This window comes from Mycolicibacter longobardus (assembly GCF_002102265.1).
Lineage (GTDB): Bacteria > Actinomycetota > Actinomycetes > Mycobacteriales > Mycobacteriaceae > Mycobacterium > Mycobacterium longobardum.
The window spans coordinates 1-112,430 of sequence record NZ_LQPG01000020.1 but is presented as its reverse complement, the minus strand read 5'-3'; the positions used below and the strand labels follow the sequence as shown (position 1 = coordinate 112,430).

Annotated in this window: 112 protein-coding genes, 4 tRNA genes, 1 pseudogene and 1 riboswitch (1 of these 118 running past the window's edge); of the genes and pseudogenes, 40 read left to right on the top strand and 77 right to left on the bottom strand. The window is 68.8% G+C overall.

What is annotated here, in order from left to right:
* The 5 genes from AWC16_RS12325 to AWC16_RS12305 all read right to left on the bottom strand — a co-directional run.
* Window positions 1-1,263 carry the 5' portion of an ABC-F family ATP-binding cassette domain-containing protein gene (locus AWC16_RS12325; protein WP_085265035.1) on the bottom strand. 324 nt of this gene lie to the left of the window's left edge, so only the first 1,263 of its 1,587 coding nucleotides appear in the window; it begins with the start codon at window positions 1,261-1,263; its stop codon lies off the left edge, out of view.
* Between the two features lie 168 nt (window positions 1,264-1,431).
* A complete protein-coding gene (locus AWC16_RS12320) occupies window positions 1,432-1,869 on the bottom strand; it encodes a type II toxin-antitoxin system Rv0910 family toxin (protein ID WP_085265034.1) in 438 nt (145 codons plus the stop codon).
* 26 nt (window positions 1,870-1,895) lie between these two features.
* Complete coding sequence (locus AWC16_RS12315; RefSeq protein ID WP_085265033.1) at window positions 1,896-4,310, bottom strand: cation-translocating P-type ATPase; 2,415 nt, start codon at window positions 4,308-4,310, stop codon at window positions 1,896-1,898.
* A gap of 99 nt (window positions 4,311-4,409) precedes the next feature.
* Complete coding sequence (locus AWC16_RS12310; protein WP_085265032.1) at window positions 4,410-5,654, bottom strand: MBL fold metallo-hydrolase; 1,245 nt, start codon at window positions 5,652-5,654, stop codon at window positions 4,410-4,412.
* A gap of 46 nt (window positions 5,655-5,700) precedes the next feature.
* Window positions 5,701-6,432, bottom strand: coding sequence for an enoyl-CoA hydratase (locus AWC16_RS12305; protein ID WP_085265031.1), 732 nt, complete (start codon window positions 6,430-6,432; stop codon window positions 5,701-5,703).
* Window positions 6,433-6,460: 28 nt separating this feature from the next.
* Here AWC16_RS12305 and AWC16_RS12300 point away from each other — a divergent pair, with 28 nt between their 5' ends.
* Window positions 6,461-7,963, top strand: coding sequence for an acetyl-coenzyme A carboxylase carboxyl transferase subunits beta/alpha (locus tag AWC16_RS12300; RefSeq protein ID WP_085265030.1), 1,503 nt, complete (start codon window positions 6,461-6,463; stop codon window positions 7,961-7,963).
* A 65-nt stretch (window positions 7,964-8,028) separates the two neighbouring features.
* Here the strand turns inward: AWC16_RS12300 and AWC16_RS12295 are convergent, their stop codons facing one another.
* From AWC16_RS12295 to AWC16_RS12285, 3 genes are all read right to left on the bottom strand, one after another.
* Window positions 8,029-8,883 carry an EamA family transporter gene (locus tag AWC16_RS12295; RefSeq protein ID WP_109561381.1) on the bottom strand — a complete coding sequence of 285 codons (855 nt, stop codon included), beginning with the start codon at window positions 8,881-8,883 and terminating at the stop codon, window positions 8,029-8,031.
* A 157-nt stretch (window positions 8,884-9,040) separates the two neighbouring features.
* A complete protein-coding gene (locus AWC16_RS12290) occupies window positions 9,041-10,813 on the bottom strand; it encodes an ABC transporter ATP-binding protein (RefSeq protein WP_085265052.1) in 1,773 nt (590 codons plus the stop codon).
* Window positions 10,810-12,525 carry an ABC transporter ATP-binding protein gene (locus tag AWC16_RS12285; RefSeq protein ID WP_234812241.1) on the bottom strand — a complete coding sequence of 572 codons (1,716 nt, stop codon included), beginning with the start codon at window positions 12,523-12,525 and terminating at the stop codon, window positions 10,810-10,812. Before AWC16_RS12285 ends, AWC16_RS12290 begins: the two co-directional genes overlap by 4 nt.
* Before the next feature lie 147 nt (window positions 12,526-12,672).
* On the opposite strand from AWC16_RS12285, the gene prrA reads away from it, so the two are divergent.
* Entirely contained in the window at window positions 12,673-13,383 is a 711-nt protein-coding gene (gene prrA, locus AWC16_RS12280; RefSeq protein ID WP_085265050.1) for a two-component system response regulator PrrA, read from the top strand.
* A 17-nt stretch (window positions 13,384-13,400) separates the two neighbouring features.
* Window positions 13,401-14,735, top strand: coding sequence for a sensor histidine kinase (locus AWC16_RS12275; protein WP_085265051.1), 1,335 nt, complete (start codon window positions 13,401-13,403; stop codon window positions 14,733-14,735).
* Window positions 14,736-14,759: 24 nt separating this feature from the next.
* On the opposite strand, the gene AWC16_RS12270 is transcribed toward AWC16_RS12275, so the two are convergent.
* The 13 genes from AWC16_RS12270 to pdxH all read right to left on the bottom strand — a co-directional run bounded on the left by AWC16_RS12270 (window position 14,760) and on the right by pdxH (window position 26,439).
* Complete coding sequence (locus AWC16_RS12270) at window positions 14,760-15,458, bottom strand: TetR/AcrR family transcriptional regulator (protein WP_085265028.1); 699 nt, start codon at window positions 15,456-15,458, stop codon at window positions 14,760-14,762.
* Window positions 15,459-15,548: 90 nt separating this feature from the next.
* Window positions 15,549-16,454: an SDR family NAD(P)-dependent oxidoreductase gene (locus AWC16_RS12265; RefSeq protein ID WP_085265027.1), complete on the bottom strand. Its 906-nt coding sequence runs from the start codon at window positions 16,452-16,454 to the stop codon at window positions 15,549-15,551.
* Window positions 16,451-17,347 (bottom strand): metal-dependent hydrolase, encoded by an 897-nt coding sequence (locus AWC16_RS12260; RefSeq protein ID WP_085265026.1) that lies wholly within the window; start codon window positions 17,345-17,347, stop codon window positions 16,451-16,453. Before AWC16_RS12260 ends, AWC16_RS12265 begins: the two co-directional genes overlap by 4 nt.
* 33 nt (window positions 17,348-17,380) lie before the next feature.
* Entirely contained in the window at window positions 17,381-18,271 is an 891-nt protein-coding gene (locus AWC16_RS12255) for a metal-dependent hydrolase (protein WP_085265025.1), read from the bottom strand.
* Window positions 18,272-18,421: 150 nt separating this feature from the next.
* Window positions 18,422-19,960, bottom strand: coding sequence for a flavin-containing monooxygenase (locus AWC16_RS12250; protein WP_085265024.1), 1,539 nt, complete (start codon window positions 19,958-19,960; stop codon window positions 18,422-18,424).
* Between the two features lie 192 nt (window positions 19,961-20,152).
* On the bottom strand, window positions 20,153-20,863 hold the full coding sequence (arfC, locus tag AWC16_RS25090) for a channel accessory protein ArfC, sunset domain variant (RefSeq protein WP_234812236.1): 711 nt from the start codon (window positions 20,861-20,863) through the stop codon (window positions 20,153-20,155).
* Window positions 20,863-21,015, bottom strand: a complete 153-nt coding sequence (arfB, locus tag AWC16_RS24325) for a channel accessory protein ArfB (RefSeq protein WP_165759212.1) — start codon at window positions 21,013-21,015, stop codon at window positions 20,863-20,865. The genes arfC and arfB overlap by 1 nt, the downstream gene beginning before the upstream one ends.
* Before the next feature lie 12 nt (window positions 21,016-21,027).
* Complete coding sequence (gene arfA / locus AWC16_RS12240) at window positions 21,028-22,089, bottom strand: channel-forming protein ArfA/OmpATb (protein WP_234812235.1); 1,062 nt, start codon at window positions 22,087-22,089, stop codon at window positions 21,028-21,030.
* Between the two features lie 125 nt (window positions 22,090-22,214).
* Window positions 22,215-22,685: a channel-forming protein ArfA/OmpATb gene (gene arfA / locus AWC16_RS12235; protein WP_085265022.1), complete on the bottom strand. Its 471-nt coding sequence runs from the start codon at window positions 22,683-22,685 to the stop codon at window positions 22,215-22,217.
* Window positions 22,686-23,054 (bottom strand): FKBP-type peptidyl-prolyl cis-trans isomerase, encoded by a 369-nt coding sequence (locus tag AWC16_RS12230; RefSeq protein ID WP_085265021.1) that lies wholly within the window; start codon window positions 23,052-23,054, stop codon window positions 22,686-22,688.
* A 5-nt stretch (window positions 23,055-23,059) separates the two neighbouring features.
* The gene (locus AWC16_RS12225; RefSeq protein WP_085265020.1) at window positions 23,060-24,358 is read right to left on the bottom strand and encodes a citrate synthase; all 1,299 of its coding nucleotides are present in this window, start codon (window positions 24,356-24,358) and stop codon (window positions 23,060-23,062) included.
* Between the two features lie 112 nt (window positions 24,359-24,470).
* Window positions 24,471-25,763, bottom strand: a complete 1,293-nt coding sequence (locus AWC16_RS12220) for an MFS transporter (RefSeq protein ID WP_085265019.1) — start codon at window positions 25,761-25,763, stop codon at window positions 24,471-24,473.
* A gap of 16 nt (window positions 25,764-25,779) precedes the next feature.
* Entirely contained in the window at window positions 25,780-26,439 is a 660-nt protein-coding gene (pdxH, locus tag AWC16_RS12215; protein WP_264017236.1) for a pyridoxamine 5'-phosphate oxidase, read from the bottom strand.
* Window positions 26,440-26,524: 85 nt separating this feature from the next.
* Between pdxH and AWC16_RS12210 the strand changes: the two genes are divergently transcribed.
* Window positions 26,525-27,640 carry a citrate synthase 2 gene (locus AWC16_RS12210; protein WP_085265018.1) on the top strand — a complete coding sequence of 372 codons (1,116 nt, stop codon included), beginning with the start codon at window positions 26,525-26,527 and terminating at the stop codon, window positions 27,638-27,640.
* A gap of 101 nt (window positions 27,641-27,741) precedes the next feature.
* On the opposite strand, the gene AWC16_RS12205 is transcribed toward AWC16_RS12210, so the two are convergent.
* Both AWC16_RS12205 and AWC16_RS12200 read right to left on the bottom strand, forming a co-directional pair.
* Window positions 27,742-29,433, bottom strand: a complete 1,692-nt coding sequence (locus tag AWC16_RS12205) for an FAD-dependent oxidoreductase (protein ID WP_085265048.1) — start codon at window positions 29,431-29,433, stop codon at window positions 27,742-27,744.
* An 11-nt stretch (window positions 29,434-29,444) separates the two neighbouring features.
* Window positions 29,445-30,479 (bottom strand): AurF N-oxygenase family protein, encoded by a 1,035-nt coding sequence (locus tag AWC16_RS12200; RefSeq protein WP_085265017.1) that lies wholly within the window; start codon window positions 30,477-30,479, stop codon window positions 29,445-29,447.
* A gap of 187 nt (window positions 30,480-30,666) precedes the next feature.
* On the opposite strand from AWC16_RS12200, the gene serC reads away from it, so the two are divergent.
* Window positions 30,667-31,785 (top strand): phosphoserine transaminase, encoded by a 1,119-nt coding sequence (serC, locus tag AWC16_RS12195; protein ID WP_085265016.1) that lies wholly within the window; start codon window positions 30,667-30,669, stop codon window positions 31,783-31,785.
* Window positions 31,786-32,000: 215 nt separating this feature from the next.
* The gene (gene sepH / locus AWC16_RS12190; RefSeq protein WP_085265015.1) at window positions 32,001-32,777 is read left to right on the top strand and encodes a septation protein SepH; all 777 of its coding nucleotides are present in this window, start codon (window positions 32,001-32,003) and stop codon (window positions 32,775-32,777) included.
* Here sepH and AWC16_RS12185 read toward each other — a convergent pair.
* Together AWC16_RS12185 and AWC16_RS12180 are read right to left on the bottom strand one after the other, a co-directional pair.
* Window positions 32,768-33,043, bottom strand: a complete 276-nt coding sequence (locus AWC16_RS12185; protein WP_085265014.1) for a DUF2537 domain-containing protein — start codon at window positions 33,041-33,043, stop codon at window positions 32,768-32,770. The two genes, sepH and AWC16_RS12185, sit on opposite strands and share 10 nt — an antisense overlap.
* Window positions 33,040-33,873, bottom strand: coding sequence for a TrmH family RNA methyltransferase (locus AWC16_RS12180; RefSeq protein WP_085265013.1), 834 nt, complete (start codon window positions 33,871-33,873; stop codon window positions 33,040-33,042). The genes AWC16_RS12185 and AWC16_RS12180 overlap by 4 nt, the downstream gene beginning before the upstream one ends.
* A 96-nt stretch (window positions 33,874-33,969) precedes the next feature.
* Between AWC16_RS12180 and AWC16_RS12175 the strand changes: the two genes are divergently transcribed.
* From AWC16_RS12175 to AWC16_RS12165, 3 genes are read left to right on the top strand one after another with little or no spacing between them, the layout of a single operon-like run.
* Complete coding sequence (locus AWC16_RS12175) at window positions 33,970-34,224, top strand: DUF2530 domain-containing protein (RefSeq protein WP_085265012.1); 255 nt, start codon at window positions 33,970-33,972, stop codon at window positions 34,222-34,224.
* 31 nt (window positions 34,225-34,255) lie between these two features.
* Window positions 34,256-34,714 carry an SRPBCC family protein gene (locus AWC16_RS12170; protein ID WP_085265011.1) on the top strand — a complete coding sequence of 153 codons (459 nt, stop codon included), beginning with the start codon at window positions 34,256-34,258 and terminating at the stop codon, window positions 34,712-34,714.
* Window positions 34,715-34,764: 50 nt separating this feature from the next.
* Window positions 34,765-35,313, top strand: coding sequence for a hypothetical protein (locus AWC16_RS12165; protein WP_085265010.1), 549 nt, complete (start codon window positions 34,765-34,767; stop codon window positions 35,311-35,313).
* Here AWC16_RS12165 and AWC16_RS12160 read toward each other — a convergent pair.
* The gene (locus tag AWC16_RS12160; protein WP_109561380.1) at window positions 35,310-36,341 is read right to left on the bottom strand and encodes a DUF3027 domain-containing protein; all 1,032 of its coding nucleotides are present in this window, start codon (window positions 36,339-36,341) and stop codon (window positions 35,310-35,312) included. The genes AWC16_RS12165 and AWC16_RS12160 overlap by 4 nt on opposite strands.
* Window positions 36,342-36,564: 223 nt before the next feature.
* On the opposite strand from AWC16_RS12160, the gene AWC16_RS12155 reads away from it, so the two are divergent.
* Both AWC16_RS12155 and AWC16_RS12150 read left to right on the top strand, forming a co-directional pair.
* Window positions 36,565-38,151, top strand: a complete 1,587-nt coding sequence (locus AWC16_RS12155) for an MFS transporter (protein ID WP_109561379.1) — start codon at window positions 36,565-36,567, stop codon at window positions 38,149-38,151.
* Between the two features lie 7 nt (window positions 38,152-38,158).
* Window positions 38,159-38,659, top strand: a complete 501-nt coding sequence (locus AWC16_RS12150) for a DUF2771 domain-containing protein (RefSeq protein ID WP_085265008.1) — start codon at window positions 38,159-38,161, stop codon at window positions 38,657-38,659.
* Here the strand turns inward: AWC16_RS12150 and AWC16_RS12145 are convergent.
* From AWC16_RS12145 to AWC16_RS12125, 5 genes are all read right to left on the bottom strand, one after another.
* The gene (locus tag AWC16_RS12145; protein ID WP_085265007.1) at window positions 38,656-39,666 is read right to left on the bottom strand and encodes a glutathione S-transferase family protein; all 1,011 of its coding nucleotides are present in this window, start codon (window positions 39,664-39,666) and stop codon (window positions 38,656-38,658) included. The genes AWC16_RS12150 and AWC16_RS12145 overlap by 4 nt on opposite strands.
* A 37-nt stretch (window positions 39,667-39,703) precedes the next feature.
* Window positions 39,704-40,357 carry a sterol desaturase family protein gene (locus AWC16_RS12140; protein ID WP_085265006.1) on the bottom strand — a complete coding sequence of 218 codons (654 nt, stop codon included), beginning with the start codon at window positions 40,355-40,357 and terminating at the stop codon, window positions 39,704-39,706.
* Entirely contained in the window at window positions 40,354-41,076 is a 723-nt protein-coding gene (locus AWC16_RS12135) for a FadR/GntR family transcriptional regulator (RefSeq protein ID WP_085265005.1), read from the bottom strand. Before AWC16_RS12135 ends, AWC16_RS12140 begins: the two co-directional genes overlap by 4 nt.
* A 61-nt stretch (window positions 41,077-41,137) precedes the next feature.
* Window positions 41,138-43,084 carry an acyl-CoA dehydrogenase family protein gene (locus tag AWC16_RS12130; protein WP_085265004.1) on the bottom strand — a complete coding sequence of 649 codons (1,947 nt, stop codon included), beginning with the start codon at window positions 43,082-43,084 and terminating at the stop codon, window positions 41,138-41,140.
* 93 nt (window positions 43,085-43,177) lie between these two features.
* The gene (locus AWC16_RS12125; RefSeq protein WP_085265003.1) at window positions 43,178-43,588 is read right to left on the bottom strand and encodes a cold-shock protein; all 411 of its coding nucleotides are present in this window, start codon (window positions 43,586-43,588) and stop codon (window positions 43,178-43,180) included.
* Window positions 43,589-43,923: 335 nt separating this feature from the next.
* On the opposite strand from AWC16_RS12125, the gene moaA reads away from it, so the two are divergent.
* From moaA to AWC16_RS12110, 3 genes are all read left to right on the top strand, one after another.
* Window positions 43,924-44,946, top strand: coding sequence for a GTP 3',8-cyclase MoaA (gene moaA, locus AWC16_RS12120; RefSeq protein WP_234812240.1), 1,023 nt, complete (start codon window positions 43,924-43,926; stop codon window positions 44,944-44,946).
* A 3-nt stretch (window positions 44,947-44,949) separates the two neighbouring features.
* Entirely contained in the window at window positions 44,950-45,216 is a 267-nt protein-coding gene (locus tag AWC16_RS12115; RefSeq protein WP_085265001.1) for a MoaD/ThiS family protein, read from the top strand.
* A 302-nt stretch (window positions 45,217-45,518) separates the two neighbouring features.
* Window positions 45,519-45,697: riboswitch (cyclic di-AMP (ydaO/yuaA leader) on the top strand.
* A 9-nt stretch (window positions 45,698-45,706) separates the two neighbouring features.
* Entirely contained in the window at window positions 45,707-46,612 is a 906-nt protein-coding gene (locus tag AWC16_RS12110) for a transglycosylase family protein (RefSeq protein WP_085265000.1), read from the top strand.
* Window positions 46,613-46,690: 78 nt separating this feature from the next.
* Here the strand turns inward: AWC16_RS12110 and AWC16_RS12105 are convergent, their stop codons facing one another.
* From AWC16_RS12105 to AWC16_RS12090, 4 genes are read right to left on the bottom strand one after another with little or no spacing between them, the layout of a single operon-like run.
* Entirely contained in the window at window positions 46,691-47,110 is a 420-nt protein-coding gene (locus tag AWC16_RS12105; protein ID WP_109561383.1) for a molybdenum cofactor biosynthesis protein MoaE, read from the bottom strand.
* Between the two features lie 14 nt (window positions 47,111-47,124).
* A complete protein-coding gene (locus tag AWC16_RS12100; RefSeq protein ID WP_085264999.1) occupies window positions 47,125-47,604 on the bottom strand; it encodes a MogA/MoaB family molybdenum cofactor biosynthesis protein in 480 nt (159 codons plus the stop codon).
* On the bottom strand, window positions 47,601-48,074 hold the full coding sequence (gene moaC, locus AWC16_RS12095) for a cyclic pyranopterin monophosphate synthase MoaC (RefSeq protein WP_085264998.1): 474 nt from the start codon (window positions 48,072-48,074) through the stop codon (window positions 47,601-47,603). The genes AWC16_RS12100 and moaC overlap by 4 nt, the downstream gene beginning before the upstream one ends.
* An 11-nt stretch (window positions 48,075-48,085) precedes the next feature.
* Window positions 48,086-48,274: a hypothetical protein gene (locus AWC16_RS12090; protein ID WP_085264997.1), complete on the bottom strand. Its 189-nt coding sequence runs from the start codon at window positions 48,272-48,274 to the stop codon at window positions 48,086-48,088.
* Window positions 48,275-48,336: 62 nt separating this feature from the next.
* Here AWC16_RS12090 and AWC16_RS12085 point away from each other — a divergent pair, with 62 nt between their 5' ends.
* From AWC16_RS12085 to AWC16_RS12060, 6 genes are all read left to right on the top strand, one after another.
* Entirely contained in the window at window positions 48,337-50,685 is a 2,349-nt protein-coding gene (locus tag AWC16_RS12085; protein ID WP_085264996.1) for a helicase-associated domain-containing protein, read from the top strand.
* A 102-nt stretch (window positions 50,686-50,787) separates the two neighbouring features.
* Window positions 50,788-51,030: a type II toxin -antitoxin system TacA 1-like antitoxin gene (locus AWC16_RS12080; protein WP_085264995.1), complete on the top strand. Its 243-nt coding sequence runs from the start codon at window positions 50,788-50,790 to the stop codon at window positions 51,028-51,030.
* Window positions 51,027-51,440: a type II toxin-antitoxin system PemK/MazF family toxin gene (locus AWC16_RS12075; RefSeq protein WP_085264994.1), complete on the top strand. Its 414-nt coding sequence runs from the start codon at window positions 51,027-51,029 to the stop codon at window positions 51,438-51,440. The genes AWC16_RS12080 and AWC16_RS12075 overlap by 4 nt, the downstream gene beginning before the upstream one ends.
* 57 nt (window positions 51,441-51,497) lie before the next feature.
* On the top strand, window positions 51,498-53,150 hold the full coding sequence (locus tag AWC16_RS12070) for a DNA repair helicase XPB (RefSeq protein ID WP_085264993.1): 1,653 nt from the start codon (window positions 51,498-51,500) through the stop codon (window positions 53,148-53,150).
* A 57-nt stretch (window positions 53,151-53,207) separates the two neighbouring features.
* On the top strand, window positions 53,208-53,633 hold the full coding sequence (locus AWC16_RS12065; protein ID WP_085264992.1) for a pyridoxamine 5'-phosphate oxidase family protein: 426 nt from the start codon (window positions 53,208-53,210) through the stop codon (window positions 53,631-53,633).
* 5 nt (window positions 53,634-53,638) lie between these two features.
* Window positions 53,639-54,244, top strand: coding sequence for a class I SAM-dependent methyltransferase (locus AWC16_RS12060; protein ID WP_085264991.1), 606 nt, complete (start codon window positions 53,639-53,641; stop codon window positions 54,242-54,244).
* Window positions 54,245-54,251: 7 nt separating this feature from the next.
* Here AWC16_RS12060 and AWC16_RS12055 read toward each other — a convergent pair whose 3' ends face one another.
* From AWC16_RS12055 to AWC16_RS12045, 3 genes are read right to left on the bottom strand one after another with little or no spacing between them, the layout of a single operon-like run.
* A complete protein-coding gene (locus AWC16_RS12055) occupies window positions 54,252-54,536 on the bottom strand; it encodes a hypothetical protein (protein WP_085264990.1) in 285 nt (94 codons plus the stop codon).
* Window positions 54,537-54,550: 14 nt separating this feature from the next.
* Window positions 54,551-56,683 carry a 3-hydroxyacyl-CoA dehydrogenase NAD-binding domain-containing protein gene (locus AWC16_RS12050; protein WP_085264989.1) on the bottom strand — a complete coding sequence of 711 codons (2,133 nt, stop codon included), beginning with the start codon at window positions 56,681-56,683 and terminating at the stop codon, window positions 54,551-54,553.
* Window positions 56,684-56,698: 15 nt separating this feature from the next.
* Window positions 56,699-57,910, bottom strand: coding sequence for an acetyl-CoA C-acetyltransferase (locus tag AWC16_RS12045; protein ID WP_085264988.1), 1,212 nt, complete (start codon window positions 57,908-57,910; stop codon window positions 56,699-56,701).
* A 268-nt stretch (window positions 57,911-58,178) separates the two neighbouring features.
* On the opposite strand from AWC16_RS12045, the gene AWC16_RS12040 reads away from it, so the two are divergent.
* Window positions 58,179-59,369, top strand: coding sequence for a pyridoxal phosphate-dependent aminotransferase (locus AWC16_RS12040; RefSeq protein ID WP_085265045.1), 1,191 nt, complete (start codon window positions 58,179-58,181; stop codon window positions 59,367-59,369).
* Here AWC16_RS12040 and AWC16_RS12035 read toward each other — a convergent pair.
* Window positions 59,356-59,814, bottom strand: a complete 459-nt coding sequence (locus AWC16_RS12035) for an SRPBCC family protein (protein ID WP_085264987.1) — start codon at window positions 59,812-59,814, stop codon at window positions 59,356-59,358. The genes AWC16_RS12040 and AWC16_RS12035 overlap by 14 nt on opposite strands.
* 55 nt (window positions 59,815-59,869) lie before the next feature.
* Window positions 59,870-60,313, bottom strand: coding sequence for an SRPBCC family protein (locus AWC16_RS12030; RefSeq protein ID WP_085264986.1), 444 nt, complete (start codon window positions 60,311-60,313; stop codon window positions 59,870-59,872).
* A 140-nt stretch (window positions 60,314-60,453) separates the two neighbouring features.
* Between AWC16_RS12030 and AWC16_RS12025 the strand changes: the two are divergent.
* The 4 genes and pseudogenes from AWC16_RS12025 to AWC16_RS12010 form a co-directional block, all read left to right on the top strand.
* A pseudogene (locus AWC16_RS12025) lies at window positions 60,454-60,606 on the top strand (type II toxin-antitoxin system VapB family antitoxin); the annotation flags it as partial.
* 89 nt (window positions 60,607-60,695) lie between these two features.
* On the top strand, window positions 60,696-61,097 hold the full coding sequence (locus tag AWC16_RS12020; protein WP_234812234.1) for a PIN domain-containing protein: 402 nt from the start codon (window positions 60,696-60,698) through the stop codon (window positions 61,095-61,097).
* 49 nt (window positions 61,098-61,146) lie between these two features.
* Complete coding sequence (locus AWC16_RS12015; protein WP_234812233.1) at window positions 61,147-61,479, top strand: DUF732 domain-containing protein; 333 nt, start codon at window positions 61,147-61,149, stop codon at window positions 61,477-61,479.
* Window positions 61,480-61,540: 61 nt separating this feature from the next.
* Complete coding sequence (locus tag AWC16_RS12010) at window positions 61,541-62,095, top strand: DUF5078 domain-containing protein (RefSeq protein WP_109561377.1); 555 nt, start codon at window positions 61,541-61,543, stop codon at window positions 62,093-62,095.
* Between the two features lie 49 nt (window positions 62,096-62,144).
* On the opposite strand, the gene AWC16_RS12005 is transcribed toward AWC16_RS12010, so the two are convergent.
* Window positions 62,145-62,852 carry a chymotrypsin family serine protease gene (locus tag AWC16_RS12005; RefSeq protein ID WP_085264982.1) on the bottom strand — a complete coding sequence of 236 codons (708 nt, stop codon included), beginning with the start codon at window positions 62,850-62,852 and terminating at the stop codon, window positions 62,145-62,147.
* 336 nt (window positions 62,853-63,188) lie between these two features.
* On the opposite strand from AWC16_RS12005, the gene AWC16_RS12000 reads away from it, so the two are divergent.
* On the top strand, window positions 63,189-63,638 hold the full coding sequence (locus AWC16_RS12000; RefSeq protein WP_085264981.1) for a DUF5994 family protein: 450 nt from the start codon (window positions 63,189-63,191) through the stop codon (window positions 63,636-63,638).
* Between the two features lie 779 nt (window positions 63,639-64,417).
* Here AWC16_RS12000 and AWC16_RS11995 read toward each other — a convergent pair.
* The 3 genes from AWC16_RS11995 to AWC16_RS11985 form a co-directional block, all read right to left on the bottom strand.
* Window positions 64,418-64,494: transfer RNA gene (locus tag AWC16_RS11995), tRNA-Phe, on the bottom strand.
* Window positions 64,495-64,524: 30 nt separating this feature from the next.
* Window positions 64,525-64,598: transfer RNA gene (locus tag AWC16_RS11990), tRNA-Asp, on the bottom strand.
* A gap of 32 nt (window positions 64,599-64,630) precedes the next feature.
* Window positions 64,631-64,703, bottom strand: a tRNA-Glu gene (locus tag AWC16_RS11985).
* 124 nt (window positions 64,704-64,827) lie between these two features.
* Between AWC16_RS11985 and AWC16_RS11980 the strand changes: the two genes are divergently transcribed.
* Together AWC16_RS11980 and gjpA are read left to right on the top strand one after the other, a co-directional pair.
* Window positions 64,828-64,900, top strand: a tRNA-Lys gene (locus tag AWC16_RS11980).
* A gap of 216 nt (window positions 64,901-65,116) precedes the next feature.
* Entirely contained in the window at window positions 65,117-66,103 is a 987-nt protein-coding gene (gene gjpA, locus AWC16_RS11975) for an outer membrane porin GjpA (protein ID WP_085264980.1), read from the top strand.
* On the opposite strand, the gene AWC16_RS11970 is transcribed toward gjpA, so the two are convergent.
* From AWC16_RS11970 to AWC16_RS11955, 4 genes are read right to left on the bottom strand one after another with little or no spacing between them, the layout of a single operon-like run.
* Window positions 66,100-67,017 carry a class I SAM-dependent methyltransferase gene (locus AWC16_RS11970; protein ID WP_085264979.1) on the bottom strand — a complete coding sequence of 306 codons (918 nt, stop codon included), beginning with the start codon at window positions 67,015-67,017 and terminating at the stop codon, window positions 66,100-66,102. The two genes, gjpA and AWC16_RS11970, sit on opposite strands and share 4 nt — an antisense overlap.
* Window positions 67,018-67,051: 34 nt before the next feature.
* On the bottom strand, window positions 67,052-68,392 hold the full coding sequence (locus tag AWC16_RS11965) for an amidohydrolase family protein (RefSeq protein ID WP_085264978.1): 1,341 nt from the start codon (window positions 68,390-68,392) through the stop codon (window positions 67,052-67,054).
* Complete coding sequence (locus tag AWC16_RS11960) at window positions 68,386-69,561, bottom strand: CoA transferase (RefSeq protein ID WP_085264977.1); 1,176 nt, start codon at window positions 69,559-69,561, stop codon at window positions 68,386-68,388. The genes AWC16_RS11965 and AWC16_RS11960 overlap by 7 nt, the downstream gene beginning before the upstream one ends.
* A complete protein-coding gene (locus AWC16_RS11955) occupies window positions 69,558-70,505 on the bottom strand; it encodes an enoyl-CoA hydratase/isomerase family protein (protein ID WP_085265044.1) in 948 nt (315 codons plus the stop codon). The genes AWC16_RS11960 and AWC16_RS11955 overlap by 4 nt, the downstream gene beginning before the upstream one ends.
* 105 nt (window positions 70,506-70,610) lie before the next feature.
* On the opposite strand from AWC16_RS11955, the gene AWC16_RS11950 reads away from it, so the two are divergent.
* Together AWC16_RS11950 and AWC16_RS11945 are read left to right on the top strand one after the other, a co-directional pair.
* On the top strand, window positions 70,611-72,146 hold the full coding sequence (locus AWC16_RS11950; RefSeq protein ID WP_085264976.1) for a class I adenylate-forming enzyme family protein: 1,536 nt from the start codon (window positions 70,611-70,613) through the stop codon (window positions 72,144-72,146).
* Window positions 72,143-72,445 carry a hypothetical protein gene (locus AWC16_RS11945; RefSeq protein WP_085264975.1) on the top strand — a complete coding sequence of 101 codons (303 nt, stop codon included), beginning with the start codon at window positions 72,143-72,145 and terminating at the stop codon, window positions 72,443-72,445. Before AWC16_RS11950 ends, AWC16_RS11945 begins: the two co-directional genes overlap by 4 nt.
* A gap of 4 nt (window positions 72,446-72,449) precedes the next feature.
* Here AWC16_RS11945 and AWC16_RS11940 read toward each other — a convergent pair whose 3' ends face one another.
* The 15 genes from AWC16_RS11940 to AWC16_RS11870 form a co-directional block, all read right to left on the bottom strand.
* On the bottom strand, window positions 72,450-73,148 hold the full coding sequence (locus tag AWC16_RS11940; RefSeq protein ID WP_085264974.1) for a fatty-acid--CoA ligase: 699 nt from the start codon (window positions 73,146-73,148) through the stop codon (window positions 72,450-72,452).
* 25 nt (window positions 73,149-73,173) lie between these two features.
* Window positions 73,174-73,698 carry a hypothetical protein gene (locus AWC16_RS11935; protein ID WP_085265043.1) on the bottom strand — a complete coding sequence of 175 codons (525 nt, stop codon included), beginning with the start codon at window positions 73,696-73,698 and terminating at the stop codon, window positions 73,174-73,176.
* A gap of 20 nt (window positions 73,699-73,718) precedes the next feature.
* Window positions 73,719-74,333 carry a TetR/AcrR family transcriptional regulator gene (locus tag AWC16_RS11930; protein ID WP_085264973.1) on the bottom strand — a complete coding sequence of 205 codons (615 nt, stop codon included), beginning with the start codon at window positions 74,331-74,333 and terminating at the stop codon, window positions 73,719-73,721.
* A 181-nt stretch (window positions 74,334-74,514) separates the two neighbouring features.
* On the bottom strand, window positions 74,515-75,663 hold the full coding sequence (locus AWC16_RS11925; protein WP_085264972.1) for an acyl-CoA dehydrogenase family protein: 1,149 nt from the start codon (window positions 75,661-75,663) through the stop codon (window positions 74,515-74,517).
* 8 nt (window positions 75,664-75,671) lie between these two features.
* Window positions 75,672-76,817: a thiolase family protein gene (locus tag AWC16_RS11920; RefSeq protein ID WP_085264971.1), complete on the bottom strand. Its 1,146-nt coding sequence runs from the start codon at window positions 76,815-76,817 to the stop codon at window positions 75,672-75,674.
* 4 nt (window positions 76,818-76,821) lie between these two features.
* A complete protein-coding gene (locus AWC16_RS11915; protein ID WP_085264970.1) occupies window positions 76,822-77,631 on the bottom strand; it encodes an enoyl-CoA hydratase/isomerase family protein in 810 nt (269 codons plus the stop codon).
* Window positions 77,631-78,851, bottom strand: a complete 1,221-nt coding sequence (locus tag AWC16_RS11910) for a CaiB/BaiF CoA transferase family protein (protein ID WP_085264969.1) — start codon at window positions 78,849-78,851, stop codon at window positions 77,631-77,633. Before AWC16_RS11910 ends, AWC16_RS11915 begins: the two co-directional genes overlap by 1 nt.
* Window positions 78,851-80,029, bottom strand: coding sequence for an acyl-CoA dehydrogenase family protein (locus AWC16_RS11905; protein WP_085264968.1), 1,179 nt, complete (start codon window positions 80,027-80,029; stop codon window positions 78,851-78,853). Before AWC16_RS11905 ends, AWC16_RS11910 begins: the two co-directional genes overlap by 1 nt.
* Window positions 80,030-80,091: 62 nt before the next feature.
* Window positions 80,092-81,798 carry a thiamine pyrophosphate-binding protein gene (locus AWC16_RS11900; RefSeq protein ID WP_085264967.1) on the bottom strand — a complete coding sequence of 569 codons (1,707 nt, stop codon included), beginning with the start codon at window positions 81,796-81,798 and terminating at the stop codon, window positions 80,092-80,094.
* A gap of 24 nt (window positions 81,799-81,822) precedes the next feature.
* The gene (locus AWC16_RS11895; protein WP_085264966.1) at window positions 81,823-82,830 is read right to left on the bottom strand and encodes an acyl-CoA dehydrogenase family protein; all 1,008 of its coding nucleotides are present in this window, start codon (window positions 82,828-82,830) and stop codon (window positions 81,823-81,825) included.
* Window positions 82,827-83,990 (bottom strand): acyl-CoA dehydrogenase family protein, encoded by a 1,164-nt coding sequence (locus AWC16_RS11890; protein WP_085264965.1) that lies wholly within the window; start codon window positions 83,988-83,990, stop codon window positions 82,827-82,829. The genes AWC16_RS11895 and AWC16_RS11890 overlap by 4 nt, the downstream gene beginning before the upstream one ends.
* Complete coding sequence (locus AWC16_RS11885) at window positions 83,987-84,769, bottom strand: enoyl-CoA hydratase/isomerase family protein (protein WP_085264964.1); 783 nt, start codon at window positions 84,767-84,769, stop codon at window positions 83,987-83,989. Before AWC16_RS11885 ends, AWC16_RS11890 begins: the two co-directional genes overlap by 4 nt.
* The gene (locus tag AWC16_RS11880; protein WP_085264963.1) at window positions 84,766-85,683 is read right to left on the bottom strand and encodes an acyl-CoA dehydrogenase family protein; all 918 of its coding nucleotides are present in this window, start codon (window positions 85,681-85,683) and stop codon (window positions 84,766-84,768) included. Before AWC16_RS11880 ends, AWC16_RS11885 begins: the two co-directional genes overlap by 4 nt.
* Window positions 85,680-86,843 (bottom strand): acyl-CoA dehydrogenase family protein, encoded by a 1,164-nt coding sequence (locus AWC16_RS11875; RefSeq protein WP_085265042.1) that lies wholly within the window; start codon window positions 86,841-86,843, stop codon window positions 85,680-85,682. Before AWC16_RS11875 ends, AWC16_RS11880 begins: the two co-directional genes overlap by 4 nt.
* A gap of 61 nt (window positions 86,844-86,904) precedes the next feature.
* Complete coding sequence (locus tag AWC16_RS11870) at window positions 86,905-88,071, bottom strand: CaiB/BaiF CoA transferase family protein (RefSeq protein ID WP_085264962.1); 1,167 nt, start codon at window positions 88,069-88,071, stop codon at window positions 86,905-86,907.
* Window positions 88,072-88,204: 133 nt separating this feature from the next.
* Here AWC16_RS11870 and AWC16_RS11865 point away from each other — a divergent pair, with 133 nt between their 5' ends.
* Genes AWC16_RS11865 through AWC16_RS11845 form a run of 5 tightly spaced genes read left to right on the top strand, consistent with a single transcriptional unit; the run spans window position 88,205 to window position 94,324 of the window.
* Window positions 88,205-89,806 carry an SMP-30/gluconolactonase/LRE family protein gene (locus AWC16_RS11865; protein WP_085264961.1) on the top strand — a complete coding sequence of 534 codons (1,602 nt, stop codon included), beginning with the start codon at window positions 88,205-88,207 and terminating at the stop codon, window positions 89,804-89,806.
* On the top strand, window positions 89,803-90,531 hold the full coding sequence (locus tag AWC16_RS11860) for a GntR family transcriptional regulator (RefSeq protein ID WP_085264960.1): 729 nt from the start codon (window positions 89,803-89,805) through the stop codon (window positions 90,529-90,531). Before AWC16_RS11865 ends, AWC16_RS11860 begins: the two co-directional genes overlap by 4 nt.
* Complete coding sequence (locus tag AWC16_RS11855) at window positions 90,528-92,063, top strand: AMP-binding protein (protein WP_085264959.1); 1,536 nt, start codon at window positions 90,528-90,530, stop codon at window positions 92,061-92,063. The genes AWC16_RS11860 and AWC16_RS11855 overlap by 4 nt, the downstream gene beginning before the upstream one ends.
* Window positions 92,064-92,066: 3 nt before the next feature.
* Complete coding sequence (locus AWC16_RS11850) at window positions 92,067-92,840, top strand: SDR family NAD(P)-dependent oxidoreductase (protein WP_085264958.1); 774 nt, start codon at window positions 92,067-92,069, stop codon at window positions 92,838-92,840.
* Window positions 92,837-94,324 carry an AMP-binding protein gene (locus tag AWC16_RS11845; RefSeq protein ID WP_085264957.1) on the top strand — a complete coding sequence of 496 codons (1,488 nt, stop codon included), beginning with the start codon at window positions 92,837-92,839 and terminating at the stop codon, window positions 94,322-94,324. Before AWC16_RS11850 ends, AWC16_RS11845 begins: the two co-directional genes overlap by 4 nt.
* Before the next feature lie 49 nt (window positions 94,325-94,373).
* On the opposite strand, the gene AWC16_RS11840 is transcribed toward AWC16_RS11845, so the two are convergent.
* A complete protein-coding gene (locus AWC16_RS11840; RefSeq protein ID WP_085264956.1) occupies window positions 94,374-95,156 on the bottom strand; it encodes an enoyl-CoA hydratase in 783 nt (260 codons plus the stop codon).
* A 198-nt stretch (window positions 95,157-95,354) separates the two neighbouring features.
* Here AWC16_RS11840 and AWC16_RS11835 point away from each other — a divergent pair, with 198 nt between their 5' ends.
* From AWC16_RS11835 to AWC16_RS11825, 3 genes are all read left to right on the top strand, one after another.
* Complete coding sequence (locus AWC16_RS11835; RefSeq protein ID WP_207572312.1) at window positions 95,355-96,005, top strand: TetR/AcrR family transcriptional regulator; 651 nt, start codon at window positions 95,355-95,357, stop codon at window positions 96,003-96,005.
* Window positions 96,006-96,231: 226 nt separating this feature from the next.
* Complete coding sequence (locus AWC16_RS11830; RefSeq protein ID WP_085265041.1) at window positions 96,232-96,648, top strand: Zn-ribbon domain-containing OB-fold protein; 417 nt, start codon at window positions 96,232-96,234, stop codon at window positions 96,646-96,648.
* 13 nt (window positions 96,649-96,661) lie between these two features.
* A complete protein-coding gene (locus tag AWC16_RS11825) occupies window positions 96,662-97,816 on the top strand; it encodes a thiolase family protein (RefSeq protein WP_085264954.1) in 1,155 nt (384 codons plus the stop codon).
* A gap of 9 nt (window positions 97,817-97,825) precedes the next feature.
* Here AWC16_RS11825 and AWC16_RS11820 read toward each other — a convergent pair whose 3' ends face one another.
* The 8 genes from AWC16_RS11820 to AWC16_RS11785 all read right to left on the bottom strand — a co-directional run bounded on the left by AWC16_RS11820 (window position 97,826) and on the right by AWC16_RS11785 (window position 105,622).
* Window positions 97,826-98,851, bottom strand: coding sequence for a CaiB/BaiF CoA transferase family protein (locus tag AWC16_RS11820; RefSeq protein WP_085264953.1), 1,026 nt, complete (start codon window positions 98,849-98,851; stop codon window positions 97,826-97,828).
* Window positions 98,852-99,805 carry an LLM class F420-dependent oxidoreductase gene (locus AWC16_RS11815; protein ID WP_085264952.1) on the bottom strand — a complete coding sequence of 318 codons (954 nt, stop codon included), beginning with the start codon at window positions 99,803-99,805 and terminating at the stop codon, window positions 98,852-98,854.
* Between the two features lies 1 nt (window position 99,806).
* Window positions 99,807-100,238: a cobalamin B12-binding domain-containing protein gene (locus AWC16_RS11810; RefSeq protein WP_085264951.1), complete on the bottom strand. Its 432-nt coding sequence runs from the start codon at window positions 100,236-100,238 to the stop codon at window positions 99,807-99,809.
* On the bottom strand, window positions 100,239-101,816 hold the full coding sequence (locus tag AWC16_RS11805; RefSeq protein ID WP_085264950.1) for a methylmalonyl-CoA mutase family protein: 1,578 nt from the start codon (window positions 101,814-101,816) through the stop codon (window positions 100,239-100,241).
* Window positions 101,817-101,886: 70 nt separating this feature from the next.
* Window positions 101,887-102,741: an MlaE family ABC transporter permease gene (locus AWC16_RS11800; RefSeq protein WP_085264949.1), complete on the bottom strand. Its 855-nt coding sequence runs from the start codon at window positions 102,739-102,741 to the stop codon at window positions 101,887-101,889.
* A gap of 3 nt (window positions 102,742-102,744) precedes the next feature.
* The gene (locus tag AWC16_RS11795; protein ID WP_085264948.1) at window positions 102,745-103,551 is read right to left on the bottom strand and encodes an MlaE family ABC transporter permease; all 807 of its coding nucleotides are present in this window, start codon (window positions 103,549-103,551) and stop codon (window positions 102,745-102,747) included.
* Window positions 103,552-103,698: 147 nt separating this feature from the next.
* On the bottom strand, window positions 103,699-104,532 hold the full coding sequence (locus AWC16_RS11790) for an enoyl-CoA hydratase/isomerase family protein (RefSeq protein ID WP_085264947.1): 834 nt from the start codon (window positions 104,530-104,532) through the stop codon (window positions 103,699-103,701).
* A complete protein-coding gene (locus tag AWC16_RS11785) occupies window positions 104,525-105,622 on the bottom strand; it encodes a phosphotransferase family protein (protein ID WP_085264946.1) in 1,098 nt (365 codons plus the stop codon). The genes AWC16_RS11790 and AWC16_RS11785 overlap by 8 nt, the downstream gene beginning before the upstream one ends.
* Before the next feature lie 85 nt (window positions 105,623-105,707).
* On the opposite strand from AWC16_RS11785, the gene AWC16_RS11780 reads away from it, so the two are divergent.
* A complete protein-coding gene (locus tag AWC16_RS11780; protein WP_085264945.1) occupies window positions 105,708-107,204 on the top strand; it encodes an acyl-CoA carboxylase subunit beta in 1,497 nt (498 codons plus the stop codon).
* Window positions 107,204-107,608, top strand: coding sequence for a lipocalin-like domain-containing protein (locus tag AWC16_RS11775; protein ID WP_085264944.1), 405 nt, complete (start codon window positions 107,204-107,206; stop codon window positions 107,606-107,608). The genes AWC16_RS11780 and AWC16_RS11775 overlap by 1 nt, the downstream gene beginning before the upstream one ends.
* On the opposite strand, the gene AWC16_RS11770 is transcribed toward AWC16_RS11775, so the two are convergent.
* The 5 genes from AWC16_RS11770 to AWC16_RS11750 are packed head-to-tail and all read right to left on the bottom strand — an operon-like array spanning window position 107,595 to window position 112,295.
* Window positions 107,595-108,563: an NADPH:quinone oxidoreductase family protein gene (locus AWC16_RS11770; RefSeq protein WP_085264943.1), complete on the bottom strand. Its 969-nt coding sequence runs from the start codon at window positions 108,561-108,563 to the stop codon at window positions 107,595-107,597. The genes AWC16_RS11775 and AWC16_RS11770 overlap by 14 nt on opposite strands.
* The gene (locus tag AWC16_RS11765; RefSeq protein WP_085264942.1) at window positions 108,563-109,168 is read right to left on the bottom strand and encodes a TetR/AcrR family transcriptional regulator; all 606 of its coding nucleotides are present in this window, start codon (window positions 109,166-109,168) and stop codon (window positions 108,563-108,565) included. Before AWC16_RS11765 ends, AWC16_RS11770 begins: the two co-directional genes overlap by 1 nt.
* Window positions 109,165-110,463: an acyl-CoA dehydrogenase family protein gene (locus tag AWC16_RS11760; RefSeq protein WP_085264941.1), complete on the bottom strand. Its 1,299-nt coding sequence runs from the start codon at window positions 110,461-110,463 to the stop codon at window positions 109,165-109,167. The genes AWC16_RS11765 and AWC16_RS11760 overlap by 4 nt, the downstream gene beginning before the upstream one ends.
* 31 nt (window positions 110,464-110,494) lie before the next feature.
* Window positions 110,495-111,256, bottom strand: coding sequence for an SDR family NAD(P)-dependent oxidoreductase (locus AWC16_RS11755; RefSeq protein ID WP_085264940.1), 762 nt, complete (start codon window positions 111,254-111,256; stop codon window positions 110,495-110,497).
* 1 nt (window position 111,257) lies between these two features.
* The gene (locus tag AWC16_RS11750; protein ID WP_085265040.1) at window positions 111,258-112,295 is read right to left on the bottom strand and encodes a phosphotransferase family protein; all 1,038 of its coding nucleotides are present in this window, start codon (window positions 112,293-112,295) and stop codon (window positions 111,258-111,260) included.
* Window positions 112,296-112,430: the final 135 nt, after the last annotated feature.

The following is a 112,430-nucleotide window of genomic DNA, read 5'->3' as shown; positions in this document are numbered from 1 at the left end:
CTCGCTGCCGGAGATCGCCGACACGGCGTCGAACGCCGACGCCTCGTCGTCCAGGTGGTCCAAGCGCTGCGGCAGGTAGCCGACCCGCTCCGTCAACACTCGCCCGCCGGCACCGGCCAGCAGCGCCTCCAGCAGCGAGGTCTTGCCGACCCCGTTCGGGCCATTCAGGGCGATGCGTTCCGGTCCCTGCACGATGATCGGCCCGCTGCCTCCCGGCAGTTCGGCGAGCCGACGACTGCTCGGCACGTCCGGGTCCGGCAGTACGACCCGGATGTGCTCGTCGGGGCGGACCCGCGCGGATGCGGCATCCAGATCGGCTTGCGCGTCGCGGACCCGCGCGTCAAGGTGTCCGCGCAGCTTGCCCGCGGAAACCTGTGCGTTGGAGCCGTTCTGGTTCATCACGATCTTCGCGGCGCGTTTGTTCAGCCGGGCGGCCTGTGCCGCCCGGCTGCGTCGGGCGAGCTTGGTCTCGGCTTCGACGCGTTGCCGCTTCTCGACCTTGACCAGCTGTGCTGCGGTGCGGGCGGCGGCCCGCGCGGTGGCCTGTTCGGACTCCAGGTGCGCCCGCCATGCGCTGTAGGGGCCACCGAAGGCGGTCAACTGCCCGCGGTGAAGCTCGGTGGTGACATCCATCTGCTCCAACAGCGCGGCGTCATGGCTGGCCACGATGAGCGCGCCCGGCCACGCTTCGACCATCCGCACCAGCCCGGCACGCGCGGCCCGGTCGAGGTTGTTGGTCGGCTCGTCGAGCAGGGTGATCGGGGCGGCGTCGAGCCGCAGTCCGGTCAGCGCCACCAGCATCACCTCCCCGCCGGAGAGTTCGCCCACCCGACGGTCGAGGTCGCCCGACCCGAACCCGATGTCGCGCAACGCCGCATCCGCGCGGGATTCGATGTCCCAGTCGTCGCCGACCACATCGAAGTGGGCCGCAGCGGCATCACCGCTTTCGATCGCGCGCAGCGCGGCGAGTCGATCGGCGACGCCGAGCAAGTCGGCGATCGAGGCATCGACGTCGAGCAGACGGTGCTGCGGCAGGTACGCGACGTCGCCGGACGTCTTGACGGTTCCCGTGGTGGGGATGAGTTCCCCGGCGATCAGCCGCAGCAACGTGGACTTGCCGGCGCCGTTGACACCGACCAGACCGGTGCGGCCGGCGCCGAAGGATCCGGTGACATCGGCCAGCGCGGTGCTGCCGTCGGGCCAGGCGAAGCCGACATCGGTCAGGGTGACAACGGCGCTGAGGTCAGAAATGGGTGTGGACATGAGGTCTCCGAGAAAGTCAGCGGGAGCGCTGACAACCGGGACCGGACTACGGCAATTCGGTGATCAGCGCGCGGACAACGGCGCGAGACCGGCGATGCCTGTCATTCCATGACCTCCTGTGTGGGACGCCCGCCACCCTAGCCGCGGGATGGCGTGGCGTGCAACCGATTAAACCTGCGCGAAAACCCTGACGAACTTGCGCAGCGACTCATCGATGTCACTGCGCAGCGCGGCGGCCACCAGCATTCCGATCGGACCGAACAGCGCCGGCCCGCCCAGGTGCACGTCGAAGCTGACCTTGGCGCCGTCGCCGGCCGGGGCGACCTTGGCGAGCAGCTTGATCTTGACCCCACCCTTGCCGTCGCCGTTGAGGGTCATCCCCGTCGGCGGCTTGTAGTTCACGATCGTCCACCTGATCCGGTTGGGCATGCCCTTGACCTCGACGATCGACTCCAGCGTGGTGCCCTTTTCCAGGGTGTCGGGCAGCACGCTGCGCCACACCCGGTGGATGGTCAGCCACTCCTTGTAGCGCGACAGATCCGAGGCGTGCGCCCAAGCCTCCTCGGGAGGCAGCGGGACGTCGATAGCTCCAGAGAGCTTGGCCATGTCCTTGTTTCCCCTTCTATCCCCGGTTATCGCTGGGTCATTCTGGCCGTTGCCGGCTCCCGCCACAACTTCGGCCGCTCACCGAGCATGACGCCCCGCATCCACCACATCGCTTCGATGGTGGCGGCGCCCAGCGCCCCGATGCCGAGCGCCAACGATGTCAACGCGACATTGGAGGGGTCCAGCAGGAACTCCTCCCGCGCCAGCGGGATCGCGAAGATCCCCACGTAGGCCAGGCCGCAACCGATCACCAACAGCAGCCGCCACCACTGATAGGGCCTCGCCACCACGGCCAGCACCCACCCGGCCGTGGTCAGCAGGGTGATCAGCGCGGTGGTGGACGCCTGGATCTGCTGCACCTGGGTGGCTTCGCTGCCCCGGTAGGCCAACAGATAGGAGGCAAACGTGGCAATGCCCACCACCAGGCCGGCCGGCAGCGCCCCGCTCATCACCCGCCGCACGAATCCGGGATGGGCGCGCTCGTTGTTGGGCGCCAGCGACAGGATGAACGCCGGGATGCCGATGGTGAACCAGGCGGCGACTGTGACGTGGATCGGCTGGAACGGATACAGCAGCGGTTTGGTGCCGAACAGCACCGAAGCCAACCCGACGAGTCCGACCAGCAGCGCGAGCAACACCGAATACACCGTCTTGGTCAAGAACAGGTTCGCCACCCGTTCGATGTTCCCGATCACTCGGCGCCCCTCCCCCACCACGTAGGGCAAGGTCGCGAACTTGTTGTCCAGCAACACGATCTGCGCCACCGCCCGCGCCGCCGAGCTCCCCGATCCCATCGCGACACCGATGTCGGCGTCCTTGAGCGCCAGCACGTCGTTGACACCGTCACCGGTCATGGCCACCGTGTGGTCGCGCGCCTGCAGGGCCCGCACCATGGCCCGCTTCTGGTCCGGGCGCACCCGGCCGAACACGGTGTGTTCCTCCAGCGCGCCGGACAGCTGGTCCGGCTCGGCCGGCAGCTTGCGGGCGTCGATCGCGTCACCGGACAGCCCCAGCTCGCCAGCCACCGCACCCACCGAGACCGCATTGTCTCCGGAGATCACCTTCACCGAGACTTCTTGCTCCGCAAAGTAATCCAAGGTGGCGCGCGCGTCGGGCCGTATCCTCTGCTCCAGCACCACCAGTGCGACCGGGGTGACGTTCCCGGGCGCTTCGAGGTGGTCGACGGGCAGGTCGCAGACGCCCAGCAGCAACACCCGCAGGCCCTTCGCCCCGATCCGCTCGGCTTGTTCGGCGGCCGCCGATGACGGTTCGAGGAGCATGTCGGGAGCCCCGATCACCCAGTTGCCGTGTTCGGAGAAGGAGACGCCGCTCCACTTGGTCGACGACTTGAACGGCTCGCAGGCACTCGAGGTCCAACCCGGAGGGGTCGGGAACGCTTCGCCGATGGCCTGGATGCTGGCGTTGGGGCGGGCGTCCTCGGCGGCCAGCGCGGCCAGCGCCTCGCGCACCGGAAGGCCTTCGGCGCCATCGAGTTCGATGATCTCCGATACCCGCATCCCGTTCTCGGTGAGGGTGCCCGTCTTGTCGGCGCAGACCACGTCGACGCGGGCCAGGCCTTCGATCGCGGGCAGTTCCTGTACCAGGCACTGGCGTTGGCCGAGTCGGACCACCCCGACCGCGAACGCCAGTGACGTCATCAGCACCAGGCCCTCGGGAACCATCGGTACCAGGGCGCCGACCATGGCCAGCACCGCCGCTCGCCAGCCCACGTCGGTGGTGAACAGCTGGGTGTAGATGATCAACAGTCCGGCCGGGATCAGCAGATAGGTGATGAACTTCAGGATCTGGCTGATGCCGGTGCGCAGTTCGGATTTCACCAGGGTGAACTTGCTGGCCTCCTCGGCCAGTTTGGCCGCGTACGCCTCGCTGCCGACCCGGGTGGCCCGGTAGGCACCGCTGCCCGAGACCACGAAACTGCCCGACATCACCTGGTCGCCGATGCCTTTGGTGATCGCGTCGGCTTCACCGGTGAGCAGCGACTCGTCGACCTCCAGGTCGGAAACCTCCACGATCTCGCCGTCGACGACGATCTGATCGCCGGGACCCAGCTCGACGACGTCGTCGAGGACCACCGCGGCCGGTGGCAGCTGCTTCGTTCCGGATTCCCTGCGCACCAACGGTTTGGCCTGCCCGACGATGGCAAGCTTGTCCAGGATCTGCTTGGCCCGGATCTCCTGCACCATGCCGATGACACTGTTGAAGACGATAAGCAGCCCGAACAATCCATTGATCAGTGAGCCGGTGGTGAGCACGATGGCCAGCAGCACGCCCAGGATGGCGTTGATCCGGGTGAAGACGTTCGCGCGGACGATCTCACGCACGCTGCGCGCCGCGCGGGCCGGAATGTCATTGGTCTGGCCCTCCGCGACTCGCTGGGCAACTTCGGCGTCGGTGAGCCCCGCGGTCCGCACTTCTGTCAACGGAGGAACCTTCCCAGCTTGTCGTGATCGGAGTACGCCAGAGTCATCGCGGCGGCCAACAGCGTGGCGCCGGCCGTAGCCGCCCGCCTGGTCATGGCGCTAGCGCCTCCACCACGGTGCTTGATCGGCGGCGCCGGGTTCGACACGGCCACCGGGTTCGACACGGCCACCGGGTACTTGCGGCGGTCCCAGCTTCGCCTCTCCCCCGTCGAGCCTCACTGAACCACCGGGTCCACGCGGCGGTCCCAGCTTCGCCTCTCCCCCGTCGAGCCTCACTGAACCACCGGGCTTGGGCACGGCCACCTGCACCCCCGCGGCATCGGCTGCGGCCAGCAACCGCTCCACCGGCTCTACCCAGCGGTGCGGGGCCAACCGGAAAGTGCACCAGTGAATCGGCACCAGCAGACCCGACGCCGACGGGTTCAGGTCGAGATGCGCCCGGACCGCCTCCTCGGGGTTCATGTGCACGTCCGGCCAGGCGGTGTTGTACGCCCCGATCGGCAGCAGGGTCACGTCGAACGGGCCGTGGTCGGCGCCGATGCTGGCGAAGCTCCCGGTGTATCCGCTGTCGCCGCCGAAGTACACCCGGTGGTCGGGTCCGGCGATCACCCACGACGCCCACAGGGTCTGGTTGCGAGTCAGGAACCGTCCGGAGAAGTGCCGGGCCGGGGTGCAGGTCAGGGTGAGATCGCCGAGCGTGGTCTGCTCGTCCCAGTCGAGTTCCACGACCCGCTCGGCCGGCACACCCCACGTGCGCAGGTGCGCACCGACACCGAGCGGGACGACGAACGGCGCCCGCTGACTGCGAGCCAGCGCGGTGACGGTGTCGATGTCGAGATGGTCGTAGTGGTCGTGGCTGATGACGATCGCGTCTACCGCGGGCAGCGCCGCCAGTTCCACCGGCGGGGGGTGCAGCCGCCTGGGCCCGACGGCGTCCGACGGCGAGCAGCGCTCGCTCCACACCGGGTCGGTCAGAACGCGATAGCCGTCGACGTCGAGCAGTGCCGTCGCGTGCCCCAGCCAGGTGATCGCCAACGGCTCGACACCGCCGCCGAAATCGGGCACCTCCAGCGGGATGGATGCGGCGGGCCGTCCGGCACCGCGGTCGGCGAACAGCTCGCGCAGCATCAGGCGCTGTTGTTCGCGGTCCATGTTGACTTTTCCGACCCGCTCGACGTTGTGGAAGATCCCGTCGCGGTAGCGGGCCGACCGGGCTGCCACCGAGTGAATAGCGCTCGGGGCCGCGCCCAACGCTGCCGGGGTGCCGCGCAGTGCGCGAAGCGTCCAACCGCCGGCGGCCAAGGACGCCGTGGCCCCCGCCAGCCGAAGTGCCCCACGCAGCATGGCGTCCAGTCTATGGTGGCGAATCGCTGAACCCGGCTTCGCCGCGTCAGGCGCCGGTGAACTTCGGCGGCCGCTTCTCGACGCGGGCCACCTGGGCCTCGATCACGTCCTGGCTGGCCCAGGCCCGGTCGAACAGTTCCTTGTGCGCCGGCTCCTGCTCCTGGTAGGCGCCGTCGTCGTTGAGCACTCGCTTGGCGTGCTGCAGCGCCAGCGGTGCCAGCCCGGCGATCTCGTGCGCCCAGGCCTGCGCGGCGGCGACGGTGCCCAGCCTGTTGGCCATCCCGGTCAGCAGCGCTGCGTCGGCCGGCAGCTTCTCCGCAGTGAGCATCATCGCGCGGGCTCGCCCATATCCGACCAGCGACGTCAGTCGCCGGATGCTCCAGTTGTCCAACGCCAGGCCGTACTTGGCGACCGGGAACTGGAAGAACGCCTCGGGGGCAACCACCCGCAGGTCGCAGACCATGGCCAGTTGCAGGCCGGCGCCGATCGCGGCCCCGTTGATCGCGCCGATCACCGGCAGCGGGACGTCGGCGATGCTCTGGTGCAGGGCGAGCAGCTTGTCCGGGTAGTCGGCGGCGAACGCGTCGCCGGACAGGTCGGCGCCCGCACAGAACACGGTGCCCTGCCCGGTCAGCACGATCGCCCGGACGTCGTGAGTGGCGGCGTCGAGGATCGCCTCGCGCAGCTCGGTGACGAGTTGGGAGTTCAGCGCGTTGCGCCGCTCGGGACGCTGCATCTCGATAGTGGTGACGGCTTCGTCGCGGGTAACACCGATCATGGCGAACCAGCCTAATTACGCTCGTACTGTGAGCCGGATCGGGGCCGACGAACTGCGCGACGCAGTGCTGGATCCTGGCTCGTTCACCAGCTGGGACGCGCAGCCGCTGCCGGTGCCGGTCAGCGCGGACTATGCCGCCGAATTGGCCGCAGCCCGGGCCGCGACCGGCCGCGATGAGGCCGTCACCACCGGCGAGGGCCGGATCAACGGCCGCCGGGTAGCGGTGATCGCCAGCGACTTCGACTTCCTGGCCGGCTCGATCGGGGTGGCGGCCGCCGAGCGGATCACCGCCGCGATACAGCGCGCCACCGCCGAGCGACTGCCGCTGCTGGCGTCACCGAGCTCGGGCGGTACCCGGATGCAGGAGGGCACCGTCGCGTTCCTGCAGATGGTGAAGATCGCCGCCGCGGTGGAGCTGCACAAACGCGCGCACCTGCCCTACCTGGTCTACCTGCGCCACCCGACCACCGGCGGGGTGTTCGCGTCCTGGGGTTCGCTGGGGCACGTCACACTGGCCGAACCCGGGGCGCTGGTGGGCTTCCTGGGGCCGCGGGTCTACGAGCAGCTCTACGGGGCACCGTTTCCGCCGGGAGTTCAGACCGCCGAGAACCTGCAGGCCCACGGTGTGATCGACGGTGTGATCCCGGTGAAGTGGCTGCGGCGCACCTGCGCGCGGGCGTTGAAGGTGATGCTCGACGATCCGTGCCCGCCGCCCCCGAAGCCGGCCCTTGCGCCGATTCCCGACATCCCGGCGTGGGACTCGGTGTGCGCGTCGCGGCGCCCGGACCGGCCGGGCGTGGGATTTCTGCTGCGGCACGGCGCCACCGAGCGGGTGTTCCTGTCCGGCACCGGAAGCGCCGAGCGGGGCGCCACCATGTTGCTGGCATTGGCCCGCTTCGGGGGCCAGCCCGCCGTGGTGCTGGGGCAGCTGCGCGGGGCGGACCGCCTGACCGACCCGGTGGCATTGCGCGACGCCCGCCGTGGCATGGCCTTGGCCGCGGGGCTGCGGCTGCCGTTGGTGCTGGTTATCGACACCCCGGGACCGGCGCTGTCGGTGGAGGCGGAGCAGGGCGGATTGGCGGCTCAGATCGCCGCGTGCCTGGCCGAGCTGGTCACCCTCGAGGTCCCGACGGTGTCGGTGCTGCTCGGTCAGGGCAGCGGTGGTCCCGCACTGGCGATGGTGCCGGCGGATCGGGTGCTGGCGGCGTTGCACGGTTGGCTGGCGCCGCTGCCGCCGGAGGGCGCCAGCGCCATCGTGTTCCGCGACACCCGGCACGCCGCCGAGCTCTCCGCCGCGCAGGGCATCCGCTCGGCGGACCTGCGAGCGCACGGGATCGTCGACGTGATCGTGGGTGAGTATCCGGACGCCGCCGAAGAACCGATCGACTTCGCCAAGCGGATGTCGCAGGTGATCGCCGCCGAGCTGCACACGCTGCGTCAGGTGCCGGCCGACCAGCGGATGGCGGCCCGCTTGGAGCGCTACCGCCGGATCGGGCTTCCGAATCTCGTCGAGACCGACGTTTCGCAGTGAGAATGCGACTGACCAGCGGCCTGCAAAACGTCGGTTTCGGCGGTCAGTTTCGGCGATGCACGCTCCTAGCCGGTGATCATCGCGACCGCCACGGCCGCCAGCACCATTCCGGCCACCTGCCGAGGACGCACCCGCTCCCGTAGGACCGCAACCGCCAAGATCACGGTGGCGGCCGGGTACAGCGAGATCAGCACGCTGGCCAGTGACAGCAGGGAGAGCTGCAGTGCAAAGAGCATCGTGACGTTGGCGGCGGTATCGAGCAGGGCGATCAGCAGCGCCAGCCGCAGGGGTTTGCCCGTCGGTACCCGAAGATTGCGGCTCATCGCCGCGACCGCGACCACCAGAATCGTGGCGGCGCCCCGCGCGAACAGCAGGGGCCACAGGCCGGCGTCCGACGGGGTGCGATCCAGGAAGACGAAGTTCAAGCCCAGCGCCACTCCCGAGGCGATGGTCAACCAGATCACGCCGCGGGTGAGGGCCTGCCGCTTGACGGCGTCGTCGCCGGCATGCCAGCTGATCAACACCACCGCACCCAAGGCCACCGCGATGCCTGCGCTGGCGAGCAGACCGGGCCGCTCCCCCAGCACCCGCCCGACACATACCGGCACGCTGGCGTCCACGACCGCGGCCAGCGGCGACACCACCGAGATCGGGCCGGCGGCCATGGCGGCATAGAACCACCAGATGCCCAGTGCCTGGCTGAGCCCACCGAGCATGCCCAGTACCACGGCTGCGGTCGTGATCCGGCCACCACCGATCATGGCCAGCACTCCCAGCATCACCATCGAGACCGGGGTCGACACCAACAGCACCCGGAGCGCGGCAACCCGCCGGGACGCGACTCCTCCCACGAAGTCGCTGATCCCGAAGCTGGTGGCCGACGCCAACGCCAGTCCCTGGGCGGCCGGGGAGCCGATCACGTCACCGTCCTGACGTTCGACGTGTTCACCACGGCGGAAAGCGTACGGGTGCGGGGAGCCCGGCAGCTCTCGCGTTTGCGGGATCTTTGCGGCCCACGAGCCGATCTTTACGCACCGAAACCACGATTGCGGCGCGGTAGTGACCGCTGAGCGGCAACTATCGCGCCGAAGTCCCCAGGGAGCGCAGCCAGGCGTCGTGCAGGGCGGCGTAATGCCCCTCGGCGCGGATCAGCTCGGCCGGTGGCCCGTCCTCGATGATGTCTCCACCCTCGATCACCAGAACCCGATCGGCGATCTCCACCGTGGAGAGCCGGTGGGCGATCACCAGCGCGGTCCGCCCGGCCAGCACGCTGCGCAGCGCCCTCTGCACCATCCGTTCGCCGGGGATGTCCAGCGATGACGTCGCCTCGTCGAGGATCAGCACTGCCGGGTCGGCAAGGAAGGCACGGGCGAACGCGATCAGCTGACGCTGCCCGGCCGAGAGCCGGCCGCCGCGCTTGGCGACATCGGTGTCGTAGCCGTCCGGCAGGGCGGCGATGAACGCCTCGGCGCCCACGCTCGCCGCCGCGGCGGCCACCTCGGCGTCCGTCGCATCGGGACGCCCGAAGCGGATGTTGTCGGCGACCGTCCCGGAGAACAGGAAATTCTCCTGGGTGACCATCACCACGTGCCGGCGCAACGTCGCCTGGGTGAGCGCTCTCAGGTCGACGCCGTCCAGCGTCACCGCTCCCGACACCGGGTCGTAGAACCGGGCGATCAGCTTGGCGATGGTGCTCTTGCCGGCCCCGGTGCTGCCGACCAGCGCCACGGTCTGGCCGGCCGGGATACTCAGCGACAGCCCGGCCAGCACCGCGTGGTCGGTTCGATAGCCGAAATGCACGTCGCGCAGCGCGATCTCGCCGCGCACGGCCTCCGGCACCACCGCGGCGGGCGGGTCGGTGACGGCGGGTTCTTCGGCGAGCACCCCGGCCAGCTTCTCCAGCGCCGCAGTCGCCGAGGAGAAGATGTTGAGGAACTGACTGATGTCCTGCATCGGATCGAAGAACATCCGCAGATAGAGCAGGAAAGCGGTGAACGTCCCGATCGTCATGTGCCCGTGCAGGACTCGCCAACCCCCATAGAGCAGCACCATCCCGGTGGTGAGGTTGCCGACCAGTTTGACGCCGGGGCTGAAGATGGCGATCAGCTTGAACGCCTTCTCGTTCACGGCGCGGTAGCGGTCGGCGACCTCACCGAAGATCTCCTGGTTGCGGGCTTCGCGGCGGTAGGCCTGCACCGCCTTGATCCCGGTCATGGTCTCGACGAACTGGACGATCACCCGTGCGGAATGCTCGCGGACGGCGGTGTAGGTCTTCGCCGACTCGGTCTGGAACCAGCGCAGCAGCACCATCAGCACCGGGAAGCTGGTCAGGCACATCAGGCCCAGCCGCCAGTCCAGGACGATCAACAGCACCGCCGTACCGGCCAGCGTGAGCGCGGCACTGACCAGGCCGTCGAGTCCGGACTGCAGCATCTCCTGGATCGCGTCGACATCGTTGGTCAGCCGGCTGACCACCCGGCCCGAGGTGTAGCGGTCGTGGAACCGCACATCGAGGCGCTGGAAATGACGGAACACCCGCCGTCGCAGCTCCAGCAGTACCCGCTGCCCGATGATCCCGGACCACTGCAGGAAGAACATCCGGCTGCCGGCCTGGGTGAGCACGACGATCGCGAGCGCGATCACGATCGCACTCAGCTGCCGGGTCGAGCCGTCCGCGGCGATCGGCGGGATTCCACGGTCGATACCGCGCTGCGCCAGCACCGGAACCGCAAGGCGGGCAGCGTTTTCCACCACCACGGCCAACGCCAGCAACAGCGCGGCGAGGCGGTAGGGTCGCAGCATCGACCACAGCAGGGCGCGCGCGGCGGCCCGGTCCGGTGCGGCCGTCATCGCCGCGCCCACTCGACGAGATGTTCGGCGCCGTCGTCGAGCTCGTCGTCGGCGGCCAGCAGGTAGCGGTACCGCGGCACCCGGGCCAGCAGCTCGGCGTGGGTGCCGACCGAGGTGATGGTCCCGTCCTCGATCAGCGCCACCCGATCGGCCAGCGCCACGGTGGACGCCCGATTGGCCACCACCAGCCCGGTGATCGCCTCGGGTCCGGCACGCAGTACCCGGCGCAGCGCGTCGGTCACGGCGGCCTCGGTGTGCACGTCCAGTGCCGACAGCGTGTCGTCGAGCACCAGAAACGTCGGCGCGGCCACCAGTGCCCGGGCCAGCGACAGCCGTTGGCGTTGCCCACCCGACAGGCTCATGCCCTGCTCGCCGATGCGGGTGTCGAGCCCGGACGGCAGGTCATAAACGAAATCAGCCGAAGCCGTCGATATGGCGCGTGCCAGCTCCGCGTCATCGGCTTCGGGCCGGCCCAGCCGGAGGTTCTCGGCCACCGACATCGAGAACAGGGTGGGGTCGTCGAAGGCGGTGATCACCGCCGAGCGCAGCGCAGGCAGCGTGAATGAGCGGATGTCACGCCCGCCGATCAGGATCTGTCCCTCGTGTACGTCGTAGAGCCGGGACAGCAGCATCGCCAGCACCGACTTGCCCGATCCGGTGGCGCCCACCAGGGCGACCGTCTCGCCGGGCTCGATGGTCAGGTTGACCCCGCGCAGCACCCACGGGCCGGTGGCTCCGGTCTCGGTGGAGAACCGGAACCCGACGTCGCGCAACTCCAGACGACCCGACGGCGGCACCGGATCCTCGCCATCGGTGATCTCGACGGGCGCCTTGAAGATCTCGGTGATCCGGTCGGCGGCGGTCATCGCCTCATGGGTGGCCGAGAGCAGGAAACCCAGCGCCGACAACGGCCAGATCAGCGACAGCATCAAGGTGACGAAGGCGACCAGGGTTCCCATCGTGACCAGGTGGTGACCGGCCGCGTAGGCGCCGAACGCGATCACCAGGATCAGGGTGAGGTTGGGGATCACCTCCAGCAGCGTCCAGAACTTCGATGACACCACCACTTTGGCAATGCCCAGGTCGCGCAGGGTTTTGGCCTGCTCGTCGAAGCGGCCGAAGACGTGGTCCTGGCGACCGAACGCCTTGATGGTGCGCAGGCCGGCCGCGGATTCCTCGACGACGGTGGCCACCTGGCCGGCCTGGTCCTGCGCCTGCCGCGACAGCCGGGTGTATTGGCGCCGGAAGTGCTGCACAGCCAGCATCACCGGCACGATCGACACACATACCACCACGCCCAGCGGCCAGTACAGCACCAGCAGAATCGTCGTCACCGCGATGATCTGCAGCGTGTTGAGGACCAGGAACACCACGACGAACGACAGGAAACGCCGCACGGCGGACAGGTCGTTCATGATCCGCGACAACAGCTGACCGGACTGCCAGCGACCGTGAAACGTCATCGGCAGGATCTGCAGCCGGGCGTAGAGATCCTTGCGGATGTCGGCTTCGACGCCCATGGTGCCGTGTGCGATCAGCCAGCGCCGCACGAACCACAGCACCGCCTCGCCTACTCCGAGCGCGGTGGCCGCGGTGCCCAGCACCCACAGCCCGGACTGATCCCTATGGGCCACCGGTCCGTCGATGACGGCCTTGGTCATCAGCGGAATCGTCACGGTGACGGCCAGACTGACCACCGCCACCGTCACCATCGCGATCCACCTCGCCCGGTAGGGGCGCAGGTAGGGCAGCAGGCTGCGCAGGGCGGACGCCGAACTCACGACACCGACCCTAGATTGACGGCGGCGACCCGCAGCGCATCCCGCGCGAAGCTCATTTGTTCAGGCAAAATGGCGACCATGAACAACCCCGCCAACGCCGCCCCCTCGCCCCGGGTACTGGTCGTCGACGACGACTCCGACGTACTCGCCTCGCTGGAACGCGGGCTGCGACTGTCCGGTTTCGAGGTAGCGACGGCGGCTGACGGCGCCGAGGCGCTGCGCAGCGCCAAGGAGGCCCGCCCGGACGCGATCGTGCTCGACATCAACATGCCGGTGCTGGACGGCGTGAGCGTGGTGACGGCGCTGCGGGCGATGGGTGACGACGTGCCGGTCTGCGTGCTGTCCGCCCGCAGTTCGGTCGACGACCGGGTCGCCGGGCTGGAGGCCGGCGCCGACGACTACCTGGTCAAACCGTTCGTGCTCGCTGAGCTGGTGGCCCGGGTGCGGGCGATGCTGCGCCGGCGCGGGTCATCGGCCAGTTCCTCCTCGGAGACCATCACGGTGGGACCGCTGGAGGTCGACATCCCCGGCCGGCGCGCGCGGGTCAAGGGTGTCGACGTGGACCTGACCAAGCGGGAGTTCGACCTGTTGGCCGTGCTCGCCGAGCACAAGACCGCGGTGTTGTCGCGCGCGCAGCTGCTCGAACTGGTCTGGGGCTACGACTTCGCCGCCGACACCAATGTTGTCGACGTGTTCATCGGTTATCTGCGGCGCAAGCTGGAGGCCGGCGGCGCCCCGCGGCTGCTGCACACCGTGCGTGGAGTCGGATTCGTCCTGCGAACGCAGTGAGGACCACCATGAACGTCATGAACCTGCTGCGGCGGATCTTCAGTCGGACCCCGTCGCTGCGCGCGCGGGTGGTGCTGGCCACCGCGATCGGTACCGCCATCGTGACGGTCATCATCGGCGCCATCGTGTGGGTCGGTATCACCAACGACCGCAAGTACTGGCTGGACCGCCGCCTCGACGAGGCGGCCGGGCTGACCGTCCCGCTGATCGGCCTGGGCGAGTTGCCCCGCTCGGCCGGCGCCACCGACGCGGTGATCACCTTGCGCAGGCCCAACGAGGTGACGTCGAACTCCGCGGTGGTGCTGCCGGAGCTGCCGCCGGGTTATGCCGACACCGAGATCGACGGGGTGCGCTATCGGGTGCGGACCGTCGACATTCCCGGGCCCGGCCCCCGGTCGCTGGCGGTCGGTGCCACCTATGACGCCACCTTCGCCGACACTAACAACCTGCACCGCCGGGTGCTGCTGCTCTGCACGTTCGCAATCGGGGCGGCCGCGGTGCTGGGCTGGCTGCTGGCGGCATTCGCGGTGCGGCCGCTGCGACGGTTGGCCCAGCAGGCCCGGTCGATCGATGCCGGCGACGAGCGGCCCGACATCGAGGTGCGCGGCGCCACCGAGGCCGTGGAGATCGCCGAGGCGATGCGCGGAATGCTGCAGCGGATCTGGACCGAGCAGGACCGGACCAAGGAGGCGTTGGCCTCCGCGCGCGACTTCGCCGCGGTCTCCTCACACGAGCTGCGCACCCCGCTGACCGCGATGCGCACCAACCTCGAGGTGCTGACCACCCTGGACCTGCCCGACGACCAGCGCAAGGAGGTCCTCAACGACGTCGTCCGAACCCAGACCCGGATCGAGGCGACGTTGTCGGCCCTGGAGCGGCTGGCGCAGGGGGAACTGTCCACCTCCGATGATCATGTGCCGGTCGACATCACCGATCTGCTCGACCGGGCGGCCCATGACGCGATGCGCGTCTTCCCCGACCTGAACGTCTCGCTGGTGCCGTCGCCGACCTGCATCATTCTCGGGCTGCCGGCGGGGCTGCGGCTGGCGGTGGACAACGCGATCGCCAACGCGGTCAAACACGGCGGTGCCACGCGGGTGCAGTTGTCGGCGGTCACCTCACGCGAGGGCGTCGAGATCGCCATCGACGACAACGGCGCCGGGGTGCCCGAGGAAGAGCGTCGCGTTGTCTTCGAGCGGTTCTCCCGGGGGTCGACGGCGTCGCATTCGGGGTCCGGCCTCGGGCTGGCCCTGGTGGCTCAGCAGGCCGAACTGCACGGCGGCACAGCGTCGTTGGAGGACAGCCCGCTGGGCGGGGTGCGTCTGATGCTGCGGCTGCCGCCGCCGCGCTGAGGCCTGGAAGCGGACTTCAGCGGATCAGTTCATCCTCAGCAGCTTCTCGCCGGGATTGAAGACCACCCCACGTTCGGCCGCGGTCGCGGACAGCGCGCCCCAGAGGAAGGTGCTGAGCTGGTCCACCAGCACGGCTTTGCTGATGGTCGGGGTATTCAGCCAACGCAGAACGCCCAGCGCCACCGCGCCGAGGGCGGCGTCGACCACGTATTCCAGCTCCCGGCTGTCGCCGTTGCGAGCGGCGATGATCTGCGCCCAGATGCCGACCGTGGCATCCGACAGCGGCCGGCCTTGGTCGATGAGATCCGTCGCGGAACGCTCGTCCCGGAAATGGGAGCCGACGAGAAACCGGAAGAGGTTGGGCCGCTCGTCCACCAGGTCGACATAGGCGCTCAGGGCCGAGCGAACCATCTGCTGCGCGGTGCCGGCAAAGTCGAATCGCGGCACCACCCGCTCTATGACCAGTTCCTGCACCCGTGCCGCGACCGCCCTGAACAGGGTGTTCTTGTCGCCGAAGAATCGGTACAGCTTCGGGCGGGGCACTTCGGCCGTCTTGACGACATCATCGATAGAGAGATCCGGACCGTACTTTTCGATTGCGCGAAGGGTGGCCTCGATCAAGTCAGCCTGCACCGCCGCCCGGTGCTCACGCCAACGATCGCTCCGGGCGTCTCCCGTCAGTGCGGGCAGCCGCCCGCGGCCGGAAGCCGCATCCGTCGACATAGCTGCAATGGTAATCCGGCGGTTCACGAGGCTCGACGAAGGAGAGCCGAAGCTGGGACCGCCGAATGGAGCCGGCACTTCGCTAGTGCCTCACCGCAACTGTGGTAGGCGTTTTCCGAACCGATCCAAGAACCGTGCGCCGAGTTTCTCCAGCGTCTCCACCGAGAACGGCTGGGCCATGCGTCGATTGACACCGGGTGCGATACGCAGCATGAAGTAGCCCAGCCACGCCTCGGTGCGCACCGGCACGATCGCGAGATCGAACCGCACCGCCCGCACCACGGCTCGGGCGACGAGGTCGGGGCTCATCGGAGCGAACGGGAGGTTTTCGGCGAGTTCTCGCAGCTGCCGGGAGACCGCCATCCCGCGCTGCTTCAGCTCTTCGTCGACGCCGACGGTCACCGAATTCTCGCCGATGCTGGTGTTGATCACTCCCGGACAGATGGCGCTGACCCCGACACCCTTGGGCCCGAGCTCAAGCCGCAGGCATTCGGTCAGCATCTTCACCCCGGCCTTGGACACCGAGTACGGGGCCATCACCGCGGTCGGGGTGAATGCCGCCGCCGAGGCGATGTTGACGATGTGGCCGCTGCCCCGCTCGACCATCTGCGCACCGAACACCCGGCAGCCGTGCACCACACCCATCAGGTTGACGCTGAGCTGACGGTCCCAGTCTGCCGGGCTGAGCTCCAGAAACGGGCCGGCCACCAGCATGCCGGCGTTGTTGACCAGCAGATCGGCGCAGCCGTGTTCGGCCAGCACATCACCGGCGAACGCCTCCCATGCGTCAGGGTCGGTGACGTCGAGTTGTGCCGCCGAGGCCCGGTGCCCGTTGCCGCGGATGGTTGCCGCGGTGGCCGACGCCGCCTCTGCGTCGATATCGGAGACCACCACATGGGCGCCCAGCTCGCCGAGTTTGATCGCCGTGGCGCGTCCGATGCCGCTGCCGGCGCCGGTGACCACCGCCAGCCGCGGCCGGAGTCCGTTGATCTTCACTTGAGGTGACCCACCAGGGCGCCCTGGGTACCGAACAGATCCTCTTGCCACTGCGCAACCAGCTGCGCGGTGTCGACGTCGTCGGGATGGAAGCCAGGCCGCATATAGACGCGCAGGTCTGCCATCAGTCCCTTGACCAGCGGGCCGCGGAATACATCGTAGGTCTGGCGCAGGACTTTGATCGGACGCCAGCCACGCCGATCGGTCAGAATGGACATCATCACCAGCGCCGTGGTGATCGGAATGGTGACCTCGTACATCACGGCCATCACACCGATCCGGATCCACTCCGGGCCACCGACCTCCCGATAGACGTCGAACGCCACCGACTTGTGCTCCAACTCCTCGGTCGCATGCCAGTTGAGCAGATTCCACACTTCGGGATCGCCGGGGATCGCCTGAATCTCCTCGCGCGACAGCACCCGCTCGGCCAACGTCGCCGTGTAGTGCTCCGCAGCGGCCGTCATCGCCAGATGAACGAACCCGGGCGCCCGGTTCTCGATTCGCACGACCGCTCGCTGACGCGCGCTGTCGTGCGGAAAGTTGAAGAGTCGCACCAACGGATATCCCATCGCGATGAGCTTGTCGTTGAGCGCCCGATGTTGCTGGCCGTGGACCGACTCCTGGCCGATGAACGCCGCCACCCGCTTCTTCAACGCCGGATCGGTAACCCGATCGGCGAACCTGCGAACCGACCGGATGAAGGACTCCTCTCCCGGCGGGAACAAGGCCGACAACATTGCGACCAGGTGACTGAACACGATGTCACCCTCAACAAAGTGGTGATTCATCGGTTGCGGTTCCCCGAAGCGGAACTTGATCCGCCGCACCTTGGGGTACGGGAGCGCAGCCGCTGCGGCTTCGGTGACCGTGGTTAACGGATTGACAACCATGTATCTATCTCCTTTGGCCGCGCTGGACGGGGGCTACTTCAGGTGGTCCACCAAAACGCCATCAGCACCGAAAAGCTCACGCCGCCAATGCTCGAGAATCTGCCTGGTATCGATGTCATCGGGGTGGAAGCCCGGCCGCAGGTACTTCGCCAGCTCACGCGTAGCACCCTTGAGCAACGGCCCGCGGAACAGCGCATGCGCTTCGCGGACCAGCCGAAGCGGCTGCCTGCGGGCGTTCGGGTCGCGTGCCAGCGATACCGCCAAGGACGCCACGACGATCGGAAGCGTCAGAGCTCCCAGGACCGCCATCACCTCGATACGAACCCGCTCCGAGCCGCCCATCGCACGGTAGAGGTCGAACGCCACCGATTTGTGCTCGAGTTCTTCCAGCGCATGCCAATTCAGCAGGTTCCACACTTCGGCATCGCCCGGAATTCCCTGGAGTTCGTCGCTGGAAAGTATCCGCTGCGCAAGAACGGCGGTGTAATGCTCCACGGCCGCGGTGAGCGCCAGATGCCGGTAGCGGCCCAGCCGGCGTTCGAGCCGGAGCATTCCCTTCTCCATCGGCTTGGAATCCCACCACGCGATCGGATATCCGAGGGCGACAAGTTTGTCGTTCAGCCGGCGGTGCTCCTGCCCGTGCGTGGATTCCTGGCCGATGAATCCGGCCACCCGCTTCTTCAACGTCGGATCCGAGATCTGATCGGCGAAACGCCGCACCGATCGGATGAACGCCTCCTCGCCCGGCGGAAAACCACCCGACAGTCCCGCCACAAAGTGACTGAACACGATGTCGTCGTCGACGAAATACTTCCCGGACGCCTGACCGTCGCCGAAGTTGAAACGGATCCGCCGTGTCGTGGGATAGCCCGGCTTTGCGCCTGCCGGAGCGACCGCAGCTCCACCGGAATGCCCATCCGCCATGATGCCCGCCTTCGTCAGACGTTCAGTACCTAGTACCGCTTGTACTAGGTACGGTACGCCCGCGGACCGGGGCGCACAAGACCCACCGGAAATGCCCCGATGTTGGACTCCAGGAGCGCGCCGGCTTGCGTCGTCGAAAGGGCTGGGTCGCTAAGCCAGTGCCGTCAGTTCGGTCGGCAGGGAGGCGTCGTCGGCGCCCTCGTAGCGGTAATCGTTCAGCGGGAAATGCTTGTTCCCCCACCACATCTCAAGATGTGTGCTGGGCCGGATCGCGGCAGCGTCGCCCTGATAGTTGACGTAGTAGGTGTTGGAGCCATCGCAGGCCGGCGACAGCCACAGGGTCTTCTTCTCACGGCGCAGACACTTCTGGTAGTAGGCGTCGTGCGCCCGCTGGGTGATCTCCACGCGGGTTGCACCCCGGCGCCGGGCCTCGGCGATCGCGCGCACGGCGTGACGGCTGGTGCACTCGATCATCGCGATATAGGAGCCGGCGGCGAATCCGTATGGCCCGGTGATCACGAAGGCGTTGGGGAACTTCGGCACCGACACTCCCTGGTAGGCCTGGAACCGGTTCTCGTCCCAGAACGCGTTGAGGTCGAGACCGTCGACCCCACGTAGCGGGAACGGCGGCGTGCAGCCCTTCGCCATCACCTTGAACCCGGTGGCGCACACCAGCACATCGATCCCACGGTTGGTGCCGTCTTCGGTCATCACCCCGTCGGGGGTGATCCTGGCGATCGGGTCGGTCACCAATTCGACATTCGGACGGGTGAACGTCGTCAGGTACCGGTTGGACACCGACGGCCGCTTGCAGCCGAAGGCGTAGTCCGGGGTCAGCTCGCGCGCCAGGTCGGGGTGGCCGCGCAGCCACTGGCGGTAGCCGACGGCCCCGCCCCGCTTGATCGCGTTCGCCAGGAACGGCACCCGGTCATGGAACACCCCGATCCCGGTGATCCCGGAATCGATGCCCAGGGTGATCGCGGCACGCAGCGCGCGCCGCACGGCCGGCAGGCGCAGCAGCGCGGTGTTGACCACCGAGGGGATCGGGAAATCCGCCTTGGGCGCCACCCAGATCGGTGTGCGCTGGAAAACGGTGAGCTGCGCGGCGATGTCGGCCAGTTCCGGGATCAGCTGAAGCGCGGTGGCGCCCGTGCCGATGACGGCGATCCGCTTACCCGCGTAGTCGAAGTCGTGGTCCCAGCGGGCGGTGTGCACGATCTTGCCGGCGAAGTCGTCGATTCCGGCGATGTCGGGCATCTGCGGGTTCTCCAGCGCACCCACCGCGCCGATCAGAAACCGGGCGGCCAGCGTCTGGCCGGACCGCAGGCGAACTCGCCACACCTGATCGTCCTCGTCCCAGTCCGCGGAGTCCACCGCGGTGTTCAGCTTGATCCGCGAACGCAGCCCGAAGGAATCGACGACCTGCTCGGCGTACTGCTGAACCTCGGCGCCGGGTGCGAACATGCGCGTCCACTTCTTGGGTGGCGCGTAGGAGAAGCTGTAGTAAATCGACGGGATGTCCACCGCCACACCAGGATAAGTGTTCGCCCACCAGGTTCCACCGATACCGGCGTTCTTGTCGATGATGAGGAAGTCGTCGATGCCGGCCTTGGTCAGCTCCACGGCGGCGCCGATGCCGCCGAAGCCGGCTCCGATGATCAGGACCTCATGGTCAGTGTGTGCAGTCACGATCCGCCTCCGCCGTCAGCGTGGTTCCCGAACACCCTGATGGCATTCGAATATCGCGACCATGTCAAGTGCCGCTGGTTCGGCGTGGACTGCGACCGACCCGCTCAGGCAACCCGGCAACCCACGTTGACCAGTCGGGTTCCGGTGAAATGGTGGGCGCACCGGCAGGGTTTCAACTGCCCCGCCGGGGCGTCACTTCTTCTTGCGCCAGCTGTCCCAACGCGCGAAGCCAGCCGCCGCGGCCGTCTCCTCGTCCTTGAACCAGACTTCGGCGACCGTCGCGTCGTAGGCGGGACTCGCCGGGCCGTGGTAGAGCATCGAGTCCTCGTTGCCCTTGACCGTCCAGCCGGCCGGGCCGCTGCCACCGGGGCCGGCCTTGGTGGATCCGGGACCGTACGGGCCGGGCGGAACCTCCTCGACCGACCCGACCAGACCCGCGGCACCGCCACTCTTCGCCTTGCCCTTGTCCCAGCGGGTGAAGCCGGCCGCCTCGGCGGTCTTCTCCTCCCGGAACCACACCTCGGCGATGGTCTGCCCATACCACGGGCTGTCCAGGGTGTGGTAGAGCATCGAGTCCTCGTTGCCCTTGATCGTCCAGCCGGTCGGGCCGCTGCCGCCCGCGCCCGCCCGCGCCGAGCCCTCGCCGTAAGGCGCTCCGCCGACTGCGATCTCGGTGGTTTCGGCCTCCGAGGGCACCGCGCCGCCGGCCAGCTTCGCTGCCGGGGCCGCCGCGCCCGCAGCGGCGCCCGCGGCCGGGATCGGTGTCGTCGGCGCACTCGCGGCACCGCCCAACGTTGCCGACACCGGCACCTCGCGTCTGACCCGCCGGACGGTGAACGCGAAGGTCAACAGCAGACCCAGCAGAAATGACAGACCCATCAACCAGCAATTGGCGCCGTGCATCAGTGAGCTCCTATCTCACGCGAGCCGGGCAGGGCCGCGATGGCTTCTTCCCTGCTGGTGCGGCGGATCGACACAATCGTGAGCAACCAGGCGACTGCCGACCCCGCCGCGAACGCCAGCAGATACCACAGCCAGTGAATGACAAAATCCATCGAAGACTCTCCTTAGCTAACGGTGATCGCGACGCGACGGTTTTGGGCGCGGCCATCCGGTGTCGCGTTGCTGGCGACCGGGTCGGCCGATCCGAACCCCTTGGACGTGACGTTGTCCGCGGACACGCCCTGCGCCACCAGGAAGTCGGCGACCGACTTGGCCCGGCTGGCGCTCAGCGGCACGTTGATGCCGTCGTTGCCGGTGTTGTCGGTGTAGCCGTTGACCGCCACGCGGGCGCTGCTGCAGCCTTTCAACTTCTCCGCCACCTGCCTCAGTTGCTGCTGAGTGCCCGCCGACAAGGTGTAGCCGTTGGTCACGAACGTGACCGGTGTGCTCATCAGGGCGGAGATGTCGGCCTGCAGGTTGCCGCAGTCACCGGCCGGGCTCGGCGCCGCGGAAGCGCTGGGGGCCGCCGCGGTCGGAGACGGCTCCTGGGTTGCGCTCGGAGCCTCGGATGCGCTCGGCTCCGCGCTGGCGCTCGGTGCCGTGGTGGCGTCCTCGTCAACCAGAATGTTGCTGGACAGCTTGAGGTTCGGCCACGCCAGCTTGGCGGCTGCCTCGACGGCGGACTTGACGGCGTCGGACGCCGCGGTGCCCATCAGCGAGACGGTGTCGCCGACGATCTTGAACTTGAAGTCCGGCATGGACACCGCGGCCTTGAACACCGAGGTCAGGCTGGAGAGGTCGGGCGCGCTGATGCCGGGCTTGATGTTGATGTTGTCGACCAGTTGCACGCCGCTGCCGAACAGTCCCTTGAGCATGTCGAGCAGTCCGGTCCGCGCACTGATGTCGGGCAGATCGCCGTTGAGGGTGATCACGTTGCCGTTGCGCAGAATCGACAGCGGGGCGAACGACACTCCCGGCAGGTTCACGTCGGGTACCGACAGCGACGGCGCCGCGACGCTGGGGCCGTTGATGTCGAGCTTGGAGCGATCTGTCACCCCCTGACCGATCAGCGCGAGCAGCAACGGAATCGCCGCCAAGGCCAAGAGCCAGCCGAAGCCGGGAGGCCGGCGGTAAAACCGCGATACCCGTCGCCAGCCAGTCACAGTCCGGCTTTCGGAGCCTGGCATGGATCCTCCTTGAAGATCGAAAAACACCCGAGTGTCCAGGAACATCGCGAGTGTATGGGGCTTCGATTAGTTAATGGGGGTGTTCAGTCGATTTAGGTGGACTTTTCCCCGCTCCAGGAACTGCCCTAGGAGTTGACCGCAACCTCGTTGACGACGTGGGCTCGCGGCCAGGCATCCTCGGCCGCGGCTTGCACGGCGGCCGACTCGTCCTGATTCGCCGCGGTACCGCCCAGCGTCACGGTGTCGCCGGAGACCAGCAACGTGAAATCATCCAGCCCGGCGGCCGCTTCGAACACCGGTGCGGCGGCGGCGAACTCGGGTGTCTGCGCTCCGGGCACCACCCCGAGGCGGTCGATCACGGTGACATCCTCGCTGGAGGTGATCACCGCGTCCAACAGCGCTCGTCTGGCCGCCGGATCGGCCACGTCGCCGGCCACGGTGATCTCGCTGCCATGGCGGATGACCGATACGGGTGCCGGGACCGCGGGGCCCGCGCCGGGTTCAGCGCCTTCGTGGTGCGCGCGGCCCAGCAGGCCGTAACCGATGGCACCGAGCAGCACCGCGGCCAGCGCCGCCCCGATCAGCCGGGCACGCACTCAGCGGGTGCCGAGCAGGTCGATCACGAAGACCAAGGTCTTGCCCGCCAACGGATGCCCGGTGCCGGCCGGCCCGTAGGCCAGCTCGGGCGGGATCACCAGTTGACGCCGGCCGCCCACCTTCATCCCCGGGATGCCGTCCTGCCAGCCGGCGATGAGCCCGTCCAGCGGAAACTCCAGGGATTCGCCGCGGTTCCAGGAACTGTCGAACTCTGCGCCGCTGTCGTAGTCGACGCCGAGGTAGTGCACGTTGACGACCGCCCCCGGGGCGGCCTCCGCACCTTCCCCGACGACGATGTCCTCGATGACCAGCTCAGCCGGGGCCGGGCCGGTCGGGACGGTGATCTGGGGCTTGGCCGAGTTCGTCACGGTGGCTACCGACCGCCGATGCCGACGTAGTCGCGTTCGGTGTAGCCGGTGTAGATCTGGCGGGGCCGGCCGATCTTGCTGTCGCCCTCGTCGTGCATCTCGCGCCAGTGCGCGATCCAGCCGGGCAACCGGCCGAGCGCGAACAACACGGTGAACATCTGGGCCGGGAAGCCGATCGCCCGGTAGATCAGTCCGGTGTAGAAGTCGACGTTCGGGTAGAGCTTGCGCTCGATGAAGTAGTCATCGGTCAGCGCGGCCTCTTCGAGGTCCTTGGCGATGTTGAGCAGCTCGTCATCGCCGCCGAGCTTGCCCAGGATCTTGTCGGCCTGCTCCTTGACGATGCGCGCCCGCGGGTCGTAGTTCTTGTAGACCCGGTGGCCGAAGCCCATCAGCTTGACGCCGTCTTCGCGGTCCTTGACCTTGCGGACGAAGTCGGAGACATTGCCCTGCTGGTCGTCGCGGATCTGCTCCAGCATCTCCAGCACCGCCTGGTTGGCGCCACCGTGCAGCGGGCCCCACAACGCGTTGATGCCGCCGGAGATCGAGGTGAACAGGTTGGCCCGCGAGGAGCCCACCAGCCGCACCGTCGACGTCGAGCAGTTCTGCTCGTGGTCGGCGTGCAGGATGAACAGCATGTCCAGGGCCCGAACGACCTCGGGGTCGGCCTCGTAGGGCTCGGCAGGCAGGCCGAACGTCATCCGCAGGAAGTTCTCCACCAGGCTCAGCGAGTTGTCCGGGTACAGGAACGGCTGGCCGGCCGACTTCTTGTAGGCGTAGGCGGCGATGGTGGGCAGCTTGCCCAGCAGCCGGATGGTCGACAGCTCCACCTGGTCGTTGTCCGACGGGTCCAGCGAGTCCTGGTAGTAGGCGCTGAGCGCGTTGACCACACTGGACAGCACCGGCATCGGGTGGGCGTTGCGCGGGAAGCCGTCGAAGAACCGCTTCAGGTCCTCGTGCAGCATGGTGTGCCGCTGGATCCGGCCGGTGAACTCGGCCAGCTTCTCGGCGGTGGGCAGCTCGCCGTAGATCAGCAGGTAACTGACCTCGATGAAGGTCGACTTCTCGGCCAGCTGCTCGATCGGGTAGCCGCGGTAGCGCAGGATGCCGGCGTCGCCGTCGATGTAGGTGATGGCGCTCTTGACCGGCGAGGTGTTGGCGTAGCCGTTGTCGAACGTGGTGAAGCCGGTCTTCGCGAGCAGCGAACCGATGGCCAGGCCGTCGGACCCCTCGGTGGCTTTCACGATTGGCAGCTCTAGCTCGCCGCCCGGATACCGGAGAGTGGCGGAGTCGTCGGTTGCGGCCACAAGGAACCCCTTTGCGCTATTCGGCTGACCAGATTGGGTTGGGTGTACACGGCGTGTACTAGAAAAGGTAGTCGGTTCGGGACCGGCGTGCCCGCCCGGGGGCGGGTATCTCCTATCGGCCATCCGGCGGCGACGGTCGCCGAACACCGTCGGGTCGGCGGTAGCCGAGGAACGCGGGCACCGCCAGCGCCGCGAACACCACCCCGACCACCACCAATACCCCGCCGCCGGCCGCCGCCACGGCCGTCCCCACCGCCGCGCCGGCCGCGCCGTGCACCGCGTCGGCAAGCCGCGGACCACCGGCGACGATCACGGTGAACACCCCCTGCAGGCGGCCCCGGACCTCGTCGGAGGCGACCTGCTGCAGCATCGTCGACCGGAACGCCGCCGACACCATGTCCGCGGCACCACCGACCGCCAGGAACGCCAGCGCCACCCACAGCGCCAGACCGGCGTGCCCGTCCCCGCGAGCGACCGCGACCCCGAACCCGATCATGGCCACGCCCCAGACCACGATCGCGACCACGATCGCCAGCCCCTGGCGGCTGATCCTCGGCAGCCAACCCGAGAACACCCCGCCGAGCACCGCCCCGGCCGACATCGCGGCGGCCAGCAATGCCACGGTGGTGCCGCCCTCGACCGGCCCGCCGAAGTCCGCGGTGGCGATCTGCGGGAACAGCGCCCTCGGCAGGCCCAAGACCATCGCGATCAGGTCCACCACGAACGACATCAGCACCACGGTGTTGCCGGCCAGGTAGCGGAAGCCGTCCAGCACCGCCGCGACACCCCAGCCGGACGAGTCTGCCGTCTCGGTCGGCGGCATCGGGGCCAGCCGCAGCGTCGCCCAGATCGGCACCAGGCACGTCGCCGCGTCGATCAGGTACAGGGTGGACAGGTCCACCCAGCCGAGCAGCAGTCCCGCCAGCAACGGCCCGACGATCGCGCCGAACTGCATCACGGTCATGTTCAGCGAGTTGGCGGCCGGCAGATCGCCACCGGCCACCAACCGCGGTATCGCCGCGGATCTGGTCGGGGCATTGACCGCATAGAACCCCTGCTGAACGGCCAGCAGGCCCAGCACCACCCAGACGTTCTCCAGTGCCGCGGCGGCCTGGATCCACAACAGCAGCGAGGCCACCGCCAGCCCGCAGGAGGCGATGATCAGCAGCTTGCGGCGGTCCATCGCGTCAGCCCAGGCGCCGCCGAGCAGACCGAAGACGATCAGCGGGACCAGGGCGAAGAGCCCGGCCAGCCCGACATAGGCCGAGCTTCGGGTCAGCGCGTAGATCTGCACCGGCACCGCGAAGATGGTCAGGTTCGCCCCGATCACGGTCGGGATCCCGGCCACCCACAACCGCCGGAAATCGGGGCTGCGCAGCGGGGTGGTGTCGGCGAAGATTCTCACCGGTGCAGCACCGAGCTCACGGCTGCAGCCGCTCCACCCGCCCGCCGGTCACTCGAATCCGGTTGTGCAACCGGCCTTCCCGACCCTGCCAGAACTCCACCACCTCGGGAGCGATCCGATAACCGCGCCAGTTCGACGGCGCCGGGATCGACTCGGCGCCGTCGTACCGGGCGGTCACCGCGTCCAGCTGCTCCAGCAGCGCGGCCCGCGACGCGATCGGCTCGGACTGCTGCGAGGCGCAGAAACCCAACTGGGACGCCCGCGGACGGTGCAGCCAGTACTCAGCGCTGATCGACTCGTCGAGCATGGTGACCGGTCCGCGGATGTGGACCTGTCGGCCCAGCTGGTACCAGGGGAACGTCGCCGACGCGTACGGCGTCGCGGCCAGCTCGGCGGCCTTGGCGGAGTCGGAGTCGGTGAAGAAGGTGACGCCGTCCTCGTCGAGGTTCTTGCACAGTACCGAGCGGCTGACCGGTCGGCCGGCCTGCACCGTCGCCAGCACCATGGCGTTGGGCTCGGAGATCCCGGCGCGTTCGGCGTCTCCGATCCAGTTGCGCAGCAAAACCTCCCAGCCGGCCTCGAGCCAGTCCGCGTCGAGGTCGCCGCTGTTGTCCTTCTCCCGATATTCCACTCGCATCGCCGCCAGGTGCTCGTTGTCTGGGCCCGTCCTGTGCACCGCCCAACGCTACGCCCCGGCGCACTCCAGCCGGTGTTACCGGCCGGTAGCAACCGCCGGGAGCCCAGGTGGAAGAATCGCCTGCATGACTGCTGCGGTCCCGGAGAACTTCGTCGCCGGCCTGGAGGGCACGGTGGCCTTCACCACCGAAATCGCCGAACCGGACAAGGACGGCGGCTCGCTGCGCTACCGCGGCGTCGACATCGAGGATCTGGCCGGCAAGGTCACCTTCGGCGACGTGTGGGCGCTGCTGGTCGACGGCGACTTCAACCGTCCGCTGGCGCCCGCCGAGCCGCTGGAGCTGTCGGTGCGCACCGGCGATGTCCGCGTCGACGCCCAGGCCGCGGTGGCGATGCTGGCCCCGCAGTGGGGCTTTGCGCCGCTACTGGACACCGACGACGCCACGGCGCGCGACCAGCTGGCCCGCGCGTCGGTGATGGTGCTGTCCTACGTCGCCCAGTCGGCTCGCGGTCAGGCGGCCGCGGTGTCCCAGCAGACGATCGACAACTGCGCCACCATCACCGAGCGGTTCATGACCCGCTGGCGCGGTGAGCCCGACCCGCGCCACGTCGAGGCGATCGACGCCTACTGGGTGTCGGCGGCCGAGCACGGGATGAACGCCTCGACCTTCACCGCCCGGGTGATCGCCTCCACCGGCGCCGACGTCGGCGCGGCGCTGTCCGGCGCGATCGGTGCGATGAGCGGCCCGCTGCACGGCGGCGCCCCGGCCCGGGTGATCCCGATGGTCGCGGAGGCCGAACGCTCCGGCGACGCCCGCGCCGTGGTCAAGGGCATCTTGGACCGCGGCGAGAAGCTGATGGGCTTCGGGCACCGGGTGTACCGCGCCGAGGACCCGCGCGCCCGGGTGCTGCGGGCCACCGCCAAGCGGCTGGCCGCGCCCCGTTACGAGGTGGCCGCGGAGCTGGAGCAGGCGGCGCTGGCCGAGCTTCGTGAGCGTCGCCCGGACCGGGCCATCGAGACCAATGTGGAGTTCTGGGCGGCGGTGATCCTGGACTTCGCCGAGGTGCCCCCGGCGATGATGCCGGCGATGTTCACCTGCGGACGCACCGCGGGCTGGTGTGCCCACATCATGGAGCAGAAGCGGCTGGGCAAGCTGGTGCGTCCGTCGGCGATCTATGTCGGCCCGGGGCCGCGCAGCGCGGAGGCCGTGGCGGGCTGGGAGCGGCTCACCAAGGGCTGATCCGCCCTGCGCCGCCGTGCGCCGAACGTGTTGTCAGACCGACTTTTCCGATTTTTCGCGCTGAGTACACGTTCGACGAGCCATACCTCAGGTCTGCGCGGTTAACGACCTCGCAGTGCGCTGAGCAGGTTCTGCAGCAGCGGCACGTCGGAGTGGTCCTTCACCTCGTCGAGCATGTCCGCAACCCGGGTGAACTTCACCCGCGGCCGGTCCTGCGCTTCGCCGCGAGCGATCTCGGCCTTGTCGATGGCCTTCCAGCCGGCCGCGTCGATGACATCGGGCTGATGGGCGTGCACCATCCGCGCCACCGCGCGAGGCCCGCCGACCGGTTCGCTCAGCAGGCCGGCGTTGTAGTCCGCGGCCAGGGTCTGGATCGTCTTGAGCGAGTCGGATTTGTTGGTGCCGATGAAGCCGTTGGTGCCGCGCTTGATCCAGCCCGACACGTACGCTCCCGGCACTCGCTGTCCGGTCGCCGGGTCGATGACGCGGCCTTCGTCATTCGGCACCACGCCGGCGGCCTCGTCGAACGGCAGGTCGGCGACCGGGGTGCCGTGGTAGCCGATCGAGGTCAGCACCAGACCGGCGTCGATCCGGCGCTGCTGATCGGTCCCGGTCACGCTGAACTCGACCGCGGTGGCCCGCTTTTCACCGAGGACCCGCACCGGGGTCAGTTCGTAGGCGAACCGGATCCGGGGGCGGGTGATCGGCGCCGCCGCATCGCCCAGCTTGGCCAGGACCTCCAGTTTCTGCCGGGTGAGATTGTCCTCCGCGGTCGCCAGGTCATTGCGGACCCGGGCGTGATCCTCGGCGTCGAGCACCACCTCGGAAGTCTGGGTCAGGCCCACCAGTTCCGGCAGGGTGAACGCAGAGGCGACCGGTCCGCGCCGGGCAACGATCACCACCTCCTGGACCGCCGAGTCCCGCAGCGCCGCCAGTGCGTTGTCGGCGATGTCGGTGCGGGCCAGTTTGTCCGGATCTGAGGTGAGGATGCGCGCCACGTCCAGGGCCACGTTGCCGTTGCCGACGATCACCACACGCTCATGGCTGAGATCGACTGGCAGGTCGGTGAATTCGGGGTGGCCGTTGTACCAGCCGACGATCTCGGTCGCGGTGCCCGTTCCGGGCAGTCCCATGCCGTCGATCTCCAGTCGCCGATCGTGCAGCGCACCGGAGGCGTAGAGCACCGCGTGGTGCAGCTCCAGCAGGTCGGTGTGGCGCAGATGCTTGCCCACCTCGACGTTGAGGAAGAACTGGAAGCCCCTGCGCGCCGCGACCTCATCGAACAGCCGGGTGGCCAGCTTGGTGCGCTGATGGTCCGGCGCGACGCCGGCACGTACCAAACCATAAGGGGTGGGCAATTTTTCGAACATATTGACCAGCACACCCGGCTGCGTCAGCAGCTCGTCGGCGGCGTACATGGCCGCCGGGCCGGAGCCGACGATCGCCACCGTCAGCGGGTGCTTGCCGCGCTTGTGCACCTCGGCGGCCGGCAGCACGGGGGCCAGCTTGGACGTCGGCGGCAGCTTCACCCCCTCCGGCCGCTCCGGGTAGTAGGACCGGTTGATCTCCACGAAAGGCAGCTGTTCGGCCGCAACCTTGGTGTGCGGAACGATCGCGCCCACCGGGCAGGCCCGCACGCAGGCGCCGCAGTCCACACAGGCATCCGGGTCGATATAGAGCATCTCCGACGTGGCGAAGTCGGGCTCATCCGGCGTCGGGTGGATGCAGTTGACCGGACAGGCGAAGACACAGGACGCGTCGTTACAACACGCCTGGGTGATAACGTGCGGCATCTGGCGGTGGGTCAGGCAGCCGCGACCGGCGCCAGGTGCGCGCGCTGCGGCTGGCTGCGGAACCGGGACGGGGCGCCGTGGATCCGGCAGATCCGCCACACCAGCTTGGCGACCGGGTTCATCAGGCCGGTGTCGTGGCACAGCATCCGGACGTCGCCGAACATGTCCTGCAGCATCTGCCGGGCTTCCAGCGAGCCGAAGAAGATCTCCTTGCGCACCTCACGCGGAATGTCGAACTCGCGCCAGAACGCCTTGGGCGGCACCACGATCGCCGAGCACAGGATCCGCATCACGATCGGCACGTAGATCGACAGCCAGAACCGCTTGCGGCGCGCCAGGTCCGGGATGCGCTTGTGCAGGTACTCATGCGCGAACGAGATGTGCCGCGCCTCCTCGGCCACGTGGATGGCCATCACCCGCTCCATGATCGGGTGCAGGGTCTTGCCCTCCCGCAGGATGCTCTTCTGGATGTGGTCGATGGGCTCCTCACCGGCGAGGATGCCGAACCAGAACGGGATCGGCAGCGGGCCGGCGACCAGCGGGATGAACGGCTGCACCCACTTGAGCAACCGCGGCATACCGGGCACATCGGCACCGATGTGGTTCACCATCTCCTGGAACATCATGGTGTGGTTGCACTCTTCGACCGCCTCGTGCAGGCAGTAGCGGTACTCCGGGGAGCCGTTGGGCACCCAGAACGCGTACTCCATCAGGCCACGGATCAGGATGGACTCGAAGTGCAGCCCGACCTTGGCGACGTTGGCCTGGCGCCACATGCCGATCTTGATCTGGACGTCTTCGGGCTGGGACTGGTACCACCAGTGCCGCCCGATCGGGTCGGTGCCCGGCAGAATCCAGCGCGGGTCGTTGTCGGTGACCTTGAACTCGGGGCTGTCCCAGTCGATGTCGGTGTACGGGTTGAAATTCCGTCGCACCGAGCCTTCCGACAGGGTGTTGAGCATGTCGACGTACTTGGTGTCGTCGGCCACTTCCATGTTGGCTCGCCACCGACGCACGATGCGGGTTCGGGCTGTTTTCTGAGCCATTTGGGGACACCTCCACCAGACGTTTACATTTACCAGCGTTATGTATAACGGTACCGCAGGTATCGGCTACCCGTCCAGGCTCGGATCCCACACTGTGGGCGTGACAGGTGTCGAGTCATTCGGGTGACGCACATCACAATAAACCTGCCCTGCGAGGCAGCTGGGGCCGCTGTCTACGCTAGGCACCATGGCTGAGCAGCTCACAATCCCGGACACCATCAAGCCCGCCGACGGCCGGTTCGGCTGCGGGCCCTCCAAGGTGCGTCCGGAGCAGTTGAACGCGCTGGTCACCACGGCAGCGCCGCTGTTCGGCACGTCGCACCGGCAAGCGCCGGTCAAAGACCTGGTCGGCCGTGTCCGCAGCGGGTTGCGGGAGCTGTTCTCCGCACCCGACGGCTACGAGGTGGTGCTGGGCAACGGCGGGTCCACGGCGTTCTGGGACGCGGCGGCGTTCGGGTTGGTCGACAAGCGCTCCCTGCACCTGACCTACGGCGAGTTCAGCGCCAAGTTCGCCTCGGCGGTGGCCAAGAACCCGTTCGTGGGCGACCCGATCATCATCAAGGCCGATGCGGGCAGTGCCCCCGAGCCGCAGTCCGACCCGTCCGTCGACGTGATCGCCTGGGCACACAACGAGACCTCGACCGGGGTGGCGGTGCCGGTGCGCCGGCCCAGCGGCGCCGGTGACGCGCTGGTCGTGATCGATGCGACGTCCGGAGCCGGCGGTCTGCCGGTCGACATCACCGAGACCGACGCCTACTACTTCGCGCCGCAGAAGAACTTCGCCTCCGACGGCGGACTGTGGCTGGCCATCATGAGCCCGGCCGCGCTCGCCCGCATCGAGGCGATCGCCGCCTCCGGCCGCTGGGTGCCGGAGTTCCTGTCGCTGCCGATCGCGGTGGACAACAGCTCCAAGAACCAGACCTACAACACGCCGGCGATCGCCACCCTGGCGCTGCTGGCCGAGCAGCTGGACTGGTTGCTGGGCAACGGCGGGCTGGACTGGGCGGTCAAGCGCACCGCGGATTCGGCGCAGCGGCTGTACTCCTGGGCCGAGTCCCGGCCGTTCACCACGCCGTTCGTCGCCGACCCGGCGCTGCGGTCGCAGGTGGTGGGCACCATCGACTTCACCGACGAGGTGGACGCGGCGGCGGTGGCCAAGGTGCTTCGGGCCAACGGCATCGTCGACACCGAGCCCTACCGCAAGCTGGGCCGCAACCAGCTGCGGGTCGCGATGTTCCCGGCGGTGGAGCCCGACGACGTGAGCGCGCTGACACAGTGCGTGGACTGGGTCGTCGAGCGGCTCTGAACCGCCGTGCCCATGCGGCGGTCCCAGCTTCACCTCTCCTCCGTCGAGCCTCGCTGAACCGCCGTGCCCATGCGGCGGTCCCAGCTTCGCCTCTCCTCCGTCGAGCCTCGCTGAACCGCCGTAATCGGATCGTTATAACGCCCGCGTGTCACCGCGGGCCGGGCTCCCGACTGGACTAGAGTCCGCACCTAACCGGGCCTTCGCAAGGAGAAGTCATGCGGGAATTCAGAGCCATAGGCCTCGACGTCGACGGCAAGCACATCATCTGCGAAAGCGCCGGTGACGAGGACGAAAGCACCGACATGTTCCGGCTGCGCATCGACGACCGGCTGCGTGGCGCGGTACGCGGCGAAGGCCACCGAGTCGGCCAGGCCCCGGCCGACATGGGCAGCAGCATGCTGCGACCCAAGGACATCCAGGCGCGAATCCGCGCCGGCGCATCGGTCGAACAGGTGGCCGCCGCGGCCGGTGTGGACGTCTCCCGGGTGGAACGCTTCGCCCACCCGGTGCTGCTGGAGCGGTCCCGGGCCGCGGAACTGGCGACCGCCGCCCACCCGGTGCTCTCCGACGGCCCGGCGGTACCGACGCTGCTGGAGGTTGTCACCTCCGCCCTGGTTGCTCGGGGGCTCGGCGCCGACAACAGCAGCTGGGACGCCTGGCGCAACGACGACGGGCGCTGGACGGTGCAGCTGGCCTGGAAGGCCGGGCGCTCCGACAACGTCGCCCACTTCCGGTTCGCACCCGGCGCGCACGGCGGGACGGTGACCGCCGTCGACGACGCGGCCATGGAGTTGATCGACCCGAACTTCGACCGCCCGCTCCGGCCGGTCGCCGCGGTCGCCGAACTGGACTTCGAGGAGCCGGCCGCCCCGCCCGCAGTCGAGGAGGAGCCGGTCCAGCAGCGTTCGGGGACCCGCGCCCGCCGCAGCAAGCCGCCGGTTCCGGGGTGGGAGGACGTCCTGCTCGGGGTGCGTTCGACCGGTCAGCGCTGAGCGGCCAGCGCCAGCAGCACCAGCCACGCCCCCACCACGCCGATTCCGGCGCCCAACGCCAACCACCGCAGTACCTGCGTGTGCCGCCAGCCCCACGCCGTGGGCGCCAGCCCGCCCACCGCGATCAGGTTGAGCACGACCGCCACCGCGGGGTGGACCCGCATCAGCCCCAGGGTCAGCACCGTGATGGCGGTCCCGGTCACTCCCGCGACAAACCCCGCGACCGTCAAACCCGTTGCCCACGGCGTGCTTTGGGTGGGTGTCATTCCGGCAGCCTAATGCGCTCGTAGAACGCCAGCGCGGCGGCGGTCGCTACGTTGAGCGAGTCGGTGCCCCGCGACATCGGGATGCGGACTCGCATGTCACTGGCGCGCATCGCGGTCTCCGACAAGCCCGGCCCCTCCGCGCCGACCAGCACCGCCACCGGCTCGTCGCGTACCGACGCCAGGGCGCTCGACAACATCTGGGCCTGCGGGTCCGGCGTCATAGCCAGCAGCCGAAATCCGCGCTCGCGCAGCATCACCAGGTCCCCGGGCCAGTCCGCCGAACGGGCGAACGGCACCAGCAGGGCATGGCCCATCGAGACCCGCACCGCACGCCGGTAGAGCGGGTCGGCGCAGCCGCTGCCGAAAACCACCGCGTCCACGCCCAGCCCGGCGCCGTTACGGAAGATCGAGCCGAGGTTCTCGTGATCGTTGACGCCCTCGAGCACCGCGATCGTCCGGGCGCCGGCGACCACCTCGGCCACCGCCGGCTCCGGCACCCGTGACGCCGCGGCCAGCACGCCGCGGTTGAGGTGAAACCCCACCACCTCGGCCATCACCTCGGCGGACACCCGGTAGTAGGGAACGTCCGGCGCGTCATGCGCGGCCAGGTCGGGCGTCAACTCCGTCAGCCGGCGGTCGGTGCCCAACAGCGCCCGCGGCGTGAAGCGGGAGGCCAGCATCCGCTGCACCACCAGCACCCCTTCGGCGATCACCAGACCCTTGCCGGTGGGCAGGTCCGGGCGGCGATCGATGCTGTTCAGGTCGCGGAAGTCATCCAAGCGGGAATCGCGCGGGTCGTCGATGTCGACGACGTCGAGGACCCTGGCCATTGCGGGAACCTTACCGGCGGTTCAGCGAGGCTCGACGGAGGAGAGGGGAAGCTGGGACTGCCGCACGAGCCCGGCGAGGCGCTAACGTCAACGGCGATGATCCCTCAGACGCCCGAACCCCCGCCGCTGCCGACCGCCCTGGTACGGGTCTGGCCCGTGATCGGTGCCGGGATCGCCGGCTTCGGCTGTGCAACCGTCGCCGCGTTCGCGGTGCCCGCCCTTGAGTCGTGGCGTCCGGTGAGCCTGGCGGGACTGGGCGTCGGCGTGCTGGGCACCACGATCTTCCTGGTGCAGCGCAGCGGGGCGCGGCGCGGCGCCCGCGGTGCCCAAACCGGAGTGGAACTCGAATAGAGTTTGCAGAGGCGATAAGAGGAGGAATGCGATGGCAGCCCCGCTGTTGAAGGCAGAGATCGACATCAACGCACCGGTGGACAAGGTCTGGAGCCTGATCTCCGACTTCAAGCGGATGCCGGAGTGGAGCCCTCAGTGTCGGTTCATGAAGCCGCTGGGTGCGGTGCGCCCGGGCACCCGCACGATCAACTTCAACCGGCGCGGCCGGATGTTCTGGCCCACCAGCTCGGTCATCACCGAGTTCGTCCCGGAGCGCAAGCTTGCTTTCCGGGTCAGCGAGAACCGCAGCGTGTGGAGCTATGAACTGGAACCGACTGCCAACGGCACCCGGGTCGTCGAGAGCCGGCAGGTCGAGAACGGCGAAACCACCGCGGTGTCGGCGTTTTTGGTGGGCAAGTTCATGGGCGGGACGCCCAGCTTCGAGCAGGAGCTGGTCGACGGTATGAATGCCTCGCTGAGCAGGATCAAGGCAGCCGCCGAGAACGGCTGACGCCTCGTTGGCGGCGGAGTAAGGTCCCTCGCAACTGGGAGGAGGAAGCCATGGAAACCGTGAAATCCGGCTCGCGACCGTCGAGCCTCGTCGCCGCCACCGCGGTCCTGCTGGCCGCCGGTCTGACCCCGGTGGCAGCGCAACCCGAGATCAGCACCCGCGCCGCGGCCGCGGTATCGGCCGAGGTGGCGCTGGCCGGCAGCGCCGTTGTCGACACCCTCCCCAACCTCGAAGCCCTCGCCGCGGCATTCGATGTGCCCGACACCGCCGAGGTGTTCGACATCCCAGGCGCTGCCGAGGTGTTCGACATCCCGGGCGCTGCCGCGGCATTCGATTTCGTCGGTCTGTTCAACGCGGAATTGGCTGCGGCCCAAGGATTCTTCAACAGCCTGTTCAGCCTGCCCGTGACGTTCTTCAACAACGTCCAGGACGTCGTCAACAGCCTCATCAACCTCGACTTCGGGATGGCCTTCAGTGCGGCGGTCTCCATCCCGCAGGACATCATCAACTATGTGCTCGGCCTGCCGGGACTGGTGATCAACACCGTCTTCAACATGGCCGTGGTACTCCCGGGCGAGTACCTGTTCAACTTCGGCTAGGGCAGCTCCGGTTCGCCCGGCTCGTCGGGCTCCCCCGGAATCTCGGCGGGTGCCTCGACGACGGCCTCCGCGTCGGTGGTGGCCTCGGCCTCGGTTGTGGTCTCGGCGCCGGTTGTGGCCTCGTCCGGTTCCGGCACCGCTTCTGTCTCGGCGGGCGTCTCGACCTGGGCTTCGGTCACCGACTCCACCGTCTCGGCCGGGGCCTCGGCGACCGCTTCGGCCGGTTCCGCCGCGGCAGGCTCGGCCGCGGGGACCGCGGTGACGTCAACGTTCTCCAGGATCTCCAGCACGCCGTCGTCGTAGGGCTCATATGCCGGGGAACCGGTGCCGGCCGGCGCCGGGGTGTCGCTGTGGGCGCCGCAGCCGTACCCGCAGTCGACCATATGGCCGTCGGCGGACATCTCGTTGCCACAGACCCCGAACATCGTGCCCAGCTCACCGGAGAGTGGCAGATAGAAGCCGCAGTCGCGGCAGACCCGTTTGGTGGACCGCGCCATCGCCGAATCCGGACCGTACTCGCCGTCATGCCAGCGCTGCGCCGCCTCGGCGCGGCCCACCGGGCTCATCAGCCAGCGTCGGCCCAAGCCGAGTTCGCCGGCCACCTCGTCGAGCTGCGGGTCACCGCTGGAGATATAGCCCGGGACCAATCGCGGATCGTCGGCGGGCGGTGCCAGCAGGTCCCCCGGCCCCAGGTCGCCGGGCCGGACCCGCTGGTCCCAGGGCACCCATTCCGGGGGCAGCAGCGCCGTCGGGCCGGGAACCAGCACCACCTCGCTGACCGTGGGGTGCGCGGCGCCCGGGCCGGCGGCCACCACGACGGCCCACTGCCAGCCCCGATAGCCGGGCAGCAGGGCGCCGAACCGGTGGGTGGCGGCGGACGCATCCTCGTAGTCGACCCCCAGGTGCTCACCGACGGTGTCGGCGCCGCTGAACTCGGCGACGGCCGTGCGGGCCTGTTCCACGGCCGCGGCCAGCACCGTGGGTACGGCGACGGTCGCGGTGGCTGATTCTGCGCTGGGTCCGGTCACGCGGGTCCCTTCCGTTCAATGACGCCCCTAATACTGCCGCAGCGCGGCCCGCTCAGCCACATGCAGGCACGATCACGGCCTGCGCGGGCCGGCGACGAACATAGGGAAGAATCGCGGTGTGTCTGCACGGCGGCGTGATCATCCCGAGCCGGGCCGGCGGCGCCGTCAGCCCCCGGCCACCGGCCGCGGGCGCGGCAACGGGTCCGCCGGCGCGCACCCCGGTATGGCCAACTACCCCAGCCACAACACGGGCGACCAACGGCCCCGCAAGCCCATGCCCAGCGCCAACCGCTACCTGCCGCCGCTGCGCAACCAGTCCGAGGCCCCGCGCCGGCAGAACCCGCCCGACGAACCCGGCACCGGCGACCGCTTCACGGTCCCCCGGGCCGCCGCGGCCCGCAGCCGCGAAATGGGCTACCGGATGTACGGGCTGGTGCAGCGGGCCGCCACCGCCGACGGCGCCGACAAGTCCGGGCTGACCGCACTGACCTGGCCGGTGGTGGCCAACTTCGCGGTGGACGCGGCCATGGCCGTGGCGCTGGCCAACACCTTGTTCTTCGCCGCGGCCGCCGGGGAGAGCAAGGGCCGGGTGGCGCTGTACCTGCTGGTCACGATCGCCCCGTTCGCGGTGGTCGCCCCGCTGATCGGTCCCGCCCTGGACCGAATCCAGCACGGCCGGCGTGCGGCGCTGGCGTGGGCGTTCGTGCTGCGCACCGCGCTGGCCCTGGTGCTGATCGCCAATTACGACGGCGCCGCCGGCACCTTCGGCTCCTGGGTGCTCTATCCGTGCGCGCTGGCCATGATGGTGCTGTCGAAGTCGTTCACGGTGCTGCGCAGCGCGGTCACACCACGGGTGATGCCGCCGTCGATCGATCTGGTTCGGGTCAACTCCCGACTGACCATGTTCGGTCTGCTCGGCGGAACGATCGTCGGCGGCGGTGTGGCCGCGGGCGCCGAGTACGTCTTCACCCGGTTGCTGCAGCTGCCCGGGGCGCTGTTCGTGGTGGTCGCGGTCTCGGTGGCCGGGGCGGCCCTGGCGATGCGGATCCCGCGGTGGGTGGAGGTGACCGCCGGCGAGGTCCCGACCACCCTGAGCTACCGCTTCGACGAACGGCGCCGCAGCTGGCCCGAACAGTTCCGGCGGGCCGGCGACGCACTGAGCCAGCCGTTGCGGCAACCGCTGGGCCGCAACATCATCGCCGCGCTGTGGGGCAACTGCACCATCAAGGTGATGGTCGGTTTCCTGTTCCTGTACCCGGCATTCGTGGCCAAGCAACACGACGCCAACGGTTGGGTGCAGTTGGGCATTCTCGGCCTGATCGGCGCGGCCGCCGGGGTGGGGAATTTCGGCGGCAACTTCACCAGCGCCCGGCTGAAACTCGGTCGACCGGCGGTGCTGGTGGTGCGCTGCACCATGGCGGTGACCGCCGTCGGACTGGCGGCGGCGGTGGCCGGAACCCTGGCGATGGCGGCGATCACCACCCTGGTCACCGCGGGCGCCAGTGCGATCGCGAAGGCCTCGCTGGACGCCGCGCTGCAGGACGACCTGCCCGAGGAGTCGCGGGCGTCGGCGTTCGGCCGCACCGAGTCCACCCTGCAACTGGCCTGGGTACTCGGCGGTGCGCTGGGGGTGCTGGTATACACCGACCTGTGGGTGGGCTTCACCGCGATCACCGCTCTGCTGATCCCGGGCTTGGCCCAGACCATCCTGTCGTTCCACGGCGACTCGTTGATCCCCGGACTGGGGGGCAACCGTCCGGTGCTGATCGAGCAGGACGGCGCCCGCCTCGATCCGGCCAGACAGGGATGACGTACAGGTGAAGCGCTCGACGGCAGTGCTGCTGACGGTGCTGGTGGTGGCGGTGGCTGCGCTCGCCGGGTTCGCCACCTGGTGGTTCAGCCGAACCGACGAGCCGACGCCGCCCCAGATCAGCGCCTACTCCAACGGGCACCTCACCCACGCCGGCCCCTACCTGTACTGCGATGTCCTCGACCTCAACGCCTGCATGCTGACCGAGTCGCGGGGCCAGCTGGCGGTCGACTCACGCCATCCGATCCAACTCGCGGTCGACGACACCATCGGCCGGGCGCCGTGGCGGCTGCTGCGGCTCTACGACAACCCGGCCGACACCACCGACAAGATGTATCCAGCGGGCAGCACCTTGGCGGTGACCGTCCCGACGGTGGACCCGCAGCGCGGTCCGCTGCGGGGTCTGGTGGTACAGCTACTCACCTTGGTCACCGATCGCGACACCGGCGAGCAGTTCGCGGCACCGCACGCCGAATGGGCGGTGGGGCTGCTCTGGGGCCGCCGCTAGGGCTGCTGAGCTCCGTGACCGGCCGGCACCCGCTCGTCGGCCGGAACCGGCCCCGGCGGGGCCCCGTCCCCGAACGGCCTGCCGCCCAGCGCTTCTCGCCCATGCGGGAGGAGCCAATTCGCCAAATCCGGCCCATCGGGAACGATCCGCGACGGATTGATGTCCGCGTGCACGATGTAGTAGTGCTGTTTGATCTGGACGAAGTCGGTGGTGTCGCCGAACCCGGGCGTCTGAAACAGATCCCGAGCGTAGGCCCACAGCACCGGCATCTCGGACAGCTTCTGCCGGTTGCATTTGAAATGTCCGTGATAGACCGGGTCGAACCGGGCCAGCGTGGTGAACAGTCGCACATCGGCCTCGGTGATGCTGTCCCCCACCAGGTATCGCTGATCAGCCAAGCGGTTGCTGACCCAGTCCAGCGCGGTGAAAAGCCGGTCGTAGGCCGCGTCGTAGGCCTCCTGGGTGCCGGCGAACCCGCACCGGTACACCCCGTTGTTGATTTCGGTGTAGATCCGCCTGGCTACCGTGTCGATCTCGTCGCGCAGCGGTTCGGGATACAGCTGCGGAGCCCCGTCACGGTGATAGGCCGTCCACTCGGTGGAGAAGTCCAGGGTCATCTGGGCGAAGTCGTTGGTGACCACCGCGCCGGTGGGCACATCGACCATCGCCGGAACGGTAATGCCCTTGGGATAGTCCGGAATGCGCTTGAAGTACGCGTCCTGCAGCCGAGGGATCTGCAGTACCGGGTCGACGCCACCGGGGTCCAGGTCGAAGGTCCAGCTGCGCTGATCGTGGGTGGGCCCGCAAAAGCCTATGGAGATAACCTTTTCCAGCCCGAGCAGCCGCCGCACGATGATAGTGCGATTGGCCCACGGGCAGGCCCGCGCGACGACCAGCCGGTACCGGCCCGGTTCGACGGGATACCCGTCGCGCCCATCGGCGGTGATCCGGGTGGAGATGTAGTTGGTGTCGCGCTGGAAATCGCCGCCGGCGAGGTAGCTGGCCATGAGTACCAGGGTGCCACGTTCACGGGCGACGCGCTGGTCAGCCGGTTGCCGTCGGCGCGTGCAGGTTTCGCACGGTCGGTGATGATTTGACCTTGAGCGGGTCCGGGTAGGTGCCCATCAGCCGGTCCGCGGTGCCGGAGCTGGTCACGGTGAACCAGTACTTCTCGTTCTTGAAGTGGTGGTACCGGTGGTTTCGCCACACCGCGCGGTAGATCGCATGGCGCGGCTTGTAATCGGTGTGGACGAGGTAGTGAATCCATTCGTAGAACACCAGGAACGTCGCGATGGTGAGCGCGAACGTCAGCCATTTTCCGGTGTTCCCGGGTGCGAGAAGCGCCAGCGACGTCAGCCCGACGATGATCACGATCAGACTGCGCCACGGAATGAAGATCAGCGGAATGTCCCGCGGGTCCCGGTGATGCAGGCGGTGGTCGCGAGCCAGCCGGGAGTCGATCTTGACGCCCGCCAGTTGGCGCGGTCGCCAATGCAGGATTCCGGTGTGGATCAACCATTCACCCATAGGCGAAAACCCGACGAGCGCAACGGAAATGATCACATCGACGACAGACCAGCCGCCCACCGCCAGACGTGCCGCCAGCAGGGCGCCCACCCAGGCGAGAAGCATCCAGGGGGTTGGGTGGTGGGCGAACTCGGCGAATGCTTCACGCAGTGTCAGCTGCTTGCGGGTCATCGCTGGTCCTCCAGCGCCTTGATGAGTTCGGTGAAGGCGGAGCTGCCCAGTCCGAGCATCGCCGCGGCGGTCCGGCGGGCGGCTTCCTGGTCGCCGGCGCCAATGGCCTCCGCGAGCGATCGGTAGTGCCCGATATCGTCGACCTCGGCGGCCATCACGTTGACGAGCACGTCGAGTGCGGGGACGTACGCGTGACGCAAGGTGTTGAACAGCAGCCGGAACGCGATCGAGTCGGCGCTGTCCACGATGAGCTCCCAGAACCCAAGGGCACGCCACATCCGTTGCACGGGGTCGGCTTCCGCCGCCAGCTCGGCGACCAGGGTGTGCAGACGGGCACGGGCGTCATCGTCGGCGCGAGCAGCCGCCAGCGCGGCCACCTGCGGACCGATGATGGCGCGGGCCTCGATCACGCTGGCCAACGTGGCACGGTCCACGTCGCCGCCGTGCGCGAGCAGCAGCGGCAGCACGTCGAAACCGGCCTCGGCGCGGAAATCGCGGACCACGGTGGATCCGCCCTGGCGGACGTGGATGAGGTTCGCGCGGTCCAGGCGACTCAGCGCTTCCCGAACGGCGGCCCGCGATACCCCGAGCGCCTCGGACAGGGTCCGCTCGCTGGGCAGGGTCTCCCCCGGCGTCCGGTCGCCCGTGAGCACCTGACGGGCGAGTTGGGCGAAGATCTCGTCAGGTATGGACTGCCGGGTGATCGGCTGCAGGGCCATGAGCCCCACCCTAACGCCAGATTGGTCAGAGGTCTAGTGGTCAGACCAATTGCTCGCTGACTCAGGCGCGGTGCGCGGTGGAGCCCGCCAGCACGCGCCGGGCCAGATCGGATTCGGCCGACGCGCCCGGTTCCCAGTGGGCGATCCATGGTCCGGTGCCCTCGGAGGGATCGAGGATGCCCTCTTCGAGCCAGGTGTGGTGATCCTGCAGCACCGCGTGGGCCAACTGGGCGTCCGTGCTGTCGGTGTTGGTCCACAACGCGGCGAACAACGCCTCGACCCGCAGCCGGGACTGCTCGCAGAACGCGTCGGCCAGCTGATAGGCGTGCTCGCCTTGGGCCCGGCCGGCCACTCGCTGCGCCTCTGCGCGCACGCACGCGGCTGCCATAGCGAACAGCTCCGCCCCGATATCCACGACACGCCCGAGGAACCCCTGCTTCTTCTCCATGCCGGCCTGCCACCGGGCCATGCCGTAGAAGGTGTTTCGCGCCAGCTTGCGTGAGTGCCGTTCGACGAAGCGCAGATGCGTCGCCAATCGGCCGAACTCGTGGTACCCGGTGGGCCGTTGCCCTTCCCCGAAAACCAGTTGCGGCAACCACTTTGCGTAGAACCCGCTGGCATCGACGGCGGACTTGGCCTTCTGCCGCAGATCGGCCTTGGGGTTGGCCAGCTCCCCGGCGGCACTCAGGTGGGCGTCGACGGCCTCGCGCGCGATCAACAGGCGCATGATCTCGCTGGACCCTTCGAAGATCCGGTTGATCCGCAGGTCCCGCACCAGCTGTTCCACCGGCACCGCGCGTTCTCCGCGCGCCGCAAGCGACTCGGCGGTCTCATAGCCGCGCCCACCGCGAATCTGCAGCAGCTCGTCGGCGACAACGCAGGCCATCTCGCTGGACCACAACTTGGCCAGCGCCGCCTCGATCCGGATGTCGTTGCGGCCCTCGTCGGCCATCTGACCGGACAGTTCCAGAACCGCCTCCAAGGCGTAGCTGGTGGCGGCGATGAACGCGATCTTCTTGGCGACGGCCTCATGCTCGCCGACCGCCTTGCCCCACTGGACCCGTTCGCGGGACCACTCCCGGGCGATCTTCAGCGACCATTTCGCCGATCCGGTCGCCATCGCGGGGATGGCCAAGCGTCCGGCGTTGAGGGTGGTCAGCGCGATCTTGAGGCCGTCGCCCTCCCGCCCGACCAGGTTCTCGGCAGGCACCCGAACCCGATGCAGCCGGGTCACGCCGTTCTCGATGCCGCGCAGCCCCATGAACTGGTTACGGCGTTCCACGGTGATCCCGGGCGAATCGGCTTCCACCACGAAGGCGCTGATGCCTCCCCTATGCCCGTCGCCCTTGGGCACCCGGGCCATCACCACCAGCAGCTCGGCCACCACACCATTGGTGGTCCACAGTTTCACCCCGTCGAGCTCATAGGCGGCGCCGTCCTCGATCGGTGTCGCGGTGGAGGCCAGCCGGGCCGGATCCGAGCCCACGTCCGGCTCGGTCAGCAGGAACGCCGAGATCGCCCCGGCCGCGCACCGCGGCAGGAACGCCTTCTTCTGCTCGTCGGTGCCGGCCAGCTTGAGCGGTTCAGGCACCCCGATCGACTGATGCGCGCTCAGCAGTGCCCCGAGACTGGGATTCACACTCGACACCATCACCAGCGCCCGGTTGTAGGCGATCTGCGACATACCCAGACCGCCGTACTCGGCGGGGATCTTCAGCCCGAAACAACCGAGCTCGGCCAGCCCTTTGACGCAGTCGTCGGGAATCTGGGCGTCTCGTTCGATGGCCGCGCCGTCGACGCCGCCCAGAAATTCCCGCAGCCTGCCCAGAAACTCCTCGGTGCGCACCGCGTCGTCATCCGACGGCCGGGGAAACGGGTGGATGAGCGGCAACGGAAACCGACCGAGGAACAGCCCCTTGGCGAAAGAAGGTTTATCCCAGCCGCTTTCGCGCGACTCCTCGGCGACTGCGCGTGCTTGCTCCTCGCTGACCTGCGTCTGCTGTGCCATCGGACACCTCCTGAGAACCCCGGACCGTTGCCTCCGGGATTAACCAGTTGGTGTCAAACCAAACGCCGGCACCACAGGCCGGCCCGCGACGACCTAGGCGTCGAGCTCCCGGGCCACGGCCTTGACCACCTCGGAGATCTGCCGGGCGGTCTTGCGGTCCGGGTAACGCCCCTTGCGCAGCTCCGGCTGCACCGTGCCTTCCAGCAGGGTGATCATGTCCTCGACCATGCCGTGCAGTTCGTCGGGGCTGTGCCGGTGCTCGGCCGGAACGGCCTCGCGACGGGTCCGCGACAGGCTCGGCGGCGGGTCGATCAGCTTCAGCGTCAGCGCCTGCGGTCCGCGGCGGCCGGCGGCGACGCCGAACTCGACCCGCTGGCCCGCCTTGAGACCCTCCACACCGTCCGGCAGGGCCGAGGCCCGGACGTAGACGTCCTCGCCTTCCTCCTGGGACAGGAAGCCGAAGCCCTTCGCGGCGTCGTACCACTTCACCTTGCCGGTCGGCACTGGTCTCACCTGCTTGTCTTGCTGATCACGTACGGGGTCTACACAAATGAAGCGTCCCGCCTGCGCAGGACGCGTCGACTGCTGATCTTACTCGGCCGACAACCCGCAAAGCACCCAGGTTTCCTCGGTAGGCTGGGGGCGCCGCTGACGGAGATCTGCGCCGGACGCCGAGTATCGATCCGGTCGCTCTCCCGCCCACCGAATCGGATACGGACATGACGTTGAGGCAGCCGGGTCTGCGCACACCACCGCGGGTGGACGCTGCCGACACGGACCGGCGGAACGCCGCCCGCAATGCCTTCCATGAAGCCGTGGAGCGGGCCATCACCGCGCCGATGCCGACCTCCGGGCCCCTGGTCGACACGTTCGGGCGGGTCCACACCGATCTGCGCATATCCCTGACCGACCGGTGCAACCTGCGCTGTACCTATTGCATGCCGGCCGAGGGCCTGGACTGGATTCCCAGCCCGCACCTGCTGACCGACGACGAGCTGATCCGGCTGATGCGCATCGGCGTCACCCGGCTGGGGATCACCGACATCCGATTCACCGGCGGCGAGCCGCTGCTGGCCCGGCACCTCGAGGACGTGGTGGCCGCGGCGGCAGCCCTGCGGCCTCGGCCCGAGATCGCGTTGACCACCAACGGCCTGGGGCTGGCGCGCCGGGCCGGCGCCCTGGTGGCGGCGGGCCTGGACCGGATCAACGTCTCGCTGGACACCGTCGACCGGGCCCACTTCGCCGAGATCACCCGGCGAGACCGGCTGCCCGACGTGCTTGCCGGCCTGGACGCGGCCGCGCGGGCCGGCATGGCGCCGATCAAGGTCAATGCCGTGCTCGACCCCAAGATCACTGGCGAGGACATCGTCAACCTGCTGCGTTTCTGCCTGCAGCGCGGTTACCAGTTGCGGGTGATCGAGATGATGCCGCTGGATGCCGAACACCGCTGGACCCGCGACGGCGGGCTCAACCTCGAGCAGATCTTGGAGGCGGTGCAGGCCCGGTTCGTGCTGCGCCACGATCCGACGCCACGTGGTTCCGCGCCGGCCGAGCTGTGGCTGGTGCACGAGGGCTCAGAAGACTCAGCCACCCCGCTCGGTACTTTCGGGATCATCGCCTCGGTATCGCGCCCATTCTGCGGAAGCTGCGACCGGACCCGCCTCACCGCCGACGGTCAGATCCGCAACTGCCTGTTCTCCGCCGAGGAGTCCGATCTGCGGGCGCTGCTGCGAAACGGCGCCGACGACGCCACCATCGAGCAGGCCTGGCGGGCCGCGATGTGGACGAAGAAAGCCGGACATGGCATCAACAATCCGGACTTCATCCAGCCGGACCGCCCGATGAGTGCGATCGGCGGCTGACCCATGAATCAACAGACCGGCGTCGCGGTGACCGTCCGCTACTTCGCCGCGGCGCAGGCGGCCGCCGGCACCGATTCCGAGACGGTCCGCGTGCCGTCGGGGGCAGGCGTGGCCGCCCTGGCCGAGGCTCTCGCAGGCCGCAACGAGCGGCTCGCGAGCGTGCTGACCCGATGCTCCTATCTGCGCGACGGGGTCGCTGTGCGCGACCACTCGGCGGCGTTGCGACCGGGCGAGACGGTCGACGTACTGCCCCCGTTCGCCGGCGGTTAGCGAGGCTCGACGAAGGAGAGACGAAGCTGGACCGCCGAATCAAACCCGGCGGATAACATGATCTACGTCACATAACGAATTGATCACGGACCGACAACAGCTTGGTGGAGTGGGTTCTGACCTGCGCAAACACCGGCGGTTCCTGGTGTTTTTAGAAGAACAAGCGATGAAAACACCCCGGAGCGCAAAGGATGACGCGGCGGGTAAGACCGGTTACGGTACATCTCCGGGTGTATCGAAAATCTTCCGGTCGATTCACCTTTCTTCACCCGTAGCGCCGAACTCCATCCAACGGGCGAGGAAAACCACAAATACCTGATGGATGGAGGCGGGGGACCCACCGGGTCCGCCGAGAGCGGACCGGGAGCCGTTAACCGGCTCCTCGGGGTGAAGCCGATGACGCACCGCGTGCGGCAAGGCCGGGCAGTCCCTCACTGTCCGAACCCGACGCTGACCTCGCAGGCGTAGACAGAGAGGAATTCACCACCATATGAGTGGACGGCATCGCAAGCCCACCCAGTCGAACGTCAACATCGCCAAAATCGCCTTCACCGGTGCCGTGATCGGTGGCGGCAGCCTTGCCCTCGCCGGGCACGCCGCCGCAGCCACCGATGACGAGTGGGACCGCGTCGCCAAGTGCGAGTCCGGCAACAACTGGGGCATCAACACCGGCAACGGCTACCAGGGCGGGCTGCAGTTCTCGCCGAGCACCTGGAGCAGTCACGGCGGCGGCAAGTACGCCCCGTCGGCCCACCTGGCCAGCCGCGAGCAGCAGATCGCGATCGCCGAGCACGTGCTGGCGACCCAGGGCCGTGGCGCCTGGCCGGTCTGCGGTCGTGGCCTGTCCGGCGCGTCGCAGCGCGAGGTCCCGGCGACCCCCCCGGCTGACGCCCCGGTCGACAACCCGGATGTCAACGGCCAGACCGTGGCCATGGACAACCCGATAGCTCCGCCGCCGGCACCCGAGCCCGCCCCGTGGTGGGCGCCGCCGGCCCCCGAGGCCCCGGCTCCCGCCGAGGGTGCCGCACCGGTGGCTCCCGCCGGCTGGATCCCGCCGGCTCCGGAGGCTCCGGCCCCCGAGGCCCCGGCACCGGAGGCTCCGGCGCCGATCGCGGAAGAGGTGCCGCCGGCCCCTGAGGCTCCGGTCCCGATCGCCGAGGAGGTGCCGCCGGCCCCCGAGGCCCCCGCGCCCGCTCCCTGGTGGGTGCCGCAGGCTCCCGAGGCCCCGGCTCCGGAGGCTCCGGCCCCCGCCGACGAGGCGGCCCCGGCCCCGGAGAACCGCGAGGCGGTCTCGGTCGGCTTCCACCAGCAGCTGTGGCAGGCCGTCCGGTCGGAGAACATCAGCGGCAACGACGCGCTGGCCGCGTTCGTGCAGCAGCCCAACCGGGTCGTCTAGCCGCAGGCGGATCGTCGCTAAAGCAGAGCCACGAAAAAGCGGGGGCCGGATCACCGGCCCCCGCTTTTTCGTGTCCGGCTAAGCCGAGCCGACCCATTCCTCGGTGTCGTCGGCGAAGAACTGGTGCTTCCACACCGGTAGCCGCGCCTTGATGGTGTCGACCAGGAGCGCGCAGGCCTCGAACGCCTCCCGGCGGTGATCGGCCGCCACAGCGGCCACCAGCGCGGCATCACCGATATGCAGGACGCCGATCCGGTGGCTGGCCGCCAGCGCGCGCACGCCGACAGCCTGGTCGGCGATCTCGGCCAGCACGTCGGCCATCACCTGCGGCGCCGACGGGTGCGCGGAATACTCCAGCCGGGTCACCTCGCGGCCGTGGTCGTGATCGCGGATCATCCCCACGAATCCCACGATCGCGCCGGCGGCCCGGTGGCCCACCAGGTCCTCGTGCTCGGACAGCACGATGGGCTGCTCGGTGACGGCCGCCCGCAGCACCAGCGCGCCGGTGCGCGTCACGGGTGATCTCCCCCGGCGAGCTGGTCCAGCGCATGATCCAGGACGTCGGCCAGCACGCCGAGCCCGTCGCGCACCCCGCCGGACGAGCCGGGCAGGTTGACGATCAGGGTCCGCCCGGCCACGCCGCACACGCCGCGGGACAGCACCGATGTCGGCACCTTGGGCAGGCCGGACCAGCGGATGGCGTCGGCCAGGCCGGGAACCTCGTAGTCCAGCACCGCCGCCGTCTGCGCCGGGGTGTCGTCGGTCGGCGAGATCCCGGTTCCACCGGAGGTGATGATCAGGTCGGCACGGGCGGCCACCGCGGCCCGCAGCGCCACCCCGACCGGCTCGCCGTCGGGCACGACCTCCGGCTGCACCGGGGCGAAGCCGCGTTGCGCCAGCCAGTCGGCGATGATCGGCCCGGTGCGGTCGGCGTATTCCCCGGCCGCGGCGCGGGTGGAGGCGATGATGACGCGGGCGCTGCGAGAACTCACTGCCGCTCCCAGGCCCCGGTACGGCCACCGTCCTTGCTCAGCACCCGGATGTCGTCGATGACCGCGGCGCGGTCGACGGCCTTGATCATGTCGTAGAGGGTCAGAGCGGCCACACTGACCGCGGTCAGCGCCTCCATCTCCACCCCGGTGCGGTCGGTGGTACGCACGGCGGCGGTGATGTCGATCTGGGATTCGCCGATCGCGAAGTCCACGTCGACACCGGTGAGGGCCAGTTGGTGGCAGAGCGGGACCAGGTCGCTGGTGCGTTTGGCCGCCATGATGCCCGCCACCCGCGCGGTGGCCAGCGCATCGCCCTTGGGCAGTCCGCCGGACGAGATCAGCTGTATCACTTCGGCGGTGGTGCGCAGCACCCCGGCGGCGACCGCCGTGCGTTTGGTGGTCGCCTTCGCGCTGACGTCGACCATGTGGGCCGCACCCTGTTCGTCGAGGTGTGAGAGCGGCCCGGTCACGGCGTCACCGCCTACCGGTTGACGACGGTGACCGGATGCAGGTAGGGCAGGTCGTCGGCGGGGAGCGGGAACACCAGGTCCCCGAAGGGCGACAGGGCACCGGTCCGGTCGGTGCGCAGCTCACTCACAGCGGGTTCGCCGTCGGTCTCGGGCCAACCGTTGTCGACGTACCGGTTCTTCTTGTCCAGGTTTGCAGCCACGCCACCATTCTGACAGGTCGCGATCCCCGACGTTCACCGGTTGGGCCTTACCCTGGTCGTCGATGACCGAACACGCCCGGGGTGTGCCACTGGGATCGTGGCTGGCCGACCTGCCCGACGAAGGCCTGATCCGGCTGTTGAAGCTGCGACCCGACCTCGCCCAACCACCTCCGGGCAGTATCGCCGCCCTGGCGGCGCGGGCCCAGGCCCGCCAGTCGGTCCGGGCGGCCACCGACGAGCTGGACTTCCTGCGGCTGGCCGTCCTGGACGCCCTGCTGGAGTTGCACGCCGACACCACCGGGGTGGCGGCGGCCGAACTCCTGGCGCTGTTCGGTGAGCGCGCACCGGCGGGCGCGGTGTCCGAGGCGTTGGCCGATCTGATCGAGCGGGCGCTGTGTTGGGGTTCCCCGGGACCCGGCGGTTCAGCGAGGCTCGACGAAGGAGAGGCGAAGCTGGGACCGCCGCATGAGCCGAGCGGGGTGCTGCGCGTCGCGGCCGAGGCCGGCGCGGGCCTGCCGTGGCATCCGGGCCAGGTCACCCGGGAGGATGCGGTGCCGCTGGGCGCCGAACAGATCGTCGAGGCCGTCGCCGGTCTCGACGCGCCGCAGCGTGACCTGCTGGACAAACTGCTGACCGGCTCACCGGTCGGTCGCACCCGCGACGCCGCCCCCGGGGCACCGCCGGAGCGTCCGGTACCGCAGCTGCTGGCGGCGGGATTGCTGCACCGCATCGACGACGAGACGGTGATCCTGCCGCGGCTGGTCGGGCAGGTGCTGCGCGGCGAGCAGCCGGGTCCGGTCGCGTTGCACCCACCCGACCCGGTGGTGTCGCGCACCACCGCGGCCGACGTGGACGCGGCCGCTGCCGGCGCGGTGATCGACGTGCTGCGCGAGCTCGATGTGATCCTGGCCAGTCTGGGCGATACGCCGGTGCCGGAGCTTCGCAGCGGCGGGCTGGGCGTGCGCGAGGTCAAGCGACTGGCCAAGACCACCGGCGTCGACGAAGCGCGACTGGGACTGCTGCTCGAGCTGGCGGCCACCGCCCGGCTGATCGCGGCCGACTTCCCCGACCCCGGGACCGTCGACCCGCGAGAGTGGCCCGACGCCGACGGTCCCTACTGGGCGCCGACGGTGCTCGCCGACCGATTCGCCGAGCGGCCCACCGCCGAGCGTTGGCAGCTGCTGGCGGCCACCTGGCTGGATCTGCCGGCCCGGCCGGGCCTGATCGGCAGCCGCGGCCCCGACGGCAAACCCCGGGCGGCGCTGTCCACGCCGTTGTTCTCCACCGCCGCCCCGCTGGACCGCCGGCTGCTGCTGGGCATGCTCGCCGAGCTGCCCGACGGCGCGGGGGTCGACGCCGTGAGCGCGTCGCAGGCGTTGATCTGGCGCCGGCCGCGCTGGGCCAACCGGCTGCAGCCCGGTCCGGTGGGTGAGCTGCTCAACGAGGCGCATGCGCTCGGCGTGCTGGGCCGCGGCGCGATCAGCTCGCCGGGGCGGGCGCTGCTGACCGACTCCGGTGAGGAAGCGGCCGTGGCCGCGATGGCCAAGGCGCTGCCCGCGCCGATCGATCACTTCCTGGTGCAGGCCGATCTGACCGTGGTGGTCCCGGGACCGCTGAAGCGGGAACTCGCCGAGGAGTTGGCGAGCGTCGCCGATGTCGAATCGGCGGGCGCGGCGATGGTGTACCGGGTCTCCGAACAGACCATCCGCGCCGCCCTGGACATGGGCCGCACCGGGGCGGGGTTGCGCGCGTTCTTCGAGAGGCACTCGAAGACCCCGGTGCCGCAAGGGCTCAGCTATCTGATCGACGACGTCGCACGCCGGCACGGGCAGCTGCGGATCGGGATGGCGGCCGCCTTCGTGCGCTGCGAAGATCCGACCCTGCTGGCCCAGGCGGTCGCCGTTCCGGCCGCCGAGGCGCTGGGACTGCGGGTGCTGGCCCCGACGGTGGCGGTGGCCCAAGCCCCGATCTCCGATGTGCTGGCGGCGTTGCGCGACGCCGGTTTCGCCCCGGCCGCCGAGGATGCCAGCGGAACGATCGTCGACATCCGGCCCCGCGGGGTGCGGGTGCCCACACCGGCGGAGCGCCGCGGGCATCGGGTACTCACCGGACCCGGCGACGACAGCCTGGCCGCGCTGGTTCGGGTGCTGCGCACGGTGACGTCGGCGCCGTTCGACAACATCCGCCTGGAGCCGGTGACCGCGATGATCATGCTGCGGCGCGCCGCGCTGGAACGCGCCACGGTCCTGATCGACTACATCGACGCCGCCGGCGTGGCGACCCAGCGGGAGGTCTCCCCCACCCAGGTGGTGGGCGGCAAGCTGGTGGCGTTCGATTCGACGTCAGGGCAGATGCGGGACTTCGCGATCCACCGCATCAGGTCGGTGGAGTCGGCGAGCGACGGGGATTAGACCCCGACCATCAGACGGTGACGACCTAGTACATGTGCTACAAGGCCTGGTCGGTTCGTCGTCCGGCAGTGCGTGTCACGTCATCGTGTTACGCTGGGGTGTATGGCCGAGACGCTCACTATTCGACTGGATGCCGACGACCGGGCGGTGCTCGAGGAGGCAGCCCGGAAGCAAGGCAAGGGTCTGAGCGCATTCGTTCGGGAGATTGCCGAAGCTACGGCACGACAGGTCCGACGCGAGGCGATTCGGGCAGACGGAGAGCGGGTCATGGCACACCTTGGCGAGCACCCCGAAGCACGACGTGAACTCGATGAACTCGGTGCGCCGCAGGCCGACCTGGCATGAGCCGGCATAGAGCCGGCAGCGTCGTGGTCGTTGATTGGCGGGGCGGCGCGTTGCCGCACGAACCCGGCGGTTCAGCGAGCCTCGACGGAGGAGAGGCGAAGCTGGGAGCGCCGCATGAACTCGGCAATCTGCGTCCGGCCATAGTCGTCGAGGACCATGAGTTATTTCCCAACGACTATCCCAACATGCTGGTCGTTCCGTTGACCCGCGACGAGGGGCTGGCGCACCGGTCGTTCGCCGAACGCATCGAGCCGACCGCTGAGAACGGTGCGCAGACAACATGCTGGGCGTTGGCTCATCACGTCACCAGCGTGTCGCTGCGGCGCATCAATCCCACCGACTCACGAATAACGGCGGCGCAGCTCGCAAGCATCCGCAGCCGGATCATGGTTGCGATCGGCGCCACCTGACGATGGCGATTCATTCGAGCGTGTTCAAGCTGTCAGAGCACCCCGGATAATGGCCCCATGAGCACCGACGGGCCGTTGATCGTCCAATCCGACAAGACCGTTCTGCTCGAGGTCGACCATGAACAGGCCGGTTCGGCGCGCGCCGCGATCGCCCCGTTCGCCGAGCTGGAGCGCGCCCCCGAGCACGTGCACACCTACCGCATCACCCCGCTGGCGTTGTGGAACGCCCGGGCCGCCGGCCACGATGCCGAGCAGGTGGTCGACGCTCTGGTCAGCCATTCCCGGTACGCGGTGCCGCAGCCGCTGCTGGTCGACATCGTCGACACCATGGCGCGCTACGGGCGCCTGCAGCTGGTGAAGAGCCCGGTGCACGGCCTGACCCTGGTCAGCCTGGATCGCGCGGTGCTCGAGGAGGTGCTGCGCAACAAGAAGATCGCCCCGATGCTCGGTGCCCGTATCGATGACGACACCGTCGTGGTGCATCCCAGCGAGCGGGGCCGGGTCAAGCAGATGTTGCTCAAGATAGGTTGGCCCGCAGAGGATCTGGCGGGCTACGTCGACGGCGAGGCGCATCCGATCGAGCTGCGCCAGGATGGCTGGCAGCTGCGCGACTATCAGGAGATGGCCGCCGACTCGTTCTGGTCGGGGGGCTCGGGGGTGGTGGTGTTGCCCTGTGGTGCCGGCAAGACGCTGGTCGGTGCCGCGGCCATGGCCAAGGCGCAGGCCACCACGCTGATCCTGGTCACCAACACCGTCGCTGGCCGCCAGTGGAAACGGGAACTGGTGGCGCGCACCTCGCTGACCGAGGAGGAGATCGGCGAGTACTCCGGGGAGCGCAAGGAGATCCGGCCGGTCACCATCGCCACCTATCAGGTGATCACCCGGCGCACCAAGGGCGAATACCGGCACCTGGAGCTGTTCGACAGCCGCGACTGGGGGCTGATCATCTACGACGAGGTGCACCTGCTGCCGGCCCCGGTGTTCCGGATGACCGCCGATCTGCAGTCACGCCGGCGCCTCGGGCTGACTGCGACGCTGATCCGTGAGGACGGCCGCGAAGGCGACGTGTTCTCCCTGATCGGGCCCAAGCGTTACGACGCGCCGTGGAAGGACATCGAGGCCCAAGGCTGGATCGCGCCGGCCGAATGCATCGAGGTACGGGTCACCATGACCGAGAGCGAACGGATGACCTACGCCGTCGCCGAACCCGAGGAGCGCTACAAGCTGTGCTCAACGGTGCACTCCAAGATCGCGGTGGTGCGCTCGATCCTCGAACAGCATCCCGGCGAGCAGACTCTGGTGATCGGCGCCTACCTCGATCAGTTGGAGGAACTGGGCGAGCAGTTGGACGCCCCGGTGATCCAGGGATCGACGCGGACCGCCGAGCGCGAGAAGCTGTTCGACGCGTTCCGCCGCGGCGAGGTGTCCACCCTGGTGGTGTCCAAGGTCGCCAACTTCTCCATCGACCTGCCGGAGGCCTCGGTGGCCGTCCAGGTGTCGGGCACCTTCGGATCCCGGCAGGAGGAGGCCCAGCGGCTGGGCCGACTGCTGCGCCCCAAAGCCGACGGCGGCGGTGCGGTGTTCTACTCGGTGGTCGCCCGCGACAGTCTGGACGCCGAGTACGCCGCGCACCGGCAGCGGTTTCTGGCCGAGCAGGGTTACGGCTACGTCATCCGCGACGCCGACGACCTGCTCGGCCCGGCGATCTGAAGCGACCCGCCAGCACGGCAAACGCGATGCGGCGGCCATTGCGGTTAGCCTCGAAACATGGCCTTGTCCAAGGAAGAACGCGAGCAGTTTCTGGCCGAGCCGCACATCGCGGCGCTGTCGGTGAGCGCCGGCGCCGGCCGCGGCCCCCTGACGGTGCCGATCTGGTACCAGTACACCCCGGGCGGCGAGCCCTGGGTGCTGACCGGGGCGGGGTCGCGCAAGGCGCGGCTCATCGAGGCGGCCGGATGCTTCTCGCTGATGGTGGAGCGGACCGAGCCGACGCTGCGCTACGTCACCGTCGACGGCCCCGTCAGCCGTATCGAGCCCGGCACCGAAGACCAGCACGCCGAGCTGGCGCACCGCTACCTACCGCCGGAACGGGCCGAGAAGTTCCTCAAGTTCGCGCTGGCCGAACTGGGCGAGCAGGTGGCCATCTACCTGCGTCCCCAGCACTGGCTGTCGACGGACCTGGGGGCGGTCTAGGCGCCATGACGGCCAGGCAAAAGCTGTTCCGGGCTATGTACCGGTTGGGGTTCACCCCCTGGGACGGCCATGCCCTGGCCCGCGGCCTGCGCAACCTGGTCGAAAGCGAGCCCGGCGTGGCGCTGCCGCCGAGCACGGCACTGGATCTGGGGTGCGGAACCGGGGACAACTCCATCTATCTGGCGCAGAACGGCTGGCAGGTCACCGGTGTCGACTTCGCCCCGCGGGCACTGCGCACCGCCCGGGCCAAGGCCCAGGCCGGGAAGGCGTCGGTGCGATTCGTGTGCACCGACATCACCGAGCTGAGTTCCGCCGGGGTCGGTGACGACTTCGCCCTGGTGGTGGACAGCGGCTGCATTCATGGCATGAGCGACAGCGACCGCGCCAGCTACGTCCGGCAGGTCAACGCGGTGACCGCACCGGATTCGCGGCTGTTGATCGTCGCGTTCGCCCCCGGTGCGCTGTTCGGGGTCCGCGGTATCGACGAGGCCGAGATCCAGCGCCTCTTCGCTCCGGAATGGGAACTGCTCGCCACCGGCGACGAGCCGAACTATCTGCCGGCCAGCGGCGGCCATCGGGTGCGGCACTACCTGTTGGCGCGCCGGAGCTGAGCGCCGCTCAGCGCACGCAGACGTCGGCCGGCAGCAGCAGCATCACCGGCCACAGCGCCACCGACGTCACGGTCGCCAGCTCGTAGACGCTGGCGGGCGGTACGCCGTACTGCCGCTCCGCCTGGGCCTGCAGACGTTCCACGCCGTCGGGGTGCATGAACAGCCACACCACACCGGCGATCACATAGACCAGGCCGAGCCACAGCGCCGCCTCGATCAACGCCCCGACGCTCACCCGGTAGTCGAGCAGACGCAGAATCCCCCGAAACCGCGGGGTTTCGGGGGATTCCACGTCTGCTCGCCGGATTAGAGAAGCGACGCCGGCGGGTTGAACCGGTCGCCGTACTTGGCGGCCAGTTCCTTGGCCCGCGCCACGAAGGCGGCCTTGCCGCCCGGGTAGCCGGTGATGAACTGCGCGGTGCCGCCGGTCCACGGCGGGAACCCGATGCCCATGATCGCGCCGATGTTGGCGTCGGCGGTCGAGGACAGCACGCCCTCGTCGAAGCACTTCTGGGTTTCCAGCACCTCGACGAAGAGCATCCGGTCGATCATGTCCTGCAGCGGCGGGGTGGAGCTGCCCGAGTTGAACGTCTCCCGCAGACCCGACCACAAGCCGCTGCGCTTGCCGTCGACGTACTCGTAGAAGCCCGCGCCCGCCAGGCGCGACGGCCGACCGAGTTCGATCATCTTGTTGATGACCACCTCGTTCGGTTGCGTCTCGAGGGTGCCGCCGGCCGCCTCGACACCCTCGCGGGTGGCGATGACGATCTTCTGCATCAGCTCCAGGTTGAGCTCGTCGCAGAGCTGCAGCGGCGCCGCCGGGTAGCCGGCCTGCAGACCGGCCTGCTCGATGCTGGCCGGCTCCACGCCCTCGCCCAGCATGATCAGCGCCTCGGTGACGAAGGTGCCGATGACGCGGGAGGTGTAGAAGCCGCGGCTGTCATTGACCACGATCGGGGTCTTCTTGATGGCCAGCACGTAGTCGAACACCCGGGCCAGCGCCTCGTCAGAGGTCTTCTCGCCCTTAATGATCTCCACCAGCGGCATCTTGTCGACCGGCGAGAAGAAGTGGATCCCGATGAAGTCCTCCTGGCGCTTCACGCCGGTCGCCAGGCCGGTGATCGGCAGCGTGGAGGTGTTCGATCCCAGCAGCGCGTTGGGCTCGACGATGTCCTCGATCTCGGCGAAGACCTTGTGCTTGAGCTCCTGGCTCTCGAACACCGCCTCGATCACGAAGTCGACACCGGCCAGGTCCTTCGCGTCACCGGTCGGGGTGATCTTGTCCAGCAGCGCCTTGGACTTCTCCGCAGTGGTGCGGCCGCGCTCCAGCGCCTTGGCCTCCAGCTTCTCCGAGTAGCCCTTGCCCTTCTGGGCCGCCTCCAGCGAGACATCCTTGAGCACCACATCGAAGCCGGCCTTGGCCGACACGTAGGCGATGCCGGCGCCCATCATCCCGGCACCGAGCACACCGATCTTCTTGATCGGGGTCTGCGCGATGCCCTCGGGGCGGCTGCCGCCACCGTTGATGTGCTGCAGGTCGAAGAAGAACGCCTGGATCATGTTCTTGGCGACGTTGCCGGTGACCAGCGAGACGAAGTACCGGCTCTCGATGCGGCTGGCGGTGTCGAAGTCCACCTGCGCGCCCTCGATCGCGGCGGCCAGGATAGCCCGCGGCGCGGGCATCGGGGCACCCTTGAGCTGCTTGCGCAGCAGAGCCGGGAACGACGGCAGGATCGCCGCCAGCGCCGGAGTCGACGGGGAGCCGCCGGGCATCTTGTAGCCCTTGGCATCCCACGGCTGGGTGTGGGCCTCCGGGTTGGCCTTAATCCAGGCCTTGGCGGCCGGCACCAGTTCCTCGACGGTCGGCAGCACCTCGTCGACCAGACCGATCTCCTTGGCCTTGGCCGGCTTGAAGCGGGTGCCCTGGGCCAGCACATTCATGAACGCGTTCTGGATGCCCAGCATGCGCACCGTGCGGGTGACACCGCCGCCACCGGGCAGCAGGCCCAGGGTGACCTCGGGCAGGCCGAGCTGGCTGCCCTTGGCGTCGGCCGCGATCCGGTGGTGACAGGCCAGCGCGATCTCCAGGCCACCGCCGAGAGCGGCGCCGTTGATGGCGGCGACAACCGGCTTGCCAAAGGTCTCCAGAGTGCGCAGGTCAGCCTTGATGCCCTCGACCTGCTCGAAAACCGCCTGGGCGTCGTCGGGGCCCACCTGGATCATCGCCTTGAGGTCGCCACCGGCGAAGAAGGTCTTCTTGGCGCTGGCGATGACCACACCGGTGATCGAATCCTTCTCCGCGACAAGGCGTTCCACCGCGTTGTGCATGGACTCGCGGTAGTGCTCGTTCATCACGTTGGCCGACCCGGTCGGGTCGTCCAGGGTCAGCGTGACGATGCCGTCAGCGTCCTTGTCCCATTTGATGGTGTTCTCTGCCATTTTTTACAAACCCTCTCAGACGCGCTCGATGATGGTGGCGACGCCCATGCCACCGCCGATGCAGAGTGTGATCAGAGCGCGGCGGGCACCCCGGCGCTCCAGTTCGTCGACCATGGTGCCGGTGATCATCGCGCCGGTGGCGCCCAGCGGGTGGCCCATCGCGATCGCACCGCCGTTGACGTTGAGCTTCTCGTCGGGGATCTTGAGGTCCTTCTGGAACTTCAGCACCACCGAGGCGAACGCCTCGTTGAGCTCGAACAGGTCGATGTCATCGACGGTCAGCCCGGCCCGGTCCAGCACCTTGACGGTGGCCGGGGTGGGGCCGGTGAGCATGATCGTCGCGTCGGCACCGCTGGTGGCGGTGGCCACGACCCGCGCCCGCGGGGTCAGCCCCTGCGAGGTGCCGGCCTTTTCCGAACCGATCAGCAGCAGCGCGGCGCCGTCGACGATGCCGGAGCTGTTGCCGCCGGTGTGAACGTGGTTGATGCCCTCGACCCAGTGGTACTTCTGCAGCGCCACGTCGTCGAAGCCGCCCATCGCGCCGATGCCGTCGAACGCGGTCCGCAGCTTGCCCAGGCCTTCCAGGGTGGTGTCGGGACGCATGTGCTCGTCGTGGTCGAGAACCACCAGGCCGTTCTGGTCACGCACCGGGATGACGGACTTGGCGAAGTAGCCACCCGACCAGGCAGCCGCCGCCCGCTGCTGGCTGCGCAGCGCGTAGTTGTCGACGTCCTCGCGGGAGAAGCCCTCGATGGTGGCGATCAGGTCGGCACCGATGCCCTGCGGGGCGATGAAGTTGTCGTAGGTGAAGGGGACGTCGGAGAACATCGCGCCGCCGTCGGAGCCCATCGGGATCCGGCTCATCGACTCCACGCCGCCGGCCAGCACCAGGTCGTCCCAACCCGAACGCACCTTCTGCGCGGCGGTGTTGACGGCCTCGAGCCCGGAAGCGCAGAACCGGTTGAGCTGCACGCCGCCGGTGGTGTCGGGCAGGCCCGCGGCCAGCACCGCGGTGCGGGCGATGTCGCCGCCCTGGTCACCCACGGGCGAGACGCAGCCCAGGACGACGTCGCTGATCAGGCTCTCGTCCAGGTCGGGGTGGCGGGAGCGCAGTTCGTCGATGAGGCCGACGACCAGGCTGATCGGCTTGACCTCGTTCAGCGCCCCGTTGCGCTGCTTGCCGCGCGGGGTGCGAATGGCCTCGTAGATGAAGGCTTCTTCGGACATGGGAGATTCCTCTTCAGATTGGTGTTCGATGCGGATTCTTCGATTTGCGTCTGGTCGGAGCGTAGTCCCCGGATTTCCAGCCTAACAGGGCGGCCTATCAACCGGATGGTTGGGCCAATTGGGGGCTGGTGCCCGGGCGGCCGCTCGCTCCCCGCCGAGCGTGAAGTTGGCCGCACGCTCGGGGGTCGACCGTGAAGACAGCCGCACGCTCGGCCCGGCCTGCGATGCCCGTTAGGGCCCTTTAGGCTCGGATCCCATGACGGCGCGGATGGTCTCACGGCTGGAGCCCTATGCCACCACGATCTTCGCCGAGATGTCGGCGCTGGCTGCGCGGATCGGCGCGGTCAACCTCGGCCAGGGTTTCCCCGACGAGGACGGGCCGCCGGCCATGCTGGACGCCGCCCGGACCGCGATCGCCGAGGGCCTCAACCAGTACCCGCCCGGGCCCGGTATCGCCGCCCTGCGCGAAGCCATCGCCGGGCAGCGCGCGCGGCACTTCGGCATCGACTACGACCCGGACACCGAAGTCCTGGTGACGGTCGGTGCCACCGAGGCCATCGCCGCCGCCGTGCTCGGCCTGGTCGAACCGGGCTCAGAGGTGCTGCTGCTGGAACCGTTCTACGACTCCTACTCGCCGGTGGTGGCTATGGCCGGGGCGCGACGGGTCAGCGTGCCGCTGGTGCCCGACGGCCGCGGGTTCGCGTTGGACCCCGACGCGTTGCGGCGAGCGATCACCCCGGCGACCCGGGCGCTGATCGTCAACTCACCGCACAACCCGACCGGCACTGTGTTCACCGAGTCCGAGCTGGCGGCCATAGCGCGCATCGCGGTGGAGGCCGACCTGCTGGTGATCTCCGACGAGGTCTACGAGCACCTGGTCTTTGCCGGGCGTACCCACCTGCCCCTGGCCGGCTTCGAGGGGATGGCGCAGCGCACCGTCACGGTCTCCAGCGCGGCGAAGATGTTCAACTGCACCGGCTGGAAGATCGGCTGGGCGTGCGGGCCTGCGGATCTGCTGGCCGGGGTGCGGGCCGCCAAGCAATACCTCAGTTATGTCGGTGGGGCACCGTTTCAGCCCGCGGTGGCGTTGGCCCTCAGCACCGAGGACTCCTGGGTGGCGGCGCTGCGGGCGACCATGCAGGCCCGTCGGGACCGGTTGACCGACGGGCTGGCGCGGGTGGGCTTTGAGGTGCACGACAGTTTCGGCACGTATTTTCTGTGCGCCGATCCCCGCCCGCTGGGCTACGACGACAGCACGGCGTTCTGTGCCGAACTGCCGCACCGGGCCGGGGTGGCAGCCATCCCACTGTCGGCGTTCTGCGTACCGTCGGGTGACGCGACCGCACCCGAGGTCTGGAATCACTTGGTGCGGTTCACCTTTGTCAAGCGGGAAGACACCATCGACGAGGCGATCCGGCGGTTGGAGACGCTGCGCGACGGGCCGGTCACGGCTCGGTAGCCGCCACCCCGTCGTCTCCCATCACCCGCTGCCGCAACCGCTCGGTGGCAGTGGCCAGCACCAGCTTGCTCGCGCGCCGGACCACGAACTCCGGGATCGGCCCGGCCGGTTCGACGGTGATGTCGAAGCGCACCCGGGTGCTGTCCGGGCCTTCACGCTTGAGGGTGTACTCGACGTGCTGGGCGTGCTGCTGCGCGGTCGACTTGGCGTCCCAGACCATCCAGTCCGGGCCCCAGTGGTATTCCAGGATCTCCTTGTCCACCAACCCCAGAACCTTGATGGTCGCGAGGACATGGTGCGGGCGGCCATCCTCGTACTCGTCGAGCACTTCCATCCGCTTGTGCACCGGTGACCAGGACACGAAGTCGCTCACATCAGCGAGCGCGTCGAGGATTTTCTCCGGCGGCGCGTCAATCACAATTTCCCGCGATGCTCGAACAGCCACTGTTTCAAGCCTAGCCCCGCCCCCGGCTATCGGCGGGATTTCACCACAGGCGAATTCAGCGACCTTTTTGGATCTTGAGCACCTGGGTGCGCAGGCCGTCGGTGGCGGTCTTCATGCCGCCTTTGAGGGTGCTCTTGAGCAGGAATCCCGGGATCGGGATCGAGGGGTCGACGGCCATGTCGAACCGGACCTTGGTCTTGTCGCCCTGGGGGGTCAGCGTGTACTTGGCGTCCTGCGCCTTGAGTTGGCCTGCCGACACCAGCGTCCAGCCGACACTGTCAGCGGTCCAGCTGTACTCGACCACCTGCTCGTCGGTGAGTCCGGCTGCCTTGATCCTGATCCGCACCCGGCGCGGCCGGCCATCGTCGTGGGTGTCGAGCACCTCGGCACTCTGGTACTGCGGCGACCAGGCGGGGATGGACTCGATATCGGCGAGGACACCGAAAATCTCCTCCGGGCTCGCCTCGATGACGACTTCGCGAGAATCCTTGACTGCCATGGCTGGCACCCTAGTAGGCAGGAATCAGCGTGTCAGGTTGATCGCCAAGCCGGCGCGCCACGGCCCCGGTTTCGATCTGGGCCAGCCCTGATGTTGGTGACATACACTGCTCATGTACATCACCAACATGAGGAGCGGTCATGGCGGTAACCCAGGTCGACCTTGATGAGGAGACGCTGCGCGAGGTCATGCGGATAGCGGGGGTGCACACCAAGAAGGAGGCGGTGAACCTGGCGATGCGTGACTACGTCGAGCGGTTCAAGCGGATCGAGGCGCTGGCTCGCTCCCGCGAGCACGCCAGGAACTGGGATTACGACGGGTGGCTTGTCGCCCGTGCCGACGAGAAGGCTGCCGGGAAAGCCACCGGGTGATCTGTTTTCTGGTGGACTCATCGGCGGTCTGGCGTTTGCAGCGTCAGTCGGACCTCACCGAGGCTTGGAGTTCAGCGCTGGTCAGTGGCGGCATCGGCTCTTGTGAACCGCAACGCGTCGAGTTCCGTCGATCAGCGCGGAATGCCGATGAGTTCGACCAGATGAATGCGATGTTCCGCGAGGTCTATCCCGATGTGCCAGTGCCCAAATCGATTTGGCGATGGGTCGACTCCGCACAGTATCGGCTGACGCTCGCCGGTGCGGTACGTCCCCTGTCGGTCGTCGACCTACTGGTCTGCGGAACCGCCGCGGCGAATGGATTGATCGTCCTGCATGACGACGGCGACTACGAGCTCGCTGCGCAGCACCTGCCGGATGTCACGGCTCGCCGTGTCGTCGATATCGACGAGTAGCACCCGGAACACTCAGCCCAGGCGTTGGCGCGGTGGCACGATGGAGGTCATGCATGTGACCGTGAGGATCGCCGCGCCCCTGCTGGCCACCGCGGCACTGGCCGCCGCACCTGCCGCCCACGCCGACGACACCAGCTACCTGGCCCGGGTCAACGCTGCCCCGGTGGCGATCCCGGTCACCGATCACGTCAAAGTGACCTCGGGGCACTACATCTGCGCCCAGCTAAGGATGTACGGCCACACCGGGACCTACCGGTCCGGTATCTCGCCGGGCGACCTGGTACGCCAGCTGACCAACACCTTCTACTACAGTCCCGAAGCCGCCGACGTCCAGATTCAGGCGGCGCAGGCCGAGATCTGCCCGGAGACGTTGCGGCCCTGAGCCTCTCATCTAGGGCGAAAGCGGGTTTACAGCAAACCTGAAGGTGGTAACGTCCGGCCGCATGACATCTACGGTGAATTGGCGTGTGCGCGCAGCGGGACTGGTAGCGGTCAGTGCGGGTCTGTTGGCTTCCGGCGCGGGAGTCGCCGCCGCGGACGACCCGAATGCGGTTCCGGAACCGATACTTGCCACGCAGTGCTCGGTAGACCAGTTGATGGCAGCGACCAAGGTCGTAGACCGGCCGGCCTACGACGCGATTGTGACGAAGTACAACCAAGAGCCCCCGGTGCTGCAGGAAAAGATCGTCGAGCGGATGAACAATCTGCTGGCCAAGGATCCCGCCGCCCGGCAGGCCGAGGTGGATCAGTTCGCCATTGTCTTTCCCTATTACGCGGCGCTTTTCCGGGCGCAGGAATCGGCTGCCCCGGGCATTGCCGAGCAGTGCGGAACCTTCCCGGCGAAGGACCCCGCTGTCTGGAGCCCTGCCACCGAGCAGGCCACTTCGGAGGCGGAGGGCGCGACTCCGGCTACTCCCGCAGCACCGGCTGCGCCCGGGTCGGATAGCGCGACACCGGCCGCTCCGACACCGGGTAGCGAGACACCGGCAGCTTCCTGAGTTGGCCCCGGCCATCTTCGAGGCCGGGGCTGATCAAAGCCGGACAGGCTTAGCCAAGAGTGAACCCGGAGCCCGGCCCGCCCTTGGCATTCACGTCGTCGAGGATCGCTTGGAACAGCACGATTCCCGACCCCTGCTGCGTAAGTGGCGCGCCCGGAACGGATCCGTTGCGGACCATGCCGACGAGTAGGTCGTCGACGGTGACCGGCGCCCCGTCATCGCCGGGTTGCCACCACTCGTCACCGGTGGAGTGCACGCCGGCAGGCCCAATGTCGAAGCAATTGAGGCCGGTGCCCCGCCCGAGCTTGCATGCGTGCTGGACCTCTGGCACCACGCCAGGATCCGGGCCGGCAGGTTCCGGGTCAGCGGGGCTCAGGTCAGCGGGGCTCAGGCCGTAGATCCCAAAGCCCTCGTAGTCGGCGATGGGTCTTACCCTGTCCGGGTCGAGTTCGATCACCGCGTAGTCAAGGCCCTCATCGGCGGCCACCACCGTGCCCACGGTGCCGTGATCCTCGGCCCCCTCGACGACCACCGACGAGCCCGTACCCCCGCAGTGCGCGGCGGTGAAACCGACCAGCTGACCAGCGGTGTCGTGGCCGACAGCGGTCAGTGTGCACAGCGCGTTGTCGTTGAGCACGATCGCGGCGCCGCCGCCGAGCAGAATCTTGTCGTCCGCGGCGGCGGTCGGCAGTCCGGCGGAGGCGATCAAAGCGGCCGCGACGATCGCTGATGCGCGTCGGGTGGATGCATGCTGCACAGCGGCCCAGTCTATGGGCAGGGCCTGGAGCCGTCCCGCTGCGAATCGGGCTTGTACCGAACTGTCGCCGAAACGATGCCGGCGGCGTACGGTCAAACGTGAGCCGCTTTGTCAGCGGTGGTCCACCCAGACTCGCTACGGGCGGCCCCCACGGGCAAATTGTGATTCCTCCGCCTACCTGCAGCCGCGGGCAAGACGAATCCGACCGTGACGGAACTGCTCCCGTGGATTGTGAGATATGGTGCGACAGTTAGACATACCGAGTTCGGCGTTCGTCCGCAATACTCTTGCCATCGTGGCCGTCGGATTATCCCGGCGTCAGCCGGAGCGGTTGCGATGAGCTACCCGGCCGGAGCCGTCCGCAATGCCCGGCCCATCCGGCTGACGGTGGCTCGCGAGCTCGGCCGTGACATCGACGGAGCCTGGTGGCCGCGCGCAGACCGCATCACCAATGAACTGCCGGACCTTATCGCGATCCTGACTCCCCTGCTCGGAGACATCACCGCCATCAACGTCAACTGGTCACCGCTGCAACGACCACCCGACCTCAACTGGCCGGGCTGGGAGGGCAAACGCCAGCACGTGATGACCGTCAGCGGCGCGAAGGCCAGCGCCAACCTGCTGGTCATCTCCTATGCGACCCACAGCGGACTCGCCTTGATGGTGATGCGCTGTGCGGCGGATCTGCCCATCGAGGCTGCCGACCGCAACAAGCCCGCGTGCCTGACCGCCGGTTCGGTCGTGCGGTACGCGCGAGAACAGCGGGAGTCCGCCAGCGGCTATTAGCCCGGCGGAGGATCGTTCCAGCGACCACCGCTTTTGGTCCACAGCGGGGTGCCGCCGATCGGCGTCGATGAGGCGGTCCCGATCGATGCCGACGTGGCCGCGACCAGCCACCTTTGCCGCCCCTGTCACCCCTCCCCGCTACCGTCCCGATCCATGACCCAAGCCGTACCACCCACCATTGCCCAAACCGCCGCGTTCGGGAGCCGGCCATGATCCCGGCGGCATATCCCGGGGAGTCCGGCCGGTCCGGCGGTCTTCGGAACCCGCTGTAGCCTCACCCCGCGGCGATCTGCGGACTCGGTGAGGCTACCCAGTTCCGAGGATCCGCATGTCCCGCACCGATGCTCATGCCCCGTTTGACGTCCGCGTCGCCCGCCGTGAAATCTCCGTCGTCCCCGTCCACCGCTGCGCCGGCCGCGAATGCGACCTTCCCGACCGGAGCACTTGCCGCGTCGGCCGCTGCTACTGGGCTTTTATGTTCACCGGCACCAACGTCTGTTCCTGTTGGATGTGCCACTGGCACCACCGCCCGCAGGATCGCCGATCAGCGGTGCGCGCCCGCCTGCGGGATGCGGCCCGCGCATGGAACGGCGGGGACCGGGAGGGGTGACCGGACTCGCACACCTGACTACGTCGATGTCATCGAGTTGCCGTCGGCGCGACGCTATGAGGTGCGCGTAGCAACCAGTGTCCCGGACGGAGAACGCAAGCAGTCACAGCTCTTTCGGACCTACGACGTACCCCGAAACGAGCAGTACCCCCGTTAAGCCGGGGGTTTCTGGTGGCCAGGGCCGGGATCGAACCGGCGACCTTCCGCTTTTCAGGCGGACGCTCGTACCAACTGAGCTACCTGGCCGGAAGGCACGTGTGCCTCGCCGCGTAAAAGCGACCCTGACGGGACTTGAACCCGCGACCTCCGCCGTGACAGGGCGGCGCGCTAACCAACTGCGCCACAGGGCCTTGCTGTTCGCTCCGCGTCACCGCGATGCGAGTACCCCCTACGGGATTCGAACCCGCGCTACCGCCTTGAAAGGGCGGCGTCCTAGGCCGCTAGACGAAGGGGGCCAGAACCGAATCTCTCCGGGGCACTCGCAACGTAATCACGTTGGGAGCTTCGCTAGCTTAGGGCACGGCAGGCCCAATCCTCAAACGCACCCGAATCGGGGAGGCAGTATCCTGTTCCGGCACGGCCCCTATAGCTCAGTTGGTAGAGCTACGGACTTTTAATCCGCAGGTCGCAGGTTCGAGCCCTGCTGGGGGCACCGCCATGACCGTCAGGCCAATCGGCTTCCCATCACCCTTCTCATCGCCCCGACACGGCCGGCATGGCCGCAAACCCGGGGACGTGACGTTAATCACCGCCGCCACCCAACTCTGCCAGCAGGCAAAAGTTACTGGCTTTAGGCCCGTTCTCAGGTACGCTCAATTAACTAGTGAGGTTCATCACAGAAAGTGATGGCCCGGACTTAGGAGCCACCATGGAACTCCAAACTCGTCCTCTCATCGCTGCCGGCGTCGCAATCATCGGGGCCGGTTTGATCACCGCCGGACCGCCCACCCCGACGCTGCCGGTCAGCCAATCGCCCGCGGTGCAGCTGGCCGCCGATTCCGACTTCTTCACGCTGTGGGCCGACGTCCTCGACCGCGCGTTCACCAACGTCACCGCACTCGGCACCGACTTGGTGACACCGCCGGTCCCGGTGCTGCAACAGGTGGTCGTGAATCAGGTCGGCTTCCTGCAGGACTTCCTGGCGAACCCGTTGGACATCTGGAACATCTTCGGCCAGATGTGGGGCAACCTGGTCGCCGGCGTCACCGCCCCGTTCGACGCGGACACCGACCTTCTGGACACCGGCCATCGGCTCGTCTTCGGCACCGTTTCCGGTCTCCTTCCGGTGCTCGTGCCGGACAACACGGCACTGGCTCAGTGGCTTCTGGACTTCACCGCAACACCGTTCAGCGGTTGGCTCTCCGGGCAGGTGGGCGTGCTCTTGGGCCCGTGGCTGGAGCTGTGGGACAGCCTCGGCTCGATGTTCGGCGCGATCGGTGAAAATGACTGGTCCGGAGCCTGGAACGACTTCATCAACATTCCCGCTCACATGACCGACAGTTGGCTCAACGGGTACGGGACGGTCGACCTGATGGGCGTGCTCGGGCCGCTGCTGCCCGAGTTGCCCATCGGCACCATCCGTTCGCTGAGCATCGACCTGGGCGGGTTGCTCAGCCAAGGCGGACCGCTGTTCGGCAACATCGGCGCCGACGTGTGCACGACGCTGCCCATCGTCGGCTGCACCTCGGTGCCGCCGTTCCCGGTGGATGGAACCGGGTCCGGGCCGTGGGGCTCGCTGATCGAGATGTCGCACAGCATCGCGCAGGCACTGGGCTGGGACGGTACGGGCAACCCGATCGACGCGCTGCTGGACGACCCGATGGTGGCCGACCTGGTGGCCCTCCTGGGCCTCTAAACCCGGGAATCGCCCGGCAGCACCGCGCTCAGGTAGGTCATGTCGTCGAACGCGATCGCCAGTTCGTCGTCCCCGTACTCCAGCCCGCACTCGTCGTAGAGGTCTCGGACCTGCCGGCCCGTCACCGTCCAGCCGGCGGCGGTCAGGTAGTCGACGATGTGGTTGCGTTCGCCGTGATAGATCAGGTCGCCGATCTCCACCTCGAACCCCAGCGCCAGCATCTTCTCCCGGTGTTCGTGCCACGCCGGGCTGGCGAAGACCGACGTGTCGCCGATGAACTCGCAGGCCAGTCGGCTCCCCGGTGCGCTGAGCGCTTTGATGGTGTCGAACAGGGCGTCCTGGGCGTCGGGCTGCAGGTAGATCAGCAGGCCCTCGGCGCTCCATACGGTGGGCGCCTCCGGGTCGAATCCGGCGGCCTTCAAAGCGGTTGGCCAGTCGTCGCGCAGGTCGACGGCGACGGTGCGGCGCTCCGCGGTCGGCTCGGCACCCAAGTCGCGCAGGGTGGTGGTCTTGAAGTCGATCACCTCCGGCATGTCGACCTCGTAGACGACGGTGCCCGCCGGCCAGTCCAGCCGGTAGGCGCGAGCGTCCAGGCCGGAGGCGAGGATGACCGCCTGACGGATGCCGCTCTGCGTCGCGGACAGGAAATGCTCGTCGAAGAACCGCGTCCGCACGCCCATGCCGTGCCCCATCCGGACCGGGTCGAACTCGTCGCCTTCCGGAAACTCAATGTCCCCGTCGACCATCCGGGTGAAGAAGTCGATGCCGACCGCGCGCACCAGAGGTGCCGCGAATGGGTCGTTGATCAGCTTGTCCGGGCCCGCGGTGGCCAGGGCGCGCTGCGCCGCCACCATCGTCGCGGTCGCCCCCACACTGCTGGCCAAGTCCCAACTGTCACTGTCCGTACGCGTCACGCGGTGCCTCCGATTCTCGAACTATCTAGACAGGCTACAGACCGCCGCTGTGCTCGTGCACCACGCCGCCGGCGACGATCGTCGCCGCCACCAGGCCGGCATCGAGGGCAAACGGGTCGCCGGCCAGCACGCACAGGTCACCGGGCTCGCCGACGGCGATCCGGCGCGGCGTCAAGGGCTGCTCGGCCCGGCCGCTGAACCCCTGCAGCGCGGCGCGGGCCGAGATCCGCTCGGCCGAACCCAGCACGGCTCCGCCGGGTGTGCTCCGCTGCACCGCGGCCCGCATGGCCACCCAGGGATCGCCGTCGCCGAAGGGGGTGTCGGTGGACAGCGCCACTGGAATTCCGTTGTCCCGCAATGACGCGACCCGCCACAGCTCGTGGTGTCGCTCGGGGTCGATGGTGGCCAGGTAGTCGTCGCCGCGTTCGGCGACGAAGTTGGGCTGGGTGATCACGGTGATCCCGAGCGCGGCCAGGTCGGCCAGCCGGTCGTCGGGCACCACGGCCGCGTGCTCGATCCGGTCATCGCGGTGCACACCGGCGGACTGCCAGGCCGCGATCGCGACGGTCAGTTGCGCATCGGTGACACAGTGCAGCGCCACACCGTGGTCGCGGGCGTGGTTGTCGGACAGGGCTTTCACCAGGGCGTCCAGGTCCAGGCGGGCGTCGTCGAGGATGACCTTGGCCGGACCGAGGGTGATCCCGGGAGCCGCGGCGGTCCCGGCGGGCACCATGCAGTGCAGCCGCTGCAGCAGCTCGCCTGCGCCGCGTGCCGCGGCAAAGGCGGCGACGTCGGTGTCGGTGTGTCCCGGGGTGGCGTCGGTGATCCCGGTGACGCCCCGAGCGGCCAGCTGACGGCTCAACCGAGCCAGTGACGGTTCACGGTGCGGCAGTGCAGGTGCCGGATCACCGTGGGCGCGCAGCAACCGGCCGTGCCCGTGGCCGGCCATCCCGAGGCGGGTCAGGCCGGCGGAGTTGAGCACCCACAGCGCGCCGCTGCGGTGCGCCACCCGGACCGGTACGTCGGGTGAGAACCGGTCCAGCAGTGCTGCGTTGAGTTCCCCGGCAACCGACTCGTGGTAGCCGTATCCGCGCACCCAGCCGTCCCGATCCGGTGTCGCGGTCCGCAGCGCGGTGGCCAGTTCGTCCAGCGTGCGCACCTGGGGCGGGCCCAGACACACCGAATCCAGCGCGGCTGCCGCCGACCGCAGGTGTACGTGATGGTCGTGCAGTCCGGGAATGACCGTGGCGTTGCGCGCGTCGAGGACGTCTTCGCCCCGGTACGCCGTCAACGCCGGCGCGACCTGCTCGATGGTGTCGCCGAGCCGGATGTCGACCTTCGATCCGTCCAGCAGCACCGCCCGCTGGATCAGCACCGTGAACCCGCCTTCGCCACGAGCTCGCGGACCAGGGCATTGTCGGCGCCCAGCTCCGGGCCGGTGGCCTCGATCCGCGGACGCGGTGGCGGCAGCACCGGGGCTTCGCCGGCGGGAACGTGCAGCGGCAGTGCGGCGTATCCGGCGGCGACCGCGGCCAGGGAGAACGTGATCACCTCGCCACCACCGCGGGCCAGCGCATCGACCACCGCGGCGGCCGCCTCGATCCCGGTCAGCGGGTCGGCGATGGCGTCGCCGCAGAACACCGGGCCGCCACCGGCCGCACAACCCACCAGCCCACCGGCGACCGCCGCGTCGTCACCGAACCCGGCGAATCCACCGTCGGCGCCGTGCGCGGTGATCTGCAGCCACACCCTTCCCGGCCGGCCCGCGATGTCGAACGGCCCGAGTTCGCGCCGGGCCAGCGCGGCCGGGCGCGATCCCTCCAACACCACATCGGCTGCGCCGAGAAGCTGGGACAGCACTGCAGCGTCGCGATCGAAATCCAGGGCGCAGGAAAGCTTTCCGCCGTTCATCCAGTCGAAAAACTCCCTCGGCCCGCCGCGGGTGCCGTCCGGGCGCGACGGGCTCTCCACCTTGACCACCGTGGCCCCGGCCTGTGCCAGCAACTGCCCGCAGAGCGGCCCGGCCCACAGCGACGTCAGGTCCACGACCAGCGCCCCGCGCACACCGCGGCCCGGGCCGGAAGGCCCAACCCGGCGGATCGTCGGCGGCGCCGAAGCGGTCTCGCCCAGCGCGGCGGCGGGCAGGTCCAGCAGCCTGGCCCGGGCCACCACCTCCGCCGCCGGCTTGTCGGCCGCCCAGGCGGTGACCACCGCCCATGGCTCGGCACAGTCGGATTCGATCAGGGCGGGTACGGCGTCGAGGTCGTCGGGCCGCGACAGCGTGAGCGCCCACCAGCCGTCCGCCGCGGTCAGCAGCCGGGAGGCTCCCCCCGCCGAGATGCGTCCGGCGCGGGTCCAGCCGAGCAGTCCGGCGCGGCCGGCCAGCAAGGTCGCGGCGTCGGCCGGGGCTCCGGTCGCGCCGGTGAAGCGCTGGGCCACCTGCGCGGCGGCCTGCAACACCGCGGCGCGGGAGAAGTCGGGGCGGCCGCCGGGATCCCCGGTCAGCCAGGCCAATCCCGAGGCGCCCCAGGCAGCCTCCGTCATCGCAGTGTCGCGATCTCGTCGACCAGGCCCCACCGCAGCGCGGTGGGCGCATCGATGGTGCGGCCCGACAGCACGAGGTAGGCGGTGCGCCACCGTCCGATGCGGCGGGTGACGCTGACCGTGCCGCCGGCGCCCGGGATCAGCCCGAGGCTCAGCTCGGGCAGGCCCAGGACCGTTGCCGGGTGGGCTCGCACCCGGCCGCAGAAGGCGGCCATCTCCAGGCCGCTGCCCAGTACCTGTCCGTGGATGTCGGCGCGGCAGCGTGCACCGAGCCGGGCGGTCAGCGCGTCCAGCGCCAGCGCGGGGCTGTGGCGGGTGCGGGCCAGGTGCGCGCTGGCCACATCGGTGAAGCCGCCGAACTCGGCGAGGTCACCGCCGCTGCAGAACGACGGGCCGGCTCCGCTGAGCACCACCTCGTCGATCGCGGTGTCGGCGGCGGCGACGGCCAGGCCGTCGAGCAGCACGGCCCGGGTCGCGTTGTCGAAGGCGTTGTGGCGTTGTGGCCGGTTGAAGCGCAGCCGCAGGGTGTCACCGTCGCGGTCCATCAGCACCGGGTCGCCCGCTTCCGGCACGGTGGCGGGCCCGCGCCGGGCCAGCCAGTCGGCGAACTCCGGGCCGGCCTGCAGCACCGAGTAGGCCAGCGACTCGGTGACCACTCCGGTAAAGGCGGGGGCCGCCGGGTCCACCGCGCGCAGGACGTCGTCGCAGATCGCCGCGGCCTGCGGCCAGCGTCGGCACCGCTCGGCGATATCGGAGCATGCCTGGGCCACCGAGGGAACCGTGATGACCCGGCGATCCGGCGAGTCGGTTTCGGTGAGGGTGAAGGTGGCGTGCTGTAGCCAGTGTTCGGCGTGCGCGGTGTCGAACCGGGTGCCCGTCGCGATGACGATCCCGGCGCCGGGAACGGCGTCGGGCTCCTCATCGAGGTCGACCATGCGGATCATGTCGCACGTCAGCGTACCCAGCGGAGATATCACCACGGCCCGCGCGATATCGAAACTACCGAAAAATGATAATGTCGTTCTCATGCCGGTTACGAGGGCTGAACGGTGAGTGTCTCGCTGCTGCTGGAGATGGCGGTGTCCGCCGACCCGGACAGGGTCGCCGTCGTGTCCGAGACCGCCCGCTACACCACCGCGGAGCTCAACGCCCTCGCCGACGCCGGCGCGGGAGTCATCGACGAGACCGGCGCGAACAGCGTGGCCTATGTCGGTATGGGCGGCGACATGCTGCCGCTGTTGCTGTTCTCCGCGGCGCGGGCCGGGCGGCCCTTCGCGCCGCTGAACTACCGGCTCAGCGGCCAGGCACTGCGCGAGCTGATCGACCGGCTGCCGCAGCCGCTGGTGGTGGTCGACAAGGAGTACCGCGACCTGATCGGCGAGGCCGGTGACGTGGGTAGCGCGCTGATGGATTCGGACACGTTCTGCGCCCGGGCCCAGACCACCGCCCCCGCGGTGCAGTGGCCCGATCCCGACGACGTGGCGGTGGTGCTGTTCACCTCGGGCACCACCTCGAAGCCCAAAGCCGTTGAGCTGACGCACAACAACCTGACCAGCTACGTGACCCAGACGGTGGAGTTCGGTTCCGCGGATTCCTCCGACGCTGCGCTGATCTGCGTTCCGCCGTACCACATCGCCGGCGTCGGAGCGGCGCTGAGCAACCTCTACGCCGGACGCAAGGCGGTCTATCTGCGCCGGTTCAGCGCCTCGGAATGGATCCGGCTGGTCAAGACCGAGGCGGTGACCACCGCGACCGTGGTCCCCACGATGCTCGAACGCATCGTCTCCGAGCTCGAAGCCCGCCCGACCCCGCTGCCCACCCTGCGCAACCTCGCCTACGGCGGCTCCAAGGTGGCTTTGCCGCTGGTGCGCCGGGCCCTGGACCTGCTGCCCGAGGTCGGCTTCGTCAACGCCTACGGCCTGACCGAGACCAGCTCGACGGTCGCGGTGCTGACCCCCGAAGACCACCGGCTCGCCTACCAGTCCAGCGACGACGCCGTCCGCAGGCGGTTGGGGTCGGTCGGCCGCGCGGTGCCCGGGATCGAGGCCGTCATCCGCGACGACGAGGGCCGGGTGCTCGAACCGGGACAGCCCGGCGAGCTGTATGTGCGGGGTGAGCAGGTATCGGGCAGATACACCGGTATCGGATCGGTGCTCGACGCCGAGGGCTGGTTCCCCACCCGCGACCTCGCCGTGCTCGACGAGGAGGGCTACCTGTTCATCGTCGGGCGCTCCGACGACACCATCATCCGGGGCGGGGAGAACATCGCCCCCGCCGAGATCGAGGACGTGCTGGTCGAGCACCCCGAGGTCCGCGAGGTCGCGGTGGTCGGCGCGCCCGATCCCGAGTGGGGGCAGATCATCGTCGCGTGCGTGGTGCCGGCGCCGGGTGCATCGCCGGATCCCGACGCGCTGCGCGAGTATGTTCGGGAACAGCTGCGAGGATCCCGCACCCCGGACCGGATCGTCTTCCACCCGGAGTTGCCGACCACCCCGACCGGCAAGGTGCTGCGCCGCGAGCTGGTCTCGCAAGTAGTCGAAGAACTGCAAACCGACCACGTTGTCCAAACCGAAGGGGCGCAATGATCAAGTCCGGTACCCGTCTCAAGAGCCAGGTCTGCGACACCCAGGTCATCGTCGTCAAGACCGCCGACAGCCTGGATGACCTGCGCGCGGGCGGCGCCCCGATGGTGCCGCTGGACGACACCACTTCCGGTGACGCGGTGCTGGACCCGGACTTCGGCGCCGGGACCGTGATGGGCAAGCGCTATGTCGACGACGCCGGCGCCGAGCTGCTGGTGACCAAGGCCGGCGCCGGAAGCCTCAGCATCGGCACCGTGCCGCTGACCATCAAAGAGGCCAAGCCTCTTCCGGCCAGCGACTGAGGGCTCAGCGCGTCGGCTCTTCCGCTGTGTCCGCGTCATCACCGATGCGCATCAGGTGCGCCAGGCGGCCGACGAACACCGGCGGATAGATGCCGACTCCGGCCCGGGTGATCCAGTCGGAGGCGAATTCGGGTTGGTTGATCCATTCGGCACCGGACTCAGCCACTTTCTCGTCGGCCACCTGCAGCATGAACACCTCGCGCGGGTTGTCGAAGGCCTGGAATATCAAGATCTTTCGGATGCCGGCCGCGGTGAAGTGTTCGGCGGTGGCATGAACGTGGTCGATGAGCGTCTGCGCGTCGCCGACTTCGGCCACCGCCGCGACCACCACCCCCGGCGGTTCGGCGAGGCTCGCCGGAGTCGGCGGTTCGTCGGCGGGCCGTTGCTGCCCGTCGCTGAGGTCGATGCGCTCCACCAGTGACCCGGCGAAGACGGCGGGGATGTCATCGACACCGACGGCGTCGAACCAGGCCATGAACGCCTCGTCGCGCAGCAGGTCGACGACCGGCTGTTCGGCGCGGATGGCCATGACCGCCAGCACCCGGCCCCGATCGACCGCCGAGGTGTAGACGAGTACGTGGTGGGCACCCAGGTGGGCCAGGCTGTCGCGGGAGCGCTGCAACAGCGGCCAGACCCGGGCCGGGTCCGGGACCCGGTAATCCGTCACCAGCACCAGGGAATGCGCCAGCGGGTCAGGCGTCATGTCGGTCGACGCACGGTCGCGCGTCTCAGCTGGCCGGGCTCAGGTCCGCCGCGACAGAGGTACACGCCGCCGGCCCACATCGGAACGTCTCGATGTGGGCATCCCAGGCGTTGTCGGTCGCCGGGTCGACGCCGGCTGCCCGCAGCGCCTGCGCCTTGAAGGCGCGGGCGGCCGCGCTGAGCCGGTGCTGGCGGGCATCGACGTCACGATCCAGCTCGGCGGGGACATCGCCCCACAGCGTCACCTCGGTGTTGCTGTGCTCCAGTGCGTCGATCACGCCCTGGCGCACCTGGGCGTGGCCGTCGAACATCTCCGAGCACACCGCGATGGTCTGCGGGTGCGGCCACTGCTCCCACTGGCTGAGCACCGACGCCAGGTCCAGCACCTGGGCCCCGAGGATCTGCAGCGGGCGGGTGTCCTGGGTGTCTTCGGCGCCGTCGATCAGCACCGTGACATCCCATCCCGCGGTCGCACGGTCGTAGAGCCAGCCGCCTGCGGCCATGACGACGTCGAGGACGCTGCGCCCCACGAGGTCGAACCGGTAGCGCATGTCCGGGTCACCGGCCCCGCTCACCGGCGGGCGTCCTTTGCCGGGGGAGCGAAGTCGCGGGCCAGTGTTTCCGCGTACCCCGCGAACACCTCGGTCAGGGGTATTGAAGGGTCCAGAAGCCATGACATCTCCATTCCGTTGATAAACGCGATAATCTCCGCGGCTTTGGCACCCGCGTTGATGTCTGGGCGGTAGCGGCCGTCGTCCATACCGCGCTGGATCAGCTCGGCGACGATCTCCAGCGCGCTGCGGTACCGGTGCAGCATCCGGTCGTGCAGGGGAGCCTCGGGCAGCACGTTCTCCGCGAGCAGCACGGTGAAGGTCCCGACCAGCTCCGGTGCCCGGGTGAACCGCTCGGCCACCCGCTGGATCTCCTCGATCAGGTCACCGCTGCGGTCGGCGTGGGTGTCGTCGTCGGCGTCGCGGGCGTCGAGCACCGCGTGCAGCAGCTGTTCCTTGGAGGCGAAGTGGTGCAGCAGGCCGGCCGCGCTGACCCCGGCGTTGCGGGCGATCTGCGCCAGTGAGGTGTTCCGCCAGCCGTTGCGCGCCAGCAGGTGTTCAGCCGCCAACAGAATCCGTTGCCTACGGTCCTCGCCTTTGGCGAGCAGTGTGGCGTACGGCCGGGGTGACGTCACCGGTCTCCTTCGATAAACCAACCAAGTGAACACACAGTAGGTTGGTTAGGGCTGCTGTGACAAGGGTCTCATCCAAGAAATTTTTCCGGGGGTCCTCGCCGAGCGTGAAGTTAGCTTCACCCTCGGCGCTCGAGCGTGAAGTTGCCCTCACGTTCGAGCAGGTCCGGGGTGTTCCCTGCCGTCACAACCCCAGCGATTTGGCGACGATCATCTTCATCACCTCGCTGGTCCCGGCATAGATCCGGGCCACTCGCGCATCGGTGTAGAGCCGCGCGATCGGGTACTCCATCATGTAGCCGTAGCCGCCGAACAGCTGCAGGCAGCGGTCCACGACCCGGGCCTGCATCTCGGTGCAGAACAGCTTCACCCGCGCGGCATCCGCCCCCGACAGGAGGCCCTCGACGTGGTCGGCAACCGCCCGGTCGAGCATGCACTGGGCCGCCTCGATCTCGGTGGAGACCGCCGCCAGCTCGAACTTGGTGTTCTGGAACGACGCGACCGGTGAGCCGAACACCTGGCGGTTCTTGACGTAGTCGATGGTGGCGGCCAGCGCTGAGCGGGACTGGGCGACCGACCCGACCGCCACGGTGAGCCGTTCCTGGGCCAGGTTGTGACCCAGGTAGCCGAAGGCCTCGCCCTCCTCCCCCAGCCGGTTGGCCACCGGAACCCGCACGTCGGTGAAGGACAACTCGGCGGTGTCCTGCACCTTGCAACCCATCTTGTCCAGTTCCCGGCCCCGCTCGAATCCGGGCATTCCGTCCTCGACCACCAGCAGCGTCAGGCCGCGGCGGCGGTTGTCGGGGTCGGTGGAGGTGCGGGCCACCACGATCACCAGGTCGGCCTGGATGCCCCCGGTGATGAACGTCTTGGCCCCGTTGAGGATGTAGCTGTCGCCGTCTCGGACCGCGGTGGTCCGCATCCCGGCCAGATCCGAACCGGTGCCCGGCTCGGTCATCGCGATCGCGGTCAGCAGCTTGCCGGCCGCCATGCCGGGAAACCACCGCGCCCGCTGCTCATCGTTCGTGTAGTGCAGGAAATACGGCAGGATCACCTCGAGCTGGGTGCGCACCGTGGACAGCGTCACCAGGGCACGCGCCGCCTCCTCCTGCAGCACCACGTTGTAGCGGTAGTCGTCGATGCCGGCGCCGCCGTACTCCTCGGGGATCGCCATGCCGAGCATCCCCAGCGAACCCAGGTGCTCGAAGACCGCGCGCGGCATCCGCCCGGCCTTCTCCCACTGCGGGTACTCCGGAACCACGTGCTTCTCGACGAAGTCGCGGGCCAGGTTCCGGAATGCCTCGTGGTCCTCGGTGAACAGAACGCGCCGCATGAGTCTCCCTAACCGACCAGCTCGACGATGGTGGCGTTGGCGGTTCCGCCGCCCTCGCACATGGTCTGCAGGCCGTAACGAATTCCGTTGTCGCGCATGTGATGGATCATCCGGGTCATCAAGACCGCACCGGATGCGCCGAGCGGGTGGCCCAGCGCGATCGCCCCGCCCACCGGGTTGAGCCGTTTTGGGTCGGCATGGGTTTCGGCCAGCCACGCCATGGGCACCGGGGCGAAGGCCTCGTTGACCTCGAAGACGCCGATGTCGTCAATTCCCAGTCCGGCCCGGTTGAGCACCTTCTCGGTGGCCGGGATGGGTCCGGTGAGCATCAGCACCGGGTCGGCCCCGGTCACCGCACCGGCGACGTAGCGCACCAGCGGGGTCAGCCCGCGCCGGGCGGCCTCGTTTTCGCTCATCACCAGCAGCGCTGCGGCGCCGTCGGAGATCTGCGAAGAGTTGCCGGCGTGGATCAATCCGTCCTCGGCGAAGGCCGGCTTGAGTGCGGCCAACTTCTCCACGGTGGTGCCGCGGCGGATTCCCTCGTCGGCGGCCACCACCCCGCCGTCGGTCGCGACCGGGACAATCTGATCGCGGAATGCTCCGGCGTCCTGCGCGGCGGCGGCCAGCTCATGTGATCGCGCCGCATACTCATCGACCTGGGTGCGGTCGAAACCCCATTTCTCGCAGATCATCTCGGCGCCGACGCCCTGGTTGAACTGAAATCCGTCATAGCGCGCAAGCGCTTTCGGCCCGAAGGGTTCCCCGGTGGCTCGGGCCGCGCCGAGCGGAACCCGGCTCATCACCTCAACACCGCCGGCCACCACGACGTCCTGCTGGCCCGACATCACCGCGTGCACCGCGAAATCCAGTGCCTGCTGACTGGAGCCGCAGGCCCGGTTGACCGTGGTGCCCGGGACGTGCTCGGGCCAGCCGGCGGCCAGCACCGCGTACCGGCCGACATTGCTGGACTGGTCGCCGACCTGCGATACGCAGCCCCACACCACATCGTCGACGACGCCGGGGTCGACTCCGGTGCGCTGCATGAGTTCGTTGAGCACGATCGCGGACAGGTCCGCGGCGTGCGCGCCGGCCAGCCCGCCGTTGCGCTTTCCCACCGGGCTGCGCACCGCCCCGACGATCACCGTTGGTCGCATCTGACTACTCCGATCTCGTTGACTTCGGCGGCCATCCGCCGGTGAAACGCGGCGTGCGCTTCTCCGCGAACGCCGCATAGGCCTCCGCGGCGTCGGTACCCGCGAAATTGACGATCTGGGCCCGTGATTCATTGCCCAGGGCCTCAGGCAGGGTGGCGTCGGCGCCCTGGTTCAGCAGTGCTTTGGTCTGCGCCAGCGCCCGCGGGGGGCCGGCGGCCAGCCGGGCGGCCAGGTCGTCGACGAATTCGTCGATCTCACCGGCGCCCACCACCCAGGTCACCAGGTTCAGCGCCTGCGCCTCGCCGGCGTCGATGGTCTCAGCCAGCAGTGCCAGCCGCTTGGCCTGTTGCAGGCCTACCAGTTTGGGCAGCAGCCAGGATCCGCCGAGGTCGATCGAGAGCCCCCGTTTCGAGAAGATCTGGCAGAACGTCGACTCCGGTGTCGCGACCACCAGGTCGCAGCCCAGCGCCAGGTTCCAGCCCGCCCCGACCGCTACGCCGGCCACTTTCGCAATGGTGGGGATGGTCAGCTCGTGCAGGGCCAGCGCGACATCGGACAGCCGGCGCAGCTTCTCGACCGGGTGGACCTCGTCGGGTGTGCCGATGTCGGCGCCCGAACAGAAAGCACCGCCGGCGCCGGTGATCACCAGTGCGCGCAGGGCGGGGTCGTCGGCGGCCTCGCGTAGCGCGTCCCGCAGCTGTCGCCACAGCGCCGGGTTGATCGCGTTCTTGCGGGCGGGGCGGTTCAGGGTGAGTGTGCGCACGCCGTCGTGGTCGGCGCGCAGCAGTACCGGCTCGTCGGTGTTCGGGACCATCAGCGGACAGCCTGCCCTATGGCACCGCGGGCGCGCAGCCCCGCCATCTCGTCGACGGTCAGACCCAGCTCACCCAGCACCGCCTCGGTGTGCTCGCCCAGCCCCGGTACCGCCCCCATCGGCGGGTCATAGCCGGCGATCACCGGCGGCGGCAGCAGCGACGGGATCGGACCGGCCGGGGTGTCGATGGTGTGCCAACGGTCGCGCTGTTCGAGCTGCGGATGCGCCAGCACGTCGCTGGGCGCGTTGTAGCGCGCATTGCCGATCCCGGCGGCGTCCGCGGCGTCCTGGATGTGCGCCAGGTCGTGGCAGGCGCACCACGCCGCGATCGCTTCGTCGAGGATCGCCCGGTTCTGCACCCGGTCGGCGTTGCCGGCGAACCGCGGATCGTCGGCGAGATCGTTGCGGCCCAGCAGTTCCCGGGCCAGCCGCTGCCATTCCCGGTCGTTGGTGGTGCCCAGCACCACGGTGTGTCCGTCGCCGGTCGGGTAGGCGCCGTAGGGTGCCACGGCCGGTGAGCTCATGCCCAGCGGCTGCTGGTCGATCCCGGAGTGCCGCGCGTAGGTCAGGTGATAGCCCATCATCTCGGCCATGGTGTCGAACAGGCTCACGCTGACCGCCGGTGCCGGCGAATCCGATTGCGCACCTGCCCCTTTACGGCCTACCAGCAGGGCCATGATCGACAGCGCCGCGTACAGGCCGGTGGTGACGTCGGCCACCGGCGGGCCCGGCTTGGCCGGGGCGCCCGGGTTGCCGGTCACCGAGCACACCCCCGACTCCGCCTGCACCAGCAGGTCGTAGGCCCGCTTGTGCGACAGCGGGCCACCGGCGCCGTAGCCGTCGATCTCCACCGCGATCACGTTCGGGTGCCGGTGCGCCATCTCCTCGGCGGAAAGCCCCAGCCGGGTGGTGGCGCCGGGCGCGAGGTTGGACACCAGCACGTCGGCGCGGTCCAGGAGTCGGTGCAGGACATCGCGTCCCGCCTCGCTTTTCAGGTCCAGGGTCACCGATTCCTTGCCCCGGTTGACCCAGACGAAGTGGGCGGCCTGGCCGTTCACCACGTCGTCGTAGTAGCGGGCGAAATCGCCGCCGTCCGGGTTCTCCACCTTGATGACCCGGGCCCCGAAGTCGGCCAGGGCGCGGGTGCACATCGGTGCCGACACCGCCTGCTCCAGGGCCACCACCGTGACGCCGGCCAGCGGCGCGGCTGCGGCTGCCATCAGTAGCTCCGCGGCAATCCGAGCACGTGCGAACCGAGGAAGTTCAGGATCATCTCCTGGCTGACCGGGGCGATCTTCATCAGCCGCGACTCCCGGAAGAACCGAGAGATGTTGTATTCCTCCGAGTAGCCCATCCCGCCGTGGGTCTGCAGCGCCCGGTCGGCCGCCTCGAAACCCGCATCGGCACAGAGGTACTTGGCCATGTTGGCTTCACGACCGCAGGACTTGCCGTTGTCGTAGAGCCAGGTGGCCTTGCGCAGGATCAACTCGGCGGCATCCAGACGGGCCAGCGAGTCGGCGAGCGGGAACTGGATCCCCTGGTTCATGCCGATCGGCCGGTCGAACACCACGCGCTCGTTGGCGTACTTGACGGCACGGTCCAAGGCGACCCGGCCGATGCCGAGGGCCTCGGCGGCGATCAGCATGCGCTCCGGGTTGAGCCCGTGCAGGATGTAGGAGAAGCCCTTGCCCTCCTCACCGATCCGGTGTTCGGCCGGGATGCGCAGGTCGTCGATGAACACCTCGTTGGAGGACACCGCGTTGCGGCCCATCTTGGTGATCGGCCGGATGTCGACGTGATCGCGGTCGATGTCGGTGAGAAAGAGGGTGAGACCGTCGGTGGGTTTGGCCGATTCTTCCCGTGGGGTGGTGCGGGTCAGCAGTAGGATCTTCTCCGACTCAAGGGCTTTGGAGATCCACACCTTTCGACCGTTGACCACATAGTCGCTGCCATCGCGTTTGGCGAACGTGGTGATGCGAGAGGTGTCGAGTCCCGCCGTCGGTTCGGTGACGCCGAAGCACACGTGCAGGTCGCCGCTGACGATGCGGGGCAGGGTTTCGGCCTTCATCTCGTCCGAGCCGAACACTACGACCGGCTGCATTCCGAAGATCGACAGGTGGATGGCGCTCGCTGCGTTCATGCCACCGCCGGAACGCGCAACTTCCTCGGCCAGCAGCGTGGCCTCGGTGATGCCCAGCCCGTGGCCGCCGTACTCCTCGGGGATGGTCATGCCCAGCCAGCCGCCGCCGGCGATGGCGTCGTAGAACTCCTGCGGGAATTCGTGCGCCAGGTCCTTGGTCATCCAGTAGTGGTCGTCGAACTTCGCCGCGAGTTCGGCGACCGACTGCCGGATCAGTTGCTGGTCCTCGGTCAGCTCGAAGCTCATTCCGCCGGACATGGTCTCCTCCAGCCCATCAGCTTGTGCACGTTATTAGCCGGAAACGAGAATATCATTCTCGCTCATTGGGTCCCTTCGGCGTACCAGGTGCGGAACTCGGCGTAGTTGGGCATCTCCTCGGAGTTGGCCTTGGGGTCGATGCAGACGTGGATCACCGCGGTGCCGCCGGCGGCGTAGGCGCGCTTGATCGCCGGCCCGATCTCGGCCTCGTCCTGCACGTACTCTCCGCGGCAGCCCATGCCTTCGGCGATCTTGTCGAACCGGACGTCCTTGCTCCAGTGCACTCCCGGTTGCGGCGAGGGCTGCTCGAACGTCCGCTTGTACACCCCGACCTCCAGGCCCCACTGGTGGTCCACGCCCACGACGCAGACCAGCGGCAGGCCCAGCCGGGCCGCGGTCTCCAGCTCGGCGATGTGGAACAGGAACGCCGAGTCACTCGTCAGCAGCATCACCGGCCGCTGGCCGCCCTCGGCCACCGAGGCGCCGACCGCATACGGAAGCCCGGTGCCCAGGTGGCCGAAGTTCTGGTTCCACATCACGTCGTGGGGCTTGGCCTGCGAATAGGTCCACTGGAAGATGACGGTGGCGCCGCCGTCGCGGACCATGATGCCGTTGGCGGGGAATGCTTTGGTGGCCTCGACCACGAAGCGCGCCGGATGTACCGGGGTGCGCCCGGACGGCGCGGTCTGCGCCAGTTCGGCCAGCTGCTCGGCGTCCTGGCGGACCCACCGGGCCAGATCGGCCGACGCCGTGCGCGGCGTCTGTTTCAGCGCTTCGACCAGCTGCGGCACCACGCCCCGCAGGTCACCCACCAGCGCTACGTCCACCGGACGGTTCACCCCGATCGCCAGCGGGTCCTGCTCGACGTAGATCCACTTGCGGTCGGCGTTCTTGTCCGCCCAGTGCCGGGTGGTGCCGTAGTGCACCGGCTCGCCCAGCTCGGTGCCCAGTGCCACACAGACATCCGAGGCGGTGACGGCCTCGACGGCCGCGGTGGAGAACCCGTAGGGGAAGGTGCGCTCCTCCAGCCCGGGGATGAACGCGGTGCCGCCGGAGGTCTGAATCACCGGGCAGGCCATCAGCTCGGCCAGCTCGGCGACTGCTGTCGCACTGCGCGAGGTGTGTACGCCGTGGCCCACCAGCAGGATCGGGTTGGCGGCGTTGCGGATGATCTCGGCGGCTTCGGCGATCTCGGGCGCGCCGGCCCGCTGATTCACCAGCCGGTAGCGGTGTGGCTCCGGCGGACCGGCGACGTCGAGCTCTTCGAGGATGACGTGCGACGGGTATTCGATGTAGGCCGGCCCGGGGGTGCCGGACATGGCGCGCCGGATCGCTTCGTGCACGATCTCGTCGGTCTGATCGGCGTACTCGATGGACGCGCTGTACTTCACCGACGGCGCGAAAAGGTCTTCCTGCCGGACGAATTGGATGCGCCCGCGCCGCACCCGCCGTTCGGTGATCCGGGCCCGCTGCCCACCCAGGAAGACCACCGGGGAGTTCTCCACCTTGGCGCACATCATCGCCCCGGCGATGTTGGCCACTCCCGGCCCCAGGGTGCCGATGCACAGGCCGGGCCGGCCGGTCATCCGCGACGCCGCCTCGGCCATGAATCCGGCGCTCTCCTCGTGGTGCGGCGCCACCACCGACCAGCCGCGCTGTTCGGCCTCGACGAACATGTGCACGAAGTTGGGGTCGGGGATGCCGAACAGCGTGTCGACGCCCTCGGCTTCGAACAGTTCCAGAATCCGGCGATATACGGGCACAGCCACAGTCGAAACTCCTTGCTTGACTTGTTAATACCGTTCAGCGATACGACGACGGTGCGCTGCCGGGGATCCGAACAGCGACCGGTTGAAGGTGGCGCGCTTGAGATAGACGTGGATGCCGCTCTCCCACGTGTATCCGATGCCGCCGTGCAGTTGCAGGGCTTTGCCGACGACGTCGACGGCGGCAGCGCAGGTATAGGACTTCGCCATAGCCACGGCGGTGTCGGCGTCAGGGTCATCGCCCACCACTGCATCCACGGCGTCACGCACCAGAGAGCGGGCCACCGAGACCTTCACCAGCATGTCGGCGCAGGCATGTTTGACGGCCTGGAAGGAGCCGATGGGCCGGCCGAACTGCCGGCGCGTCTGCGCGTAGGACACCGTCGCCTCCAGCATGGCCTCGGCCAGGCCCAGGCTGTCGCAGGCCACCGCCACCGCGGCGCGATTGCGAACCGCGCGCGCCGCTCCGGCGAACCGCAGCACCGCCGATTCGGCCACCGCGACCCCATCGGCCGTCACGGCGGCGACCCGGCGGGTCTCGTCGAGCACCGGTTGGCCGGTGACGGTCAGGCCGTCCGCGATAACGGCGACGTCGGTCCCGGAGGCGTCGGTGGCCAACACCAGCAGCCGGTCGGCACCCTCGGCGTCCGGAACGAAATCGGCGCGGCCGGTCAGCCGGCGCTCGGAATCGATTGTGAAGTCACCGACCGCCACCGCCGTCCGGGCCGCACCGGTCGCGATATCGGCCAACAGCGCATCGCGAACGGCGCTGTTCTGCAGCATGTTCAGCACCCCCACCGACAGCACCGCGCCGCCCAGGTAATGCGTTGCCGCGCCGGCACGGCCCAGTTCCTCGCAGATCACCGCCACCTCGGCGAACGTCGCACCGGCCCCGCCGAGTGCGTCGGGCACCTCCAACCCGGCCCAGCCCGCATCCACCAGCGTCGCCCAGTCGACGATGCGGCCACGCGCCAGCACGTCGGCAGCGACGGCCCGCAGGTCATCATGCAGTTCAGTGAAATCCGTTGTGGTCATGTCATACTCGGTTCTCGCGGCAGGCCGAGGCCGCGCTCGCCGATGATGGTGCGCTGGATCTCGCTGGAGCCGCCGGGAATGGTCCACTCCCAGGAGCCGATGAAGTCCAGCACCCACGATCCCGACTCCCAGCCGCTGGACAGCGGTTTGGCCAGCACGGTGTGGGCGTCCGGTCCGCCGATCTCGGCACCGAAATCGGTGAGCCGCTGTAGCAGTTCGCTGTAGAAGAGCTTGACGATCGAGGCGTCGGCCGGTCCGGCGGTGCCGGCCTCCGCGTTGCGCACCAGACGCCGGCACATCCCGCGCAGTGCGGTGATCTCGGTTTCCAGTTGTGCGAGCCGGTCGGCCACCACCGGGTCATCGGTCGGGGCGGCCTGCACCAGCCAACGGAAACCCGCGCAGCCCAACCGTTCGGCCAGCTCGAGCATGGTCATGCCGCGCTCGGCGCCCAGGGTTGCCTGCGCCACCTGCCATCCGGCGTTCTCGGCGCCGATCAGGTTGGCCGCCGGGATGACGACGTCGTCGAGGAAGATCTCGCAGAAATGCTGGTCGCCCACCGCGTTGCGGATCGGCCGCACCTGCACCCCCGGGGTGGCCATGTCCAGCAGGAAATACGAGATGCCCTTGCGCTTGGGGACGTTCGGGTCGGTGCGGGCCAGCAGCAGACACCACTGGGCGTGGCTGGCGCCGCTGGCCCACAGCTTCTGGCCGTTGACCACATAGGAATCCCCCTCCCGGCGCGCGGTGGTACGCAGGGACGCCAGGTCCGAGCCGGCCTCCGGTTCGGAGAAGCCCTGCACCCAGATCTCGCCGTCGAGGATCCCCGGTAGGTGCCGGCGACGCTGCTCCTCGCTGCCGGCGGCCAGCAGGGTGGCCGCGGCGTGGTGGATGCCGACGAAGGCCAGCACCAGCCGCGGTGCGTCGTGGGCGGCCAGCTCCTGGTACAGCACGGCCTGATCGGCCACCGACATGCCGCCGCCCCATTCGCGCGGCCAGTGCGGAACGGCGAACCCGGCGCTGTGCAGGGTGGCGAACCAGTTGCGCTGAAAGTCGACGAACTCAGCCTCGCTGACCCCGGTCTGGGCGCGCCGCCAGTCCGCGGGGATGTTGTCGCGGCACCACTGGCGCACCTGCGCGCGGAAGTCGGGGTTGGCTGTCATCGCCGGTTCGCCCGGTTCTTGACGGCGAGCAGGCGCTGCCGGTGTTCGTCGGTCTTCATGGTCGCCACCTCGGCGGCGAATCCGGCCTGCAGCGGCCCACCCAGGATCTGCGACAGGTACATGTTGACCACCCGCTTGGTGCCCTGCAGCGCCTCGGGCGGCTGGGCGGCCAGCCGGGAGGCCAGCTGATGTGCTTGCGGCAGTAGCTCTTCGGGTGCCACCGCGCGGCTGGCCAGCCCGAGTTCGACGGCCGTGGCGGCGTCGATGCGGTCGCCGGTGTAGAGGTACTCGCGGGATCGCAGGATCGGGGTGAGCAGCGGCCACAAGGCGGCGCCGCCGTCGCCGGCCACCAGGCCGACCGCGACGTGCGGATCGGCCAGATAGGCGGTCTGCGAGATCAACACGATGTCGCAGAGCACCGCCACGCTGCAGCCCAAGCCGACGGCGGGGCCGTTGACGGCGGCGATGATCGGCAGCGGGAACCGCAGCATCTCCTCGACGATCGCGGCGCCTTCCCGGATGCTCTCGTCGCGGGCGGCTTCGTCGTCGAGGAACGTGGTGATCCAGTTCAGGTCACCGCCGGCGGAGAACGCGCGTCCGGCACCGGTCAGCACCACCACCCGGATCGACTTGTCGGCGGCCAGCTGCCGCCACACGTTTGCCAGCCCCCAGTGCAGGTTGGCGTTGACACTGTTGAGCTCGTCGGGCCGGTTGATGGTGACGGTGCGGACCGGACCGTCTCCGGTGACGGTGATCTCCTGCGGCAGGTCGTATTTCATGCGTAGAGTCCCGTCAGTCCGGTACGGCCGGCGCGGCGGACCAGCCGGTCGCGGGTCCCCGAGAGTCCCCACGGCAGGCGGCGCAGCGGCTGGCTGTAGCGCGACAGCCAGGACAGTGCCGTCTCGTCGCAGAATCCGACGGCGCCGTGCAACTGGTGGCAGACCCGGAACACCACCTCGGCGGCTTCCAGTGCCGCCGTCCGCAGCGCCAGGGCGTCGTCGACGGCTTCGGGGCGCCCGGTCGCGATGCTCCACAGCGCGTATTTGGCCAGCATGTCCAGCCCGGCGCGCTCCACCTCGGCATCGGTCAGCTGGAACTGCACGCCCTGGAACGTCGCCAGCGGCTGGCCGAACTGTTCACGCAGCCGCACATGGGAGATGGTGAGATCCATTGCCCGGTCCAGCATCCCCAGCAGCGTCCAGCACGGCAGCGTCAGCCCCAGCGCCACATCATCGGCACCGTCGGCGTCGACCTCGGTCAGCGTCAGCTCGGCCACCAGGGCCGGCCGGGCCGCCGACTTCGCCACCACCGTGCTGCGCACCCCGGCCAGGGTGACCGCGGCCCACCGCTTGGACAGGCCCGCCACCGCACCGGCGGGCGCGTGGTCGTCCACCACGATCAGCCCATCAGCGTCGAGATCAACCGGCGCCGAAAGAGATTCGGCGACCGGGTAGGGAACCCCCCAGTACCCGGCGCTGCGGCACAGTGCGGCGGCCGCCTCGAGTTCGTCGGCGTCGGCGCGGGGCTTCAGCTCGTATGCACCCAGCCCGCGCAGGATCGGGTCCACCAGTTGCTCGCGCACCCCCGGCTCGGCGTCGGCGCGGTGCACCAGCTCATCGCCACCGGCGGCTTCGAAGGCGCGCCGCGCGGCCCGGCCGTATTCCTCGGCCTCCGCGCCGAGTTCGAGGTTCATCGCGGCGCCGCCAGCAGGGCACGGGAGAGCAGGATGCGCTGCATCTCAATGCTTCCCGATGACACGGTGGCCGCCTGCGAGTAGCGCCAGTGATCTTCGGCTTCGGCGGCGAACCACTGCGCCTGCGGGCTGTCCGGCGCCTCGGCGGCGATCTCCATCAGAACTTCGGCGCTCTCCTGGTCCAGCCGGGTGACCGCGATCCGGTAGGCGGCGGCATCACCGGGCGCGATACGACCGCCGGCCTGCAGCGACACCACCCGGTAGGCCATCAGCCGGGCGCGCCGGCAGTGCGTGAGCATGCGCACCCAACGGGCGGTCAGCTCGGCGGGCAGGGTGTTCCATCGCTCGCCGAGTGCGTGCGGTGCCGCGGCGAGCAGACGTTCGCAGCGCGCGTAGCGGGCGATACCCACCCGCTCGTAGGACATCACGTCGGCCACGATCGACCAGCCGGCGTCCACATCGCCGAGCACGTCGGCGTCGGTGACGCGCAGGTTGTCGAAGAACACCTCGTTGAGGTGGTGCGGACCCATCATGGTGCCGATGGGCCGAACGGTGATGGCGGGGTCGTCCATCGGGACCAGGAACACGGTCAGGCCCTGCTGCTTCTTGGTGACCGACCCTTCCCCCACCCGGGTGGTGCGGACCAGCAGAAAGCACCACTGCGCCATCGTGGCGTAGGAGGTCCAGATCTTCTGGCCGTTGACCACCCAGCCGTCACCATCCCGGCGGGCGTAGGTACGCAACGACGCCAGATCAGAGCCGGCTTCGGGCTCGGAGAATCCCTGGCACCAGATCACCTCACCGGCCGCGATCGGCGGCAGATGGTGGCGCTGCTGTTCGGGCGTGCCGTGCCGCATGATGATGGGCCCGACCCAGTTCACCCCCATGTACTGCGCGCCGCGCGGCTCGTGGTGCGCCCACATCTCCTCGCGCACCACGGTCTGCTCCCACACCGAGGCGCCCGCGCCGCCGAACTGCTCCGGCCAGGACAGGCACAGCAGGTCACGCTCCGCCAATACCCGGCAGAACCGTTGCGCCGCGGCAAGATCGGCCGGGTCGTCGGTGAACGCACCGGGGAACCGCTCCGGCAGCTCCCGGTCGACCAATTCGCGCAGTTGCGCGCGCAGCTCACCGGCCCGCGTCCCCATGTCGAAGTCCAGCGTCACGCGCCACTCCTCAGCATCGCTCCGCAAGCTCCGCTCTGCATCGTCGCCGGCGGGGTCATGCCGTTTCCTGATCGAGGCCGAGTTCGGCGAAGACCGCCGCGGTATGCGCGCCGAGTTCCGGTGCCGCGCCGGCGACCCGGCCCGGCGTCCGGGACAGCCAGGTGGGCACCCCGGGGAAGCGCACCGGGCCGTTCGGGGTGTCCACGGTCTCGAACAGGCCCACCGCGTTGAGGTGCGGATCGTCGAACAGCGCCCCGGGGGTGTTCAGCGGGGCGGCCGGTATCTCCAGCTCGTCGAAGAGCGCCAGCCACTGCGCGGTGGTGCGCTCCTTCATGGTCTGCGCCACCAGCCCGTAGATGGTGTCGATCTGACGGGCCCGCTGAGCCAGGGTGGCGTACTGCTCGCCGGCCCAGGGCGGCTGCACCGCGCCGATGAAGGCGTTCCAGTGCTTGTCGTTGTAGATCAGTGCGGCGATCTGCCCGTCGCTGGTCTCATACGGCCGCCGGTTGGGTGCCACCGTGCGCGGGTAGACCGCCGGGCCCAGCGGCGGGTCGAACATGGCGCCATTGGCGTGCTCGACGAGCATGAAAGATGCCATGGTCTCGAACATCGCCACTTCGACTTCCTGGCCCTGCCCGGTCCGTTCCCGGTGGAACAGCGCCATCATCGTGGCGTACAGGGCGGTCAGCCCGGCGATCTTGTCGGCCATGATGGTGCCCACGTAGTCGGCTCGCCCGGTGAGCTGCTGCTGCACCGCGGGCAGTCCGCACTCGGCCTGAATGGTGTCGTCATAGGCCGGGCGGTCGGCGGCCGGGCCGCGGCGGCCGTAGCCGTAGCAGTTGGTGTAGATGATCCCCGGGTTGATCGCGGCCACCTCGGGGTAGCCCAGGCCCAGCTTCGCGATCGCCTTGGCGCGCATCGAGTGGATGAACACATCGGCCCGGCCGATCAGCGCGGTCATCGCGGCCCGGTCGGTGGGCGTGCGCAGGTCCAGCACGATGCTGCGTTTGCCGCGGTTGACATTGACGAAGACCCCGCTCATGTCGGGCGCGGGACCCGCCGAGATGTAGCGGGTGGCATCGCCCTCGGGGGGCTCGACCTTGATGACGTCGGCACCCATGTCGGCCATGATCTGCGTGCAGTAGGGACCCATCACCATGGTCGTCAGATCGACCACGGTCACGCCGCTCAGCGGGCCGTCCCCAGCAACACCAGCCCTCATTTGTTCGGACAAAATACTCCGTTCTGCGCTCCGCAGAACACTATTCCGCAGCACTTATTCATGCGTCAAGGCCGGGAAGCGCACCTACGACACCTATTGTCTGGACTAACTGTGCTTGATAACGTCCGGAGTCATGAGTGATCCGCTCCCCCGTGACGGCCGCATGGACCCGACTGTGGCGCCGGGCTGGCGCCTCGAGCGAATCACCGAACCGAGTCGGCTGTTCGGAGCCAACGGCCTGCGGACCGGACCGGACGGCCGGGTCTACATCGCGCAGGTGACCGGCAGTCAGATCAGTGCGCTGGACGTGAGCACCGGCGAGCTGGCAGTCGTGAGCGCGCGCGGCGGCGACGTCGTCGCGCCCGACGACGTGGCATTCGACGCCGGCGGCACCCTGTATGCCACCGAGGTGATGGATGCTCGGGTCAGTGCGCTCGACGCCTCGGGGCGCAGCCGCGTGCTGCGCGACGACCTGCCCTGCGCCAACGGGATCACCGTGCACCAAGACCGGCTGTTCGTCGGCGAGTGCCGCGACGGCGGGCGCCTGATGGAGCTGGACCGGGCCACCGGCGCACAGCGCATCCTGGCCGAGAACCTGCCGTCGCCCAATGCCATGGAGGTGGGGCCCGACGGCCTGCTGTACTTCCCGGTGATGACCGCCAACGAGATCTGGCGGATCGACCCGTTCGCCAAAGATGCTGCGCCGCAACGGGTGGCCGGCGATCTGGGTGTGCCGGACTCGGTGAAGTTCGACCGCGACGGATGCATCGTCTCCACCCAGGCCGCCAGTGGCCAGGTCTTGCGCATCGACCCGCGCAACGGCGAGGCCACCGTGCTGGCACAGCTGCGTCCCGGACTGGACAACTGCACCTTCGTCGGCGACCGGTTGTTCGTGTCCAACTTCACCGGTGAGATCACCGAGATCGCCGGCGGGGGCGAGACGGCCACGGTGCTGCCGGGCGGGCTGAACTGGCCGCTGGATCTGACGGTGGATGACGGCGACACCCTCTACGTCGCCGACGGCACCTACTTCTACGCGGTCGGAGACGGCGGGCGCCTGGAAACCCTGGGAATGCTGTTCAGCCCCGGCTATCCGGGCTTTGTGCGGGGGGTCACCGCGGTCGGTCCCGGCGAGTTCGTCGTCGCCACCTCCGGTGGGCAGGTCAGCCGGTACCTACCGGCGCAGTCGTTCAGCGAGGTGCTCGCCGACGGTTTCGACCAGCTCTACGGGGTGGCGGTGGGACCCGCCGGTGTCGTGGTCAGCGAGTTCGGCACCGGACGGGTGCTGTGCCTACGCGCCGGTGGAGTCGAGGTGCTGGCTCGCGACCTGGCCGGCCCGGTCGGTATCACCATCAGCGACGACGGGACCTACCTGGTTGCCGAATCCGGGGCCGGGCGGGTGGTGCGCATCGGTGGATCCGGTGTTCAGACCGTGTTCGACGGATTGGTGCGGCCCCAGGGGATCCTGCTGGCCGACGGCCGGCTCTACGTCGTCGATGCCGGCGCCCGGCAGGTGCTGGAGATCGACCTCGACACCGGGACGCGGCACACCATCGCCGAAGGGCTGCCGATCGGACCGCCGCCCGGCGTGACGCCCAAGCCGCTGAAGGGCATGCCGCCGTTCTCCGGTCCGCAGGGACCGTTCGCCGGGATCGCGCGCGGCCGGGACGGCACCCTGTTCGTCTCGGCCGACGGGGACGGCAGTGTGCTGGCGCTGCGTCCGGTGCGACCGTGACCGACCACCGCTACCTGCGGGTCGCGCGGGAGCTGCGCAAGGAGATCGCCGACGGGGTGTATCCGATCGGCTCGCAGCTTCCCACCGAACACGAACTGTGCGAACGGTTCGCCGTCAGCCGCTACACGGTCCGCGAGGCGCTGCGCCGGCTGCGGGAGGACAACCTCGTGGTCTCCCGCCCCCGCGCGGGCACCGTGGTGATCCCCCGCGCCGCGACCAACTGCTACGCCCAGGACGTGGTGTCGATCGACGACCTGGTGGCGTTCGCGGCCGGTGCGGAGTTCGAGATCGACTCCAACGCCATGATCACCATCGACGACGACGTGAGCGCAAGCACCGGCCTGCCGGCGGGCACCGAATGGCTCGCGGTGCGCGGCAACCGCCGCGCGGAGGGTCAGGCCGCGCCGATCTGCCGAACCGAGTACTACATCAACCGGGACTTCGCGCGCGTCGGCCGGTTGTTGCAGCGGCACACCGGTCCGATCTTCCCGCTGATCGAGGACGTGTTCGGGGTCAGCATCGTCGAGGTGCGCCAGCACATCCGCGCGGTGATCATCACCCCCGAACTCGCGAGCGCGCTCGCCGTCGATCCCGGCACCGCCGGGCTGCAGATGCAACGCAGCTACACCACCTCCGAGGGCGAGGTCGCCCAGGTCACGGTGAACACCCATGCCGGCGACGACTATCGGTACTCGATGACACTGCACCGGGTGACGGGGTCGTGACGCTGGCCGACGCCTTGGCTGCGGCTGCCGCGCAGACGCCCGACCGTGTGCTGCTCATCGACGGCGACGCCCGGCTGACCTGCCGGGATCTGCACGCCCGGGCAACCGTTTTGGCCGGGGCGATGCTGGAGCGGATGCCCACGGGCAGTGTGGTGTCGTTCATGCTGCCGAACTGGCACGAGGCCGCCGTGGTCTACCTGGCCGCCACACTGTCTGGGATGGTGGTCAACCCGATCCTGCCGTCGCTGCGCGACGCGGAGCTGACGTTCATCCTCGCCGACTCCGGCACCCGAATGCTCTTCGCGCCGGAACGGTTCCGCGGCCATGACTATGCGGCGATGCTGACCCGGGTGGCGGGTTCGCTTGCCGATCCGCCGGAGACGGTGGTGGTGCGTGGCGATTCAGATGGCCACACCGCTTACCGGAGTTTGCTCGCCAATCCGCCCGCGACCGCACTGCCCACGCTCGATCCCGATGCGGTCCGGTTGCTGTTGTACACGTCGGGCACCACCGGTAGGGCCAAAGGCGTTCTACACAGTCATAATTCGGTCAACGCCCTGATTGCCCAGCTGGCCCGATATTGGCTGGTCGAACCCGGCGACCGGTTTCTGGTCCCGTCCCCGATCGCCCACATCGGTGGGTCCATCTATGCGTTCGAATGCCCGCTGCTGCTGGGCACCACCGCCGTGCTGGTGGACACCTGGAACCCGGATGCGGCGGTGGGCCTCATGCTCACCGAACGCTGCACCCACGTGGCGGGGGCGACACCGTTTCTGACCCAGCTGCTCGCCGCCGCCCGACGCGCCGACACCCGCCTGCCCGATCTCAAACTCTTCATCTGCGGCGGCGCCTCCGTCCCGGCAGCGTTGATCCGCGAGGCGGCTGGTTATTTTTGTGGCGCCACTGTCACCCGGGTTTACGGGTCCAGTGAGGTGCCGGTCACCACGGTCGGATCGATAGGAGCCCAAGAGCTTTCCCACGCCGCGGAGACCGACGGCCGGGCCGGGATCGCCGACATCAAGCTGGTAACCCGCTCGGGAGCGCCGTCGGGCGAGGGCGAGATCTACGTCCGCGGCCCGCAGATGCTGCTCGGTTATCGGCACCCCGAGGACGAGCGCGACTGCTTCGATACCGAAGGCTATTTCGCCACCGGCGATCTCGGCCGCTGGGTCGACGACGACTATCTGCTGGTCACCGGACGAATCAAAGACCTGATCATCCGCAACGGCGAGAACATCTCCGCGCGTGAGGTGGAGGACATCCTGCTCGAACATCCGCAGATCGCCGAGATCGCCGTGGTCGGAGTGCCCGATGCCCGCACCGGGGAGCGGGCCTGCGCGGTGATCGTGCCGGCCGGCGACACCGCTCCCGACGTCGCGGACCTGCGGGCGATACTGACTGCGCGGGGCGTCGCACTGTTCAAAGTCCCTGAACAGGTGATGATCTGGGATGAGCTGCCCAAGAACGACGCCGGCAAGGTCGTCAAGCAACAGATCCGGGCCGCGTTGTCCCGGGCGGAGGTAGGTGAGTAGATCATGCAGGTGGCGATCGTGACCGGCGCCAGCAGTGGAATCGGATTCGGCTGCGCGACAAAGCTCGCCGAGGCCGGGATGGCGGTGCTGGGGACCGGCCGCGACCAGGGGCGGCTGGCGGAGCTGGCGGCTGCGGTGGGAGACCCCGAGCGTATCGCCACCCTGGCCGTCGACCTGACTGCGGACGACGCACCGCAACAGATCCTCGACGCGGCCCTGTCCCGGTGGGGCCGGGTGGACTATCTGGTCAACAATGCCGGCGTCGGCAGTCCCAAGCCGCTGCACGAGACCGACGACGAAACCCTGGACCACGTCCTGAATCTGATGCTGCGGGCGCCTTTTCGGCTGGCCCGCGACGTGGTGCCGCACATGGGCCCGGGATCGGCGATCATCAACATCACCTCCACCTTCGCGCTGGTCGGCGGTCTGCGGGGCGGGGCGTATTCGGCCGCCAAGGGCGGGCTGACCGCGCTGACCACCCACATCGCCTGCCAGTACGGAGCCCAGGGCATCCGGTGCAATGCGGTGGCCCCCGGGGTCACCGTGACGCCCATGGTCGAACAACGCCTCACCGACCCACGGTTCCGCAAGATGAACTCCGAGATGACGCCCTATCCGCGACTAGGCGAGGTGGACGACGTCGCCAATACCGTCGTCTTCCTGTGTTCGGAGGCGGGCGCTTTCATCAACGGCCAGACCATCGTCGTCGACGGCGGCTGGAGCTCGACCAAATATCTCTCCGACTACGGGCTGGACTCCGACTGGGTGCAGCGGTGAACCTGTTCACGCTGCTGGACCAGGCCGCGGCCCGGTTCGGTGATCGTGGGGCGGTGTATCACGGTGAGCGCCTGGTGCACACCTGGAGCGAGTTGGCGCAGCGTGCACTGCGATTGGCGACGTCGCTGCGGCAGGTGGCAGGCCCCGGCGCGCGGATCGCGATCGCCAGTGAGAATCGGCCGGAGATCATCGAGCTGATGTTCGCCACCTGGGCCGCCGACTGCGTCGTCGTCCCGCTCAACTACAAACTGCATCCGCGGGAGATGGCCCAGATCATCGACGACGCCGGCGCGGTCCTGGTCTTCGCGTCCCCGGCACTGGCACCGGAGCTGGGCCGCGCGGTCGGTGTCGCCGTCGAGACCCTGGGCAGCGCAGCGTATCTGGAGCGATTTGACGCACCTCGCGCCGCTCTGCCGGATCCGGATCCGTCCCGGCTGGCGTGGCTGTTCTACACCAGCGGCACCACCGGACGCTCGAAGGGGGCGATGCTGACCCACCGCAACCTGATGGCAATGACGGTGGCGCATCTGGCCGACCTCGACGACCCCGACGCCGACTGCAGCCTGGTCCACGCAGCCCCGATGTCGCACGGTTCGGGCCTCTACATCGCCCCCTACGTGCTGCGCGGCGCCCGGCAGGTGGTGCCGGCCTCGGGTTCGTTCGACGCCCACGAATTCCTCGACCTGTGCGGGCATCATCCGGGCGCCACCGCCTTTCTGGCGCCGACGATGATCGCGCGCCTGGTGGCCACCGGCCGTGAACGCCCCGCCAACCTGCGCACCATCGTCTACGGCGGGGGCCCGATGTACCTCGGAGACCTCAAGCGTGCGATGGCCGCGTTCGGGCCGGTGTTCGCCCAGCTCTACGGCCAGGGTGAGGCGCCGATGACGATCACCGGCCTGCGCCGCGCCGACCACGGCGGCCACGTCGACCAGGACGCGATCCTGGGATCGGTGGGCTGGCCGCGCTCCGGTGTCGAGGTCGCCGTGCTGCGCGACGACGGGACCCGGGCGCCGGTCGGTGAGGTGGGCGAGATCGTCTGCCGCGGCGACGTCGTCATGGCCGGCTACTGGAACAACCCGGAGGCCACGGCGGAGGCCCTCCGGGACGGTTGGCTGTTCACCGGCGACAAGGGTTCGTTCGACAGCCGCGGGTTTCTGACCCTGCGGGACCGCTCGAAGGACGTGGTGATCAGCGGTGGCAGCAACATCTATCCGCGCGAAGTCGAGGAGGCGCTGTTGAGCCATCCCGGGGTGAGCGAGGCGGCGGTGGTGGGAACCCCCGACCCCGAGTGGGGCGAGATCGTGGTCGCCTTCGTCGTGGGCGACACGGCCGCCGCCGAGCTCGACAGCCACCTGCTGGAACGCATCGCCCGGTTCAAGCGACCGAAACGCTACGAGTTCGTCGACGCGCTGCCCAAGAACAGCGACGGCAAAGTGCTCAAACGCGAACTGCGTGCAACGTTGGCCGCGGGATCGCGCTGAGGCAGCAAGAGTTCGAGTGGGCCCCTGCGTGGTTCCAATCTCGCGGTGACTACTTGACTTGAGATTTCATCTCGTCCAGGTTGACCAGGACCGGCCACCCGCACACCGACAGCGCATTGCCGTGACCGGTTTCGTGGATGTCGAACGCGGACTGGATCGCCGAGTGGAAGCCCTGCACATCGAGGGTCTGGTTGACCGCGCGCTTGGCCTGCCGCAGCGCGAACGACGGCATGGTCGCGATGTGCTCGGCGAGCTGGCGGGTCTCGGAGTCCAGCGCGTCACGGGGAACCACCCGGTTGACCATGCCGGTCTGCTCGGCCTCCTGCGCCGTCATCGCGCGGCCGGTGAACAGGATCTCCTTGGCCTTGCGCGGTCCCAATTCCCAGGTGTGCCCGTGGTATTCGACACCGCCGATACCCATCAGCACGACCGGGTCGGAGAACTGGGCGTCGTCGGCGGCGATGATCAGATCGCACGGCCAGCACAACATCAGCCCACCGGAGATGCACCGGCCCTGCACCGCGGCGATCGACGGCTTGGGCACGTTGCGCCACCGCAGCGTGTACTCCAGGTAGCGCTTGCATTCGTGCTTGTAGATGAACTCCAGGGTGATCTTGTCCGGGACCGGGCCGCCGCCCTTGAGATCGTGGCCGGCCGAGAAGTGTTTGCCGTTGGCCCGCAGCACGATGACGGCGACGTCATCGTCGTCGGCCGCGCGAGTCCAGGCCGCGTCGAGTTCGTCGAGCAGCTCGGGGTTCTGGGCGTTGGCGGCCTCGGGCCGGTTCAGCGTGATCGTCGCGATCCGGTCGGCGACCTCGTAATCGATGTACATGGACGTCCTTAATCAGTCGCGGCGTGCGTGACTCTTCCCGGCTGCGCCGACAGCTTGCGAGAATAGCCTTCTCATTGGAAGAAAGTTACCATCTTCTCAATTGGGACGGCAGCGCCGCGATGGCCGACATCGATCCCGGGCGATTCTCCGGTAGGGTGCATTCGTGTTCTCCCAAAATGGCAACCGTCGGAGCCGCTGGTGAGTAACCCGGAAGAAGAGCCCGTCTGGAAGCAGCGGGCGGTCGAGCGGTCGATCAAGACCGCACGGTTGCGGGCCGCCCAGCGCGTTCAGCGATTCCTGGATGCAGCCCAAGCCATCATCATCGAAAAGGGCAGCACCGACTTCACCGTCCAAGAGGTCGTCGAGCGCTCCAGACAGTCACTGCGCAGTTTCTACCTGCAGTTCAACGGCAAGCACGAGTTGCTGCTGGCCCTGTTCGAGGATGCGTTGGTTCGCACCTCCGACCAGATCCGCGCAGCCACGCAAGACCAGGCCCAACCGCTGGAGCGGTTGAAAGTCGCCATCGAGCTGCTCTTCGAGCTGTCCCGGCCGGACCCGTCGGCCAAGCGCCCGCTGTTCACCGACTTCGCGCCGCGCCTGCTGGTTTCGCACCCGACGGAGGTCCGGGTCGCGTTCACTCCGCTGTTGGGGCTGCTCACCGAGTTGATGGAGGCCGCCGACGAGGCCGGCGAACTGCGCCCGGGCGTCAACGCCAGGCGCATGGCGGCGATGGTCATGCAGACCGTCATGTTCGTCGCGCAGTCCAGCGCCGAATCCGACGATCCGGCTGCCCACCCGATCACCGCCGACGAGCTCTGGGACTTCTGCGCCCACGGCCTCGCCAAGTAGCAGCCCCCATTCCGCGCGAGCTGGGGGCACCTCCCGCTTGCGGGGGAGCGTGTTTGCACACGACACGCCGCGAAGAATTGACATTCTGCGCACCCTCGCGCGCCCGGCACTCCCACCGCACACCCCGGACGGCTCCTCCAGGCTTCCCTAGTAGTACGCACGTATGCTCTAATCGAGAATGTGATTTCCACACTGTGTGCGCCCGCTCATGGGGTCGGTGTCGCCGATGCGTAGAGCCCTTGCTCCCGACGTCACCAATTGGCCCGATGAGAACCCGGCCCTGATCGGCAGCCGGTGCGCCGACTGCGACGCGACGGTATGGCCCCGGCAGGACCACTGCCCGCGGTGCAGCGGTCCGCAGATGCGCGATCTGCTGCTGCCCCGCCAGGGCACGTTGACGGCCTGGACCACCCAGGGCTTCGTCCCGAAGCTGCCCTACGCCGGCGGCGAGACCGCCGAGGGCTTCGCCCCGTTCGGGGTCGGACTGATCCGGCTCGGCGACGTGGTCCAGGTGGAGGCCCGCCTGACCGAATCCGATCCCGCCAAGCTGAAGTTCGGCATGGACGTCGAGCTGACCATGGTGCCGTTCTACGTCGAGGACGACGGGACCGAGATTCTCACCTGGGCATTCCAGCCCGTCTAAGGAGACCTGGAAAATGACGGTAGCGAACCACGATGTGGCGATCATCGGCGTCGGACTGCACCCCTTCGGCCGCTTCGACAAATCCGCGATGCAGATGGGCGCCGAGGCCATCCACCTGGCCCTGGCCGACGCCGGGGCGCAGTGGCGCGACATCCAGTTCGGGGTCGGCGGCAGCTACGAGATCTCCAACCCCGACGCGGTGACGCGGCTGGTCGGGCTCACCGGCATCCCGTTCACCAACGTGTTCAATGCCTGCGCCACCGCAGCCACCGCCACCCAGGTCTGCGCCGACAACATCCGGTCCGGCAAGTACGAGATCGGCATTGCGATCGGGATGGACAAGCACCCCCGCGGTGCGTTCACCGACGACCCGGCCAAGCTGGCGCTGCCGGCCTGGTACGCCGAGAACGGGCAGTTCGTCACCACCAAGTTCTTCGGCATGAAGGCCAACCGGTACCTGCATGACCACGGCATCTCGCAGCGGACGCTGGCCAAGGTCGCCGCCAAGAACTTCCGCAACGGTGCGTTGAACCCCAATGCATTTCGGCGCAAGCCGATGTCCGAGGATGCCATCCTCGACTCGCCCGCGCTCAACTACCCGCTCACCCAGTACATGTTCTGCGCACCCGACGAAGGTGCCGCCGCGGTGGTCATGTGCCGGGCCGACATCGCCCACCGCTTCAGCGGTAAGCCCGTCTACCTGCAGGCCACCGAGATCCGCACCCGCCGCTACGGCGCCTACGAGGTGCACGCGACCTCCGCCCCGATCGAGGAGGACGTGGCGCCCACGGTCTACGCGGCCCGCGCCGCCTTCGAAAAGGCCGGCGTGGCACCCGAGGACGTCGACGTGGTGCAGCTGCAGGACACCGACGCCGGCGCCGAGGTCATCCACATGGCCGAGTGCGGTTTCTGTGCCGACGGCGACCAGGAGAAACTGCTGGCCGACGGGGCGACCGAGATCTCCGGGTCGCTGCCGGTCAACACCGACGGCGGGCTGATCGCCAACGGCGAACCGATCGGCGCCTCCGGCCTGCGCCAGCTGCACGAGCTGGTGCTGCAGCTCCGCGGCCAGGCCGGTGACCGCCAGGTGCCGGGTGGTCCAAAGGTGGGGTTCGCTCAGGTCTACGGCGCGCCGGGTACCGCATCGGCGACCATCGTCACGGTCTGAGTCGGCGGGCTAGTCGTCGAGTGTCGGCGGCGGCCGGTAGGCGGGTTGATATCCGGCGATCCGGATCGGGCTGCCCACCAGGCGGAAATCCCCTGCCGTGACAACCATTTCGGGGTGCTCCTTGAGCGCTTCGGGCAGGGTGCGCACGGCGGCCGCCGGGATGCCCAGCGGACGCAGCCGCCGTTCCCAGCCGGCAGCGGTGTCGCCGGCCAGCGCAGAGGTGACCACCGCGAGCACCTCGTCACGGCGAGCGGAACGCTCGGCCATCGTCGCGAAGCCATCCAAACCGGCTTCGGTGGCGAACGACTTCCAGAACCCGTCATGGGTGACGAACAGCGCCAGGTATCCCTCGGAGGTCGGGAAGAGCTGCGCCGGAACGTAATAGGAATGCGCTCCATGCGGATACCGCTGGGGTTCCACACCGTCGTTGAGATAGGCCGACGCACGGTAGTTCAGCTGGGACAGCATCACGTCGAGCAGCGACACCTCCACTTGGCCGCCACGCCCGCTGACGATCTGGGCCAAAAGCCCCAGTGCCGCGGTCATCCCGGTGGAGTTGTCCGCCGACGAGTAGCCCGGCAACGTCGGCGGGCCGTCCGGGTCGCCGGTCATCGCCGCGATCCCGGCGGCCGCCTGGATCACGTAGTCGAAGGCCGGCTCGTCGCCGCCGTCCAGCCCGAACCCGGTCAGCGCGACGCAGACGATCGCCTCATTGTGTCGCCGCAGCGCCTCGTAGGTGAGCCCGAGCCGGTGGATCACCGACGGCTTCATATTCACCAGCAGCGCATGGGATTCCGCGACCAGCTCGCCCAGCTTGGCCTGCCCGGACTCCGTCGCCAGATCCAGCCGGATGCTGCTCTTGTTGCGGTTGAGGCTGGCGAAGTAACTCGGCCCCACCTGACGCGAGATCTCACCGCCCGGCGGTTCGATCTTGATGACCTCGGCGCCGAGATCGGCCAGCAGCATGGTGGCGTACGGGCCGGCCAGCATCACTCCCACTTCGAGAATGCGGATCCCCGAAAGCGGTCCGCTCACTTAAATCTCCTTGGCGAGCTCGGCGATCACCTCGCGGGTGCGGTACTTGGAGGCCACCAGCTCATCGCGGGTGTCGCCGATCGGCAGCAGCCGCACCGACAGGTCGGTCACGCCGGCGTCGGCGAACTGGCGGAATCGCTTGAGGATTGATTCCTCATCACCGGCCGCGCACAGGTCGCCGACATCCCGGGCCGAACCGCGGTCGAGCAGCCGCTGGTAGTTGGGCGAGGTCTCGGCCTCGGCCAGGATCCGGTTGGCGCGCTCCTTGGCGGACTCGATCTCGGAGTTGGCGCACAGGGTGACCGGAATACCGGCGACGATGCGCGGCGCGGGTTTGCCCGCTTCCGCCGCCGCCTTGTTGATCTTCGGCGCGATGTGCTCGGCGATCGCCTTCTCGTCGGCCATCCACAACGACGTGCCGTCGGCGTGCTCACCGGCGATCTGCAACATCACCGGGCCCAGCGCGGCCACCAGCACCGGCATTTTGGTCTCGGCCCCGAGGACGGTCGGGTTGTGCACGGTGAAGTGGTCGTTCTCGACGTCAACGGGTCCCGGGCCGGCGATGGCGGCGTTGAGCACCTGCAGGTAGTCCCGGGTGTAGGCGGCCGGCTTGTCGTAGGGCAGGCCCAGCATGTCCCGGATGATCCAGTGGTGCGACGGCCCCACGCCCAGCGCCAGTCGGCCACCGGAAACGGCGTGCACCGAAAGCGCTTGGCGGGCAAGAGCGATCGGGTGCTGGGCCTGCAACGGCACCACGGCGGTGCCGAGTTCGATCCGGGTGCTGTGCGAGGCCATCAGCGCCACCATGGTCAACAGGTCGAAGTCGTCGGGGACCTGTGGCATCCACGCGGTGGACAGGCCGGCCGTGTCGGCCCATTCGATGTCGGAGATCAGTTTCTTGACCTTGCGCGCCATGTCGCCGCGCTCGGCCCCGATCATCACGCCCAGGCGCATGTCAGCGTGCCTCCGCCTTCTCGACCACCTGCCGGACCCCGCTGACCAGATCGTCCAGGGAGGTTCCGGTGGGAAAGACCGCGGCAGCACCGGCCTCCAGCAGTTTGGGCACGTCACCCTGCGGGATGGTGCCACCAACCACCACGGCAATGTCGCCGCCGTCGGCGGCGCGCAGCGCCTCCACGATCCGGCCGGTCAATGCGACGTGCGCACCGGACAGGATGCTTAAGCCCACCACCGCCACGTCCTCCTGCAGCGCGGTGGAGACGATGTCTTCGACCCGTTGCCGGATGCCGGTGTAGATCACCTCGTATCCGGCGTCACGCAGGGTGCGCGCCACGATCTTGGCGCCGCGATCGTGGCCGTCCAGCCCGGGCTTGGCGACCAGGACGCGCACCGGGCCGGGCACGGAGGAATTGAGCGGAGAAGTCATCTAATACACCACCGGTTGCTGGAACTCGCCCCAGACGTTCTTGAGCGCCGAGACCATCTCGCCCACCGTGCAGTAGGCGTTGGCGCAGTCGATCAGGGGATGCATCAGGTTGGCGTCGCCCTCGGCGGCGCGCGACAGGGCCGCGAGCTTGGCGGCGACGTCGTCGGCGTTGCGTTCCGCCTTGACCCGCGCCAGCCGCTTCAGCTGGACGTCGCGGCCCTCGGCATCCAGTTCGTAGGTCGCGATCTCCGGCGGGGGCTCGTCGCTGGTGAACTTGTTGACGCCGACGACCGGCCTGCTGCCCGACTCGATCTCGTGGTGGATCTTGAACGCCTCGTCGGCGATCAGGCCCTGCAGGTAGCCGTCTTCTATGGCGCGGACCATTCCGCCGTGGTTCTCCAGGTCCGCCATGATCTCGATGATGCGCTCCTCGGTGGCATCGGTGAGGGCCTCGACGAAATAGGACCCGCCCAGCGGATCGGCCACCCGGGTCACCCCGGTCTCGTACGCCAGGATCTGCTGGGTGCGCAGCGCCAGGGTCGCGGATTCCTCACTGGGCAGCGCGAACGGCTCATCCCAGGCCGCGGTGAACATCGACTGGACACCGCCGAGCACCGCCGCCATCGCTTCGTAGGCCACCCGCACCAGGTTGTTCTGCGCCTGCGGCGCGAACAACGACGCACCGCCGGCCACACAGCCGAACCGGAACATCGACGCCTTGTCGCTGGAGGCCCCGTAGCGTTCCCGCACGATGGTGGCCCACCGGCGCCGGCCGGCCCGGTACTTGGCGACCTCCTCGAAGAAGTCGCCGTGGGTGTAGAAGAAGAACGAGACCTGCGGGGCGAACTTCTCGATGCTCATCCGGCCGCGTTCCACGACGGTGTCGCAGTAGGTCACGCCGTCGGCGAGCGTGAACGCCATCTCCTGGACGGCGTTGGCGCCGGCGTCGCGGAAATGCGCACCGGCCACCGAGATCGCGTTGAACCGGGGCACTTCGGCGGCGCAGAACTCGATGGTGTCGGCGATCAGCCGCAGCGACGGCTCGGGCGGCCAGATCCAGGTGCCGCGCGACGCGTACTCCTTGAGGATGTCGTTCTGGATGGTGCCGGTGAGCTTGGCCCGCGGCACACCCTGGCGCTCGGCGGCCGCGACGTAGAAGGCCAGCAGGATGGCGGCGGTCCCGTTGATGGTGAAGCTGGTGCTGATCTTGTCCAACGGGATGGAGTCGAACAGGATCTCGGCGTCGGCAAGGGTGTCCACCGCCACCCCGACCCGGCCGACCTCCTCACCGACCTCGGGATCGTCGGAGTCGTACCCGCACTGGGTCGGCAGATCTAGGGCCACCGACAGCCCGGTCCCGCCCTGGCTCAGCAGGTACTGGTAGCGACGGTTGGACTCCTCGGCGGTGCCGAAGCCGGAGTACTGACGAAACGTCCACAACCGGCCGCGGTACCCGGATTCGAAGTTTCCGCGGGTGAACGGGTACGTCCCGGGCGCCGGCGGCTCCTCGCGGCGGTCGTCCGGGCCGTACACCGGTTTTAGCGGGATCCCTGAGGATGTCTGCACTGGGTCGCTCATCGATGGATACGGTACTTCCAAAAAATGAGAATGCCAATACCACCGCTGCGACGTGCGCGAATACGCCCGGCTACCCGGCCAGGTTGAAATTGCCGCTGGCCCCGTAGACCGACAGCGACACCAGCAGCGTCACCGAGACCACGACCACCAGCGAGGTCCGCACCGCATTGCCCACCGCGACCCCCACCCCGGCCGGGCCGCCGGCGGCGAAATAGCCGAAATAGGTATGGATCAACAAGATGGTGATCGCCATCAGGAAGGCCTGAAGGAACGACCACAGCAGGTCGATGGGGTTCAGGAACGTGCGGAAATAGTGGTCGTAGAGGCCGGCCGACTGCCCGAACAGGAAGACCGTGGTGAATCGGCTGGCGACGAACGACAGGATCACCGCGATGGCGTACAGCGGAGTGATCGCCACCAGTCCGGCGACGATGCGGGTGCTGACCAGATAGGCGATCGGACGGATGGCCATCGATTCCAGCGCGTCGATCTCCTCGTTGATCCGCATCGCGCCCAGCTGCGCCGTCACGCCGGCGCCGAAGGTGGCCGCCAGTCCGATACCGGCGACCACCGGAGCCGAGATCCGCACGTTGATGAATGCGGCCAGGAACCCGGTCAGTGCCTCGATGCCGATGTTGCCCAGCGAGCTGTACCCCTGCACCGCCAGCGTGCCGCCGGCCGCCAGGGTCAGGAAGCCGACGATCACCACGGTGCCGCCGATCATGGCCAGCGTCCCGGTGCCCATGCTGATCTCGGCGATCAGCCGAACGACCTCGCGGCGGTAATGCGTGAACGCGAACGGCGCCGTGGCGATCGCCCTGCCGTAGAACAGGGTGTGGTCACCGATGCGGCCCAGCGCCGCGATCGGTCGCCGGAGCTGTCGGGTGACACCGGGATAGACGGCCGAAAGGGCACGAAGCGCCACGGCTCAGCGCGCCGTCATCTTGATGCCGATCGCGGTGACCACCACGTTGACCACGAACAGGGACATGAAGGCGTAGACCACGGTCTCGTTCACCGCATTGCCGACGGCTTTGGCGCCCCCGCCGGAGATCGTCAGGCCCCGGTAGCAGGCGACCATTCCGGCGATCAGGCCGAACAGCGCCGCCTTGACGCAGGAGATCACCAGCTCGGGAACTCCGGTCAGCAGCGTGATCCCCGCGGCGAACGCACCCGGGTTGACGTCCTGCACGAAGACCGAGAAGACGTAGCCGCCGAGGATGCCGATGATCACCACCAGGCTGTTGAGCAGCAGGGCCACCAGCCCGGCGGCCAGCATCCGCGGTGTCACCAGCCGCTGCACCGGGTTGATGCCCAAGACCTCCATGGCGTCGATCTCTTCGCGGATCGTGCGGGATCCCAGGTCGGCGCACATCGCGGTGGCGCCGGCTCCGGCAACGATCAACACGGTCACCATCGGCCCGACCTGGGTGACCGCGCCGAAGGCCGCACCGGCCCCGGACAGGTCTGCGGCGCCGAGCTCACGCAGCAGAATGTTCAGGATGAAGCTGACCAGGACCGTGAAGGGAATGGCCACCAGCAGGGTGGGCGCCAGCGAGACACGGGCGACGAACCAGGACTGCTCCAGGAACTCCCGGGCCTGAAACGGCCGCCGGAACAAGAACCGCACGGCGTCCACCGACATCGTGAAGAGCCCGCCGATCGCCTCCATGGGACCGGCCAGGCGCACCATCGCCGCGCCGGGGGACCAGCGGATCATGTCCTTCATCCCCATAGCCACAGGCCCCTCCGGATACTCCCGACACAGCGCGAGTGGATCCTATCCGATTAGTGGATACTGCGATAGCTGCTTCTGATTTCTATGCACACTGATTCTCATCTGACGCAAATATCCCAGCTCGGGCGGTTTTCGCGTGCTTCGCTACAGCCGGCCATCGGTCCTTAGCTCGGGATGCACCCAGTCGGGTGACCTGCGTTCCTTGAACGCGCGAAAACCCTCGACGGCCTCCGGCGCGCCCAGGCTGGCGTTCATCCCGATCCGGTCGAACAGGCCGAGGTAGGAATCCAGGCTCGCCTTGACCACCCCGCGCGCCGCCGGCGCCGTCCGGCAGCACTGCGCCAGGACCTCGCGTGCGGCGCCGGCCAGCTCGTCGTGCGGGACGACACGTGCCACCATGCCCCAGTCCAGCGCTTCCTGCGCCCCGAACGTGCGTCCGGTGAACATCAGGTCGCGGGTTCGGACCGGCCCGATCACCCGGGCCAGCATCTGGCTGTAGTAGGTGTCGGCGATGCCGCGGAACAGCTCGGGCACCCGAAACGTCGCCCGGTCGCTGACCACGGCGATATCGCTGCACAGCGTGATCTGCAACCCGCCGCCCTGACACAGCCCGTTGACCGCGGAAACGATCGGCTTGGCCGACGTGCGCAGGGTGTCGAACGGGGTGATGTCCATGCCCAGCGCCGCGCCGAACGTGAGCCAGTCCTCCGCCCCGCCGCCGCCCATGTCGCCGCCCGGTGCGAACACGTCGCCGGTACCGGTGATCACCAGCCCGGCCAGATCTGGATCCTGATTGACCCGGCCCACCGCGTAACGCAGGCCGAAGTACATGGCGGGCGTCATCGCGTTGCGGGCCTCGGGGCGATCCAGGGTGCACACCGCGATCGGCCCCTCCCGCCGGAACGACAGATAGGGCGTTCCGAGCCAGTCTCCCTCGGGCGGCCCCGACGGGGACTGCGCCTGCGATTGATCACCCATGCAACCCGGCCTCCTCTTGCACCAACTCCAGCGTGCCCAGGTCGCGGATGGCCTGACACCCACGCCGCAACATCGTGACGAACATGTCGTCGCCACGGTCGGTGTCGGTCGCGAACACCAACCCCAGCGCGCAGATCAGCGGCACTTGCAGCGCGCCGAACCGATAGTCCTGCCAACAGGTTTCCCGGTCATAACCGGTGACACCGTGGCCCAGCAGTGCGGAGTGATAGTCGGTGACCAGGTCGGCTTCGATCTCTTTGCGCAGTTCGGGTGCCAGGCTGGTGCCGGTGAAGAACGCCAGGTCCCGGGTCGGCAGGCCGACGCCGAGTGTCTGCCAGTCCACCACCCAGATCTGATTGTTGTCGGGACTGAACAGCATGTTGTCCAGCCGGTAGTCGCCGTGGATCAGCGCGAACCGGCCGCGCGGCGCCGACACCCACGGGGTGATGAGGTCCAGTGCGGCCGTCAACGTCGCGCAGTCGGTGTCGCCGAGTTGGGCGCCGAGCCGCTCCACGCATGTTGCGGCGCACATCCGGGCGATGTCACCCATCCCCTTGGCGCCGGCCTCGTCCAACTGGGTCATCGCCAGACCGGAGAACGTCAACCAGCGCTCGTCGCACCAGGTCGGCGCGTGCAGCCCGGCCAGCGCGGTCACCGCCAGCCGGGCCTGCCGCTCGCCGCAACCCGCGATCTGATCACCCTGCACCGCGGGCGCCCGGTCGGAGAGCAGCAGCGCGTACTCGGTTGCGTCGTCGGTGATTTCGCAGTGGAAGCACTGCGGTATCGGTATCTTGACGCCGTCGGCGACAGCGGAGTAGAACGCGCACTCACTGCGGTAGCCCAGCACGACGCGATCGCGGACGGCGTCGTCGCCGGCCGGCAGTTTGATCACGAAGCTGCCCGGCAGGCCAGCCGGGTTGTCGGCATACTCGGCAGACACCCGGTAGGTGGCTCCGGTCTGACCGGTGCCGACCGGAACGACGTCCACCGAGGTCACCTCGACCGGTTCGCCCCGGGCGCTCAATACGGCCGACAGCCACTCGCTGGTCACGTCGTGCGGATGGCGCGGTATCGACGCCCGCGCGCTCACCGGGCATGCTCCCGCGCGCTTCCAGCCACGCCGCGAGACGTTACAGTAAGAGTTTCAGTATGGTCAACGAAAGAGGACGCCGCAGATGACGAACGCCCAGGACTGGCAGGAGACGCTGGAGGATCTGAACCGGCGGCGTCAGCACACGCGGGCCATGGGCGGGCCCGAGCGGGTCGCCAAACATCGCGGAAAGGGCAAACTCGACGCACGCGCCCGGGTCAGGCACCTGTTGGACCCGGGCACCTTCCGCGAACTAGGCACCATGGTCGGTGGCGAGATCGCCGCCGACGGGATCGTCGTCGGCTCCGGTCTGATCAACGGATCCCCGGTGATGGTGGGCGCCGAGGATTTCACCACGCTGGCGGGCAGCATCGGACCCGGCGGCAACGCCAAGCGCTACCGGATCGCGGAACTGGCGCTGCGCGACAGGATCCCGTTGGTGATGCTGCTGGAGGGCGCCGGATTCCGGCCCACCGGTGAGCATTACGGGCGCACCCCGACCGACCTGCTGGTCCAGGCGCAGTGCTCGGGTAAGGTGCCGACCGTCGCCGCGGTGCTCGGTCCCTCGGCGGGGCACGGCGCCCTGGTGGCGCCGGTCTGTGACTTCCGGATCATGAGCCCGCACGGCGCGATCTTCACCGCCGGTCCCCCGGTGGTCAAAGAGTCGACGGGCGAAGACATCGCCAAGGAAGACCTGGGCGGCCCCGAGGTCGCGCTGAACAGCGGTGTCATCCACAACTTCGGCGCCGACGACGAAGCGGTGCTCGACGACATCCGCCGGTATCTGTCCTACTTCCCGTCCAGCGCCTGGTCCTACCCGTCGGCCCTGCCCGCCGACCCGGCCGCGGGGTCGCGGCCCACTGCCGAGCTGCTCGACATCGTGTCGCGGGACAACCGGCGCGTCTACGACATGCGTTCGGTACTCGATGTCGTCTTCGACCGGCCCGACTGGTTCGAAGTGCAGCCGCGGTTCGGCCGGGCGATCATCTGCGCACTGGCCCACCTGGGTGGCCATCCGGTGGCGGTGGTGGCCAATCAGCCGCAGGTGCTGGCCGGTTCGATCGACACCGACGCCGCGGACAAGGCGGCGCACTTCATCATGGTGGCCGATTCGTTCCACCTGCCGATCGTGTTCCTGGCCGACAATCCCGGCATGCTGCCCGGCAGCCGTTCCGAGCGCAGCGGCGTGCTGCGGGCCGGCGCCCGGATGTTCGCGGCCCAGACCGCGGCCACCACCTTGAAACTGCACCTGACGCTGCGCAAGGCCTACGGCTTCGGTTCCATGGTGATGTCGCTGCTCGGGTTCGACGCCCAGGTGGCGACGTTCGCCTACCCGGGAGCGACAATGGGCGCCATGAGTGCGGCGGCGTTGAGCGCGGCCTCACATGCCGGGGAGGATCTGGCCGCCAAGCTGCGGGAAACCGAGTTGCGGGCCTCCTACCACTCCGCGCAACAGCTCGGCTTCGACGAGCTCATCGACCCCCGGGAGACCCGCGATGCGCTGGTGTGCGCGCTGCAGCGCGGGCTGCGCAGCCGCCAGGCCGCCGCCGAGCCGGTCCAGCGCACCGTCATCATGCCCTGATGAGCACACTGCGCGAAGCGCTCCTGGGCGGCTGGGAACTGTCCTCGTTCAGTTCCCGCGACGTCGACACCGGCACGGTCTCGCATCCGTTGGGCACCGCGCCGCGCGGTCTGATTCTCTACACCGGCGACGGGTACATGTCCGCGCAACTGACCGGGAGCGCCGACTCGGCGGTGCCTGACAAGAAGTCACCCGGCTATATCGCCTACGGCGGCCGGTTCCAGGTCGATGAGGACACCGCGACCGTGCACCACGAGGTGACGGTGTCGATGCTGCCGGAGCTGTTCGCGGGGCCGCAGTTGCGGCAGGCCCGCGTCGACGGCGACCGACTCACCCTGTCGGCGACGACCACCAATGACGGTGTGACGAGCCACAACACATTGGTGTGGGTCAGACGTCGATGATGACCTTGCCGATCGCTTTGCGGTCGGCGACGTAGCGCAGCGCCGCTGCGGTGTCGGCGAGCGGGAAGCGCGCCCCGATGTAGGGGCTGACCCGGCCGTCGGCGAACAATTGCTGCAGTTCGGCGAGGTCGCGGTCGTTCTCTTCCGGGTAGTCGGTGGCGAACGTGCGGATCTCCATGCCCTGCACCGTGATGCCCTTGAGCATCACCAGGTTCAGTGGGATCGCCGGAATCGAGCCGGCGGCGTAGCCGAGGGTGACGAAGCGACCGCCGCGGGCCAGGCTGCGCAGCGCCGGCTCGGCGTAGGGGCCGCCGACCGGGTCGAGCACCGCCTGTGCACCGTCGCCGGTGATCTCGCGGATCCGCGCCTTGAGGTCTTCCCGGTCGTAGTCCACCGTCGCGGCCGCGCCGCGCTGCCGGCACACCTCCAGCTTCTCCGGGCTGGACGCGGCGGCAAGCACTTTCGCACCCATCGCCACCGCCAGGTCGACCGCGGCCAGCCCGACACCCCCTGCCGCACCCAGCACCACGACCCAATCGCCTTCTGCCACTTGGGCAACCGAGCGCAGCGCGTGGTACGCGGTGCGGTAGGTGACGCCGAATCCGGCCGCGGCGGCGTAGTCGACCCCGTCGGGAATCGCGGTCACCGCTGCGGCGGGCACCAGCGCCTGCTCGGCGAAGCCGCCCACGAAGGACGTGCCGACCACCCGGTCGCCGGGGGTGAACGGTACGCCGTCACCGACCGCGATCACGTCACCGGCCAACTCGCTGCCGGGTGTGAACGGCGTCGGGATCTTCAGCTGATACTTGCCGTCGATCAGCAGCACGTCGGGAAAGTTGACCGCCGCGGCCCGCACCCGGACCACCATCGTCCCGGGCCCCGCCGTCGGATCCGGCAGCTCTTGGAGAACCAGATCTTCCGGCGGCCCGTAGCGCTGGCAGACGATCGCGCGCATCAGGCCACCCCCAGTCCGCGAAGGCAGAACGCCACCAGATGGTCGATGTCTGCCCGCTTCGGCCGCCGGCCGGTGTTGAGGTAGCCACGCATGGTCGACACGGTAGCGCCAAAGACCAGATCGGCGTCGCGGGCGTCGCCGCCGAGCGCAGTGACCGGTTCGGTGAGCAGATCGCGCAGCGGCGCCAGGATGTCGTCGTCGGAGAGCCGCCGGTCGGCGCTGACCGCCAACTGGGTGCTGGCGGCCCGGCTCAGGCTCAGCAGGTGCGGTTCGGACAGCTGCGCCAGGGCGCCGCGAATCCAGCGCGCCACCTTGGCTTCCGGGGTGGTCTCCTTGGCCAGCTGATGTTCCAGGTAGGACACCACGATTCCCACACCGCGCTCCATCACCGCCAGGATCACGTCGTCCTTGCCGGCGAAGTAGCGGTAGAACGCCTTGTTGGACGATCCGGCTTCCGCGACGATGTCTGACACCCGGGGCGGATCGGGTGCGGTTCGCTCCAGCACCGTCGCCGCGGCCGTCAGGATCCGCTCCACCTCGGCGGTGGCCTCCCGCTGCCGGTCGTCGAGCGCGCGGTGCACCGCGGCGGCGACACGTGTGGTCACGGCACCGCCGGAATCCGGTCCACCCGGTCGCCGTACTTCGCCCGGGCGGCCTCGATGCGGTTGTCCAGGAATTCGCTGGGCCACTCCGGGTCCTCGGCGTCGTAGCCCTTGAGCAACAGCTTGGCCAGGTTCACTTTGTGCGCCTCGGTGGGGCCGTCGGCCAGGCCGAGTGCCACCCCGCCCAACAGGACGCCTGCCAGCGGCAGTTGTTCGGTCAGGCCCATCGCGCCGTGCACCTGGATTGCGCGCAGTCCGATCGACTTGAGCACCTGCGATGCCAGGATCTTGCAGACTCCGATCTCGGCGCGCGCCGCCTTCTCATCGCCGGTGTCGATCAGCCATGCGGCGTGCAGCACCGTCAGCCGGAACGGGATGAGTTCGGCATAGGAGTCAGCGATGAATGCCTGCACCAGCTGTTTGTCGGCCAACGAACTGCCTTGGGTGAAGCGGCTTTTGGCGCGCCGGGCCATCATGTCGATAGCGCGCTGCGCCACCCCGATCGAGCGCATGGCGTGATGCAGCCGACCACCGGCGAGCCGGCTCTGCAGGATCAGGAAGCCCTGGCCCGGCTCCCCCAGGATCGCATCGGCCGGGACCCGCACGTCCTCATAGCGCACCAGCGAATGCCCGGCCTCATGCGGATGGGAGCCCACCAGGTGGTGGGTGGCTTCGATGACCAGCCCGGGGGTGCCGGCCGGAATCAGGAACGTCGATGCCCCGCGGTGCACCGGAACATCCGGGTCGGTGATCGCCACCACGATGAAGAACGACGCCACCGAAGCGTTGGAGGAGAAGTACTTTCGCCCGGTGATCACCCAGTCGTCTCCGTCACGGACCGCTCTGGTGGTGAACACCCGCGGGTCGGCGCCGCCCTGCGGTTCGGTCATCGAGAAGCAGGAGAAGATCTCCCCGGACAGCAGGCCGGCCAGATACCGGTCCCTCTGTTCCTGGGTGCCGAAGCGGGCCAGGATCTCGGCGTTGCCGGTGTCGGGGGCCTGGGTGCCGAACACGATCGGCGCCCAGCTGGACCGGCCCAGGATCTCGTTGATCAGGGTCAGTTTGACCGCCCCGAAGCCCTGGCCGCCCAGTTCGGGGCCCAGATGCGGGGCCCACAAGCCCTGTTCGCGCACCCGGTCCTTGAGCGGGTCGACGATCCGGCGGCGTTCCTCGGTCAGCGGCAGGTATTCGCAGCCGGGGAACAGCACCTCCAGGGGTTCCACCTCCTCGTGCACGAACGCCCGGATCCAGTCCAGCTTCGCCTCGAACTCCGGTTCGGTGGAGAAATCCCAAGCCATCTTTCGCTCCTCTCGCGGTGGATCAGGTTCGCTATCTCGGTCCGCCGTCGGCCCGCACAATGGAGCCGGTGGTGAAGCTGGAGGCATCCGACATCAAAAACAGTGCGGCGCCGACGATCTCCGGAGGATTTCCGGCGCGCTGCAACGCGTGGTCGGCGAAGGGGTTGGCGGTGTCCCCGAAATCCCACGCATGCGAGATGTCGGTCAGAAACGGGCCGGGCATCAAGGTGTTGACCCGTACCGTCGGGCCGAACGCCTGGGCCAGCGCCTCGGTCATGACGTTGAGTCCGGCCTTGGACGCCGCGTAGGGGATGAACGACGGGTGCGGGCGCAGCGAGCCGTGGGTGGACACGTTGATGATCGACCCCCGGCCGGCGGCCACCATCCGCTCACCGATCAACGCCGACAACCGAAACGGGCCCTTGAGGTTGAGGTTGACCACCGCGTCGAACATCTTCTCGGTGACGTCGGTCTGCCTGCCATAGACCGGTGACATGCCGGCGTTGTTCACCAGCACATCCACGCGGCCGAACCGCTGGTATGCCGCCTCGACCAGACCGTCGAGCTGGTCCCAACGCCCCACGTGCACCGCGTACGGCATGGCGGCGCGTCCCGTCTCGGCCTCGATCTGCGCGGCGGTGGCCTGGCACGCGTCGAGCTTGCGGCTGGCGATCAGCACATCGGCGCCGCACCGGGCGGCCGCCAGGGCCATCTCGCGGCCCAGTCCGCGGCTGCCGCCGGTGATCAGCACCACCCGGTCGGTCAGGTCGAACAGGGTGTCCGCATAGCCCACGTCAGGCTCCCTTCGACGTGCGGGCCAGGTCGGCTGCCGCGGCGATCAACTGCGGGATCATCGGCCCCATGGCGGCGGCGATCTTCGGGTCCACCCGGTCACCGGTGACCGAGGCGGCGTAGGTCTTCTCCAGCACGATCCCGAGCTTCCAGTTGGCCAGCACCAGGTAGTAGTCGATGTTCTCGGTGGACAGCCCGCTCACCCGCTCATAATGATCCAGTAGTTCACTGCGGGTGGGCATGCCGGCCAGGTCGGCGTAATAGCCTTGGGTGCGCGGGTTTTCGCCGTCGTAGCCGAGCAGCGCCCAGGCCAGGTCCAGCAGCGGGTCGCCGATGGTGGTCATCTCCCAGTCGATGATCGCGACCAGTTTCGCCGGGGCCCCGTGGGCATACATCACGTTGGCGAACTGGTAGTCGCCGTGCATGATGCCGGGCGTGTAGTGGTCAGGCCGGTTGCGGCGCAGCCAGTCCGCGGCCTCGTCCAGGCCCGGAAGCTCGCGCACCCGGTAGCTGTCCAGGAACGCCAGCCAGCGGTCCACCTGGCGTTCGTGGAATCCGTCCGGGCGCCCGAACCCTTCGAGCCCGCGGGCCCGCCAATCCACCCGGCCGAGGCGGGCTGCGCCGTCGACCAGCTCGAAGGCCAGCCCGCGCCGGGCGGTCAGGTCGGTGTCGAACGGTGCCGGCCAGGCGTTTCCGGTGGAGTTCCAGCCGTCCACCTCGGCCATCACGTAGAACGGTGCGCCGAGCAGATCGCCGGTGTCGTCGGCGGCGATCAACTCCGCGTGCGGGACGTCGGTGCCCGACAGCGCCCGCACCAGGCGGATCTCGCGCCGCAGTCCGTCGATGCGGGCGGTATCAGCCCGAGCGCCCGGCATCCGCAGCACCATCGTCGCGTCGCCCCGGCGCAGCCGGTAGAGGGTGTTCTGTGAGCCGCCGGTCAGCGGTTCCAGTACCGGCTCGCCGTCCCCGGGTGCGCCGTTGGCGTCGAGCCACCGGCCCAACGCGGCTTCGTCAAGCCCTGATCCCTGCGCACCAGCCATCGCCTGCACCTCGCAATCTCCAAACGGAGAATAGCGTTCTCCGCCCCTCGGCGCGAGTATTGCTCCTATGTCAAGCAGCGGCGGCGTGGGGTGTGTGGTGTCGTGACTTCTCGTCGGTGTGGAGGCGGTTGTAGA

Bases quoted from the DNA above. Each gene is read 5' to 3' on its own strand.
- AWC16_RS12045 (WP_085264988.1), bottom strand. From the start codon at position 57,910: ATGTCCGAAGAAGCCTTCATCTACGAGGCCATTCGCACCCCGCGCGGC.
- arfB (WP_165759212.1), bottom strand. From the start codon at position 21,015: ATGGATTTTGTCATTCACTGGCTGTGGTATCTGCTGGCGTTCGCGGCG.
- AWC16_RS11960 (WP_085264977.1), bottom strand. From the start codon at position 69,561: ATGACGGAGGCTGCCTGGGGCGCCTCGGGATTGGCCTGGCTGACCGGG.
- AWC16_RS11775 (WP_085264944.1), top strand. From the start codon at position 107,204: ATGAGCACACTGCGCGAAGCGCTCCTGGGCGGCTGGGAACTGTCCTCG.
- AWC16_RS11935 (WP_085265043.1), bottom strand. From the start codon at position 73,698: ATGCGCTACCGGTTCGACCTCGTGGGGCGCAGCGTCCTCGACGTCGTC.
- AWC16_RS11940 (WP_085264974.1), bottom strand. From the start codon at position 73,148: ATGACGCCTGACCCGCTGGCGCATTCCCTGGTGCTGGTGACGGATTAC.
- AWC16_RS12010 (WP_109561377.1), top strand. From the start codon at position 61,541: ATGACATCTACGGTGAATTGGCGTGTGCGCGCAGCGGGACTGGTAGCG.
- AWC16_RS11920 (WP_085264971.1), bottom strand. From the start codon at position 76,817: ATGCGACCAACGGTGATCGTCGGGGCGGTGCGCAGCCCGGTGGGAAAG.
- AWC16_RS12030 (WP_085264986.1), bottom strand. From the start codon at position 60,313: ATGGCAGTCAAGGATTCTCGCGAAGTCGTCATCGAGGCGAGCCCGGAG.
- AWC16_RS11885 (WP_085264964.1), bottom strand. From the start codon at position 84,769: ATGAAATACGACCTGCCGCAGGAGATCACCGTCACCGGAGACGGTCCG.
- AWC16_RS12135 (WP_085265005.1), bottom strand. From the start codon at position 41,076: ATGGCCCTGCAGCCGATCACCCGGCAGTCCATACCTGACGAGATCTTC.
- AWC16_RS12140 (WP_085265006.1), bottom strand. From the start codon at position 40,357: ATGACCCGCAAGCAGCTGACACTGCGTGAAGCATTCGCCGAGTTCGCC.
- AWC16_RS12305 (WP_085265031.1), bottom strand. From the start codon at position 6,432: ATGATCGGTGTTACCCGCGACGAAGCCGTCACCACTATCGAGATGCAG.
- AWC16_RS12255 (WP_085265025.1), bottom strand. From the start codon at position 18,271: ATGGCGGATGGGCATTCCGGTGGAGCTGCGGTCGCTCCGGCAGGCGCA.
- AWC16_RS11955 (WP_085265044.1), bottom strand. From the start codon at position 70,505: ATGATCCGCATGGTCGACCTCGATGAGGAGCCCGACGCCGTTCCCGGC.
- AWC16_RS12270 (WP_085265028.1), bottom strand. From the start codon at position 15,458: ATGTCGACGGATGCGGCTTCCGGCCGCGGGCGGCTGCCCGCACTGACG.
- AWC16_RS12185 (WP_085265014.1), bottom strand. From the start codon at position 33,043: ATGACACCCACCCAAAGCACGCCGTGGGCAACGGGTTTGACGGTCGCG.
- AWC16_RS12115 (WP_085265001.1), top strand. From the start codon at position 44,950: ATGAATCAACAGACCGGCGTCGCGGTGACCGTCCGCTACTTCGCCGCG.
- AWC16_RS11915 (WP_085264970.1), bottom strand. From the start codon at position 77,631: ATGGTCCCGAACACCGACGAGCCGGTACTGCTGCGCGCCGACCACGAC.
- AWC16_RS11770 (WP_085264943.1), bottom strand. From the start codon at position 108,563: ATGCGCGCGATCGTCTGCCAGCGCTACGGGCCGCCGGAAGATCTGGTT.
- AWC16_RS12310 (WP_085265032.1), bottom strand. From the start codon at position 5,654: ATGCTGCGTGGGGCACTTCGGCTGGCGGGGGCCACGGCGTCCTTGGCC.
- arfA (WP_234812235.1), bottom strand. From the start codon at position 22,089: ATGCCAGGCTCCGAAAGCCGGACTGTGACTGGCTGGCGACGGGTATCG.
- AWC16_RS11840 (WP_085264956.1), bottom strand. From the start codon at position 95,156: ATGTACATCGATTACGAGGTCGCCGACCGGATCGCGACGATCACGCTG.
- AWC16_RS12000 (WP_085264981.1), top strand. From the start codon at position 63,189: ATGAGCTACCCGGCCGGAGCCGTCCGCAATGCCCGGCCCATCCGGCTG.
- AWC16_RS11910 (WP_085264969.1), bottom strand. From the start codon at position 78,851: ATGGCAGCCGCAGCCGCGCCGCTGGCCGGCGTCACGGTGGTGGCCCTG.
- AWC16_RS11810 (WP_085264951.1), bottom strand. From the start codon at position 100,238: ATGACTTCTCCGCTCAATTCCTCCGTGCCCGGCCCGGTGCGCGTCCTG.
- AWC16_RS12260 (WP_085265026.1), bottom strand. From the start codon at position 17,347: ATGGTTGTCAATCCGTTAACCACGGTCACCGAAGCCGCAGCGGCTGCG.
- prrA (WP_085265050.1), top strand. From the start codon at position 12,673: ATGAACAACCCCGCCAACGCCGCCCCCTCGCCCCGGGTACTGGTCGTC.
- AWC16_RS11780 (WP_085264945.1), top strand. From the start codon at position 105,708: ATGACGAACGCCCAGGACTGGCAGGAGACGCTGGAGGATCTGAACCGG.
- AWC16_RS12070 (WP_085264993.1), top strand. From the start codon at position 51,498: ATGAGCACCGACGGGCCGTTGATCGTCCAATCCGACAAGACCGTTCTG.
- AWC16_RS11850 (WP_085264958.1), top strand. From the start codon at position 92,067: ATGCAGGTGGCGATCGTGACCGGCGCCAGCAGTGGAATCGGATTCGGC.
- AWC16_RS12290 (WP_085265052.1), bottom strand. From the start codon at position 10,813: ATGACGGCCGCACCGGACCGGGCCGCCGCGCGCGCCCTGCTGTGGTCG.
- AWC16_RS12275 (WP_085265051.1), top strand. From the start codon at position 13,401: ATGAACCTGCTGCGGCGGATCTTCAGTCGGACCCCGTCGCTGCGCGCG.
- AWC16_RS11865 (WP_085264961.1), top strand. From the start codon at position 88,205: ATGAGTGATCCGCTCCCCCGTGACGGCCGCATGGACCCGACTGTGGCG.
- AWC16_RS12060 (WP_085264991.1), top strand. From the start codon at position 53,639: ATGACGGCCAGGCAAAAGCTGTTCCGGGCTATGTACCGGTTGGGGTTC.
- AWC16_RS11760 (WP_085264941.1), bottom strand. From the start codon at position 110,463: ATGGCTTGGGATTTCTCCACCGAACCGGAGTTCGAGGCGAAGCTGGAC.
- AWC16_RS11925 (WP_085264972.1), bottom strand. From the start codon at position 75,663: ATGCGGCGCGTTCTGTTCACCGAGGACCACGAGGCATTCCGGAACCTG.
- AWC16_RS12210 (WP_085265018.1), top strand. From the start codon at position 26,525: ATGACTGCTGCGGTCCCGGAGAACTTCGTCGCCGGCCTGGAGGGCACG.
- AWC16_RS11790 (WP_085264947.1), bottom strand. From the start codon at position 104,532: ATGGGTGATCAATCGCAGGCGCAGTCCCCGTCGGGGCCGCCCGAGGGA.
- sepH (WP_085265015.1), top strand. From the start codon at position 32,001: ATGCGGGAATTCAGAGCCATAGGCCTCGACGTCGACGGCAAGCACATC.
- AWC16_RS11905 (WP_085264968.1), bottom strand. From the start codon at position 80,029: ATGTCCGGCGGAATGAGCTTCGAGCTGACCGAGGACCAGCAACTGATC.
- AWC16_RS12170 (WP_085265011.1), top strand. From the start codon at position 34,256: ATGGCAGCCCCGCTGTTGAAGGCAGAGATCGACATCAACGCACCGGTG.
- AWC16_RS12130 (WP_085265004.1), bottom strand. From the start codon at position 43,084: ATGGCACAGCAGACGCAGGTCAGCGAGGAGCAAGCACGCGCAGTCGCC.
- AWC16_RS11830 (WP_085265041.1), top strand. From the start codon at position 96,232: ATGCGTAGAGCCCTTGCTCCCGACGTCACCAATTGGCCCGATGAGAAC.
- AWC16_RS12200 (WP_085265017.1), bottom strand. From the start codon at position 30,479: ATGGCTCAGAAAACAGCCCGAACCCGCATCGTGCGTCGGTGGCGAGCC.
- AWC16_RS12110 (WP_085265000.1), top strand. From the start codon at position 45,707: ATGAGTGGACGGCATCGCAAGCCCACCCAGTCGAACGTCAACATCGCC.
- moaA (WP_234812240.1), top strand. From the start codon at position 43,924: ATGCCGACCTCCGGGCCCCTGGTCGACACGTTCGGGCGGGTCCACACC.
- AWC16_RS12075 (WP_085264994.1), top strand. From the start codon at position 51,027: ATGAGCCGGCATAGAGCCGGCAGCGTCGTGGTCGTTGATTGGCGGGGC.
- AWC16_RS12080 (WP_085264995.1), top strand. From the start codon at position 50,788: ATGGCCGAGACGCTCACTATTCGACTGGATGCCGACGACCGGGCGGTG.
- AWC16_RS12155 (WP_109561379.1), top strand. From the start codon at position 36,565: ATGGCCAACTACCCCAGCCACAACACGGGCGACCAACGGCCCCGCAAG.
- AWC16_RS12085 (WP_085264996.1), top strand. From the start codon at position 48,337: ATGACCGAACACGCCCGGGGTGTGCCACTGGGATCGTGGCTGGCCGAC.
- AWC16_RS11870 (WP_085264962.1), bottom strand. From the start codon at position 88,071: ATGAGGGCTGGTGTTGCTGGGGACGGCCCGCTGAGCGGCGTGACCGTG.
- AWC16_RS12015 (WP_234812233.1), top strand. From the start codon at position 61,147: ATGCATGTGACCGTGAGGATCGCCGCGCCCCTGCTGGCCACCGCGGCA.
- AWC16_RS11825 (WP_085264954.1), top strand. From the start codon at position 96,662: ATGACGGTAGCGAACCACGATGTGGCGATCATCGGCGTCGGACTGCAC.
- AWC16_RS11750 (WP_085265040.1), bottom strand. From the start codon at position 112,295: ATGGCTGGTGCGCAGGGATCAGGGCTTGACGAAGCCGCGTTGGGCCGG.
- AWC16_RS12285 (WP_234812241.1), bottom strand. From the start codon at position 12,525: ATGGTGACGGTGGCGGTGGTCAGTCTGGCCGTCACCGTGACGATTCCG.
- AWC16_RS12040 (WP_085265045.1), top strand. From the start codon at position 58,179: ATGGTCTCACGGCTGGAGCCCTATGCCACCACGATCTTCGCCGAGATG.
- AWC16_RS11880 (WP_085264963.1), bottom strand. From the start codon at position 85,683: ATGAACCTCGAACTCGGCGCGGAGGCCGAGGAATACGGCCGGGCCGCG.
- AWC16_RS11805 (WP_085264950.1), bottom strand. From the start codon at position 101,816: ATGAGCGACCCAGTGCAGACATCCTCAGGGATCCCGCTAAAACCGGTG.
- AWC16_RS12180 (WP_085265013.1), bottom strand. From the start codon at position 33,873: ATGGCCAGGGTCCTCGACGTCGTCGACATCGACGACCCGCGCGATTCC.
- AWC16_RS11815 (WP_085264952.1), bottom strand. From the start codon at position 99,805: ATGCGCCTGGGCGTGATGATCGGGGCCGAGCGCGGCGACATGGCGCGC.
- AWC16_RS11795 (WP_085264948.1), bottom strand. From the start codon at position 103,551: ATGGGGATGAAGGACATGATCCGCTGGTCCCCCGGCGCGGCGATGGTG.
- AWC16_RS12065 (WP_085264992.1), top strand. From the start codon at position 53,208: ATGGCCTTGTCCAAGGAAGAACGCGAGCAGTTTCTGGCCGAGCCGCAC.
- AWC16_RS12205 (WP_085265048.1), bottom strand. From the start codon at position 29,433: ATGCCGCACGTTATCACCCAGGCGTGTTGTAACGACGCGTCCTGTGTC.
- serC (WP_085265016.1), top strand. From the start codon at position 30,667: ATGGCTGAGCAGCTCACAATCCCGGACACCATCAAGCCCGCCGACGGC.
- AWC16_RS11895 (WP_085264966.1), bottom strand. From the start codon at position 82,830: ATGACCACAACGGATTTCACTGAACTGCATGATGACCTGCGGGCCGTC.
- AWC16_RS12145 (WP_085265007.1), bottom strand. From the start codon at position 39,666: ATGGCCAGCTACCTCGCCGGCGGCGATTTCCAGCGCGACACCAACTAC.
- gjpA (WP_085264980.1), top strand. From the start codon at position 65,117: ATGGAACTCCAAACTCGTCCTCTCATCGCTGCCGGCGTCGCAATCATC.
- AWC16_RS11890 (WP_085264965.1), bottom strand. From the start codon at position 83,990: ATGACAGCCAACCCCGACTTCCGCGCGCAGGTGCGCCAGTGGTGCCGC.
- AWC16_RS12320 (WP_085265034.1), bottom strand. From the start codon at position 1,869: ATGGCCAAGCTCTCTGGAGCTATCGACGTCCCGCTGCCTCCCGAGGAG.
- arfC (WP_234812236.1), bottom strand. From the start codon at position 20,863: ATGCACGGCGCCAATTGCTGGTTGATGGGTCTGTCATTTCTGCTGGGT.
- AWC16_RS12165 (WP_085265010.1), top strand. From the start codon at position 34,765: ATGGAAACCGTGAAATCCGGCTCGCGACCGTCGAGCCTCGTCGCCGCC.
- AWC16_RS12175 (WP_085265012.1), top strand. From the start codon at position 33,970: ATGATCCCTCAGACGCCCGAACCCCCGCCGCTGCCGACCGCCCTGGTA.
- AWC16_RS12050 (WP_085264989.1), bottom strand. From the start codon at position 56,683: ATGGCAGAGAACACCATCAAATGGGACAAGGACGCTGACGGCATCGTC.
- AWC16_RS11945 (WP_085264975.1), top strand. From the start codon at position 72,143: ATGATCAAGTCCGGTACCCGTCTCAAGAGCCAGGTCTGCGACACCCAG.